Below are 100,369 nucleotides of genomic sequence, written 5' to 3' on the forward strand. Positions count from 1 at the left end.
TTCGCCATGCTCTCGGCCAAATACGGTGGCAACACCTTCTACGTCGGCCTGCAAAAACTCAGCGGCGACGATGGCTGGATGCGCGTCAACGGCACCAGCGGCGGCACCCTGGCCAACGACAGCTACAACTCCAGCTACGACAACGCCCAGGAAAAATCCTGGCAAGTGCGCCATGACTTCAACTTCGCCGCCGTCGGCGTACCGGGCCTGACCCTGATGAACCGCTACATCAGCGGTGACAACGTGCACACCGGCACCATCACCGACGGTAAGGAATGGGGTCGCGAAAGCGAACTGGCCTACACCGTACAGAGCGGTGCGTTGAAGAGCCTCAATGTGAAATGGCGTAACGCGTCGATTCGTCGAGACTTCAGTAACAACGAGTTCGATGAAAACCGCTTGATCGTCAGCTACCCGATCTCGCTTCTTTAAGCCGGGATCGGTCGCCATGGCCGCTTTTCAAAAGGGCCATGGCGACGCGACAGCCAAAGGCAGGGACGCCGTTGTAGAGCGATTCGTCGATCAAACGTTGACAAGGTAGCGGTAGGATAAGGATATTCCCTCTCGGTCGTACGACAACTTATAACAACTGATACCTCTCACCGTTTGCTCAGGTAATTTCATGACTACGACACACATTCGCCACCCCTTCAATCGTCTGCTGCTGACCGGTGCTGCCGGCGGCCTGGGCAAAGTCTTGCGTGAACGCCTCAAGCCTTTCGCCCGCCACATTCGCCTGTCGGACATCGCCAACATGGCCCCGGCCATTGATGAAAGTGAAGAAGTGGTGCCGTGCGACCTGTCTGATAAACAGGCGGTGCATCAACTGGTGGAAGGCGTCGATGCCATTTTGCATTTCGGCGGTGTTTCGGTAGAGCGTCCGTTCGAAGAAATCCTCGGCGCCAACATCAGCGGCGTGTTCCACATCTATGAAGCCGCCCGCAAGCATGGCGTCAAGCGCGTGATCTTCGCCAGTTCCAACCACGTCATCGGTTTCTACAAGCAGGACGAGGTCCTCGACGCCCTATCCCCTCGCCGTCCGGATGGCTACTACGGCTTGTCCAAGTCCTACGGCGAAGACATGGCCAGTTTTTACTTCGATCGCTACGGCATCGAAACCGTGAGCATCCGCATCGGCTCGTCGTTCCCCGAGCCACAAAACCGCCGGATGATGAGCACCTGGCTGAGCTTCGACGATCTCACCCAACTGATCGAATGCTCGCTCTATACCCCGAAAGTCGGCCACACCGTGGTGTATGGCATGTCCGCCAACCGCGACGTCTGGTGGGACAACAGCCAGGCCGCGCACCTGGGCTACCAGCCCAAGGACAGCTCCGAAGTCTTCCGTGACAAGGTCGAAGCGCAGCCGATGCCAGCCGCCGATGACCCGGCCAGGGTCTACCAGGGTGGCGCCTTTGTCGCAGCCGGCCCGTTCGACGACTGATTCGCCTGTTTTTCATGGGATACGAACGAACCAAGGAATCGCCATGCAAGCCGAATTGATTGTCGATGCACGCAACGCCGTCGGTGAGAGCCCAGTGTGGGTTCCCGAGGAGAACGCCCTGTACTGGGTGGACATTCCCAGCGGTGGGTTGCAGTGCTGGAATGCCGGAACCGGACAGCTCAAAGGTTGGGAAACCCCCGAAATGCTCGCCTGCATCGCCCGTCACCAGGACGGGGGGTGGATCGCCGGCATGGAGAGCGGTTTCTTTCGCCTGCACCCCTTTGATGACGGCAGCCTGGACAGCGAATTGTGCGCCAGTGTCGAGCACGCCCGCACCGACATGCGCCTCAACGATGGCCGTTGCGACCGCCAGGGCCGCTTCTGGGCCGGCAGCATGGTGCTGAACATGGGGGCCAACGCCGACCAGGGGCGGATGTACCGCTTCGATGGCGGACAGCGCGGGCCGGTCGAGGCACAACTGAGCGGGTTCATCGTGCCCAATGGCCTGGGCTTCAGCCCGGATGGGCGCACGATGTACCTCTCCGACTCACATCCGTTGATCCAGCAGATCTGGGCTTTCGATTACGACATCGACAGCGGCACGCCCTCCAACCGACGGCTGTTCGTCGACATGATGCCCCTGGCCGGACGCCCGGACGGCGCGGCGGTGGACGCAGAAGGTTGCTATTGGATCTGCGCCAACGATGCCGGCCTTATCCATCGTTTCACCCCGGATGGCCGACTGGATCGCTCTTTGGCGGTGCCGGTGAAGAAACCGACGATGTGCGCCTTTGGCGGCAGCCGTCTGGACACCCTGTTCGTCACCTCGATCCGCCCTGGCGACGACACTGATCCGCAGTCCCTGGCCGGGGGCGTGTTTGCCCTCAACCCCGGCGTCAAGGGCCTTGCTGAAACGGCTTTCGGAGGATCGAAACACGCCGCCAACTGACCTGCATTGCCGCTTCATTCGATAGATATAAAAACAACAACACTGGAGATTGACCATGAATTTCAAACGCACGCTTCTGATCGCAGCCCTCCCCCTGGCCTTCCTTGCGCAAGCGGCACAGGCTCTTGAGATCAAGTTTGCCGATATCCACCCCGATGGCTATCCAACCGTGGAAGCGGAAAAAATCCTTGGCAAGACGCTGGTCGAGGAAAGCAAAGGCCAAAAAGACCCGTTCACCTTCAAGATGTATTCCGGCGGTGTGTTGGGCTCGGAAAAAGAAGTCATCGAGCAGCTTCAGGTCGGTGCCGTCCAGATGGCCCGCGTCAGCCTGGGCATCGTTGGGCCGGTGGTGCCGGACGTAAACGTCTTCAACATGCCATTCGTGTTCCGTGACCAGGCACACATGCGCAAGATCATCGACGGTGAAATCGGCCAGGAAATCCTCGACAAGATCACCAACTCCGAATTCAACCTGGTGGCCCTGGCCTGGATGGACGGCGGTACTCGCAACCTCTACACCAAGAAACCCGTGCACAAGCCCGAAGACATGCATGGCATGAAAATTCGTGTCATGGGCAACCCGATGTTCATCGAGACCCTCAACGCCATGGGCGGTAACGGGATTGCCATGGACACCGGTGAAATCTTCAGTGCTCTGCAGACCGGCGTGATCGACGGTGCGGAAAACAACCCGCCGACCATGCTCGAGCACAACCACTACCAGAACGCCAAGTACTACAGTTTGACCGGCCACCTGATCCTGCCGGAGCCGGTGGTGATGTCCAAGTTCACCTGGGAAAAACTCACCCCCGAGCAGCAAGCCCTGGTGAAAAAAGCGGCCAAACAATCCCAACTGGACGAGCGCGAATTGTGGGACAAGAAGACTGCCGCCAGTGAAGAGAAACTCAAGGCCGCGGGCGTTGAGTTCATCACCGTCGACAAGAAACCCTTCTATGACGCCACCGCACCGATCCGGGCCAAATACGGTGCACCGTACGCCGACCTGATCAAGCGTATCGAAGCCGTTCAGTAACACCTCTCAATCTGTACTTGAAAAGGCCAGGTGCGCCCGATGTCACGGGCGCGCCCGGTTACGGTGGAACCCGATGAAGAATTTGCTGCTGCGCATCAACGACAAGATTTACATGACTTGCATCTGGGTCGCCGGCCTCTCTGTCCTGGCAATTGCTCTGATGATTCCCTGGGGCGTGTTCGCCCGCTACGTGCTGGGTACCGGCTCAAGCTGGCCGGAACCCACCGCGATTTTGCTGATGATCGTGTTCACGTTCATCGGCGCCGCCGCCAGTTACCGCGCTGGTGCGCACATGGCCGTGGACATGCTCACCAACCGCCTGCCCCCTCACTTGAAAACCGCGGCATCGGTGTTTTCCCAACTGCTGATGGCGGTGATCTGCATCTTCATGATCAGCGGCGGCACCAAACTCTGCCTGTCCACCTGGAACCAGTACATGAGCGCCCTGCCCACACTGCGGGTCGGCATCACGTACATGCCCATACCGGTCGGTGGTTTTCTGACCCTGATTTTTGTCCTGGAAAAACTCTTGCTCGGTGATCAGAGCAAGCGCCGGGTCGTGCAGTTCGACCTGGTCGAAGAAAGTGAAGGTGCCGCTTAATGGACGCTCTGATTCTGCTGGGCAGTTTTTTCCTGTTGATCCTGATCGGCATGCCGGTCGCCTACGCCCTGGGTGCCGCTGCGCTGATCGGCGCGTGGTGGATCGATATTCCATTCCAGGCCGTGATGATCCAGGTCGCGGGCGGGGTGAATAAATTTTCGTTGCTGGCCATTCCGTTCTTCGTCCTGGCCGGTGCAATCATGGCCGAGGGTGGTATGTCTCGCCGGCTGGTGGCCTTCGCCGGTGTGCTGGTGGGTTTCGTGCGCGGCGGTCTGTCACTGGTCAACCTCATGGCCTCGACGTTCTTCGGTGCCATTTCCGGATCCTCAGTGGCCGACACCGCCTCGGTGGGTTCGGTACTGATCCCGGAGATGGAACGCCGCGGCTACCCGCGGGAGTTCTCCACCGCAGTGACCGTCAGTGGTTCGGTACAAGCCCTGCTGACCCCGCCCAGCCATAACGCGGTGCTGTACTCCCTGGCAGCCGGCGGTACGGTTTCCATCGGTGCGCTGTTCATGGCCGGCATCGTGCCGGGCCTGCTGATGAACGCCTGCCTGATGGTGCTGTGCCTGATCTTCGCGAAGAAGCGCAACTACCCCAAGGGCGAAGTGATTCCCCTCAAGCAGGCACTGAAAATCTGCCGGGAAGCCATGTGGGGCATGATGACCATGTTCATCATCCTCGGCGGCATCCTCTCGGGTGTTTTCACCGCCACCGAATCGGCCGCCATCGCTGTGCTCTGGGCATTCTTCGTGACCATGTGCATTTACCGCGACTACAAGTGGAGTGAGTTGCCGAAACTGATGCATCGCACGGTGCGTACCATCTCGATCGTGATGATCCTGATCGGCTTCGCCGCCAGCTTCGGCTACATCATGACGCTGATGCAGATCCCGGCGAAAATCACCACCCTGTTCCTGACCATCTCCGACAACCGCTACGTGATCCTGATGTGCATCAACGCGATGCTGCTGGTCCTGGGTACGGTGATGGACATGGCGCCGCTGATCCTGATCCTGACCCCGATCCTGATGCCGGTGATCATGGGCATCGGCGTGGACCCGGTGCAGTTCGGCATGATTATGCTGGTGAACCTGGGTATCGGGCTCATTACTCCGCCGGTGGGAGCAGTGCTGTTCGTCGGCTCCGCCATTGGCAAGGTCAGTATCGAAAGCACCGTCAAGGCCCTGCTGCCGTTCTACGGCGTGCTGTTTCTGGTGTTGCTGGCCGTGACCTACATTCCGGCGATCTCGCTGTGGTTGCCGCGTCTGGTGCTGTAACCCTATAAATGAGCAAGCCCCCTTGTGGCGAGGGAGCTTGCTCCCGCTGGACTGCGAAGCAGGCCCATAGGTTTTTGACTCCGGGCGTCTGCTGCGCAGCCGAGCGGGAGCAAGCTCCCTCGCCACAAAAGCATGCACACAAGAGTCGTCCCGAAGTTTTTTCCAACCCAGCAGACAAGCCAACATGACCCCGCCTCTTCTCCAACTCGAAGACGAACAGACTCGCCTGACCCTGGCCCCGCACCTGGGTGCCAGCCTGGTCAGTTGGACGTTGCGCGGCAGCGGCCAGCCGCTGTTGCGCCCGCCCGCGCCCCAGGCCGTGGAAAACGGCCTGCCCGGCAAGCTCGGCTGTTTCCCGCTGATCCCATGGTCGAACCGGATCGCCAACGCAGGTTTCGACTGTCCGGGCGGCTGGCTCGCCCTGGAAGCCAACAGCCCCAACGACCCGTTCCCGATCCATGGCAGCGCCTGGCAACAACCGTGGCAAGTGATAGAGCAAAGCGCCCAGGAAGCCTTGTTGCAACTCGACAGCCAACATCCATTCGCCTATTGCGCCAGCCTGCGGATTCGCTTGAGCGGCGGTCAGTTACAGATCGCGATGCACGTCACCCACCTGGCCGAACAGGCCGCGTGGCACGGGCTGGGTTTGCACCCGTACTTCCCGCGCACTGCTGGCACACGCCTGCAAACCCGTGCGACCGAAGTCTGGATGTGCGATGAGAAAAAACTGCCAACCACGTTGGGCAGCGTTCCTCGAATCTGGGACTTCCAACAACCCCGCTTGCTGCCGGACACACTGGTGGACAACGGCTTTGGCGGCTGGGACGGGCATTGCCTGATCCAGCAACCGGACCTGGGTTATGAGCTGGAATGCCGAGCCAGCGGCAGCGAATACTTCCTGCTGTACTGTCCCGTGGGCCTGGATTTCTTTTGCATCGAGCCGGTCAGCCATCCGGTCAATGCCCACCACCTGCCAGGGCGGCCAGGGTTGCGCTTGCTGGAGCAAGGGCAGTCAGTGACGCTGGGGTTTTCGATGCAGTGTCGACTCCTGTAACCCCTCCAGACAGGTTTCTCTCCCGCTCGGCTGGGCGTCAGGTCCCCAAGGTCAAACCGTTGGCCGGCAAAGGCAGCGCCGTTTTATATCGAACCTGCTTGAGCGCAAAGCTCGAACGGATATTCGCCACCCCCGGGACCTTGGTCAGAAAGTCCATCATGAAGCGCTCCAGCGACTGGATCGACGGCACCAACACGCGGATCAGGTAATCCGGGTCGCCTGCCATCAGGTAGCACTCCATCACCTCCGGTCGGTCGGAGATCGCCTCTTCGAAGTGCTGCAACGCCTCCTCCACTTGTTTTTCCAGGCTCACGTGGATGAACACGTTGACATGCAGGCCCAGCAGATCGGCATCCAGCAGCGTGACTTGCTCGCGTATCACCCCCAGCTCCTCCATGGCCCGGACCCGGTTGAAGCAAGGCGTGGGCGATAGATTGACCGACCGGGCAAGCTCGGCGTTGGTGATGCGGGCGTTTTCCTGAAGGCTGTTCAGAATGCCGATGTCGGTGCGATCCAATTTACGCATGAGACAAATAATCCTGTTTTTTATCGTTGTGCAGATTTTTTATCTGCAAATGATCTGAACAGCAACCCAACAGAGAAAAATATTCTTCTGCGTCGAGCCTATGATTGTTGTAGGACAATTTTCCTTACCCGGGAAAGTTCGTCAGCTAGCGCGCCCACTACAAGAAATTCACAAGATCGAGCGTAGAAAGCCATGAACCCAGCGTATGAACCGCTACGCCTGCACGTCCCCGAACCCTCGGGCCGTCCCGGCTGCCAGACCGACTTCTCCTACCTGCATCTGAGCGATGCCGGCACGGTGCGCAAACCCTCCATCGACGTTGAACCGTCCGACACGGCCGACCTGGCCCGCGGGCTGATTCGCGTGCTCGATGACCAGGGCAATGCCCACGGCCCATGGGCCGAAGACGTGCCTCTCGAGATCCTGCGCAAAGGCATGCGCGCCATGCTCAAGACGCGCATCTACGACAACCGCATGGTGGTCGCCCAGCGCCAGAAAAAAATGTCGTTCTACATGCAGAGCCTCGGCGAGGAAGCCATCGGCAGCGGCCAGGCCCTGGCGCTGAACATCGATGACATGTGCTTCCCCACCTATCGCCAGCAAAGCATCCTGATGGCCCGCGAGGTGCCGTTGGTGGGCATGATCTGCCAACTGCTGTCCAACGAGCGCGATCCGCTCAAGGGCCGGCAGTTGCCGATCATGTACTCGGTCAAGGACGCCGGTTTTTTCACCATCTCCGGCAACCTCGCCACGCAATTCATCCAAGGCGTGGGCTGGGGCATGGCCTCGGCGATCAAGGGCGACACCAAGATCGCCTCGGCCTGGATCGGTGACGGCGCCACCGCCGAATCGGACTTTCACACCGCCCTGACCTTCGCCCACGTCTACCGGGCGCCAGTGATCCTCAACGTGGTCAACAACCAGTGGGCGATCTCCACCTTCCAGGCCATTGCCGGCGGTGAAGCCACCACCTTCGCCGGACGCGGCGTCGGCTGCGGCATCGCTTCGCTGCGGGTGGATGGCAACGACTTCATGGCGGTCTACGCCGCTTCGCGCTGGGCCGCCGAACGCGCCCGCCGCAACCTCGGCCCGGCGCTGATCGAATGGGTGACCTACCGCGCCGGCCCGCATTCCACTTCCGATGATCCGTCCAAATACCGTCCCGCCGACGACTGGAGCCACTTCCCGCTGGGCGACCCGATTGCGCGCCTCAAGCAGCATCTGGTGAAAATCGGCCACTGGTCCGAAGAGGAACATGCCGCCGTCAGCGCCGAACTCGAAGCCGAGGTGATCGCCGCGCAGAAGGAAGCCGAGCAGTACGGCACCCTTGCTGGCGGGCAGATCCCAAGCGCCGCGACCATGTTCGAAGACGTCTACAAAGAGATGCCGGAGCACTTGAAGCGCCAGCGTCAGGAGTTGGGGATCTGACATGAACGATCACAACAACAATATCCAGCTGGACACCGCCATGACCACTACCACCATGACCATGATCCAGGCCCTGCGCTCGGCCATGGACGTGATGCTCGAGCGCGACGACAACGTCGTGGTGTTCGGCCAGGACGTGGGCTACTTCGGCGGCGTGTTCCGCTGCACCGAAGGCCTGCAGAATAAATACGGCACCTCGCGGGTGTTCGACGCGCCGATTTCCGAGAGCGGTATCGTCGGCGTGGCCGTGGGCATGGGCGCCTACGGGTTGCGGCCGGTGGCCGAGATCCAGTTCGCCGACTACGTCTACCCGGCCTCGGACCAGATCATTTCCGAAGCGGCGCGCCTGCGCTATCGCTCGGCCGGCGAGTTCACCGCGCCGATGACCCTGCGCATGCCCTGCGGCGGCGGCATCTATGGCGGCCAGACCCACAGCCAGAGCATCGAAGCGATGTTCACCCAGGTTTGCGGCTTGCGCACCGTCATGCCGTCGAACCCTTACGACGCCAAAGGCCTGCTGATCGCCTCCATCGAAAACGATGACCCGGTGATTTTCCTCGAACCCAAGCGCCTGTATAACGGCCCGTTCGACGGCCACCACGACCGCCCGGTAACCCCATGGTCGAAACATCCGTCGGCGCAGGTGCCGGACGGCTACTACACAGTGCCGCTGGATGTCGCCGCCATCACCCGCCCGGGCAAGGACGTGACCATCCTCACCTACGGCACCACGGTGTATGTGTCCCAGGCCGCCGCCGAAGAAACCGGCATCGACGCCGAAGTCATCGACCTGCGCAGCCTCTGGCCGCTGGACCTTGAGACCATCGTCAAATCCGTGAAAAAAACTGGCCGCTGTGTGGTCGTCCACGAAGCCACCCGCACCTGCGGTTTCGGCGCCGAGCTGGTGTCGTTGGTGCAAGAACACTGCTTCCACCACCTGGAAGCGCCCATCGAGCGTGTCACCGGTTGGGACACCCCCTACCCGCACGCGCAGGAATGGGCGTATTTCCCAGGGCCGTCCCGTGTGGGCGCGGCGTTGAAACGGGTCATGGAGGTCTGAATGGGCACGCACGTTATCAAGATGCCGGACATTGGCGAAGGCATCGCCGAAGTTGAACTGTCGGTGTGGCACGTCAAGGTTGGCGACATGGTGGTCGAAGACCAGGTGCTGGCCGATGTCATGACCGACAAGGCGATGGTGGACATTCCCTCGCCAGTACACGGTCGGGTGATCGCCCTGGGTGGCGAGCCCGGCGAAGTCATGGCGGTGGGCAGCGAACTGATCCGCATTGAAGTCGAAGGTGCCGGCAACCTCAAGGAGTCGGCGCAACCCGCCGTCGCGGCGCCAGCGCCGAAACCCGCGCCGGTGGCAACGCCTGAGCCGACGATAGAACAACCCGCTGCTGCGCCACGCCCCGCGCCGCAAGCGCCGGTGGCCCGCGATCCGGACGAGCGGCCGCTGGCCTCCCCGGCCGTGCGCAAACATGCGCTGGACCTGGGCATTCAGTTGCGTCTGGTCCAGGGCAGTGGCCCGGCCGGGCGTATCCTGCATGAAGACCTCGAGGCCTATCTGGCTCAGGGTCCAGCGACCCAGGCCAAAGGCAGCTCGGGTTATGCCGAACGCCACGACGAACAGCAGATCCCGGTGATCGGCATGCGCCGCAAGATCGCCCAGCGCATGCAGGAAGCGACCCAGCGCGCCGCGCATTTCAGCTACGTTGAGGAAATCGACGTCACTGCCCTGGAAGAACTGCGGGTGCATTTGAATGAAAAGCACGGTGCCCATCGCGGCAAGCTGACCTTGCTGCCATTCCTGGTCCGCGCCTTGGTCGTAGCCTTGCGGGACTTCCCGCAAATGAACGCCCGTTATGACGACGAGGCCCAGGTCATCCACCGTTCGGGCGCTGTGCATGTCGGCGTCGCCACCCAGAGCGATGTGGGCCTGATGGTGCCGGTGGTGCGTCACGCCGAAGCCCGTAGCTTGTGGGACAGCGCGGCAGAAATCTCGCGTCTGGCAACGGCGGCCCGCAATGGCAAAGCCAGCCGCGATGAGCTGTCCGGCTCGACCATCACCCTGACCAGCCTCGGTGCGTTGGGCGGCATCGTCAGCACCCCAGTGCTGAACCTGCCGGAAGTGGCGATCGTCGGCGTGAACAAGATTGTCGAACGACCCATGGTGATCAAAGGCCAGATCGTGATCCGCAAGATGATGAACCTCTCCAGTTCCTTCGATCACCGAGTGGTCGACGGCATGGACGCGGCGCAATTCATCCAGGCCCTGCGCGGCCTGCTCGAACAGCCCGCCACGCTGTTTGTGGACTAATCATCAATGGAGCAGGCCATGCAAACTTTGAACACCACGCTGCTGATCATCGGCGGCGGCCCCGGCGGCTATGTGGCGGCGATTCGCGCCGGCCAGTTGGGCATCCCGACCATTCTGGTGGAAGGCCAGGCGTTGGGCGGAACTTGCCTGAACATCGGCTGCATCCCGTCCAAGGCGTTGATTCACGTCGCCGAGCAGTTCCATCAGACACGGCACCACAGCCAGGGCTCGGCCCTGGGTATCACGGTGTCGGCGCCAAGCCTGGACATCGGCAAGAGCGTGGAATGGAAGGACGGCATCGTCGATCGGCTGACCACCGGCGTCGCGACCCTGCTGAAAAAGCACAAGGTCCAGGTCATTCACGGCTGGGCCAACGTCGTCGATGGCAAAACCGTTGACGTCGGCGACACGCGCATCCAGTGCGAACACCTGCTGCTGGCCACCGGATCGAAAAGCGTCGAGCTGCCGATGCTGCCGATTGGCGGGCCGATCATTTCCTCCACCGAAGCCCTCGCCCCGACCTCGGTGCCCAAGCACCTGGTGGTGGTGGGCGGTGGCTACATCGGCCTGGAGCTGGGCATCGCCTACCGCAAGCTCGGCGCCGAGGTCAGCGTGGTCGAGGCCCAGGAGCGGATTCTGCCGGCCTACGACGGCGAACTGACCCAACCGGTGCACGAGGCGCTCAAGCAGTTGGGCGTGATGCTGTACCTCAAGCACAGCGTCGAAGGTTTCGATGCCCAGGCCAGCACGTTGCAAGTGCGCGATCCCGCTGGCGAGACGCTGAACCTGGAGACCGACCGGGTGCTGGTGGCCGTTGGTCGCAAACCTAACACCCAGGGCTGGAACCTCGAAGCGTTGGACTTGGCGATGAACGGTTCGGCGGTGAAAATCGACAACCGTTGCCAGACCAGCATGCGCAATGTCTGGGCCATCGGCGACCTGAGCGGCGAACCGATGCTCGCCCACCGGGCCATGGCCCAGGGCGAAATGGTTGCCGAGCTGATAGCGGGTCAGCATCGCGAGTTCAACCCGACGGCCATCGCAGCGGTGTGCTTCACCGATCCGGAACTGGTGGTGGTCGGCAAAACGCCGGACGAGGCCAAAGCCGCCGGGCTCGACTGCATCGTTTCCAGCTTCCCGTTCGCCGCCAATGGCCGGGCCATGACCCTGGAATCGAAAAGTGGCTTCGTGCGGGTCGTGGCACGGCGGGACAATCACCTGATCGTCGGTTGGCAAGCGGTTGGCGTTGGTGTGTCGGAGCTGTCCACCGCGTTCGGCCAGTCCCTGGAAATGGGCGCTCGCCTGGAAGACATCGCCGGCACCATCCACGCCCACCCGACGCTGGGCGAGGCGGTGCAGGAAGCGGCGTTGCGAGCGTTGGGGCATGCGTTGCATCTGTAACAGTTGTGGGTGAATAACCTTGTGGCGAGGGGATTTATCCCCGCTGGGTTGCGCAGCAACCCCAAAACCTGTCACCGCCGGGCGTCAGATATCTGAGCTAATGGGGCTGCTTCGCAGCCCAGCGGGGATAAATCCCCTCGCCACAGGCTGCGAAACAGCCCCGGAATGAAGTATTGTTGTCCCCATCCAAAAAACGTCAGAAGCCTTGAACCGTTTCGACGGTTGTTAAGAAATAGAGGGTGTCATGGGTAACGAGAGCATCAATTGGGACAAACTGGGCTTTGACTACATCAAGACCGACAAGCGCTACCTGTCGCACTGGCGCGATGGCGCCTGGGACGCCGGCACCCTGACCGACGACAACGTGCTGCACATCAGCGAGGGCTCCACCGCCCTGCACTACGGTCAGCAGTGTTTCGAAGGCCTGAAGGCCTATCGCTGCAAGGACGGTTCGATCAACCTGTTCCGCCCTGACCAGAACGCCGCCCGCATGCAGCGCAGCTGCGCGCGCCTGCTGATGCCGCAAGTCGAGACCGAGCAGTTCGTCGAAGCCTGCAAGCAAGTGGTCCGCGCCAACGAGCGCTTCATCCCGCCTTATGGCACTGGCGGCGCGCTGTACCTGCGCCCGTTCGTGATCGGCGTGGGTGACAACATCGGCGTGCGCACCGCCCCCGAGTTCATCTTCTCGATCTTCTGCATCCCGGTCGGCGCCTACTTCAAGGGCGGCCTGACCCCGCACAACTTCCTGATCTCCAGCTACGACCGTGCCGCCCCACAAGGCACTGGAGCGGCCAAGGTCGGTGGCAACTACGCCGCCAGCCTGATGCCCGGCTCCCAGGCCAAGAAGGCCAGTTTCGCCGACTGCATCTACCTGGACCCGATGACCCACTCGAAAATCGAGGAAGTCGGCTCGGCGAACTTCTTCGGCATCACCCATGACAACAAATTCGTCACCCCCAAATCCCCTTCGGTCCTGCCGGGCATCACCCGCCTGTCGCTGATCGAACTGGCCAAATCGCGCCTGGGCCTGGAAGTGATCGAAGGCGACGTGTTCATCGACAAACTGTCGGACTTCAAGGAAGCCGGCGCCTGCGGTACCGCTGCGGTCATCACTCCGATTGGCGGCATCAGCTACAAGGACAAGCTGCACGTGTTCCACAGCGAAACCGAAGTCGGCCCGATCACCCAGAAGCTCTACAAAGAGCTGACCGGCGTGCAGACCGGCGACGTGGAAGCGCCGGCTGGCTGGATCGTCAAGGTCTAAGCAGCGCTCATGTGGCGAGGGAGCTTGCTCCGTCGCCACATGGGTTTGTCTCCCTTACTCCCGCCGCAAAACCAGCCATCGCCCCCAACGCTGGCGAAACCATCCGTAACCGCTGACCAGCAGAATCCCACTCAATACCAAAGCCGCGCCAACGATGAAGTTCGGCTCCAGCGGTTCATCCAATAACCAGACACCAAAACCGATGCCAAACAGCGGCGTCATGAACGACAGCACCCCCAACTGCGAAGCCAGGTAGCGGCGCAGCAGGGAAAACCAGATCAGAAAACTGGCGAAAGACACCAGCAACACTTGAAAGGCCAGGCTGGCCAGCAGTTGCGGTGTGGGGTTGATCGACGTTTGCCCCAGCACCACCGACATCCCTACCAGCAGCACCCCGGCGCCGACCAATTGGTACAACAACGTCTGGCTGGCGGGCAGGTTCGTCAAGCGTGAACAACGCACTGTCACCGTCGTAGCCCCCCAGAGCGCACCGGCCAGCAGCCCCATTCCATCACCCAGTAACGAACTGCCGTTCGCCGCCCCCGTCCCTCCGCTGAACGCCACAACAATACCGCCGAATGCCACGGCGATACCCAGCCATTGCAGAGGTTTTAGACGTTCGCTCGGCAGTTTCCAGTGCAGGCCCAGAGCGGCGAACATCGGCGCGGTGTAGAGGAAAATCACCATGTGCGAAGCCGTCGTATGGCGTAGGCCTTCACCCACCATCACGAACTCCAGGGCAAACAACAGCCCCACCAACAGGCCGGGACGCCAACTGCCATCGGCCAGGGACAGGCGTTCACCGCGCGCCAGCACCAACAGCCAGACCAGTACCGCAGCGATGGCCGAGCGCACGCCCAGTTGCAGCATCGGCGCCATGTCGGCGGCGCTGGCCTTGATCGCGACTTGCTGGAAACCCCAGATGGCACAGAGGCCCGTCATCAGGGCACTGACCTGGCCATCCAGGGCGCGGCGGGTGGTCATGGGAAAGGTCCTTGGGCAGAAATGGATGAAAGGATTGTCTGCCTGACACCTTTGCTGGATATAGTGATTACCCGACAAGCCATCCCGGTAATCCGCCATTACGGTCGATATGCAGCCTCCAGCTCAACATCTGAAGATTCCTCCGTTCGACGCGGCCCTGCCCTCGCCGATTTTCTTTCGCAGCGCCTGCATGCCGGCCCACGCCACTTACCCTCGGCACCGGCATGCCTGGGGAGAGTTCGTCTACTCCTACAGTGGGGTGATGGAAATCGAGATCGCCCAGCACCATTACCTGGCACCACCGCAGTACGGCATCTGGTTACCGCCGGACATGGAACACGTTGGGTTCAATCGGCATGAAGCATGTCATTGTTCGTTGTACCTGGCGGCCGAACTGTGCGCTGCGCTGCCGGCCGTACCTTGCGCGCTGACCTTGAGCCCGCTGATCCGCGCGTTGCTGGAAGAGCTGCGCAGCGACCCGCCGAGCCAACCTCAGACGCCCGAGCAGCAGCGCTTGTTGCAGGTGCTGGTGGACAAGCTGATCCAGGCGCCCCATGCCGGCAGTTACTTGCCCTCCTCGGATGATCCACTGCTGGGCCCCGTGTTGCGGACCCTTGAGGCGAATCCCAGCGACCCACGCTCCTTGCCGCAACTGGCCCGCGCCGCCAACACCACCGAACGCACACTGATGCGCCGGGCCCAGCGGGACCTGGGCATGTCACTGGTGGAATGGCGCCAGCGCCTGAAGGTCATCGAGGCCCTGGCCCTGCTCGAACGTGGCCAGAGCGTGGAAACCATCGGCCTGGACCTGGGCTACAGCAGCGCCTCGGCGTTCATCAGCATGTTTCGCAAAATGATGGGCACCACGCCGGATGAGTATCGGCGCAGGCACATGGCTGGATAATGAGGGTGGTTCGGGAATGGCTATCGCGAGCAGGCTCGCTCCCACAGGGCTTGTCGGTGGCCATCGATCATGTGTTCAGCGCAGGTCCACTGTGGGAGCGCGCTTGCTCGCGATGGCGGTGGATCAGCTTGCATGGATGTTGGATATGAAGGCCCCTTCGCGGGCAAGCCCGCTCCCACAGGGTTTGTCGGTGGCCATCGATCATGTGTTCAGCGCAATTCCACTGTGGGAGCGAGCCTGCTCGCGATGGCGGTGGATCAGCTTGCATGGATGTTGGATGTGAAGGCCCCTTCGCGGGCAAGCCCGCTCCCACAGGGTCTGTCGTTGGCCATCAATCATGCGTTCAGCGCAATTCCACTGTGGGAGCGAGCTTGCTCGCGATGGCGGTGGATCAGCTTGCATGGATGTTGGATGTGAAGGCCCCTTCGCGGGCAAGCCCGCTCCCACAGGGTTTGTCGGTGGCCATCAATCATGTGTTCAGCGCAGGTCCACTGTGGGAGTGGGCTTGCTCGCGAAGGCGGTGGACCAGCTTGCATGGATGCTGGATGTGAAGGCCCCTTCGCGGGCAAGCCCGCTCCCACAGGGTTTGTCGGTGGCCATCAATCATGTGTTCAGCGCAGTTCCACTGTGGGAGCGAGCCTGCTCGCGATGGCGGTGGATCAGCTTGCATGGATGCTGGATGTGAAGGCCCCTTCGCGGGCAAGCCCGCTCCCACAGGGTCTGTCGTTGGCCATCAATCATGCGTTCAGCGCAATTCCACTGTGGGAGCGAGCCTGCTCGCGATGGCGCCAGCAGGTCCGACATCCATCTCGACATCGACACCCAATCGCGCCGCCATTTCCTTGCCCCCACTGGCCGTCAACCCCAGCGCCCGGCTATCCAGGTCCTGAATCACCCATTTGCGCTTGATCGCCACTTGCAGCAACGCCGCGCCCAAGGCGCCCCCCAGGTGCGGACGGCGCATGCTCCAGTCCAGGCATGGACAGGCAAATCGGCGTCGCTGACCGGCAAGCGCCTGGACATCAATGCCCAGCCCTTGGAACAGCGCTTCGCCGGAGTCACTCAGGCGATACCCTTTGCCTTCCACATCCACCAGCCATCCAGCCTCAAGCATCCGATCATGCATGCGCACCGCCAGCGTGCCGGCCATGTGGTCGTAGCAGGTGCGGGCGAATTGCAGGCGATCCGGGGCGCGCGCGGTGAAGGTCGGGGCGGCGTTCTGGCCGATCACCATCAACGCTTCCAGCGCCTGGGCAACCCGCTTATCCGCCAGGCTGTAATAGCGATGTCGGCCCTGGACGTACAAACGCACCAAGGCCAGTTCCTTGAGCTTCGCCAAATGGCTGCTGGCGGTAGAGGCACTGACATCGGCGATGCTCGCCAACTCCGTGCTGGTTCGGGCATGGCCGTCCATCAACGCGCACAGCATTCGGGTGCGGGCCGGTTCGGCAATGGCCGCGGCGACCTGGGACACCCCAAGGTCATGTTGCTCTGCATTCATATTTCGCCCCCCGACGAATCGAGCCATGGCAGGACTTCAGATAGTAGCAACACTTTCAATCGTCGCGGGTCAGCACTTCCAGCAGCTCGATTTCGAAAATCAGATTGGCGCCCGGCTTGATGTGAGCGCCCATGGACCGTTCGCCATAGGCCAGATTCGCCGGCACCCACAGCTTGCGTTTGCCGCCGACCTTCATGCCCATCAGGCCGACGTCCCAGCCCTTGATCACCCGACCGGTGCCAATCACGCACTGAAAAGGTTTGCCTCGACTGTAGGACGAATCGAATTCGGTGCCGTCTTCCAGCGTGCCACGGTATTGGGTGGTGATCAGCGCGCCTTTGACTACGCTTTTGCCGTCGCCCTGCTCCAGGTCGATGATTTGCAGTTCTTCGTTCATGGGCTACTCCCGTGTGGTTCAGGCGCGGGTTTTCGCAGAAATCCGCGTGGCTGGCAAACTTTTGTGTATTGGGTGCACAAGGGAACCGCAGCAGTCGCTTCGGTTCACATGGGTATCGACCCTGTATTTCAGATAAGGATGTTCTGATGATCGACTTTCGCCCGCTCCACGGCTTCATTCCTCCCTATATCCTCAACCGAATCATCGCCCACGGTTCCGAACATCAACGCTCCAGCGCCCTCGGCACCCTGACCCACGTACGCAATCTGCGGCACAACCCCGGTCCGCCGCACACCCCGCCCGCCGCCGCAGCGCTGCCCAGGCCCGGCAAGCCAGGCCAACCCCAGCGCAGCGTGCATGACGCACAAAACACCATGGAACTGCCCGGCCAGCCGGTACGCCTCGAAGGCCAGGCAGCCACTGGCGACCCGGCCGTGGACGAGGCCTACGATGCCCTGGGAGCCACCTACGATTTTTTCTGGAAAGTGCTGGGGCGCGACTCCATCGACAACAAAGGCTTCGCCCTGGTGGGTAGCGTGCATTACGGCCAGGACTACGAAAACGCCTTCTGGAACGGCGCGCAGATGGTGTTCGGCGACGGCGATGGGGAAATCTTCCAGCGTTTCACCCGCTCCCTCGACGTGGTGGCCCACGAGTTGGCCCATGGCGTGACCGAAAGCGAAGCCGGATTGATCTACGCCAACCAGTCTGGGGCGTTGAACGAGTCCATGTCCGATGTATTCGGGGTGCTGGTCAAGCAGTTCGTCCTCGAACAGACCGCCGACCAGGCCGACTGGCTGATCGGCGCCGACCTGCTCACTGACAAGATCAACGGTGACGGCCTGCGCAGCATGTCCAACCCCGGCACGGCCTACGATGACCCGCTGTTGGGCAAGGACCCGCAACCGGCGCACATGCGTGAATTCGTCATCACCCGCGAGGACAACGGCGGCGTGCACATCAATTCCGGCATTCCCAACCGCGCCTTCTATCTGGCGGCCACCACGCTGGGCGGATTTGCCTGGGAAAAGGCCGGCCGGATCTGGTATGAAACCTTGTGCGACAGAAGACTGGCCAACGACGCCTCCTTCAGCGACTTCGCGCGCTTGACCGTCGAGCACGCCCGCCAGCGCTTTGGCATCCGGGAAGTGCAAGCGGTGCAGAACGGCTGGGCTCAGGTTGGCGTCGATTTAACCGAGGAGCACTGATGAAACCCCTTCCAAACCTCGATGATCACGCCGTGGTGCGGCTTTCCCGCCAGGGCGGCGTGGCGGCGATGCCCGGCTTGACTCGCCCTCGGGAAATCGATTTCGCCCAGTGCGATCTCGACCAGCGCACGCGTATCTGTTCGGTACTGGAAGGGTGTCTGCCGCTGGACTCGGCGGCACCGGGGCGCGGCGACCAGCGTTTTTTCCGGATCGAGGTGCGCTATCGCGCCAACGACCAGGACGACGAAATGGTGCTGCAGGTGCCTGAAGACCAGGCACCCGGCGAGCTGGTTCGCCTGTGGGACAAAGGCGAAGTGAGCTCAAAGGACTAGCGTGTGGCGGGGGTGATTTTCAGGATCCGGCCGGAGGCAATCACCACCATCACGTATTTGTCATGGATCTGCACCCATTGCGCGCCTTCTTCGGGTGCTTCGAGCCCCTTCTCCTTCCAGTTTTTAATGGCCTTGTCCGAGCGCTGATATTCAGAAGGCGTCCGGTCGGCCTCCACCAACCGGCGACCATTGTTGGGTGAATGTTCCACCGCATCTCCGGTGGCCTCGACCGCTTGCGCCACAGGGCCAAGGGCTCCGAGACCGGCGATCAGGACCAGGCTGGCGATCAGGGTAGGCTTGCGCATAAAAACTCCAGTGATTTCGAGAATACTGAAATCTCCGACTTCAACGGCGGCGAATCATTCCTTTTACTGTAGCGACGAATCCGTCGCCGACTGTACGGGGCGGTGATGCCGACAACCGGCGTAGGCTGGCAAAAAAGCCATTTATAAAAACCGGGGCTCGCCATGCACATCGCCATTCTGACCTTCGACGGCTTCAACGAACTGGACTCACTGATTGCCTACGGCATGCTCAGCCGTATTTCCCTGATCGGCGATAAGGAGTGGCGCGTGAGCATCGCTTCACCTACCCCGCGCGTCACGTCCATGAATGGTTTGACCATCGACGCCCAGATCGACCTGGAGCAGGCCTGCAAGGCCGACGCCGTGTTGTTTGGCAGCGGCATGAAGACCCGGGAAGTGGCCGACAACCCGGCCATCATGAGCCGGCTGCGCCTGGACCCGACGCGCCAGTTGCTCGGTTCCCAATGCTCCGGCACATTCCTGCTGGCACGCCTGGGGCTGCTCGGCCAGGCACCGGCCTGCACCGACACCACCAGTAAACCATGGGTCGTGGCGGCGGGTGTCAACGTGGTCAACCAGGCGTTCCACGCCAATGGCAATATCGCCACCGCCGGTGGCTGTTTCTCCGCCCAGTACCTGTCGGCCTGGGTGCTGGCGCGGCTCAAGGGCCTGGAGACCGCGCGGGAAGTGCTGCATTACTTTGCCCCGGTGGGCGAGAAAGAGGCCTATGTGGAACGGGGGTTGGGGCATATCCGCCAGTATGTGAGTGAAGTGGCGCAAGTCTGAGGCGATGCCCCTGTGGCGAGGGAGCTTGCTCCCGCTGGACTGTTGCGCAGCCCGACGGGAGCAAGCTCCCTCGCCACGGGCCGGACTACACATTGGCAGCCACATCCCCTATAAAGTCCAACACACCTCACCGCACGGACCCCGCCATGAGCACCGCCACCACCTCATCCCCTGCCCTCAAGGAAATCTTCAACGCCACACGCCTTGAGCACATCGCCAGTGAAATGAGCGCGGTGTATCCGGCTTTCGATAGCCGGGCGTTCCTGGACATGGCCAATGACGGGCTGAGCGAGTTGTCGGTGATGCAACGCATGGCGCGAGTCAGTGAGTGCCTACATGCGGTACTGCCCTTGGAGTACGAGGCGTCGCTGGATGTGCTGCGGGACCTGGCGCCCCGACTCAACAGCATGTTTGTCAGTATGTTCCTGCCCCACTACGTGGCGTCCTACGGCCGGCACAGCTTCGACCTGTCCCTGGATGCGCTCAAGTATTTCACCCGGTTCGGCTCTTCGGAGTTCGCCGTGCGGCATTTCCTGCGCGATGACCTGGCGCGCACCCTCAAGGCCATGCACGACTGGGCGCACGACCCCAACGAACACGTACGTCGCCTGGCCAGTGAAGGCAGTCGACCGCGCTTGCCCTGGTCGTTCCACCTGGAGCCGATCCAGGCCAACCCCGACCTCGCCGCCGCGATCCTTGAGGCCCTCAAGGCCGACAACAGTCTGTATGTACGCAAGTCCGTGGCCAACCATCTCAACGACATCACCAAGCAGCACCCTGATTGGGTGCTGGACCGGATCGAAGGCTGGCCCCTGCAAGATCGCCATACCGCATGGATCGCCCGCCATGCTTTGCGCAGCCTGATCAAACAAGGCAATTCGCGGGCACTGGCGGTTATCGGCGTCGGCGGCAAGGCGCACATCCAGGTGCTGGACTTACAGGTCACGCCGGCGGTGATTCGTCTCGGCGAACCGATTACCTTGTCGTTCAAGGTGCAATCAACCCTCGAGCAGAACCAGCGCCTGGTGATCGACTATGCCATCGACTACGTGAAAGCCTCGGGCGGCAACTCGGCCAAAGTCTTCAAGCTCAAGACCTTCGACCTGCCTGCCCTTGAGTGCGTCAGCCTCAGCCGTTCCCAGCATATTCGCGAACTGACCACCCGCCGACACTACGCGGGCCGGCATGCGGTGCATCTGCTGGTCAATGGCGAACGGCTGGGCAGCACGGCGTTCGACATCGTTCCCTGAGCGGCCGCTCAGGCCAGCGCCAGCCGTTGTGCCTTGCGAATGTCCTGCAGGAAGCGCTCGGCCGGCAGCGGGTGGCCCAGCAGGTAACCCTGCAGCGAATCGCAACCCAATTGAGTCAGGAAATCCTGCTGCACGTCGGTCTCCACCCCTTCGGCAACAATCCGCAGCCCCAGGGCCTGGCCGAGGGCGACGATGGCCGAGACAATCGCCGCATCATCACTGTCGTGCTCCAGGTCGCGGACGAAACCGCGATCGATCTTCAGCTCGTTGGCCGGCAAACGCTTGAGGTACATCAGGCTCGAATAACCGGTGCCAAAGTCGTCGATGGACAAATCCACGCCCATGTCCGAGAGCTGCTGCAGCACGGTCATGCTTGCATCGGCATCGCTCATCGCCGTGGTTTCGGTGATTTCCAGGGTCAGGCTGTTGGCCGGCAGATGATGAATTTCCAGCGCCGTGGCGACGCTCTGCACCAAGCCCACGTGACAGAACTGCAAGGCCGACAGGTTCACCGCGATGCGCCAGTCGGTGTAGCCGAGCACGTACCATTCGCGCATCTGGCGGCAGGCCTCGTTCAACACCCATTCCCCGATGGGAATGATCAGCCCGGTCTTTTCCGCAAGGTCGATGAAAGTATCGGGCATCAACAGGCCCTGGGTTGGATGCGTCCAGCGCAACAAGGCTTCGGCCCCCACCGGACGGCCGTTGGCAGCGTCGAACTTGGGCTGGTAATGGAGGCTGAACTGGCGTTGCTCGACGGCGATGCGCAGGTCTTGCAGCAGTTGCAGTTGCTTGCGGGCGTTGCTGTTCATCGAGGCATCGAAAAAGCTGTAGCCATTCTTGCCGGCGCCCTTGGCGTGGTACATCGCCGCGTCGGCATTCATCAGCAGCTCTTCGGCGCTCTGGCCGTTGCCCGGATAAAGCGCGATGCCGACACTGGCGGATATCTGCAGGTCATGATCGGCCACCCGGAATGTGCGACCGATCAGCCCGACCTGGCGGGCCGCCAGGCGCAACGCATCGTCAGGCTCGGCCAGTTGCACCAGCAGCACGAACTCATCACCGCCGATCCGCGCCAGGGTGTCCTGGCTGCGCAAGTCTTCCCGCAGGCGCAGGGCCACGTCGCGCAGCAACAGGTCGCCCATGTGATGGCCGAAAGCATCGTTGACCGGTTTGAAGCCATCCAGGTCGATGAACATCAAGGCGAAACAGCCGCCCTGCTCATGCACCCGATGCATGGCCTGACCGATACGATCGGCCAGCAGCACGCGGTTGGGCAATTCGGTGAGGGGGTCGTGCAGGGCCAGTTGCGTCAGTTCACGGTTGGCCAGAGTCAGCGATTGGGCCAGCTCTGCGGTCCGGGCCTCCAGGCGCGCATCGAGAATCGACGTGAGCAAGGCGATGGCCAGTACCGCCAACGTGGTGATCAGCACCAGATTGTCCAGACCCTTGCCACTCAAGCCGTCCAGAGCACCGCAAAAGCTGCCGTCGCTGAAGCGCGCTGCGGCCATGCCGGTGTAATGCATGCCGACAATGGCCAGGCCCATCACGACAGCAGCGCCGGCGCGGGCCAGACGTACATGGGGGATGTTCTGGCGCAAGCGAAAGGCGATCCACAACGCAGCCGCCGAAGCGCCGACCGCAATCACCAGCGAAGCCCCGAACAACGAGGGGTCATAATCAATACCCGGCTGCATCCGCAGCGCCGCCATGCCGGTGTAATGCATGGCGCTGATGCCGGCGCCCATGATCAACGCGCCGAAAGCCAGTTGCCACGCCGGCAATTGCGGTTGACTGACCAACCACAGGGCAAAACCGCAGGACAGGATGGCGATCAGCAGGGACAAGGCGGTGATCGATACATCGTAGCCAAGCTCCACCGGCAAGGTGAACGCCAGCATGCCGATAAAATGCATGGACCAGACCCCGACGCCCATTGCCAGGGAACCGCCGGCCATCCACCAATGCGCCGCGCGCCCCTGGGTGGTCGCGATGCGTCCGGTCATGTCCAGCGCAGTGTAGGAAGCCAGTACCGCAACAAACAGGGAAATTGAAACAAGGGCCGGGGAGTAACTGCCGATGAGCATGGTTTTTTCTCGTGACTGGAAAGCCGAACTGCTTCCATGCCCGGTTGAAAGGCGGCGATTGTACTCAATTGCGGTACGGGCGTACCGACCAAATATCAAAAAGCCATCAACCCTGGAATATTTGCGACGAAGGACATCTTGTCTCCGGATGACTGAAGGCACCTGCGTCACAGGCCGTTCGGCTAAGCTGTGGTGGGCCATATTTCAGGAGACCCATCCATGATCGCCCCAACCACCGCGTTAGTGGTAATAGACGTTCAGAACGACTTCATCCCCGGAGGCCAATTAGCCGTACCGGGGGGTGACGAAATCGTGCCATTGATCAACCGCCTGGGTCGTTCATTCAGGCAGGTCATCCTGGCCCAGGACTGGCATCCGGCCGGGCATGCTTCGTTTGCCTCCAGCCATCCGGACAAGCAACCGTTCGACCTCATTCAACTGCCCTATGGCGAACAGAAACTGTGGCCCGACCACTGCATACAGGGCACCCAAGGCGCCGCGCTGCACCCGGCCCTGGACCTGCCCCACGCGCAACTGATCATTCGTAAGGGTTGCAACCCGGACATCGACAGCTATTCGGCCTTCATGGAAGCCGACCGCCAGACACCCACCGGCCTGACGGGCTACCTCAAGGAGCGCGGCATCGATACGGTGTACATGGTGGGGCTGGCGCTGGATTTCTGCGTGATGTTCTCGGCGCTGGATGCCCGGGCGGCGGGGTTCAACGCGCTTGTGGTGCTCGACGCCTGTCGGGGCATTGATATCGACGGTTCGATGGAGGCGGCAATCCGGCGGATGCAGCAAGCGGGTGTGGCGCTGATTGAATCGAGCGCAATAAACGCCTGACCCCTCCCCCAGCCTCACCGCGTTGGCAACCACAAGCGCAATCGCGCCCCACCCAGCGGCGAAGCTTGCGCCGTCAGCGTACCGCCCTGGGCTTGCAGGGCGCGACGGCTGATGGCCAGGCCCAGGCCAAAACCACCCGTGGCGCGGTCGCGGCTGCGGTCCAAGCGATAGAACGGTTCGAATATACGCTCGCGCTCGCTGTCAGGAATACCGATACCGTCGTCGTCGACCCAGATCTCGCAACCCTGGACGCCGACCAGCACGCCGACCTGGATCCGCTTTTCGCAATAACGCATGGCGTTGCGTAACAGATTCTGCAACGCCCGGGCCGTCAGGCGCGGGTCCAGCACGAAACGCTCCAGCGTGCCGTGCAGCAGCACATCGATCACCACATCCGGCGCCGCCAGGTCCTCGTCGACACTGCCCAGGATACTGTCGATGAACTCGTCCAGCGCCACCTCCACGCGTTCGGGCAGAAGCTCGGGGTTCTGCAGACGGCTGTAAGACAGCAACTCCAGCACCAACTCATCCAGCTCGCGGATGTGCGCCACCAACCCTTGCAGCCGTTCGCGACTGGCCGGCGGCAGGTCATCGGACAGCGCCAGGGCCAGGCCGAAATCGAGGCGGGTCAATGGCGTGCGCAATTCATGGGACACTGCATTGAGCAGATCGCGCTGCTGGTTGAGCAAGCGCTCGATGTCGCCGGCCATTGTGTCGAACACGTGGGCCAGGCTGCCGATGTTCGAGCTGGAGCCAATCTGCGTACGTTCGCTCAAATGGCCTTTGCCGAAGCGTTCAGCCGTGCGTTTGAGCCGTTCCAGATCGCGCCAATGCGGCCGCAACCAAAGCAGCAGGCAAGCCAGCATCGTGGCACCGATCAACACGTTGATGCTCCAGTACAGCCAACTGACCTCGGTCGGGTCCGGGGGCACAATCATCTTGACCGCCGTGCGCTCATCCAGCGGCGCGGCCGCCAAGGTTCGCCAGGCCCATTCGCCCAGGCGCACCACGTTCTCGCCGCGCTTTAGACGCGCCTGCTCGTCAGTGCTGAAACCCTCATCCTCGATGGCCGCCAGTTCGATGCGCAGCGGCTCGAATTCCTTGTCCATCTGTGCCGCCAGTGCCGGCCACTGCTCGCTGGGCACGTTATGGAACTGCCGGACCATCAAGGTTTGCAGGCCACGGGAATAATCGAGGTTGTAGTTCAGGAAGCGCTCATGAAACAGCCGGACCACCAACTCCGGCATCAGATAGATCGCGGCGCTGTAGGACACGATGGTGACCAGGTAAAGGCGAATCAGCAGCTTCCACATCGACTCAGCATTCCCACTCGGAACGGCTGAACAGATAACCCTTGCCCCACACGGTCTTGATCTTGCGGGCTTCGCCGGCGTTGTCGTCGAACTTGCGCCGCAGCTTGGAGATCGCCACGTCCACCGAGCGGTCGGTGCCGTTGAACTCGATGCCGCGCAGACGCTGCAGAATCTGGTCGCGGCTCAGCACCTCGCCGCAATGCCGGGCCAGTACCACCAGCAGGTTGTATTCGCCGCTGGACAGCTCCACCGCTTGCCCGCGCCAGGTCACGGTGCGTTCGGACAGGTCGATGCACAGGTTGCCCATGAGAATGCGATCGTTGACCGTCTGCGGCTCGGTAAGGCTGCTGCGGCGCAACAAGGTCCGAACGCGTGCCAGCAGGACCCGGGGTTCACAGGGCTTGCTGACGTAGTCATCGGCGCCCATTTCCAGGCCCAACACCTGATCATGGCTGTCGTCCCGGGCGGTGAGCATCAGAATCGGCAGGGTCGCCGAATCGGCCCGCAACAAGCGGCAGACCTGCAAGCCGTCCAGCCCCGGCAGCATCAGATCGAGGATCACCAGGTCCGGCGGATCGACCCGCGCCCGTTCCCGCACATGATCGCCACGGCTGAGCACACTGACCCTGTAGCCGTTGCGCTCCAGGTAGCTGGCGATCAGTTCAGAGAGGGCGGTGTCGTCTTCCACCAGGAGGATGTTGGGCATGGTGTTTCCAGAGTGCTGGGGCGCCTGGCGGATCGCCTTCGCGAGCAAGCCCCTCCCACAATGTTCATGTAAACCTCTGTGGGAGCGGGCTTGCTCGCGAAGGCGACATAACAGGCACCAAGGAATCAAGCTGCCAAGGATATACGCCCTCACCCACCCACGAGCAAACCCCTTACACAATTTCACACAGCACCTACAAAGCTTTACCGATGCGCCCCCTTCCCCCCCTAGCATGCAACGTTCACTGTCGGAGAAGCACCATGCCAAAGAACTCCCTCGCCACTCCAGGGCACAAGCACATTTAAGAGTCAGCCCGCCTGAGAGCCACTCAAAAAATCATAAATAAAAGTGCTTGTAAACTGTCAGGAATGACAGTTTACAAGCCTTTAAAAAACGCGTTCTCTAGAGTTCATCCAGCATTAGGGTCAACACGGCCTTTGGACACCTTAGTTCTAGCAACGGAGACCGAATCCATGAATGCTGCCACTTATCAATTGAGCTTTGCTCCCGGCAACTATGTCACCGCGTCAGCTTTCTCCACCAATGGTAAAGACTTCCCCGAGTTTGTCGCCACCTCTCGGCTGATCGAAAAGAAAAAAGCAGGTATCACGCGAACGGAAGCCGTGGTGATTACCGCCATTGATCGGGAAGAAAAAAAGACGAGGGCGACAATCACTTCCACTCGTGAGCTCATTATCATCATTCCGGCAAATTTCGAGCCGGGTAGCTATGAGTTGAAAACACGGGATGATGTGGGCTTCAGCCTCAAGGAGTCCACCACTATTTACGAAGGTATTTCCGGCAGCATTGAATTGGTACCGGCCTCGGAGGGGAACGTAAGGGGCAACTTCAATGTTGATCTAGAACTGCCGGGAACCAATGGACAAACCATGCTGCTCAAAGGCCAGTTCCAGGTGCTCAAGGCTTGATAGTTCGCTGCCAACACCACGTAAAAAGGGAAGCCGAAGCTTCCCTTTTTTACATGACTCAGAATGAGTAGTGAGCGCCCAGATTGAAACCGATGTCCTTGGTGACATTGTCACCTTTGCTGGTATCGAGTTCGGCATGCACCTGCCAACGATCACTCAATGTCCATGAGGCTCCCGCCGCCACTTCGAACCGGGTACCGGACAAGTCGTTGTTGAACTTGTTGTTGTTGACTCGAACTTCGTTGTGCTTGGCGAACTCCTGGACCACCGCGGTGCGAATATGCGGTTGCAGTACGCTGCCATCGTCCAGGGTCATACCCCGTCCCAGTGTCACACCCACTTTGCCCAGCATGGATCGCGTGGTGTCGGCGTCCGCCTTCAAACCATTATCGAGGTTGAAATCCTTGCCCTGCACTGTCGCCATCTGCCACTGAGTAAACGGCTCCACATAGTAGCCATCCTTGATATCGATGTGTTTACCAAACTCCACCGACGCACTGGCCCCCAGGTTGTTGTAGCCGCCCTTGGTCCTGGTGCCATCGCTCATCGTCACCTTGGCGTCGTTACGGAAATGGTTGAGCTTGGCGACGGTATCCAGGTAGTAACCGCTATCACCCAGCCAAGTGCCGTACATACCCAGGGAGGTGCTGTCGATTTCGCCTGAGCTGCCACGGCTCAAATCGAGGTTCGACTTGCTGTAACCGGCGAATACACCCAGCAACACACGTTCGCCCGCGATCTGCACCGGGGTATCGACCCCCAGGGAGATGCCGTGTTGATTCTGACTGTAGCCGTTGCCGTAAGCGTTGGTGGTGACGCTGTATCGGTTACCGAACGAACGAATCCAGCCACCCGTCTGGCCGCCATTGACCCGCAGATCGCCCATCCGGGTGTTCAACAACGCCATCTCGCCATAGATCACTGTGGGCGCAGTACCGAAGATGGCCATGACCGAACGGGTCGGTGTGCTGATCACATCCTTATCAGGTTGCAGATACCAGTCATCTCCGTTCTTCACCAAGCGGTAGGTATAAGCGCCGACATCCACGCGATCATTGACCAGATCGTACTGGGCGCCTGAGGCGACACTCTGCACCACCTTGATCGAGTCATCATTGACCGGATCAAGACCGGTGCTGGCGACCAACAACTGATGATTGCCGGTAGCGCTGCCCGTGATATTCAGCAGGTCACTGATGCCCTGATTGAAGTCGGTGCCTATTTCGAACCTGCCATTACCCGCCAGATTGGCCACGTCCAGTTGGAAATATTGCTGATTGCTCCCCAGCCGAACGGTCCCGCCAGAGTTGAGCGTAAGATTGCTCACCGCCTGGCTGTCGGTCATCTGCCACAACGCCTGATTGCTGATGGCGAAATTGGATACGCCACTTACCAAGCCGGTCAGGCTGGCGCCGTTATCCAAGGTCAGATTGGACACGCTGTCGGCAGCGCCCATTACATCACCGACCATTACGCTGCGGTTGTTGATCGAGACATTGGCGACATCTTGCAAGTTGCCGGTGAGCGTAGAGGCGTTGTTGATCACCACGCTCGAGGCGCCGAGGACATTACCCGTCATACTCGCCTGATTGTTGAGGGTCGCACTGGTGACGTTTTGCATATCACCGGTCAACGCCGCCGCGTTTTGCAGGACGACGTTACCCGAACCACCCTCATCCACCACGATATTACCGGCCAAGGTACTGTTGTCGACGAGTAAATCAGCCGCGGCACCGGTACGCACTTCCAGCAACGTACCGTTCCCGCCGATCAGGGTTGAACCGTTGCGGACCTGGATGTTGGCCACACCTGGAATATTGGCCGGACTGTAGCCGACGACAATGGCCGAACCGCTTTGACCTTCTACCTGGGTACTGTCCAGCACGATCGACGACTGGATGACCGTTGACGCGTTGGCATCGGTGCCCACGATCAACCCGTTCAGGCCACCAGTGATCGTGCTGCCGCTGGCGGACAGCGCTCCCTCATGCAGACGTATCCCGAAACTGTTGGCGCCGGTGCCCTCCACCGTGGAGTCCTGAACGGTCAGGTCGCTGAAACGGTTGCCAGCGAGCCCTCCCACCAAGCCTCGGACCACACTGTTGTTACCCAGGGTGACCTGCGAGCCGCCAGCACTGTTGATATTACGTGCGGCTAATATGCCAATTCCCTGAGCACTGGTCACCGTGGAGTTATTCAACGTCGCACTGGCGTTGGTCAGCGCAATGCCCTGGGTCAGGCCATTCACTCCGTCAGGGGTGACCGTGGAGTTGGTCAGGTTAACCGTGGCACCCGCAACGCCGGTGATGCCTAAGGTCGAGGCCCCCGAGCCTGTTAACGTGGCGCCGATTTCAACGGTCCAGGTTTCCACCGGGGTATTAACGTCAATAGCCTGACTTTGCCCAGCGGGAACAGTGCCAGCTTGGGCCAGCGATGGATTGATCAGCAGCGGCATGAACAACAAGGCCGACACGCTGGTAGCTGTCTTGCGATAGGAAAATACAGACTTAGACGACATATTAATGAGTCCTACAAGATGACATTCCTTCAGGAACGAATGTCCGACTCAATGAGCGCGAGCCGGAATAAAAAACGGTCGCCAGACTAGTGTTTATCTATTCATCGCTATGTAGGATAAATCCGCATATGCATACGACTTTTCCCATTTAAATGTGGGATCTCTACTTCTGAATCTACGGAATCTCGCTTCAACAGTTAAAGACGACAACAACTGTCGTCATTAACTGTTTGTATCTGCAGCGAGATCAAGTTGTAGTTGAAACCACATCAAGGCGTCTCTGGACGCTCCACTTCGCAATACACGAGGCTGGAGTTCAGGAGGGACACGCGTAGGGTGGCCGCTGATTCGATACCATTGACCGTGTAAGCGATATGGGCATATCTAAAGGGAGGGCGTACCCCTGCTCCTGGGCTCGGCAACTGGATCTCGCGTATTTTGGCGTAGTCATCCAGCCTGAAGTCCAGGTCGCCGGTCGGCGGCATGACCGCTGAATCCGTAATGCGAGTATTGGGAATGGCCGGCGCCCCCACTGCGTCGGTTTCGCGCCCTTCGAATACCAATGCCACCGTGGCACCCGATGGAATATTGGGGTCTCGCCGGATGCGGATTCGCAGATTGCGTGGCATATAGGGAGGCATGGGGCCATCAGGCACCGCCGGATGGTTGAGGCTCGGGCAATTGATCAAGGTCTCGATTCGTTCCGGCACCACCGAACCGTTTGCACCTCTGTATGCCGATACGACAACTTGTGGGGCGGGCAAGTTGATGACGATAGCCGTTACATCGACTTTGGTCGTTGGCGTCTGTTTCATCACGTTGTCACTGCCGGGGTATTCGATGGTGATGTAGGCCTCACGGGCGTTGCCACCAGCCACTGTGCCGTTCCCCTCAGCCAGAATCGTTCCCCAAGGCAATGGTGTCGTGACCGTTGTAGCACCTACCCGGACAGGCACTGGGCCGCCAACCTGTTTGCCTTGATAGTAGAACTTGACGATTTCACGGCCTGTGACGGGCCGATTGGTGTCAGTCCAAACGGGCCAGTTCATGGCGGCGCCCAAACCTGCCTGATCAGGCCCCAAGGTATTGGGAGGGGGGGGAGTGGTGCCTGCGCCTTGAACCACTACCGGATCTATGTTGGGGTTCTCCGGATCTGGCACATTGGGGTTTTCCGGTCCGGCATAGGAAAAGTCGATCGTCGCGTATTGCATGGGCGCCGAAACCGGATTGAGGGGAATGGTAGAGCGACTCAGTTCATACCAGTACTCAATCTGGGTTTCACTGTCTTTATTCTCGTCCCCGAAGAGTGGGGCCAAGGTTGCATAGTCCAGGTTGAACCTCAATGTCCCAGGCGTTGGAGGATCAGGTATGGCTTGTTCCGGCACCGGAGTGAGATCGTAGGCCGATTGGATATAGGGAATGATTCGATCACCGGCAAGGGCGTTAAGCGGATGGTCGATTTCCATAATGGCCCGAGTGGGCGGCGCTACCGTCGAGAAGCTAATAGGCACGTTACCATTGGTCACCGGAATCCTTGGAACACTGAGAATGGGTGCAGGCGCCTTGACCCGATTGAACACAAAGATGATGTCTGAGTTGTTACTGATATTGCCCGGCAGGTCGATGAGGTTGTAGGCATAAAAATATGCTCCCTCGGCCAGCCCGGCCAGAAAAGTGCGCGGAATATTGATGATCCCAGTGGCAGGCAAAGGACCGCTAAAAGCCGGAGTTTCAGCTTGCATTAGGCTGAAGTCTGCTTCAGTCGAGATATAGAAATTGACCGTATCATTCAGCGGTTCGAACTTTGTATAGGCATTGGGGATAGTGAAGTCCAAGCCGTTGGCATTGGCGGGGTCACTCAGCCATGCGTCGTCAATGTTTTCGGGATGCGTAGCGCCCAAGGTTAACCGTGCGGGCCGGGGGCCCGTCCCGTTACCTTGGCCTGGCTGCCCTTGGTACGGCGCGGTCAAATCAACGAGGACGTCGGTAAATGGGCTCGATGTGTCTCTGTTACCGTCATCGTCTTCCAGAACAAACGCCATTTCGTACGCGGCGTAATCACCAGCGATATCGAATACATCGACCAGGCTATCGACCGGTACATCAAACTCTATCGGGAACCTCCAGACATCTCCTGCCTCATCGGCCCTTATTTTTTCTGCAACTATATAGGTGGTAACATAGGGGTCGGGGTCAGCGACTTCACCTCGTGGAAATAAATGAAGGGTTATCCTTGCCCCCCCTCTTACTTTATCGTCGATGTCCGCAAGCTCAACTTTTAGCTGTCGATCTGTCTTGAGCTGTTGATAGGTGAGCCGGCCATCCGCCAATTGACCGACAATCACTGGAGATTCGGCAAATACACCACCACCTGACTTAACCTGTGTGTTCATGTTTGTAGACTCCATCGATGATTGATTCATTGAATTGCCAACTTCATGAAACGCTGAGGCGCCCTCGGTATCTGAACCCAACCCCGCCACGCTACCTGGGCCACAGGGACGCGCCTCGCCCGGGATGATTCGATCGATCTTTACCAACCCAGGTGGTGATTTTCCCAATGCGTTGCCGTTTCGATACAGCATGTAACTGGCCAAAGCCGATGCATTGCGTTCCATCGGCTTTATGTACTGTTCATATTTATCGCTGCCCAATACGAAATCGAATCCCTGCGTGGACGTGGCCTCTTCCTGGGTCAATAACTTAGGCAAGCGCAGCGCTGTACCCGGGATCGGGCCTACACCATTGAGCGTGGTAAAACCCTCCCAATTCAGGACGCACTCATCATCCTTGGCGAACCGTCCTGGTTGAGCGGGAACATGAACGAATATGCTTTCCCATAACTTCGGCTGCGAAGAGCAATTGAGATAGCCCCATAACGTAGCGCTGGGAAAATCTGGTTCGGCGAGATTCACAGGAGTAGGCCGTTTGACAATGAACACTTGCGGGGAGGATGTATCCTCGTTTCCATCATCCCCCGTCGTCACCCGATAACGCAGGCGAATATCCCCCTCTATTTGAAGGTATTGCGGCGGCAATAGAACAAAATCCGGAAAGACCACCGGCACAGGAAAGAAGTTGCTGTAGAACCGTATTTCAATCGGGGAACCCGGCGGCACCACCCACACTTCCAGCAAGTCACTTTTACCGGTTGTCTGGGACGGAGCCTCCCACTCCGGAATGAATAGTTTCGCGCCCACGATGGAAGCTTCTGGCGGAAGCACGCTGTCTGCGCCGACCCCTTCAATACTCAAAGGTCTTGCCAGGACACCGATATTTCTTCCACTTTTACTTGACGAAGACATTCACAATTCTCCAAAGCCTGGATTGGTCTGGCCTGGAGAAATTAGATGCGGATTTGCCGGTGACGCCTACTGTCAGATCTGACAGGTCTGACGGCCGTTCGTCGGACTGATCACCGTGGCTGCCTTTTGCCAGAGAAGACAATCAAGCTTGGGCTTGCTCCAGTGTTCCCGCCGCGCAACGGGTGATCCGATGGCAGGCCTCCTTGAGTTGTGGCTGGCCAACCACCAGGCCAATCCGTATATGCCCCGCCGCGCTCGCCCCGAACGCCTCGCCCGCCAGCACCGCCACACCAAAGCCGTCCAGCAGCCGCTCGGCAAATGCCTGGGCACCGAGGCCGGTCGGGCGTACGTCGACCATCACGAACATGCCGCCATCGGGCCGCACAGGCTTGAGACCGGGACAGCCATCAAGCATGGCGCACACCAGGTCCCGACGCTGGCGATACTCCTCGTGCATCTGCGCCACTTCAGGCAAGTCCTGCTCCAGTGCCACCTGGGCCGCCCGCTGGACGAAATCCGGCAGACCGAACAGCATGCACAACGACAGGTTGGCCAGATGTTCGGCCAGCGGTTCGGGACCGATCACCCAGCCGATGCGCCAACCGGTCATGGCGTGGGATTTGGACAGGCTGTTGATCGTCGCGGTGCGCTCGGCCATGCCCGGCAGGCTGGCCGGGCTGATGTGTTCGCCTTCGTACAGCAGGTCGCTGTAGACCTCATCGCTGATCAGCCACAGATCATGTTCGATGCACAACTGCGCCAATGCTTGCCAGGTGGACAGCGGCAGGCTGGTGCCGGATGGGTTGTTCGGGCTGTTGAGCAGCATCGCCCGGGTACGGGGGGTAATCAGCCGGGCGACGTCGGCCGGGTCAACCCGAAAAGCGTTTTCCGGGCGCACCGCCACCGGCAGCACTTTCGCTCCGCAGGCACCAAATACGGCTTCGTAAGTGACATACATCGGTTCTGCGATGATCACTTCATCACCGGGGTTGAGCAGACATTGCGCAACCGCATAGACCCCACACTGCGCCCCCGGCAACACGGTGACATGCCCGGCGCCTACCGGCTGGCCACAACGCTGGCGATGGCGCCGAGCAATGCTGGCGCGCAGGGTGTGCAAGCCGCGCACGTCCGAATAATGCGTGTCTCCGGCGCGCAGGCTGGTCACAGCGGCGTCGATGATGGCGCGAGGGGTGTCGAAATCCGGGTCGCCCACCGATAACAGCAATACATCCATACCCTGCTCGCGCATGGCCAGCGCCCGATCGTGAATCTGCCACGCGGCGGCGCCGTCGCCGGTGATGCGGCGGGTCAAATCTGAAAAGCGCATGTACCACTCCTGTTTTGCGCGAAGTCCAGCCTCAACCCTATCTCAAATTCAACGCCGTGGGAGCAAAGCTTGCTCGCGATACGGGCTACTCGATTCCTGGGAGACCGCAACGCCTGTATCGCGGGCAAGCCTTGCTCCCACTGGTCTATCGGGCGGCCACTCGCCAAAGCCGGGCGATGTCCCGGGCTCGTTCAGTCAGCAGGCGTGGCGCGTCGCCACAGGCCTCCTGCAGGGTCATCGGCCCGCTGACCAGGGCAAAGGCTGCTTCGATGCCGTGCTCATACAGCGCCTGATAACCCTCCCCCAGCGTGCCGGCGATGACCACCACGGGTACGCCATGCTGGCGGGCGATGCGCGCCACGCCAAAGGGGGTCTTGCCACGCAAGGTCTGGGCGTCGAAACGGCCTTCGCCGGTGATCACCAGGTCAGCGCCGTTGATCGCCTCGGCCAGCCCGGTCAACTGGGCGACGACGTCCACGCCGCTGCGAAAGTGCGCGCCCAGAAACGCCTTGGCGGCGAACCCCAGCCCTCCGGCGGCGCCGCTGCCCGGTTCGTCGCGTACATCCTTGTTCAACGCCTGGGCACAGTGTTCAGCGAAATGCCCCAGCGCCTGGTCCAGTTGCTGTACCTGCTCAGGGGATGCCCCTTTCTGCGGGCCGAAAATCGCTGAAGCGCCGTGAGGGCCGCACAACGGGTTATCGACATCGGCGGCGATCTCGAAATTTACCTGAGCCAGGCGCGGGTCCATCTTGCTCAAGTCGATGCGGGCCAGTTCGGCTAAAGCCAGGCCGCCCGGTGGAAGCGGTCGGTTGTGTTGATCCAGCAGGGCCACGCCCAGGGCCTGCATCGCGCCGGCACCGCCGTCGTTGGTGGCGCTGCCGCCGATGGCCAGGATCACGCGCCCGGCGCCTTCGTCCAGGACGGCGCGAATCAGCTCGCCGGTGCCGTAGGTACTGCTGGAACAGGCATCACGTTGCCCAGGAGGTACCAGCTGCAAGCCGCTGGCCTCGGCCATTTCAATGATCGCGGTGTGGCTGTCGGGCAACCAGCCCCAACGCGCTTCGACGCTGGCCCCCAGCGGACCTTTCACCCAACTGCGCCGCCACTGCCCGTTGCAGGCCGCCAGCACCGACTCCACCGTGCCCTCCCCGCCGTCGGCCATCGGGCACTTGATCAACTGTGCATCCGGCCAGACCTGGGCCAGGCCTTGGGCGACAGCATCGGCCACGCCCTGGGCGCTCAGGCTGTCCTTGAACGAGTCGGGGGCGATGACTATTTTCATACTTATTCTCCGGTTCCAGTGCACGGCACGGCATGCCAGTTGAGCGCAGTTGTTCAAGTTCACGCAATCGGGTTGCCATCGACACGGTTGTCGAGGCTGATGGCATCATCGCGAGCAGGCTCGCTCCCACAGGGATCCGGGCTAGCTGAAACCTGTGGCCCAGGCAGATCAGTGTGGGAGCGAGCCTGCTCGCGATAGCGGTCTGCCTGTCAAATCTCTATCGAGTGCGTGGGTTGTTGTCGGGAGTGTAAGGGGTCGAGCGTGGCCTGCGATCTTTTCGTTTGCCACGCCCGGTTGTTCTGGGGTTTGATTGGGCCTTTCCCATCGATAAAAGGACCTTGTCATGAGCTACCGCACGCTAGGCCATTCCGGGTTGCAAGTCTCGACATTGACTCTGGGCACCATGATGTTCGGCGAACAGACCAGCACCGAGGATTCGCTGCGGATCATCGACAAGGCCTGGGACCAGGGCATCAATTTCATCGACACCGCAGACGTCTACACCAACGGTCGTTCCGAAGAGATCGTCGGCGAGGCGATTGCCAGTCACCGTCATGAATGGGTGCTGGCCACCAAGGTCGGCTTCGGCCCACCAGATGGTGTCCCCAACCGCAGCGGCCTGAGTCGCAAGCACATTTTCAATGGCATCGAGGCCAGCCTGACGCGCCTGGGCACCGATTACCTGGACATCTATTACCTGCACCGCGAAGACCACAACACCCCGCTTGAGGTCACGGTGTCGGCCATCGGTGACTTGATTCGTCAGGGCAAGATCCGCTACTGGGGCCTGTCGAACTACCGTGGCTGGCGCATCGCCGAGGTGATTCGAATCGCCGATCGCCTGGGCATCGACCGGCCGGTAATCAGCCAACCGCTGTACAACATCGTCAATCGCCAGGCCGAAACCGAGCAGATCACCGCCGCGCAGAACTATGGCCTCGGTGTGGTGCCTTTCAGCCCCCTCGCCCGCGGGGTGCTCAGTGGCAAGTACGCACCGGACGTGGCACCGGACGCCAACAGTCGCGCCGGTCGCCAGGACAAACGCATCCTGGAAACCGAATGGCGGGTCGAGTCCCTGCGCATCGCCCAACAGATCCAGCAATACACCCAGGAACGCGGCGTGGGCATTGTCGAGTTCGCCATTGCCTGGGTGCTGAACAACCGCGCCGTCACCTCGGCCATCGTCGGACCGCGCACCGAGGAACAATGGGATGGCTACACCAAGGCGCAGTCGGTGACGATCACGGCCGAAGATGAAGCCTTCATCGATTCGCTGGTGACCCCGGGGCATGCCTCGACGCCAGGCTTCAATGACGTGGGCCACTTCGTACCGGGGCGTGTGGCGCGTACGTCATAACTTCGTCGACTCCGACGAACACTGTGGGAGCATGGCTTGCCCGCGATGGCCGCGCTGCGGTTCAAGGGCTGAACCGCGTTATCGTTCATCGCGGGCAAGCCTTGCTCCCACAGGCCATGCGCCACAGATAAATTTTCCAGTCACAAGTCCGGGTGTCGATGATCACCCTCATGAGAACCACTGTGTCCAAAGGCATCGTTCTATCGGTCTCGGCCTCTGTGCTGTTCGCCGTCATGTATTACTACACCTCCCTGCTCTCGCCGCTGACCGGCGTGGAAATCTTCGGTTGGCGCATGCTGCTGACGATGCCCTGCATGACGGTGTTCATGCTGGTGGCAAAGGAGTGGAACCTGGTAACGGCGCTCGGTCGGCGCCTGATCGCCACGCCGCGTCTGTTGCTCGGTGCCATGGCGTCTTCGGCGTTGATGGGCGCGCAGCTGTGGCTGTTCATGTGGGCGCCCCTCAACGGCTACAGCCTGGACGTGTCGCTGGGGTATTTTTTGTTGCCGCTGTCGATGGTTCTGACCGGGCGCCTCGTCTATGGCGAGCGCCTGTCCTACCTGCAGAAAATCGCCGTGTTCTTCGCCACCCTCGGCGTGGTCAACGAGTTGTACCAGGTGGGTGGGTTTTCCTGGGCAACACTGTTGGTGGTGGTGGGTTATCCGATCTACTTCATCCTGCGCAAACGCCTGGGGACTGACAACCTGGGCGGGTTGTGGCTGGACATGACCCTGATGCTGCCGCTGGCGCTCTGGTTCGTACACAATGGGGAGCAGGGTTTCGCTGTTTTCGACCAGTACCCTTGGCTGTCGCTGCTGATCCCGTTGCTCGGGGTGATCAGTGCTTCGGCGCTGGTGGCCTACATCGTTGCCAGCCGGTTGCTGCCGTTCAGCCTGTTCGGGCTGTTGAGCTATGTCGAACCGGTGTTGCTGCTGGGCGTTGCCCTGCTGCTGGGAGAAAGCATCCAGGCCAGTGAATGGCTGACCTACATTCCCATCTGGCTGGCCGTGGCAGTGCTGGTGCTCGAAGGGTTCAAGCATCTGATGCGCCAGCGACGCCGGACCTGAAACTTACACGGACCTTGTGGGAGCGAGCCTGCTCGCGATATCGGCGGCACATTCAACATTGATGTATCTGAAAGGTCGCGATCGCGAGCAGGCTCGCTCCCACATTGGGATCTGCTGGCCAATAAAAAACCCGTACGGCAGTTACGCCGCACGGGTTGTCTGTTGCCTCAGCTCTTACTCAGTAGCCAACACACCACGCCGCACCTGGTCACGCTCGATGGACTCGAACAACGCCTTGAAGTTGCCTTCGCCGAAGCCATCGTCGCCCTTGCGCTGGATGAATTCGAAGAACACCGGCCCCATCAGGGTTTCCGAGAAAATCTGCAACAGCAGACGCTTGTCGCCCTGTTCGGAAGCGCCGTCCAGCAAAATGCCCCGCGCTTGCAGTTCATCCACCGGCTCGCCGTGGTTCGGCAGGCGACCTTCGAGCATTTCGTAGTAGGTGTCCGGCGGCGCGGTCATGAAGCGCATGCCGATGCTTTTAAGCTGGTCCCAGGTTTTGATCAGGTCATCGGTCAGGAAGGCCACGTGCTGGATGCCTTCACCGTTGAACTGCATCAGAAATTCTTCGATCTGCCCGGCGCCCTTGGACGATTCCTCGTTCAGCGGGATGCGGATCATGCCATCCGGGGCGGTCATGGCCTTGGAGGTCAGGCCGGTGTATTCGCCCTTGATGTCGAAGTAACGGATCTCGCGGAAGTTGAACAGCTTCTCGTAGAAGCCGGCCCAGTAGGCCATTCGCCCGCGATACACGTTGTGGGTCAGGTGGTCGATGATTTTCAGGCCCGCGCCCACCGGGTTGCGGTCAACGCCTTCGAGGAACACGAAGTCGATGTCGTAGATGGAGCTGCCTTCACCAAAACGGTCGATCAGGTACAGCGGCGCGCCGCCGATGCCTTTGATTGCCGGCAGGTTCAGCTCCATCGGACCGGTTTCGATGTGAATCGGCTGGGCGCCGAGTTCCAGGGCGCGCTTGTAGGCCTGTTGCGAATCCTTGACCCGGAATGCCATGCCGCACACCGACGGCCCATGTTCGGCGGCGAAGTACGAGGCCACGCTGTGGGGCTCGTTGTTGAGGATCAGGTTGATCGCGCCCTGGCGATACAGGTGCACGTCCTTGGAGCGGTGGCTGGCCACTTTGGTGAAGCCCATGATCTCGAAGATCGGCTCCAGGGTATTGGGTGTGGGGGATGCGAATTCGATGAATTCAAAGCCCATCAGGCCCATCGGGTTTTCGTATAGATCTGCCATGTTGGCGCCTCATCATGCTTATCAATTAACGGAGCGTTAGTTGCCGGCCATGCTGAGGGCACGCGGTGGCGCGCAGGAAATGCCGCGAACGGTGCGGGCGAGGAAATCGCCGTAGATCAGTTGAAACCCGAATATCTTCATTGTCGACCCAAGGCTCTTGCGGGCGAGGCTTCTGCTGCCAGAAGACGTTTATTCTTATATGCGTAACTCGATTCTACACAGCGTAACCATGTTTGTCCGCCTTCGGTATCAAATCGTCTTTTGCGGCGACCGCGCAAGGGGTTTGTTGCACAGGAAAATCCCCGTCAGGATCAGCCCCGCACCTACACCCATCAAGACGGTGAGCCGCTCGTCCAACAGCAGCGCCCCGAACAGCACAGCGGTCAACGGGTTGAGTGCGATGAACACGCCGGAACGGGTCGCGCCAATCCGACGGATGCCGTCGTACCAGGCTATATAGGCCAACGCCGACCCCAGCACGCCCAAGTACAGCAGGCTCAACCATTGCCGGATGTCCAGCCCGCGCAATGCTTCGACGCGAACTTCGCCTGCGGCCGCGCAGGCTAGCCACAACATCAAGGTGCCCAGCAGAATCGACCAGGTCACGGTTTGCAAAGGCCCGAGGCTTTCATTCAGGTTTTTGGAAAACAAGGAATAAATGCCCCAGCCCAGCACGCAGCCAAAAATCAGCAGATCGCCCAGCCAGCCCTGCCCTGCACTCTGTAGCAAGGACGGATCGCGACTGACGATCACCAGCCCCGCCCCGCCGATACACAGCACGATGCCCGCAACTTTCGCCCGGCTCAGCCGTTCCTTGAACAGCCACCAGGACGCCAGTCCTATCACCGCCGGATTCAAGGCCACGATCAACGAGGCCCGCGACGCATTGATGTACTGCAAGCCATAGAAGAAACACAGGTTGTAGAAAAAGATCCCGAAGAACCCCAGCGCCGCCAATTGCAGCCCTTGTTTGCGGTTGGGCCTGGCCAGCGGGATCCCGGCCAGACCGAGAAACAGCAACAGCGCGAGACTGGCCAACAGAAACCGCAGGCTGGCGGCGAGCAGCGGGGTCAGGGCATCGGAAAGGATCCTGCCGGCAACGAAGGTGCCGCCCCAGATCATGGTGACCATGGCCAGTTTCAGGTAGACCGGCAGGTCCGAAGGGGTTGGAACGGATTGTTCGAGGGTTTTCATGGTTTCACCACATTGAAATAAAACGACTACCCGTGGCGAGGGAGCTTGCTCCCGCTGGGCTGCGAAGCGGCCCTTTTCTATGAGCGCTTCGCACTCAAGCGGGAGCAAGCTCCCTCGCCACAGGAAAGTGCGCTTGAGATACTCTATTGTTCGCCTCATGCTTGATCATCGTAAAATGAGTATTCCCTCATGACCCTCACCCAACTCGAAATCTTCTCCCAGGTCGCCGAGCTACGCGGTTTCACCGCCGCGGCGACGCGGTTGGGCATCAGCCAGTCAGCGGTGTCCCACGCCATCAAATCGCTGGAGCAGGAGTTGGGCGTAGAGCTGTTCAGACGTCATCAGACCCTCATCGAACCCAGCGACATTGGCCGGCAGTTGCTGCTGCGCGCCCGGGCCATGCTCGGGCTGGCCAATACCCTGCGCCAGGAAGCCGCCGATGCGCGGGGCATGCGCCGAGGCACCCTGCGCATCGGCTCGTTCGGTCCGACTTCGTCGATGAAGTTGTTGCCCGCCATCCTGCAACGTTACCGGGCTCTGCATCCGGGGATCGAAGTGCACATCGACGAAGGGCCGGACCGGCAAGTCATCCAGTGGCTGGATGAACGGCGGATCGACGTCGGTTTCGTGGTGCTGCCCGAAGACCGTTTCGACACGTTCGCGCTGATGCAAGACCAGATGGTCGCCGTGCTGCCCACCGCCCATCCCCTCGCTGCCCAAGCCAGCCTGAGTCTCAAGGACCTGTGCAACGACCCGTTCGTGCTCACCGAGGCCGGTTCTTCTGAACTGGTTTCGCGCCTGTTCAACGCAGCCCGGCTCACACCGAACGTGCGCTATCGTTGTTCGCAGCTGCTCAGTACCCTGGATGTCGTCAGCCGCGGCGAGGCCGTGACCCTGGTGTCCGAAGGTTCACTGCCGGGCGGCGACAACCCACGGTTCGTCACGCGGCCATTGTCGCCACAGGTTCCGCGTCAGATAGGCCTGGCGGTACTGGACAGCCGACAGGCCTCGCCCGCTACCCTGGCATTTATCGAGCTGGCGAGGCAGTCAGTCTGATCACCGGCAACCGAATACACTATCGAAGCTGTTCCTCAAGCCCTCACAGGTTATGCAGATGCCATTGACCGCCACTCGTTTGCGCAAGCGGCCCCGTCGCAACCTGATCACGCTGCTCTGCGGCGTGCTGCCGATACTGTCAGGGCTGGGCATTCTGTACATGCAGGCGGAACGGACACTGGAGCAACAGAGCCGACAGACCAGCGAAGAGTTGATCGGGCAGATCGAGGGGTCATTACCTTGGTGCTGGAGCTGACCGAGCGCGAGCTGATTGAACCGACACCCACCACTCACCAGCTGTTCCAGCATCTGCGTGAACTGGGGGTGAAGATCGCAATCGACGACTTCGGCACCGGTCATTCCAGCCTGGGCTACTTGCGCCAGTTCAACGTGGACTTCCTGAAAATCGACCAGAGCTTTGTTGCCATGATTGGCGTCGATGCCCTGTCACGGCACATCCTTGACAGCATCATCGAACTGTCGGGCAAGCTGGACTTGGGTATCGTTGCCGAGGGGGTCGAAACCGTTGAACAAAGCAACTATCTGGCCGCTCACGGGGTGAACTTTTTGCAGGGTTATCTATTTGGTCGCCCGATGAGTGGCGCGGATTTCATTGCGGCGGTGTCCGTCATTGAAAGCCCTGGTGCTACGTCCCTCCACGGACAACCACAGTCGGACTGATAAAATTCGCATCCCTTGTTACATAACGAAAAAGTTACGATTTACACCCGTGGGTTTCACTACTACAATTTTTTTACCTGTGGCTAATAGCAGGAGCGTCATTATCACCGAGTCGCTTCAAGGCACTTGGCTTATAGCTTTGTTTGCGGTTGGTATCAGCCAAATATTCTGATTGGAGTAACGATATTGTCCAGACTCGCTGAATTTCGTAAAGCAGAACAGGACCTTCAAGAGCGGCTCAAGCAGCTGGAAAAGCTGAAGAATGATGCCGGGCTCAAGAAAGAAATCGAATTCGAAGAGAAGCTCCAGGGACTGATGAAAACCTACGGCAAGAGCCTGCGCGACGTCATCGCGATTCTCGACCCGAACCCGGCCAAGGGGGGCCTGCCATCGACCAAGCCTGTCAAAACCCGCCGTGCGCGAGTGGTCAAGGTGTACCAGAACCCGCACACAGGTGAACTGATCGAAACCAAAGGCGGCAACCATCGAGGCCTGAAAGCCTGGAAAGAACAGTACGGTGCAAAAACCGTTGACGCCTGGTTGCGCAGCTGAGAAAGCTGGCCGAATGAAAAAAACCCTGAGCCTGCTCAGGGTTTTTTATGGGGCAGGATTTCTGGATTAAGTAGTTCTAATACCGAGGGCTTTATAGTTTCAGGCTATTTCGTACCGACTGTATTTCATCCTGGTTTTCTACAAACTCCTGAGCCTGCCCCGCATAGGACAGCACATTAGCCCTGCCCTCCTTTAGTGCAGCCACGAGTGTCTGAGATAACACGTGCCGACCGTTTTGCGTGATCGTGCAAGTGGTCTCCAGTGCGGCAACGTCGCCCAACATCGAAGAATGAATCTTATTACAGACACTTTGATAACCGCTCTGATAAAAGTCCTTTTGAATTGATTTGCGCATTTCCAGTAACACGCCTTGCAAGTTGACTTGATGACCCGGCTCGATGGGTGTCGTGGTCAGTTCCATGACCATCACCGCCGTGCCCGCTGAATCACTCTTTGTCGCCCGTTGCCGGGTCGTTCCCGGCGCTGCCGACGAGGTGCCAGCATCAGAGGGCAATGGTTCGATGACCCAGCCTGGGGGCCAGGCGACCTGCGGTTCGGCGGCCTGGACAGCGACATTTGCCATCGAGGCCAGCAGCAGGACAAACAGCGAAAGGAACGGTCGAATCATTGCATTGCACTCAAGGACGATTCGTAAAGTCTGAAGCCCGCCGCCCAGGCAAGCAATAGCCAGAGGCGTTTGGCGATGCCGCGCCCCTTGCGTATCATGGGTGCACCTGCAAGGAAGCCGTTTAGCGCAAGCCCAGGACCGTCGCAGCAAAGTTGCGATGCCGTTTGCCCCACTTATTTTCCGGAGGGCCCATGAGCCTGCACGAACTCAACACTTTCCCTGGCGTCACCGCCCAACCCGATACCGCCACGGCCAAATTCGTCTTCAACCACACCATGCTGCGGGTCAAGGACATCACCCAGTCCCTGGATTTCTACACCCGGGTGTTGGGTTTTTCCCTGGTGGAAAAACGCGATTTCCCGGAAGCCGAATTCAGCCTGTACTTCCTCGCCTTGGTGGACAAGAGCCAGATTCCGGCCGACGCTGCACAGCGCACCGAATGGATGAAATCCATCCCCGGCATCCTGGAGCTGACCCACAACCACGGCACCGAAAGCGACCCGGCGTTCGCCTACCACAACGGCAACACTGACCCACGCGGGTTCGGCCACATCTGCATCTCGGTCCCGGACATCGTGGCCGCTTGCGAGCGCTTCGAAGCGCTGGGCTGCGACTTCCAGAAGCGCCTGAACGACGGTCGCATGAAAAGCCTGGCATTCATCAAGGACCCGGATGGCTACTGGGTTGAAATCATCCAGCCTGCGCCGCTGTAAGCGCCACCGTAGGGTGTGTGGGCAATAAAAATCCCACAGCCCCCTGTGGGAGCGAGCCTGCTCGCGATAGCGGCAGCGCATTCAACATTGATGTACCAGACAGTCTGCTATCGCGAGCAGGCTCGCTCCCACAGGGTAATGCGTGATCCCAAAAAAAAACCCCATGAGCACTGGGCTCATGGGGTTTTGTTTTTCCCGCTATCGGCTATCTGTTTATGCCGGCGCGGAGGTACGGATCAGATGGTCAAAGGCGCTCAACGAAGCCTTGGCCCCCTCGCCTACGGCGATCACGATCTGCTTGTACGGAACAGTCGTCACGTCACCGGCGGCGAACACACCCGGGATCGAGGTTTCACCGCGGGCATCGACAATGATCTCGCCGCGTGGCGACAGCTCGACGGTGCCTTTGAGCCAATCGGTGTTAGGCAACAGACCGATCTGCACGAAGATCCCTTCCAGCGCCACGTCCCGTACTTCACCGCTTGGGCGGTCTTTGTAACGCAAGCCATTGACCTTCTGGCCATCGCCCGTCACTTCGGTGGTCTGGGCGTTGGTGATCACGGTCACGTTCGGCAGGCTGTGCAGTTTGCGCTGCAATACCGCGTCGGCACGCAATTGCACGTCGAACTCCAACAAAGTGACGTGGGCTACGATACCGGCCAGGTCAATGGCCGCTTCCACGCCGGAGTTACCGCCGCCGATCACTGCCACGCGTTTGCCTTTAAACAGCGGGCCGTCGCAGTGCGGGCAGTACGCCACGCCCTTGTTGCGGTACTGCTGCTCGCCCGGCACGTTCATTTCACGCCAGCGCGCACCGGTCGCCAGAATCACGGTCTTGGCCTTGAGGCTCGCACCACTGGCGAATTTGATTTCGTGCAGCGCGCCATCCTTGCCTGGTACCAATGCATCGGCGCGTTGCAGGTTCATGATGTCCACGTCGTACTGCTTGACGTGCTCTTCCAGGGCGACGGCCAATTTCGGCCCTTCGGTTTCCTGCACCGAGATGAAGTTCTCGATGGCCAGGGTGTCGAGCACCTGACCGCCGAAGCGCTCAGCCGCGACACCGGTGCGGATGCCCTTGCGGGCCGCATAGATAGCCGCCGAAGCGCCGGCTGGGCCACCGCCCACCACCAGCACATCAAAAGCCTGCTTGGCGCTGATCTTCTCAGCCTGGCGCTCGATACCACTGGTGTCGATCTTGGCGAGGATTTCTTCCAGGCCCATGCGGCCCTGGCCAAAGTTCACGCCATTGAGATAAACACTCGGCACGGCCATGATCTGGCGTTCGTCGACCTCGGCCTGGAACAGCGCGCCGTCGATGGCGACGTGGCGGATATTCGGGTTCAGCACCGCCATCAGGTTCAGGGCCTGGACCACGTCCGGGCAGTTCTGGCAGGACAGCGAGAAATAGGTCTCGAAGTTGAACTCGCCTTCAAGGGAGCGAATCTGTTCGATGACTTCGACACTGGCCTTGGAAGGATGACCGCCGACTTGCAGCAAGGCCAACACCAGCGAAGTGAATTCGTGGCCCATGGGGATACCGGCAAAACGCAGGCTGATATCGGCTCCTGGGCGATTCAACGAAAACGAAGGCTTGCGCGCATCGGTGCCGTTGTCGAGCAAGGTAATCTGGTCACACAGACTGGCAACGTCTTTGAGTAACGCGAGCATTTCCTGGGATTTCGCACCGTCGTCGAGGGAGGCGACGATCTCGATCGGCTGGGTGACCCGTTCCAGGTATGACTTCAACTGAGCTTTAAGATTGGCGTCCAACATACGGGCGATTTCCATTTTTTGAATTTCAGAAAAAACAACGCCCGAGCGAATCTCGCCCGGGCGTTTTTTGGGGCGAAGCGGCTTGCTTGATTAAGAGCGGATCGCCCTCGGATGACTCACAGACTTAGATCTTGCCGACCAGGTCCAGGGACGGAGCCAGAGTGGCCTCGCCTTCTTTCCACTTGGCTGGGCAGACTTCGCCCGGGTGAGCAGCAACGTACTGAGCAGCCTTGACCTTGCGCAGCAGCTCGGAAGCGTCACGGCCTACACCACCGTCGTTGATTTCAACGATCTTGATCTGACCTTCAGGGTTGATCACGAAAGTACCGCGGTCAGCCAGGCCAACTTCTTCGATCAGCACGTCGAAGTTGCGGGAGATGACGTGGGTCGGGTCACCGATCATGGTGTACTGGATCTTGCCAATGGCTGGCGAGGTGTTGTGCCAGGCAGCGTGAGCAAAGTGAGTGTCGGTGGAGACGCTGTAGATTTCGACACCCAGCTTCTTGAATTCAGCGTAGTTGTCGGCCAGGTCTTCCAGCTCGGTTGGGCAAACGAAGGTGAAGTCGGCCGGGTAGAAGAACACCACGGACCACTTGCCTTTCAGATCGGCATCCGAAACCTGGACGAATTCGCCGTTTTTGAAAGCGGTAGCGTTGAACGGTTTAACTTGGCTGTTGATGATAGGCATTGATGACTCTCCGTCAGGGGTTGAAAAGTTGATGACGTGAATCTTAACCACTCATCCCCCGGCAGGCTCATTGGCAAACCTGATGTGAATGATTGGTTTTGGCTATCAGCCGCTTAATAGATAGAAGAAAACCTAATATGGCGAGCGGGCTCGCTCGCCATAGGTGGGTCCCAAGGATCAGGACGCTACGGGAGTTCGCATCGTGACGAATTCCTCGGCGGCAGTCGGGTGTACGCCGATGGTCTCGTCGAAATCACGCTTGGTAGCGCCAGCCTTGAGCGCGATGGCAAGCCCCTGGACGATTTCCCCGGCATCCGGCCCGACCATGTGGCAGCCCAGCACTTTGTCCGTGCGGGCATCCACCACCAGCTTCATCAGCGTGCGCTCCTGGCAGTCGGTGAGGGTCAGTTTCATCGGGCGGAAGCGGCTTTCGAACACCTGGACTTCCTTCCCCTCCTCCCTGGCTTGCTCTTCGGTCAGGCCGACCGTGCCAATATTCGGCAGGCTGAACACAGCCGTGGGGATCATCCGGTAATCCACCAGACGATACTGCTCGGGCTTGAACAGCCGCCGCGCCACCGCCATGCCTTCAGCCAGGGCGACGGGGGTGAGTTGTACCCGACCGATCACATCACCAATGGCCAGGATCGACGGTTCAGCGGTCTCGTACTTTTCGTTGACCTTGACGAAGCCCTTCTCGTCCAGCGTGACACCGGTGTGTTCAAGGCCCAGATTGTCGAGCATCGGCCGCCGGCCGGTGGCGTAGAACACGCAATCGGTGGCCAGTATGCGACCATCCTTGAGCTCTACCTCCAGGCTGCCATCGGCCAGTTTTTCGATGCTTTTGATGTCCGCGTTGAATTGCAGATCCAGGCCGCGACGGCTCAGCTCTTCGGCCAGATGCTTACGTACCGCGCCATCAAAGCCGCGCAGGAACAGCTCACCGCGATACAGCAACGAGGTCTGCGCGCCCATGCCATGGAAGATTCCGGCGAACTCCACGGCAATGTAGCCACCGCCCACCACGATGACGCGCTTAGGCAGTTCCTTGAGGAAAAACGCCTCGTTGGAGCTGATCGCGTGCTCACGGCCCGGAATGTCCGGTATCACCGGCCAGCCGCCTGTGGCGATCATGATGTGTTCGGCGGTGTAGCGCTGGCCGTTGATCTCGACCTCATGGGGTCCGGTGAGCCTGGCGTGGCCCTCGTGCAACACCACGCCGCTGTTGACCAGCAGGTTGCGGTATATCCCGTTGAGGCGATTGATTTCCCGATCTTTGTTGGCGATCAGCGTGGCCCAGTCGAAACTCGCTTCTCCCGTCGTCCAGCCATAGGCCGACGCTTGCTCGAGGTCCTCGGCATAATGCGCACCGTAGACCAGCAGTTTCTTCGGCACACACCCCACGTTCACGCAGGTACCGCCCAGGTAGCGGCTCTCCGCCACGGCCACCTTGGCCCCGAAACCGGCCGCGAACCGCGCAGCCCGCACACCGCCGGAACCGGCGCCAATCACATACAAGTCAAAATCGTAGGCCATTTTCTCTCTCCTTCGGCAGGCCATCAGCATACCTGCTGTTTTCACGCGAGGCAGCGTTGCGATGGTTATGGGGGCGGGAAATGAAAAAGCCAGGCGAAATGGGTAACACCGATCAGTCGGGCCAAAACCTGTGGGAGCGAGCCTGCTCGCGATAGCGGTGGGTCAGCTTGTGGTGATGCTGGATGTGCCGGCGCCATCGCGAGCAAGCCCGCTCCCACAGGGGTTTTGTTGGAGTGAGAGCATTATCCAGACAAAAAAACGCCCCGAACCGGTCGGGGCGTTTTTCAAGGTGCGGCGCAGGCGATCAGTACGCCTTACCCGTCTTGTAGAAGTTCTCGAAGCAGAAGTTGGTCGCGTCGATGTAGCCTTCGGCGCCACCGCAGTCGAAACGCTTGCCTTTGAATTTGTAGGCCATGACGCAGCCGTTCTGGGCCTGCTTCATCAGGGCGTCGGTGATCTGGATTTCACCGCCCTTGCCTGGCTCGGTCTGTTCGATCAGGTCGAAGATGTCCGGGGTCAGGATGTAGCGACCGATGATCGCCAGGTTCGACGGTGCATCTTCAGGCTTTGGTTTTTCAACCATGCTGTGGACGCGGTAGATGTCGTCGCGGATCATTTCGCCGGCGATTACGCCGTACTTGTTGGTTTCCTGCGGATCGACTTCCTGGATCGCCACGATGGAGCAGCGGAACTGCTTGTACAGCTTGACCATCTGGGTCAACACGCCGTCGCCTTCGAGGTTGACGCACAGGTCGTCCGCCAGGACCACGGCGAAAGGTTCGTCACCAATCAGTGGGCGACCGGTCAGGATCGCGTGGCCCAGGCCTTTCATTTCGGTCTGGCGGGTGTAGGAGAACGAACATTCGTCCAGCAGTTTGCGGATGCCGACCAGGTACTTCTCTTTGTCGGTGCCCTTGATCTGGTTTTCCAGCTCGTAGCTGATGTCGAAATGGTCTTCCAGGGCGCGCTTGCCGCGGCCAGTAACGATGGAGATTTCCGTCAAGCCCGCAGCAAGGGCTTCTTCGACGCCGTACTGGATCAGTGGCTTGTTCACCACCGGCAGCATTTCTTTGGGCATGGCTTTAGTCGCTGGCAGGAAGCGAGTACCGTAACCGGCTGCTGGGAACAAGCATTTCTTGATCATATAAGTCCTTGAAAAGGCGGTGTGTACGAGTTTCGGCGCAGTCTAATCAGGCCGCAGGCACCTTACAATGCCCAAGCTGGCCAACCGATGCCATCATAGAGAAATAAAAAATGGCGGATAGTTCAATCATCTTTCATTGCGAGGGCCAAGCGGTCTCACTGTACGCTCATGGGCGCTGTTTGCGAGCATTTGACGTATCATGGCGCTCTTGATCCCGCCAATGAGGCAGTTAGATGTCGGCAACAAAAAACGCAAACGGTTATTCGGTCAGCCAGGACAAAGACGGTCAGTGGTGGATCATCAACTACCACGGTGAACAGGTCGCCGGCCCCTTGCCCAGCAAAGCGATGGCGGTGGAAGTGGCCGCCGTGTTTCAGGACGAGCGCGCTGCCCCGGCAACCAAAGAGCGTGAAACGGCTCCAGCGCGCAGCCCCCGTCGTAAAAAGTAACGAGACAAGCCTCAAGTAAATGTCGCCTGGACATGGAACGGGGCTTTGTTTATCTGTACCGAAATGGCCATTCGCTATAACCTCGCGCCAGCCCCTTCCTTCTCGATGACGATTCCATGAAAAAATTTCTGGCGCTGTTTGCAGTCCTGGCCCTGGCAGGCTGTGCCACAGCCGAAAAAACCTACCTGAACACCGGCGAACAAGGCCTGACCATCGATTGCTCGGGCGAAGCGAACTCCTGGGCCACCTGTTATGAAAAGGCTGACGCCTCCTGTGCCGGCACCGGCTACCGCATCGTCGGTACCGATGGCACGCCGCAAGCCAAGGAAAGCGACAAGACCCTGGGTGTGGATGTCGGCAACTTCACCAGCCGCAGCGTCCTGGTGGTGTGTAAATAAACCCGTGGTCTGACATCTCAGATGTGGATCTCGGCGAACTTGATCCCCAGGCCGCGGATGATCTCGATCAGGTCATCGAGGCGGCTGAAGGATTCAACTTCGTCCTGGTCGTCCACCAGAAAAAAGCTGCGTCCTGCGCTTTTCTTGAAAAAGACGATCCACTCCCCCGGGGTCGCCGGGTTCTGAATCACATGGGTGGCGCAGATAAGACCTTCTGCATGGCGCTCACGCACCTGCTCGCGCTTCATCGACTGACTCCATAAATGACAATGCCGCCAACGTCGACCGTGGCGGCATTTTTTGTCGAGGGCAGCAGTTTATCCGATGCCCGGCCTGCTCGTCAGGCCGAGCCCGGGCTCAACCGGAAATGCAGGCGTTGGCCGCATCCTGCACATCACCCGGACGCACGGGCACGTTGGACAGGCTTTCGTGCAGCTTGATACTGCTGCCACTGGAGCGCTCGTCAATGTCGAACACCGCCGCCGGCAGCGTCGACAATTTGCCGGGGACGATCAAGCGCACGCCATTCTTGTGAGGTTCCATTTGCAGCGGACCCCGGGTGCTGGCCAGCTTGTCAGCGACGCACTGGGCATATTCCTGAGGTTTCTTTCCGGAGATGACATTCATGGTGGGCGGCGTCTGGTTGATGTCCGATACCGATGCACATCCACTCATGGCCAATGCCAACACCCACACGCTGCGCTTCATATGATTCCTCCGATAAAGATCCTCCGACAATGCAAACGCTGCTTTTCTCCAGCATCCTGCGTCTTTTTTTGCGCATCCTGCGATAAATGAACAAAGCGTGGGGCGCAGGCCGGATATTAGCACCCGGTGCTGATAAACTGCGCAGCATTGACCTTGCTATCGTTTTGATTTGGTAGAAAAAGCCCTTCTGGAGGCGCCCATGAAATTCATACACCAGCGCGAACACCTCAACGAAGACGATATCGTCGTCATCGAATGCTCTCAAATGTGCAACATCCGCTTGATGAACGACGCCAACTTCCGCAGCTTCAAGAACGGCGGCCGGCACACCTATCACGGCGGCGCGTTCGACACGTTCCCGGCCAGGATCACCGCACCGAGCACCGGTTTCTGGAACATCACCATCGACACCGTCAACCGCCGTGCCATCAGCGTCACGCGCAAGCCGACCCTGACCCACAAAATCAAAATCATCCGGCGCTCCAGCTCGAAACTGAGCTGAGCATCGCCCTTCAAGACAGGCAAAACCGTGGCCCAGACAACCAAATACGTCATCAAGTACAAGCTCAACGGCGAACGCCGCTTCGAATTCGCGCAACTGGAAACCGGCACAAAGGAAGAAGCCATGGCAGCGCTGCAGGCGATCCATGGCCAGACCGATGATGTGATCAGCGACGTCAGGGTCAGTAAACCGTTGTAAAGGTTTCGTAGGCTCTTTGTGGCGAGGGGGCTTGCCCTGATTGGCGGCGCAGCAATCGTCAAGCCGGTGTACATCGCCTGCCGGAAGATTGCATCCGCCCCTTGGACCGGCTGCGCCAACCAGCGCAAGCAAGCGCCCTCGCCACTAAGAATGCTTGCCTTATCTCAAATGTTGCACCGCAGGAAAATAAGACGATTTAAGTTGAAGAGTACTTCCCCCGGCTAAGTCTCTCACGACCCCATGGGTCTGATTCTCATGCCCCCGTCTCGCCCAATACCAAGAATTCGGCCAACCCAGTATCGAGGGTAAATCGCCTTCGTGCCGGTAGTTCCCAATGAAAGCATCATAGACAGCTTCCTCGAGTACCCCACCCTGCCCCCACATGACACTGACCAGAAGTGAGACTATCTGCACGCCTGAAACCGTGATGGTATAGGACGCAGAGACGCCGTCCCCGTCGGTGACAGTGATTTGCGCCTGGCCATTGCCCGCGGCACGCACATACCCCGTATCCGCGTCCACCACAGCCACTTGTGGGTTCGATGACGAGTATTTGTGGGGAGGAACCCCACCTACCGCGACACGCGTGTAACTCGCGTTGCTGGAGGGGATTGGATTGTTGGGCAATCGATGGTCCGCAATGACGTAGTTCTGCGTGGCCATGACATAGGCGTCCCCAAAGCTCAGAGGGAACGCCACGGTCAGGTCTCTTGCCGACGACACCTGACCGCTACCGTAGAGCGCTTTCGCGGTAAAACTGTGCTCACCGAGAGCCAGACCGATGACGGCGAAGTTCCAGATACCATCGCTGCTGGCGTGGGCAGAACCTTTGAAATCGGCACCGTCAAAAATATCCACTCCTTTATCGCCACTGGCGGTGCCGCTGAGCATGACGGCCGTTTCCACAGTGCTTGCGCCATGCGGAATTTCAACTTCTTTGCCGTCCTTCACTGAGGTGATTTCTGGCGGAGCAAGTCGGTTCAGGTGAATATCCAGAACATAAACTGACGACTGACTGGAATTGCCCAACTGGTCGAGAACCCTGAACTCGACCTGTGCCCTGCGGTTGTCACCCGCTTCCTGGAATTTGTCGGTGAACAGTGTCCTCACCTCCGGGACCGGGGCGCCGTCGGCTATCTCCCATTCATCGGTCGCATCGCCCAGCAGAAACTGAATACGATCGTAGGGCCGCCGGTTGCTGTAGTCGAAACCGAACGTCACCCCTTGCGCCGCCCGCTCGGCGCTGACCCCTTCGTCGATTACATCGGCTGGAATCAGCAGTTCCAGGCCTTCCGGCGCAGGTTCACCCGGAGCACGCAGGTGATACAGGAAGGTCAAGTCATCCGAGACCTCGTCGCCGCCGCTGGCGCGGGTCACTTTGTAGTACAGCCGGTTGACGCAATGACGCAACCGCCTGTGGGGTACATACAAGCGCATGCGCAGGCTTTCCTCCCCCGGCCGGACTGTATCGCCTGTCACGGGAGCGGGCTCGTCATTGAGATACAAGTCAGCCCGATCATCCGCTTCCAATGTCCAGGAATGACTCTGGGCCAATACCCATGGATCAATCAGACATTCAAGGCCCTTGGGCTGGTCGTCGTAAAGGCTTTTGGGGATACCCACCTGGGCAATGCCGGCCGGTCTCACCGGGGTGACCCAACCCATGATGATCACAGGGTGCAACTTGAATAGTTCGTTCAATGTGCTGGATTGGATATCCATCATGCTCTCCTGGTGGGTGACAATCGCGAGCCTCTCGGGAACGTCGTTATCACACTCCAGGGCGGGGGAACTGGCTACTGTCAGATCTAACAGGTGTCGTGACGTTTGAGACAAATGGTTGGGTTGAGCTCGGTCAAGGGACATTGACCGCAAGCCCCGGAGTGCCGCAGACCTGAGCGCCTGCCAGACTGACCGCACTCTATTTGCCAGGTCTTCGATCATGCTCCCGAGCCTTCATGCGCCCTCGCTGGCCCAACACGTCAACACCCTTGACTGGCCCTCCCTGGAACAAGACCTCGACCAGGACGGCAGCGCAATCATCCGTAACCTGCTTACGGCCGAGCAATGCAGGATGCTCAGTGGCCTATACGCCGAACCCAACCTTTTCCGTTCGAAGGTGATCATGGCCCGCCACGGATTCGGGCGCGGGGAGTATCAGTATTTTCGCTATCCGCTGCCCGACCTAGTCCAGCAGTTGCGTCAATCCTTGTATCCGCGGTTGGTACCGCTGGCCAATCGCTGGAACGAATGCATGGGCCTTGAGGTGCGCTACCCCTCCGAGCATCCGGCTTTCATTGAACGCTGTCACACCGCCGGGCAACGGCGTCCTACGCCGTTGTTGCTGCAATACGGCCCGCAGGACTACAACTGCCTGCATCAGGACCTGTACGGCGAGCACGTATTCCCGCTGCAGGTGGCGATTCTGCTGTCGGAACCGGGCCAGGACTTTACCGGCGGCGAGTTCGTTCTCACGGAGCAGCGCCCGCGCATGCAGTCACGTGCGCAGGTTATCGATCTGAAACAGGGCGATGCTCTGTTATTTGCCGTGCACCAACGGCCGGTCAAAGGCGTTCGCGGTTATTATCGGGTGAACATGCGCCATGGCGTCAGCCGCGTGCACAGCGGTAGCCGGCATACACTTGGAATCATTTTTCATGATGCGCAGTGACGACACCCCTATCACGCTGGACCTGTTCGCCGACGAGACGCCGACGACACCCGGCCTGACCGAACAGATCGGCGAGCAAGCGTTTGTGTTGCGTGGTTTCGCCCTGCCCTGGCTCGAACGTTTGCTGCCGGCCCTGGAAGCGGTGTTGCTGGCCGCGCCGTTCCGGCAGATGGTCACGCCTGGCGGTTTTACCATGTCAGTGGCCTTGAGCAGTTGCGGCGCGCTGGGCTGGACCACCGACCGCACTGGCTATCGCTACACGGCCCATGACCCACAGACCGGCGCCCCCTGGCCCGACATGCCAGCGGTGTTCCGCGAACTGGCCCAGGCCGCCGCCCGACAGGCCCACTTCGAGCACTTCGAGCCCGACGCCTGCCTGATCAACCGTTACGTGCCCGGCGCGCGAATGTCGCTGCATCAGGACAAGAACGAACGCTGCCTCAGCGCCCCCATCGTCTCCATGTCCCTGGGCTTGCCGGCGGTGTTCCAGTTCGGCGGGTTCGAGCGCAGCGACAAAAGTCTGCGCGTTCCACTGTTCCACGGCGACATCGTGGTCTGGGGCGGCGTGGACCGGTTGCGTTATCACGGCGTGCTGCCGCTCAAGCAAGGCCAGCATCCGAAGCTGGGCGCCCAGCGGATCAACCTGACGTTCCGCACCGCCGGGTAACCGTGCAGAATTCAACCGCAAGACCCGGAGTGTTGCCATCTCACAGGCTCGCTACCTTAGCCAAAACGGGCCAATGGACATAACGACCATGAACAGCACTTCGAACACCCTCACCGCTGAACAGGATCCTCGCTGGGCCGCCGTGCTCGCCCGGGATCCGCGCGCCGACGGGCAATTCGTCTATGGCGTGAAAACCACCGGCATCTATTGCCATCCCAGCAGCCTGTCGCGCCTGCCCAATCCACGGAACGTGGAATTTTTCGACACGCCGGAACAGGCCCAGGCGGCGGGGTATCGTCCCAGCAAGCGAGTGGCCAGGGACCAGACCCAGCTCGCCGCCCAACAAGCGGCCCGGGTCGCGGCCGCCTGCCGACAGATCGAGGCTGCCGAAGAACTGCCTGGGCTCAATGATCTGGCGCAAAGCGCAGGCTTGAGTCCCTTCCATTTCCACCGGGTGTTCAAGGCCGTCACCGGTCTGACACCCAAGGGTTATGCCGCCGCCCACCGCTCGCGCAAGGTGCGCGAGCGCCTGAGCGATGGTGGATCGATCACCCAAGCGCTGTACGACGCCGGCTTCAATTCCAACAGCCGCTTTTATGAAGCCGCCGACAACGTGCTGGGCATGAAACCCGCCGATTATCGCGCCGCCGGGCAGAACACCGACATTCGTTTCGCCGTCGGCCAATGTTCCCTCGGGGCGATTCTGGTGGCACAAAGCGAACGCGGTGTGTGCGCGATCCTGCTGGGGGACGATCCGGACGCGCTGGTGCGGGATCTGCAAGACAAATTCCGCCGCGCCAACCTGATCGGTGCCGACCGCGAGTTCGAGCAATTGATCGCCCAGGTGGTGGGCTTTATCGAGGCACCGGCCCTGGGCCTGGACCTGCCGCTGGACCTGCAAGGCACGGCGTTCCAGGAACGGGTCTGGCAGGCCCTGCGGGATATTCCGCCGGGCAGCACCGCCAGCTATGCCGAGATCGCCCAGCGCATCGGCATGCCTAAAGCCGTGCGCGCCGTGGCCCAGGCCTGCGGGGCCAACAGCCTGGCAGTGGCGATCCCTTGCCACCGGGTGGTGCGCAGCGACGGCAACCTGTCGGGCTATCGCTGGGGCGTGGAGCGTAAACGTCAGTTGCTGGCGCTGGAGCGCTCGTCCGCGGACTGAACGCCGATGTAGATCGCCACCGAGTCGGGGCCGCTGTAGACCTCGAAATCGGTGGTGAAGCGGCGCAGCGTCTGCGGGTTGTCCGCGAAATATGCCCAGATCAGGCCCCAGGTCTGGATCACGCAATCGGGCATCGGTCCCTTGGCCGAAAACACCAGGTAATCCCCACCTTCGATGTCCACGGCGGGGTAGCCTGCGCTGGTCGCATCCACCTGCACCCCGGCCGTCACATCAAAGTAGCCGGTGGCGTCGGATTCATAGTTGGAATAGACCCCGTAGACAAACGATTCCGACTGCCTGGCGGGGATCTTGTCGAACAACCCTTCGCTGAAGAATTGCTGCCACATCGGGCCGATCCGTGCCGTGTCGGACTGCTGTTCGTCAGCGTTGCGCGTGTGTACCTGCAGGCCGGCCACGGTAAAGGGTTCGACTGCCTTGAGTTTGACGTCCATGGGTCAGGCTCCTTGAGAAATGAAGCGCGCATGGTAACCCGCTGGCCGTCGGGATCAAGTTGCCGCATCCGATTGAAAAACTCGACTGGCCCTGGCCGGGCCACACCTGCTAAAAACGTTGTTTTCCTCTGCCGTCGGAGACCTGTACATGAGCCAGTGGCCAGACACTCGCATTCTTGACCTGCTTGGCATCGAGCTACCCATCATCCAGGGGCCGATGGCCGGAGTGACGGGGCCGGCCATGGTGATCGCTGCCTGCAATGCCGGCGGGCTGGGTTCGATGCCGGCGGCGATGCTGGATGTCGAGCAGTTGCGCCAGGCGCTGACGACGATCAGCGAACAGACCGACAAGCCGTTCAACGTGAATTTTTTCTGTCACCAGCCACCCGTGCTCGACGAGCCGCGCGCCGAGGCCTGGAAGCAGCACCTCAAGCCCTACTACGAAGAACTGGGCGCTGACTTCGACGCGCCGACGCCGGTGTCCAACCGCACGCCGTTCGATGATGCAGCCTGCCGGGTGCTGGAGCAGATGCGTCCTGCAGTGGTCAGCTTCCACTTCGGCCTGCCGGAGAAGTCCCTGCTGGATCGGGTGAAAGCCACCGGCGCTAAAGTCCTGTCGTCGGCCACCACCGTCGAGGAAGCCATCTGGCTGGAACAGCACGGTTGTGACGCGATCATCGCCATGGGCTATGAAGCCGGCGGCCATCGCGGGATGTTCCTCAGCGACGACCTCAACACCCAGGTCGGCCTGTTTGCCTTGCTGCCCCAGGTGGTGGATGCGGTGAGCGTGCCGGTGATCGCTGCGGGCGGTATTGGCGATGCGCGGGGTATCGTCGCAGCGTTTGCTCTGGGCGCATCGGCGGTGCAACTGGGCAGCGCCTATCTGTTCACCCCCGAGGCGAAGATCAGCGCGGCCCATCACCGGGCGCTGCGCACGGCCAAGGAAAGCCAAACCGCAGTCACCAACCTGTTCACCGGCCGCCCGGCCCGGGGCATCGTCAACCGGGTGATGCGCGAGATCGGGCCGATGAGTCCGATAGCGCCGGCATTCCCCCTGGCTGGCGGTGCGTTGCTGCCGTTGCGCGCCAAGGATGAAGCAGACTTCAGCAACCTGTGGGCCGGCCAGGCGTTCCCCATGGGTCGGGAGCTGTCGACCGCGGAGCTGACCCGACAACTGGCCCAGGAGGCCCTGGCCCAACTGAACGGCCGTGGGCGGTCCTGACGGTCGTCATCGTCTGTTGGAACGCCATCGCGAGCAGGCTCGCTCCCACAGGGGATCGGTGGTGAACACAACATCTGGGCACACCACTGGACCTGTGGGAGCGGGCTTGCTCGCGAAAGCGGTGGGTCAGCCAATAGAAATGTTGAATGTACCGCCGTCTTCGCGAGCAAGCCCGCTCCCACATGGGTTCTGGTGTGGCAGCAAGAGGTGTGTTCGCCACAGATCCCCTGTGGGAGCGAGCCTGCTCGCGATGGCGGCCGCCCTCTCACACCAACGTCCGCAAAATGCCGCGTTCCGTTTATCGGCCATTCGCTATATATTTCCGTATATAGCGAAACCGACCTTTCGGAGCCTTTATGCACCTCACCCGCTTCGCGCCGTTGCTGCTGACTACACTCTTTTGCGTTGGCGCCGTCCAGGCCGATGAGGTGCAGGTGGCCGTGGCGTCCAATTTCACCGCACCGGTCCAGGCCATCGCCGCCGGCTTCGAGAAAGACACTGGCCACAAGCTGGTGGCGGCCTATGGCGCGACCGGGCAGTTCTACACCCAGATCAAGAACGGCGCACCGTTCGAAGTCTTCCTCGCCGCCGACGACACCACCCCGGCCAGGCTCGAAAGCGAAGGCGACACCGTGAAGGGTTCGCGCTTCACCTATGCGGTCGGCACGCTGGCGCTGTGGTCGGCCAAGGACGGTTATGTCGACAGCCAGGGCCAGGTGCTCAAGGACAACGGCTTCCAGCACCTGTCCATCGCCAACCCGAAAACCGCGCCCTACGGTTTGGCCGCCACCCAAGTGCTGGACAAACTGGGGTTGACCGGGCAAGTCAAAGGCAAGCTCGTCGAGGGCCAGAACATCACCCAGGCTTATCAGTTCGTTTCTACCGGCAACGCAGAACTCGGCTTCGTGGCCTTGTCCCAGGTGTACAAGGACGGCAAGGTGGCCAGCGGTTCGGCATGGATCGTCCCCGCCGAGCTGCATGACCCGATCAAACAGGACGCGGTGATCCTCAACAAAGGGCGAAACAACGCCGCCGCCTCGGCGTTCATGGATTACCTCAGAGGCCCGAAAGCCACCGCCATCATCCAAGCCTACGGTTATCAACGCTAAATGCCACTGACCAGTGCCGACTACGCCGCCATTTGGCTGACCCTGAAACTGGCCTCGCTGACCACAGTGATCCTGCTGCTGATCGGCACGCCCATCGCCCTGTGGCTGTCACGTACCCAGTCCTGGCTACGCGGGCCGGTGGGCGCGGTGGTGGCCCTGCCATTGGTGCTGCCACCCACGGTGATCGGCTTTTACCTGTTGCTCGCCCTGGGCCCCAACGGCTGGATCGGTCAATTCACCCAGGCCGTCGGGCTGGGCACCCTCACCTTCAGTTTCACCGGGCTGGTGATCGGCTCGGTGATCTACTCCATGCCGTTTGTGGTGCAGCCATTGCAGAACGCATTCTCCGCTATCGGCAGTCGTCCCCTGGAAGTGGCGGCCACTTTGCGGGCCGGTCCCTGGGATACGTTTTTCAGTGTCATCCTGCCCTTGGCCCGCCCCGGTTTCATCACTGCGGCAATCCTCGGCTTTGCCCACACCGTCGGCGAATTCGGCGTGGTGCTGATGATCGGCGGCAACATCCCCGAAAAGACCCGCGTGGTGTCGGTGCAGATCTACGACCATGTCGAAGCCCTGGAGTACGCCCAGGCTCATTGGCTGGCGGCGGCAATGCTGGTGTTTTCATTTCTTGTGCTGCTGGCGTTGTATTCCAGCCGCCGAACCCGGGCCGGCTGGAGCTGATCGATGATTCAAGCGCGTTTTCAGCTCGACCATGGAGACTTCTCCCTGGACCTGGATGTGCAACTGCCGGGCCGTGGCGTGACCGCGCTGTACGGCCAGTCCGGTTCCGGCAAGACCACCTGCCTGCGCTGCATCGCCGGGCTGGAACGGCCGACCCGGGGTTTCATCGAGGTCAACGGCGAAGTCTGGCAGGACAGCGAGCGCGGGGTGTTCGTGCCGCCCCATCAACGGGCGCTGGGGTACGTGTTCCAGGAGGCGAGCCTGTTCGCGCATCTGTCCGTGCAGGCTAATCTGGCGTTCGGCCTCAAGCGCATCGCACCGGCGCAACGACGGGTGGACATGGACCAGGCCACCGAACTGCTGGGCATTGGTCACTTGCTCGATCGACAGCCACACAACCTGTCCGGCGGTGAACGCCAGCGGGTCGGCATCGCCCGAGCCCTGTTGACCAGCCCGCGACTGCTGCTGATGGACGAGCCCCTGGCCGCCCTGGATACCCGGCGCAAGAACGAAATCCTGCCTTACCTGCAACGCCTGCACGATGAGCTGGACATCCCAGTGCTGTACGTCAGCCACTCGCAGGACGAAGTGGCGCGCCTGGCCGACCACATCGTGTTGCTGGAGGCCGGTCGCGTGCTGGCCAGCGGGCCGATTGGCGAAACACTGGCGCGACTCGACCTGCCACTGGCATTGGGCGATGACGCGGGCGTGGTGGTCCAGGGCAAGGTCAGCGGTTATGACGCAGCCTATCAACTGCTGTCCCTGACACTGCCCGACAGCCTCTTGAACGTGCGTGTCGCCCACACGCCTCTGGCCGTCGGACAGCCGTTGCGCTTCAAGGTCCAGGCCCGTGACGTCAGCCTCAGCCTGGCGAACGATGCCCAGACCAGCATCCTCAACCGTTTGCCCGTTACCGTGGTCAGCGAACTGGCTGCCGACAACGCCGCCCATGTGTTGATTCGGCTGGAGGCTGCTGGCACGCCGCTGTTGGCGCGCATCACCCGTTACTCCCGCGATCAGCTCAAGCTTCATCCGGGACAATTGCTGTGGGCGCAGATCAAGGCGGTGGCGGTGTTGGCGTAGGGTATCGCCCCAGACAAATCCCTTGTGGGAGCGAGCCTGCTCGCGATGGCGGTGGTTCAGTCAACATGGGTGTGAACTGATCTGACGCTATCGCGAGCAAGCTCGCTCCCACAGGTCCGGCGGTCCAACCCTGATTCGTGGGTGTTGCGGGCCACCTCAGAAACTTGGCACGACCGTCACAGGCTGCGGTCAATCACTCACAGGCCCCGGATTTGCTGCCAAGGATTCTTTCATGCCCGACACCCTGCCGCCGGATGCGCTGCCGGCCGATCTGCATTATGTCGATGACACCGCCCCTGGTATCTCCCGCAAAAAGTTGCGGGGCAAGTTCTGCTATTTCGATCCTCAGGGCCAGCGGATCACCGATGCGGCCGAAATCCAGCGCATCAACGCCTTGGCCGTACCGCCGGCCTACACCGATGTATGGATCTGCACCGACCCGCGCGGCCATCTCCAGGCCACCGGTCGGGACGCTCGTGGGCGTAAGCAGTACCGCTATCACCCGCGCTGGCGGGAAGTGCGCGATGCCGACAAATACTCCCGAATGCTGGAGTTCGGCCGTACCCTGCCGCGCTTGCGCAAACGCCTGGAGCAGATCCTGGCCACGCCCGGATTCAGCCGCGACAAGGTCATGGCCACGGTTATCACGTTGCTGGACGTCACCCTGATCCGGGTCGGCAACACCCAGTATGCCCGGGACAACCGCTCCTACGGCCTGACCACCCTGCGCAGCAAGCACGTCGAGGTCAATGGCAGCGCAATTGCCTTCCAATTCCGTGGCAAGAGCGGCGTCGAACACCAGATCACCGTGAAAGACCGGCGTCTGGCGCGGATCATCAAGCGTTGCCAGGAGATTCCAGGGCAGAACCTGTTTCAGTACCTGGACGACAACGGCGAACGCCACTCCGTCAGCTCGTCCGACATCAACGCCTACCTCAAGAGCCTCACCGGCGCGGACTTCACCGCCAAGGACTACCGCACCTGGGCCGGCAGCGCGGCGGCTCTGGCGGGGCTGCGACTGCTGTGCTGGGAAACCGAGAGCGAGGCAAAAAAACACCTCGCCGAGATGGTCAGGCAGGTTGCCCGGCAACTGGGCAATACCCCCTCCGTCTGTCGTAAATGCTACATCCATCCCGCCGTGGTGGAGGGTTTCCTGCTGGGTTCGCTGAGGGAGCTGCCCAACCCCCGGGTCCGCAAAGGCCTCAGCGAGGAGGAAGCCGCGCTGGCGATGTTCCTGCAACGCATGGCCCAAACTGCCGAAGCGTGCTGAACCCGGCGAACCACACCTGCTCGAACGCCAACATCCGGCCTCAGACGAGGAACATCCGCGCACCTGCGAACTCCCAACTGTACGGCGCCACCGCTGCGCAGACCGTTCAACGGGAAGTCGACAGGAGTTTGAAATGTCCGAACACATTGTCCATTTTCATTGCCAGATCGATCAGGGAACGACCGAGCGCTTCCGGGACAACTGCCTGGATGCCATTGAAAAAGGCGCCGACTCACTGATGCTCAATCTCTCGACGATCGGTGGCAGTACCAACTTCGGCTTTACCCTCTACACCTTCATCAAATCCCTTCCGGTGCCGGTGCGTGCCGTGAATGCCGGCAATATCGAGTCCATGGGCATCATCATGTACTTGGCCGCCAGCGACCGCACCACCACGCCTCACTCGCGTTTTCTGATTCACCCTATGAACTGGTATTTCGGCCAGAAGTCGGTGGATCACTCGCGTTTGCGGGAATACCTGTCCAGCCTGGACAACGACGTGGCGCGGTACGTGGAAATCTACGTGAAGGAAACCGCCGGCGCCGCCACTCAGTTGGACATTTTCAAATGTCTTTGCGCCGAAGAACGGGTCATCCCGGCCGAAAACTCTTTGGCCTTCGGCATCGCGCACCGGGTCGAGCAAGTGGTTTTCCCGGTGGATGCCAAGCATTGGAAAATCAGTGGTGGCGAGGACCAGTGACCCCGTGCGGTCAGTGCGTGCCGTTCGTCATCTGACGAAGTGTTTTCATTAAACTTTTGCCGGCCATTTCCTTTCACAAATTATGCGAGGCTCGTTGCTCGCGTAACCAAAATGAGGATGCTCGAAATGGCCAGTAGTGGAAACAAAAACCAAGGCAACTTCGCAAATGATCGGGAAAAAGCATCGGAAGCCGGCAAGAAAGGCGGCCATGCGTCGGGCGGTAACGTTGCAAGTGATCGTCAGAAAGGCACTGAGGCGGGCCGCAAAGGAACTGACCGCAACCAAGGCGCGGGCAGAAAATCGTAACCTGGAAAATCGCTGGGGCGCACGCCTGCTGCGCTCCGGCGCTTAATCTGTCATTGCCCTGAGGCGTCGATCAGCGTCCGCTATAAGCCTTTTTCACCATGTCGATCCAGATCGGGTCCAGCCGAGCTTGCTCGCTGTCGAGATTGAGCGACTGCATCCTTGTCAGATGCTCATCAGCCTCTCGGGCGAGTGAGCCCTGGGCGCTGGAGTTGGCGTCCAGTTGATGCATCTGCGTCAATCCCAGATGATAAAACCGTAGCAGCTTCATGGCCGCCACGTCCTGGGCCTGCACACCGGCCTTCACCTGGTGCATCACATTGGTGATGCTCATCAGGCTGCGCTTGAGCTGCCAGCCGTACACCGCCGCGGCCATCCACGGCTGCGACCAGAAATACAGACGCATCAAGGCGACCATCACCAACACCGCGGCAATCACCCCGCCGAGATTGAAGCGAAAATTATCCCCCCCGGGTGTGCCGAACAGCATCACCGAAAGGCTGGACAACAGCATCGCCAGTGCCAGGAACGTCACGGCGACGATGAGGGTACTGCGTCGGGTCTGGCGTCGGTAGACTTCGGCGTCCCACGGCTTGAGCTCGAACATCGCGGTGCAATTTCCTTGTGCGGGGTAAAAAAAGTCCCGCATTATCGCCTGCCCGGTGGATTTAGCTATGCTGGAGCTCATTTTGTGTTGCAACCGACCCGAAGGATCCGGATCAAAGTCCATGGCGATACCGCAAGGATCGTGCGATCTTTCTGCGTGGACGTTTTTTTCAAGATGCCGTCGTTGTGAGTACGGCATCGTTTTCAAGGAAAGCTGAATGAATCAAAGACATGTAATCAACGCCTCGGTCAGCCCGAAGGGCAGCCTGGAGACTTTGTCCCAGCGCGAAGTCCAGCAACTGAGTGAAGCCGGTTCCGGCAGTATCTATACCCTCTTCCGCCAGTGCGCCCTGGCCATTCTCAACACCGGCGCCCATGTCGATAACGCCAAGACCATCCTGGAAGCCTACAAAGACTTCGAGATCCGTATTCACCAGCAAGACCGCGGCGTACGCCTGGAACTGCTGAACGCCCCGGCCGACGCCTTCGTCGATGGCGAGATGATCGCCAGCACCCGCGAGATGCTGTTCAGCGCCCTGCGCGATATCGTCTACACCGAGAACGAACTGGACAGCCAGCGCATCGACCTCAGCTCCTCCCAGGGCATCAGCGACTACGTCTTCCACCTGCTGCGCAACGCCCGCACATTGCGCCCTGGGGTGGAGCCAAAAATCGTCGTGTGCTGGGGCGGCCACTCGATCAACACCGAAGAATACAAATACACCAAAAAAGTCGGCCACGAACTGGGCCTGCGCAGCCTGGACATCTGCACCGGCTGCGGCCCGGGCGTGATGAAAGGCCCGATGAAAGGCGCCACCATCGCCCACGCCAAACAGCGTATCCACGGCGGCCGTTACCTGGGGCTGACGGAGCCTGGCATCATCGCCGCCGAAGCGCCGAACCCGATCGTCAATGAGCTGGTGATCCTGCCGGACATCGAGAAGCGCCTGGAAGCTTTCGTGCGCGTGGGCCACGGCATCATCATCTTCCCGGGCGGCGCCGGTACGGCGGAAGAGTTCCTCTACTTGCTGGGTATCCTGATGCACCCGGCCAACCAGGACCTGCCCTTCCCGGTTGTTCTGACCGGGCCCAAGAGCGCCGCGCCGTACCTTGATCAACTGCATGCCTTTGTCGGTGCGACCCTGGGCGAGGCTGCGCAGAAGCACTACCAGATCATCATCGACGACCCGGCCGAAGTGGCTCGGCAGATGACCCAAGGGCTCAAGGCGGTCAAACAGTTCCGCCGCGAACGCAACGACGCCTTCCACTTCAACTGGTTGCTGAAAATCGACGAAGGCTTCCAGCGCCCGTTCGACCCGACCCACGCCAACATGGCCAGCCTGGGCCTGAGGCGCGACCTGCCCGCCCACGAACTGGCCGCCAACTTGCGCCGGGCGTTCTCGGGGATCGTGGCCGGTAACGTCAAGGACAAGGGTATCCGCCTGATCGAAGAACACGGTCCTTACGAGATCCACGGCGATGCCGCCATCATGGAACCCCTCGACCGGCTGCTCCAGGCCTTCGTCGCCCAGCACCGCATGAAACTGCCGGGCGGCGCGGCGTATGAACCGTGCTATCGCGTGGTGACCTGACCGATTCAACGATCACCACAGATCCAACTGTGGGAGCGAGCCTGCTCGCGATGGCGGCCGATCAGATTGCATCATTGCTGAATGTGCCGACGCTATCGCGAGCAGGCTCGCTCCCACAGGGGGTCTGCTGCGATCACAGCGTCGGGTTCAGTCGCATCCGTCCGGCCTCATCCACCTCAAGGCCAAGCCCACGGTAATCCTTGATCAGCGGATGGGGGGTGGCCACCGGATGCGTATGCGTCGCCGTCACCACCCACACATCCGCTCCCGCCGCCTCGCCGGCCTTGATACCCGCTTCGGCATCCTCGAACACCAGGCAGTCCTGGGCGGCGACTTGCAGGCGCTCCGCTGCCAGTCGATAACAGGCCGGATTGGGTTTGCCGTCGCTCACATCCTCGGCGGTGACCATCACCGCCGGACGTGGAATGCCGGCCGCTTCCATGCGCCGCAAGGCCAGCGCCATGGGCGCCGAGGTGACGATGGCCCATTGCAGGGGCGGCAGGCTGTTGAGAAATGCTGTAGCGCCGGGCACCGGCACCACACCTTCCACGTCTTCGATTTCTTCGCGGGTAATCTGCTCGGCCTCGGCCAGGGCATCTACCCCTGGCAGGCGCTGGCGGGCAATGGTGTCGATGGCGCGCACGCCGTGGATGGTCGGCAGAAAGCTCGCCACCTCCACACCGTGACGAAGGGCCCAGCGCGTCCAGATCCGCTCGGCCGCGGCGATGGAATTGAGCAGCGTGCCGTCCATGTCGAAGAGGAAGGCGCGATAGGAAACACTGGAGGGCGGGCGGGCAGACATCGAAATCCTCGGTGATGGCGGTAGGAGAATGCCGGCCACTGTAACATCGCCAGGCACCGAATCCCTGTGGGAGCGAGCCTGCTCGCGATGGCGGTGGGTCAGCGCGCATCGATGCCGAATGTGCCGACGCTATCGCGAGCAGGCTCGCTCCCACAGGTTTTTTGTTGTGTCAGAAAGCGCAGCGCTACACCAACCGCTCAATCCGCTGATGCTGCCAGACCATCTTGTAGTACAGGGTCTGCAACACCAGCATGCTCAAGTAAGCCACCGGAAACGCCATCCATACCCCTTGCAGGCCGAACTGCGCGTCCAGCAGGTAGGCCACTGGCAGCTGAACGCCGACGATGCAGAAGATCGAAATCGCCACCGGCATCAGCACCGTGCCGCTGGCGCGCATGATGCCGCCGACCACCGCCTGGAAGCCGAAGACCAGCAGGCTCCAGAGCATGATGTGCAGCAGATGTTCGGCCTGGATTCGCGCCGCCGGGTCGGTGATGAACAGCCCCAGCAGCCAGTGAGACAACAGATATCCCAAGACCACCAGCCCACCGGTGAGCCAGACGTTGATCAACAGGCCGGTGCGCAGGATCGGCCCCAGACGCTCCAGACGCCCGGCACCGATGGCCTGGGCGCCGAGGATCGAGGCGGTGATGGCAATCGACAACGCCGGGAACTGCACGTAATTGACGATCTGCGTCACCGCGCCATAGGCGGCCGTGGCCTGGGACCCGTGGCCATTGACCAGCGCCAGGATCACCAGCTCCGACAGTGAGATCACCACCATCTGCAACCCCGTGGGCAGGCCGATGCGCAGCACCTTGCCGAGGATGTCCATGTCCAGGCGCATCGCCGCGAACAACGCCCGGTCCGGCGCCAGGGCGTGCTCGCGACGGTTCAGGCGCCACGCGAGCATGACCATGGCCGACGCCGTACCCACCAGCCCCGCCAGCGCCGCGCTCTCGATGCCCATCTGCGGCAGCCCCAGCCAGCCGCGAATCAGCGCCGGCGTCAGCAGCAGCCCGACGCTGGTGGACACCAGCAAGGCCAGCATGGGCGACAGCGTATCGCTCACCCCGCGCAGCAACTGGGTAAACACCACGAACACCAGCAGTATCGGCAGGATCCACATCATCACCCGGGCATAGGACACCGCGTCCTCCAGCACATCGGCCGGCGTCCCCAGCCCCTGCAGCGCCTGGCGCGCGAACACGGTGCCGAGCACCGCCGCCACCAGCCCGATGATCGCCGCCAGCAGCAACGTGGTACCGGCAATCGCCTTCACCGTGCCGGTTTCCCCGGCGCCGTAAGCCTGCCCGATCAACACCCCCGCTCCCGCGCCCAGGCCAATCACCAGCGCGATAAAGAAAAACAGGATGGGAAACATGCCTGATACCGCCGCCAATGCCTGGGTGCCGAGCATCTGGCCGATGTAGATGCTATTGAGCGTGCCGGACATCGATTGCAGGAAATTGGACAGGACCATGGGGGCCAGGAACAGAAGGTAGATTTTCCAGAGAGGCTGGGTGGGCATGAGGGCTCGTGATGGCAGGTTCAAAATCCGATGCGGGGTAATTTAGCTTATTCCCGGATGGTGGTGAGGGAATCTGTGGGAGCAAGGCGCAAGGGGTTGTGGGCGACTCATCTGTTCGTCAGGGCGCCTCGACATTTCAGCGACTGCGTCTAATCTCAGATAGCACAGTGCCACTCACTGGGCAGGTCAACGCCCTCGGCCATGCAGGAATCGGACGACCGGTCTTAAAGTCCGGGGTGGGGTCGCAGATAACCAGTTATTCGTAAATAACCTGTTAGCAACACTGTTCAAGGACCGAACCATGACGTCGTATTCACACGGTCATTCCCATTCCCAAACTCCGCCGCGCATCCTTTGGTCCAGCTTGTTTGTGGCCCTGATCGCGAGCGTCGGCCTGTTGGTTCTCAACGGCCCAAGTACACAAAACCTGGGGTTGTGTGCCGTGCTCCTGGCCATTGGCGCCGGGGTCGGCGTGTGGGCTGCCCGCGCCCAGCACCAGCAGATCGACAGAGCCGTCGCCGCCGCCATTGCCCATCACGCGCTACACGCCGCCGACCACTTGAACCATAAGGCCAGCGCGCAACTCAACGAAGTCATCCTCGGTGCCATGCCGATCTGGGCCAAGCAGGTGGAAAGCTCCCGGCAGCAGACCGAAACCGCGATCGTCTCGCTGACCAATCGCTTCACCGGCATCTCTTCACGCCTGGAAGATACCGTGCAAGCTTCGCAACTGGCCGCCGGTGAGCTGGCCGGCAACAGCAGTGGCGGCGCCGTGCAGGTGCTGGCCCAAAGCGAAGGTGAGCTGGTCCAGGTCATCGACTCCCTGAAAGCCACCCAGGCCAGCCGCGATGAAACCCTGGCCCAGGTGCGTAACCTCACCGCCTACACCGGCGAGCTGCGAACCATGGCCGCCGATGTCGCGGCCATTGCCGCGCAAACCAACTTGCTGGCCCTCAACGCCGCCATCGAAGCCGCCCGTGCGGGCGAAGCCGGGCGCGGTTTTGCGGTGGTGGCCGACGCCGTGCGCAGCCTGTCGAGCAAGTCCAGCGAGACTGGCCAGCAGATGTCGGCCAAGGTCGACATCATCAATAGCGCCATCACTCAACTGGTCCAGGCCGCCTCCAGCGGCGCGGATCAGGACAGCCAGTCGGTCACCGTCTCCGAGGACAGCATCCAGCGCGTGCTGGAACGCTTCAAGAGCGTCACCGGGCGGCTGGCCGAATCGGCCGACCTGCTGCAGCAGGAAAGCTTCGGTATTCGCGACGAGCTCACCGAAGTGCTGGTCAACCTGCAATTCCAGGATCGGGTCAGCCAGATTCTCAGCCACGTGCGCGACAACATCGAGGACCTGCATGTGCATATGCAGCAGGCCAGTCAGTCGCCCGACCAGGCCGTTTCCATCGATGCCCGCCAATGGCTGGCGCGCATGGAAACCACTTACGCCACCGAAGAACAACGCCGCAACCACCACGGCGAATCGGGCGCGCAACAGAATTCACAGGAAATAACCTTCTTCTAGGAGAGCCGTTCATGGCTAAAAGTGTATTGGTTGTCGACGACTCCGCGAGCGTCCGGCAGGTCGTCGGCATCGCGTTGAAAAGTGCCGGCTACGACGTGATCGAGGCCAGCGATGGCAAGGATGCACTGGGCAAGCTCAATGGCCAGAAGGTGCACCTGATCATCAGTGACGTGAACATGCCGAACATGGACGGCATCACCTTCGTCAAGGAGGTCAAGAAGCTGGCCAGCTACAAGTTCACGCCGATCATCATGCTCACCACCGAATCCCAGGAGTCGAAAAAACTCGAGGGCCAGGCGGCGGGTGCCAAGGCCTGGGTGGTCAAGCCGTTCCAGCCGGCGCAGATGCTGGCGGCGGTGTCCAAGCTGATTCTTCCTTGATTCGCGGAGAGTGAAATGCCCTTGCTGTACGAAACACAGGACGACACCGCGCAGGTGCAGATCGACGGAGAGCTGACGATCTACACCGCCGCCGACCTCGCCGCGCAGTTGCTGCCGCGCCTGGGGGCGACGCCGCGCATGGCGCTGGATCTGTCGCAGATCACGGAAATGGACGGCGCCGGCCTGCAACTGCTGATGATGGTCCAGCGCGAGGCTCCCAAGGCCGGTACCCGCCTGGAGATAACGGGCCACAGCAAGGCCGTCACGGAAACACTCGCCCTGTGCAACCTGGTTGTATAGAGACCTCGCAACACGTCGGACACGACAAAGGATATGAGCGTGAGCATCAATCTCGATCAGGCACAACAAACGTTCATCGTCGAGGCACGGGAACAGTTGCAGGCGATGGAAGAGTCCCTGCTGCAACTGGAAAGCGACCCGGGCGACGATGATGCTATCGGCGCGATCTTCCGGGCGGCCCATACGATCAAGGGCTCGGCCGGGCTGTTCGGCCTGGAACCCATCGTCAGTTTCACCCACATCGTCGAAGACGTACTCGATCGGTTGCGCAATGGCAGCGTCGAAGTGGACGCCGGCCTGATCGCCGTGCTGCTCAAGTCCAGTGATCACATGCTGGAGCTGATCAATGTGGTGGCCAACCAGGGCGCGAAACTGGCGCCCCCGGCCCTGGCCCGGGAAATGGAGCTGTGCCAGATCCTTCAGGAATATCAGGCGCCCTCGCCTGCCGAAGCCCCGAAGCCCGCCGAAGCAAGCGACACACAAGCGCCCGCCGAAACGCGCCTCTGGCATATTGCCCTGCGTTTTGGCCCGGAGGTGTTCCGCAACGGCATGGACCCGCTGTCATTTCTGCGTTACCTGCAAACCCTCGGTGAGATCATCCACATCACCACGCTGACCGACGTAATGCCCTCGGCCGAAACCTGGGATGCCGAGTCCTGCTACCTGGGGTTCGACATTGAGTTCAGTTCGGCTGCCGGCCACGGGGCGATCAACGAAGTCTTCGATTTCGTGCGCGAAGATTGCCAGATCCAGATCGTCGCCATTGATGACCCCGTGCCGCAGACGAACACCGGACTGGTTGCCACCACCCAAGAGCAGGCTGACCCCAACACGGCAATGGTCACCACCGGCGAACTGATGCCGGACCAGCGTTCGGCTGCGCGCATGCCCGCTCAGGTCTCGCCCGACAAGCAACCGGCGACCAGCGACGGCAAGGCCAAGGACGGCGCCTATGTGCGGGTCAACGCCGACAAGCTCGACGAGTTGATCAACCTAGTGGGCGAACTGGTCATCGCCAGCGCCGGCGCCAGCCTGCTGGCCCGCCACTGCAACGACGACTCGTTGCAGGAATCGACTTCAACGGTGTCCGGCCTGGTGGAAGAAATTCTCGACGGCGCCTTGCGTCTGCGCATGATCCCCATCGGTGAAACCTTCAACCGGTTCCGCCGGGTGGTGCGCGATGTCAGCCAGGAACTGGGCAAGGACATTGACCTGATCATCAGCGGTGCGGAGACCGAGCTGGATAAAACCGTGGTGGAAAAAATCGGTGACCCGCTCATGCACCTGTTGCGCAACGCCATGGACCACGGCATCGAAACCGCTGAGGCGCGGCTGGCGGCCGGTAAACCGGCCAAAGGTCATCTGCACCTCAATGCCTATCACGACTCAGGCAGCATCGTGCTGGAAATCGCCGACGACGGCGCCGGCCTGAACCGTGACCGGATCCTGGAAAAAGCCCAGGAACGTGGTCTGGTTGCCCTTGGCGCCAGCCCCACCGACCAGGAAATCTACAACCTGATCTTCGAGCCGGGTTTCTCCACCGCCCAGGCCGTCACCAACCTTTCCGGGCGTGGCGTCGGCATGGATGTGGTCAAGCGCAACATTACCCTGCTGCGCGGCACTGTCGATCTGGACAGCCAACCGGGCCAGGGCACCGTGGTGCGCATCCGCCTGCCGCTGACGCTGGCGATCATCAATGGCTTTCTGGTGGGCATCGGCCAGTCCACGTACGTCATTCCCCTGGACATGGTTCAGGAATGCATCGAGCTGAGCGAGGACGACGGGGTTTGCAGCCGCGAACAAGGCTACCTCGACCTGCGCGGCGAAGTGCTGCCGCTGGTGTACCTGCGCGATCACTTCAACCACGAAGGCCCGGCCTCGCGCCGGCAGAACGTGGTGGTAGTGCGCTACGCCGAACTCAAGGCCGGGCTGGTGGTGGATGACCTGCTCGGTGAATTCCAGACCGTGATCAAACCCCTGGGCAAGTTGTTCGGCGCGCTGCGCGGCATCAGCGGCTCGACGATCCTGGGCAGCGGCGCCGTGGCATTGATTCTCGACGTGCCGGCGCTGCTCACGCAGATCGCCCAAATAGACAACCGCTACACCTCGACTCAATCACAACAAGCCACTGCTCGCTGACGCTTTAGCAATTCCATGGAGAGGTACTTCCCAATGAAATGGTTCTACGATCTTAGAATCGCCACCAAACTGATCACCTCGTTTCTGGTGGTACTCGCGTTGACCGCCGTCATGGGGGTGTTCTCGATTATCCAACTCAACGAGGTCAACGGCACAACCATCGAGATCCGCGAAAACTGGATGACTTCGATGCGCGCCGCCTCGGGGATGCGCTTCTACGCGGCGAACTATCGCCTCAAGGAAAATCGCCACATTTCCGCTGACTCCGAGCAGGAGCGCACGGCCATCGAAAAAGAAGCGGACGAAGCCAAGCAGGGTTTCGAAACGCGTCTGGCGACCTATGAAAAACTGCTGTCCAGTGCCGAAGATCGCCAGCTGTTCGACACTGCCCGCAGTGACTGGGCCGCGTACCTGGCCGTTAGCAAAGACCTGTTCGCACTGTCCCGACAAAATCTGCTCAACGAAGCCCAGACGTTGCTCAAGGGCGAATCCAAACGTCATTTCGACCTGGTGACCGCCGACCTGCAGAAACTGGTTGAGCTCAATGCCGCCGGGGCCGACGTGGCCAGCGCCCATGGTACGGAACTGTATGAGAATGCGCGTCTGTCGATCATCGCCGTGCTGGTTGCCGCCCTGCTGGTGGGCCTGGGCCTGGCACTGTTCATTTCCCGGATCATTTCCCGCCCCCTGAAACAGGCGGCCTTGGTTGCCGAGCAACTGGCCGAAGGCAACCTGAACGCGAAAATCGAAAGCGGCTCCAAGGACGAAACCGGCATGGTGCTCAACGCCATGCAAAACATGGTGGGCAAGCTGTCCCATATCATCGGTGAAGTGCGCAACGCCGCCGACAACCTGGCCAGCGCCTCCGAAGAAGTCAGCGCCACCGCGCAATCCATGAGCCAGGCCACCAGCGAGCAGGCGGCCAGCGTCGAAGAAACCAGCGCCTCCATCGAACAAATGAGCGCCAGCATCAACCAGAACACCGAGAACGCCAAGGTCACCGACGGCATGGCCAGCAAAGCCGCCAAGGAAGCCACCGACGGCGGTGAATCGGTGCAGCAGACCGTGGTGGCGATGAAGAAAATCGCCCAACGCATCAGCATCATCGACGACATCGCCTACCAGACCAACCTGCTGGCGCTCAACGCTGCAATCGAAGCGGCCCGCGCCGGTGAGCACGGCAAAGGCTTCGCGGTCGTCGCCGCCGAGGTGCGCAAACTGGCTGAACGCAGCCAGGTGGCGGCCCAGGAGATCGGCGAGCTGTCGTCCAGCAGCGTCGACATGGCCGAGAAGGCCGGGCATCTGCTCAACGAAATGGTCCCGTCCATCAACAAGACCTCGGACCTGGTGCAGGAAATCAGCGCCGCGTCCGAAGAACAGGCCGCCGGCGTGGCGCAGATCAACACAGCCATGACCCAGCTCAACCAGGTGACCCAGCAGAATGCTTCCAGCAGCGAAGAATTGGCTGCCACCGCAGAAGAGATGAGCAGCCAGGCCGAACAGCTGCAACAGGCCATGAGCTTCTTCACCTTGGACGCACCAGCCAAATCGGCCAGCCAGCCACTGAAGGTGGACAACACGCCAGGTCCGTCCAGTCGCAAGACAGCCCGTGCGCCCGCGGCGGTGATGCCCAAGGCATTTGCCTACAACATGGCCAGCGCGCCAGACGAATCCGAATTCACCCGGTTCTGACGGTCCGGCCCTACGGGCTTCGCTTAAAAGGAGAAAAGGCATGGGCGCCATCGCGACCACACGTCAAGCCGCCATCGCGGTTGAGGAAGAAGCGCAATACCTGACGTTTATGCTCGGCACGGAGATGTTTGCCATCGGCATCCTGTGCATCAAGGAAATCATCGAGTACGGCAACCTGACGGTGGTGCCGATGATGCCGGCCTTCGTACGCGGGGTGATCAACCTGCGCGGCGCGGTCGTGCCGGTGGTGGACCTGTCGGCCCGGTTCGGCCGACAGAACTCGGCGATCACCCGGCGTTCGTGCGTGGTGATCATCGAGGCCAACACCGAGGACGGCCCCGCCCAGGACATCGGCCTGCTGGTGGACACGGTGTCGGCGGTGCTGGAGATCCCGGCTTCGCAGATCGAACCGCCACCGAGTTTCGGGGCGAAGATCCGCGCCGATTTCATCAGCGGCATGGCCAAGGTCGACGGCAAGTTCGTGATCGTACTGGAGGTGGACCGAGTGCTGTCCATCGATGAAATGTCGCAGCTGGCCCAGGCCAGCCCTGCCGCGCTGGAAGCTGAAAACCAATGAACGCAGACACCTGCAAGGAACGCACTGTGAACTCATTGGCGCTCAATGACCGTGAGTTCAGCCAGTTTCAAGCCTGGCTGTATCAAGCCGCGGGCATCAACCTGTCACCGGCCAAGAAGGCCTTGGTGGCCGGGCGGTTGTTCAAGCGCCTCAAGCACTATGAGCTGGGCAGTTATGGCGAGTATTTCAAGCTGATCATGAGCGGCCAGCGCACCGAGGAATTGCAGGTGGCGCTGGACCTGCTCACCACCAACGAAACCTACTTTTTCCGCGAGCCCAAGCACTTCGATTTCCTGCGCGAACATGTGCTGCCCCATGCAACGCCGGGTAAAACCTTCCGCCTGTGGAGCGCCGCCAGTTCCTCGGGTGAAGAGCCCTACAGCCTGGCCATGACCCTGGCCGAAGGACTGGGCACCACACCTTGGGAAATCATCGGTTCAGACATCAGCAGCCAGGTACTGGCCAAGGCCCGTTCCGGACATTACCCCATGGAACGCGCCCGTACCCTGCCCCAACCGTTGCTGGTGAAATATTGCCTGAAGGGCACCGGCAGCCAGCAAGGCACATTCCTCATCGACCGGGCGTTGCGCAGCCGGGTCAACTTCATCCAGGTCAACCTCAACGACACCTTGCCGGAGCTGGGCGAGTTCGATGTCATCTTCCTGCGCAACGTCATGATCTATTTCGACCAACCCACCAAAAGCAAAGTGGTCGCCAGGTTGCTCCCGCGGCTCAAGTCCGGCGGGTATTTCATCGTGAGCCACTCCGAAAGCCTCAACGGCGTATCCGATGCGTTGAAACTGGTGGCACCTTCGATTTATCGCAAGCCATGAGCGCCGCGCTCAAGCAAATGCCCGAGGTGTATCTGGCGCCCGGCGAGTTTCGTTTCGCCACCAGCCCGACTCGCCTGCGCACCATTCTCGGCTCTTGCGTGGCCGTCACCCTGTGGCATCCGGAGCGCAAGATCGGCGGCATGTGCCATTACATGTTGCCCAGCCGGGCGCGCTGCTCCACGGCGCTGAACGGCATGTACGCCGACGAAGCCATCGAACTGTTCGTCCGCCAGGCAAAGGCCCATCGCACCGAACCCGAGGATTACCAGCTCAAGCTGTTCGGCGGCGGCGAAATGTTCCCGGAGCTGCAACGCCAGGTGCCGTTCGGCGACGTGGCGCGGATGAACGTCAACGCAGCGCTGGAAATGGCCGCGCTGTACCGCCTGGACCTGATCGCCCAGGACATGGGCAGCACGGGCTACCGAAGCATCATCTTTGACCTGTGCAGCGGCGACGTGTGGGTCAGGCATCAACCGATAAGGACCCGGCATTAACCATGTCAAAAAAGATAAATGTACTGCTGGTGGATGACTCTGCCGTGGTTCGCCAGGTACTGCTGGCGATCCTCAGCGACACGCCGGACATTCATGTGATGGGTGCGGCGTCCGATCCGATTTTCGCCATGGACAAACTGGCCCGGGAGTGGCCCGACGTAATCGTGCTGGATGTGGAGATGCCGCGCATGGACGGCATCACCTTCTTGAAGAAAATCATGAGCGAGCGTCCCACGCCGGTGGTGATCTGCTCGTCCCTGACGCCTAGGGGCGCCGAAACCACCTTGCAAGCCATGGCCGCCGGCGCGGTGGAAATCATCACCAAGCCCACCAGCGGCTTGAAGAATTTCCTGCTGGAGTCGGCACCGGAGTTGATATCAGCCATCCGCGCCGCCGCCCAGGTCAACGTCAAAAACCTGGGCAAACGCCCTGCCCCAGCGCCGCTGACCCCAGCCACCAAACTCACCGCCGACGCCATGCTGCCGGCCGCCAACGGCCATGCCATGACCCAGACCACCGAACGCATCGTCGCCCTCGGCACGTCCACCGGCGGCACCCAGGCCCTGGAAGCGGTGCTGACCGCCTTGCCACGGGTGTGCCCAGGGATCGTCATCGTCCAGCACATGCCGGAAAAATTCACCGCCTCGTTTGCCGCCCGACTCAACAGCCTGTGCCAGATCGAAGTACGCGAAGCCCGCAACAACGACCGCATCCACCCAGGCCTGGCCCTCATCGCCCCAGGCGGCAAACACATGATGGTGACCCGCAGCGGCGCGTTCTATCACGTACAAGTGGTGGATGGCCCCCTGGTCAACCGCCACCGCCCATCGGTGGACGTGCTGTTTCGCTCAGTGGCCAAATTCGCCGGCCGCAACGCCACCGGCATCATCATGACCGGCATGGGCGATGACGGCGCCCGCGGCCTGAAAGAAATGCTCGACGCCGGCAGCAGCACCGTGGCCCAGGACGAAGCCAGCTGCGTGGTCTTCGGCATGCCCAAGGAAGCGATCAAACTCAACGCCGCACAGCGGGTGATGGGGTTGCAGGAGATTGCGCAGGTGATTTTGCATCGGTAGGCGCTGAGAACTGCTCCCCGATCCACACAGAACTCATTGTGGGAGCAAGGCTTGCCCGCGATGCAGGCGATGCAATCTTTCAGCAACCGAGGCGCCTGCTTCGCGAGCAAGCTTTGCTCCCACAACGGGGATAAATCCCCTCGCCACAAAAAGCGACCGGGTTTGCTTCAGTATTCCGCTGAAGCATTCCTTTGCTACAGGACCACCTTGTCTGCGGGCTTGTGTCTACACCGGCGAAATCGTCGCCAGCACGCCAATCAAAAGGGTCAGTGCCAAAAAACCACCCAAAAAAATCGCCATCTTCGTCATGAGCACTCCTGGAGCAGAAAACTGCGCTACACGGGCGGTTTGATAGGCAAACCGCCTGGCTATTCTGAGGTGGGAACTGGGTTGATTACAGCGGCAGCTTTAACAGAAAAATACGGATCAGACAGAACGCGTAGAACCGTGCCTCACGACCGTTGTGAAGTCAGCCGACGACTCTCGTTTTCGCCATGGCAACGGTTCGTCAGGCTGGAGTTGCCTTTCGCAACCCTCCGACGTCATTGCCTACAACCACTACAGAATCAGCTGGCATTTGCCCCCTTCACCGGCTCAAGATTCAACGCCAGCACGCTCGTCAACACGATAACCGCCCCAACCACCACCATCACTGACGGGCGCTCGGCCAGCACCAAAGAAGCCATCAACATCGCGGTGGGCGGTATCAGGTAAAGCGCCATGGAGGCGCGGCTTACATTGCTATGCGCCAGCACGTAAGCCCATGCGAGGTACGCCAGCGCGCTGGGAAAAATACCCAATATCAGCACCGCCAGGTTCACCGAAACAGAAGCGTGTTGTGCTTCAATTAGCAGGCCCGGCGCGAAAATAAATAGCAGGACTGTGCCCGACCAGACGGTGTAGCAAACCATGGTCAATCCATCGTATCGATAGGCATGACGTTTCTGGAGAGAGAAATACAGACTCCAGGAGAGCGCCGCCAGCAGGATCAATAGTCCATGGGCGTTTATATCACCCAAGCCACGATCCCCCGCCACGACCACGGCAGCGCCAAACAAGCCGCACACTACGCACCCCCACTGCCAACCACTGACTCTGTCCTTGAAGAAAAAATGTGCGAGTAAAGCGCTGAACAAAGGCGTGGACTGGGCGAGCACACTGGCGGCCCCGGCACTGACACCACGCTGACCGTAATTGAGCGCAATGTGGTGCAAGCTCACAGCGAAGAAACCCAGCACCGCCAGCAATGGCAGGTCCCTGAGACGCGGCCGGGAAATACCCTTGACCATCGCGACCAGGGCCATGAACACCGAAGCGATGAGAAACCGCATCAGCGCCAAGTGACCCGGATCGTAAGCCTGCAAGCCGATGCGAATGCCAATCGGAGAATAGGCCCAGCAAAAAATCACGAACATCGTCGCGAGGATAATTCTCGCACCGGGTTTGCTGGAGGAACCGTCGAACGACACACAACGCGTTTCCATTTAGAAGTCCCTGCCCCATTGAGCGTCTGCCGATTTGCCTCGAAGTATCGAAACCACCTCACATCAGCACAAGTGACTTAAACTCAACCTACTATTCACTTTGGGTGAGCTATGGAACTGTCCCAACTGCGCATGCTCAAGACGGTCTGCGACACCGGCAGCATCGCCCGTGCCGCTGAAGTGCTGCACTGTGTGCCGTCCAACATCACCGCACGCCTCAAATCCTTGGAGCGGGAGCTCGGCACGCCGTTGTTCTTCCGCGAAGGTCGCGGACTGCGAGTCAGCCCGGCGGGTGAAGTGTTTGTGGGGTACGCGACAAAAATACTGAACCTGACAGAAGAAGCCCGCCGCGCAATAGCCCCTGACAGCACGCCGAGCGGCCCGTTGCGCATTGGCGCGATCGAGTCCAGCGCCACGGGGCGTCTGCCCCAGCTGCTGGCCAAATACCACGCGCAGTACCCGCAAGTATCCCTGGAACTGAGCACGGGCACCTGGGCTCAGCTGCTGGACGATGTCCAGCATCACCGGCTCGATGGCGTGATCGTAGCGGTGGACATGGAGCGACCTGGACTCAAACGAGCCGTGATGTACCGCGAAGACCTGGTGCTCATCGCCTCCGAGTCTCACGGTCCACTGCGCAGTGCGGCAGATTTGCGAGGCAAAGCGATCTTCATGTGGCCCACGGGCTGTCCGTACCGCTTGGCGCTGGAGCAATGGCTGCTACGCCATGAGCAAACGCAGCCGATCATCAGCATCTCCAGCTACGGCGCCATCGTCGGCTGCGTCAGTGCAGGTGCAGGTGTCTCGCTGGTGCCCCGTGGGATCTATGAGCAATACCGCCAGGGGGCTGGTTGGACGGGGTATGAATTTCCCGAGCTGGCGGGGATCGATAACCTTTTTTATTGGCATGAAAACACCGGTCGGCATCCTGCCAGGGAGGCGTTTTTGGGGATGCTGCAAACGGAGTTCGAGGGCTAGCTGCACCGCCCTCCCTGTGGCGAGGGGATTTATCCCCGCTGGTCGGCGAAGCCGACCTAAAACTAACACCTCGATTGACCTGTCGATGATTTTGAATAAATCGATTCGACCATGTCAGATCCCTCCGGCAACAAACGATCGCAACTCCTACGAGGCTTTCGGAACCCATCACCTTCCCCGCCCAATCCGACAAAACCTATAGTGATGCCCATCGCTCAATGGCGATCAGGTTTGGCGACCTGTGGATCGAGTGCGAAAGTACTGCGTTTTTTGCGAAGGCTTTGGCACACTTGCACGGCTGCCCGTTACGGCAGTTGTGCGTGGGAGGCCTTCGGGTCTGCCGGTTTTCGATCCCGGTTCGCCAACCTGCGTACAACTGCCACCCAATTGTTTGGCGACGATTGAGTGGTTAAAAACCTCATCAGATCGGAGTTTTAAACATGGAAAGGTACGTCCCCATCACCGGCATCGACTGCACCCCTGCTTCCCTCCTCATTGATACTCAAGCCCCGCTGGATGTCCTGCATGCAACCGCTGATTACCGCATTCGTGTGGTGACTCAGGTATTGGAAAACATCGCATTTCGCTCTGAAATTGCCAGTGACACGGTGGTGCTTTCGGACTTCGCGCAGCTTTTGGTGATTCCGTTGCGCGATGGGTGTGATTTACTGGAGGTGATTGGTCGGCGGCTGCAGGCGCAGGTTGAAAGCTGATCGAACGACGGGCGCCTAAAGCGCCCATTTTTTGCTTATCAGGCAGATGGGATCTGCACGGGCAACCCATCGTATACCGGGCCATGGACCTACAAACTCCACTACAGGAATCGTATGCTCGAATCAACTCTGCATTCCCTTATAGTTGCCCGAACTCTGTTGGAGCAGGCAGATCCGCTGTGTTCGACCGAGGATCGATACCTGGCTTCCACAGGCTTAATAGTTCTTCAAGATGTTCTAGAAGCAGTCCTGTACGCACTACTTCTCGAACGAGGCATCGACGACGAAAAAAATCTTGAGCGAAAGAGCTTCGATGAACTCCTTGGTGAGTTGAAGGCTGCCGGTGTCACCGTCCCCCGGTCAGGAACGCTTAAGGCGCTTAACAAACAGAGAGTCCTGGTCAAGCACTACGCACAGCTTGCTGAGCCAGCTATGGTGCGAACATATTACGCCGCTGCACAGGAGGCGATCTCTTCAATGACGCTGGCAGTCTTGGGTCAAACACTTCGCGATTTGTTCATTGCGAATCTGCTCCATGACGCTGAGTCAAAAATATTTCTCAAGGCAGCTGAGCAGGCTATCAAGGAACGGCGTTACCTCGACGCTTTAATCGAAACACGGAAAGCTATTTTTGTTGAGTTTGAGGAGGAATACAGTATCTATGGATGGCGTGATTACGATGATAAGAAACAGGAAGGAATTCTCTCTTCTGCTGCACGTGGTGGATGGCGGGCTCCAATCTGGACTCGAAACTCCGAGTGGATTGAAAAGAATGTAAAAGTGCCAACGGACTATGTGCAAATAGACCAACAGAACTGGCGCTTGCAAGCAATGGAATTGGGAATCCACACTGTGGAGCTTCACAATTTGCAACGGCTGACACCTAGTGTTTTCCGCATGGGCCGAAATCAAGGCTGGTCGATTACCTATGATGTGTCGTTTGGAACAAGCAACGGTACTGACTCAAACGCCCGCTATTGCCTAGATCGTGCTGTATCCATCATTCTGAAGAAGCAGCAGCACGGAAGTGCTCGTCGAGAACCCTCCCAAAACATTCCGTTCGACCCTCCTCCTATCTATCTCGGCCACACCCTTCATAAGCGCCCAGCCATCGACTCGCCGAGCATCCATGTGGTGCAAGAAGGCTTCAACTACTTCACCCGCCGGGTGGTCGGAGGTTTTGATCCTGCTGAACGTTTTTTCGAGGTCTTCGCGGAGTCAGAGAAGCAATCAGACAAGACACTTCTGGGTGGCCCCGCTGAATTTGCGAGTGGTTACCTTTTGATTCGCCAAGAATGATGCGGTCTCATCATGCCGGCAGTCCCATGTTGCGCCCCACCAATAAGGGGACGAAATTATTTTCAAGCAAATAAATTCGCCCCCTTTTTCCAATAGACAAATCATTCACGGCATACCCACCGATCTACTCCACAACCCCATTAAAAACAACAGTCCCACCCCCCTCTTTCTTAACCGTCAACCTATTCCCCTCCACCACAACCTCAACCAACTCAGAACACCCAGCCACCTCCCGCTTCCCATCAACACGCTCGACCTTGGCATCAAAACTAAAAACATAAGTAGACGCCGGACAAGCATTCCCACCCTCCCCCGTGGAAACAGCCACCACATACCGGCTCGGCCCAAACGTATAAGCCTTTTCAATCGCCACATAACCGGTGTACTCAGCCTCCTCGACAATTGCCTCCATGACATTCACCACCCCAGCGCGCGTTTGATAATTCAGCGCGGTCCCCGTCCCTTGGGTCTGGGTCGTGAAAGGCCCGGCACGCTCGGCACTGACGGGCAAGGGTTCATAGGCAACGCCGGGGGGGGCTGGGGGCGCGATTTGAGTCGTGACGGTGGGTTTTGCAACGAGGCTTTGTTGGGGTTCAGGAAGATCGCATAGGCCGTTTTTGCAAATGAAATCCCCTTGGCAATCGATATCTTCCGAGCACTGATTGGTTTCTTCGAAGGTGCTCTGGTTGGCTTTGGCGTAGCCGACGACGGCCAGTGCAAGGAGGGTGCAGACGAACAGACGCTTCATCGGTGAAGTCCTTTTCTTGGATGGTGGTCAGATGATAACTGCAAACCTTCCGGGTTTGTCTCTGGTCACTTTCGATTTTGCAGTGTCGGGTGGTCCAACTTTGCTTTGAATACTAGCCTTGCAAACGTGCGCACAAGGAAGTCGAGAAAACCATGACTGACCGCGATCAACTCCATCGAAATGGGTACGCTCTGCTCCGTCAAGCGATCCCAACCGAATGGCTGGAAGACCTGCGTGCCGCGTTCGATGCTGGTGTGAGGCCGTCGGACCAATGGCCCGTTCCGCGTGGCATGGACTGGCGTCATTCGCTGTTGGACGATGATGCGAAGGTTCAGGCTGTGTGTCGTCTGCCCCAGGTGCTGGCGGTCGCGGGGGAGTTGATCGGGGAGCGGTTCTTTCTGTCGCAGGTGGAGGGGCGCGAGCCTCTTGCCGGTGGCGGCCATCAACCGCTGCACCGCGACTTGTCGGCCCAACGGCCAGGCGACATTGCCATGGCCCTGGCTTTTTTTGACGACTATGGCCCTGAGAACGGCGCGACGCGTATCGTGCCTGGCAGCCATCGGCCCGAGCCGGGAGCGCCGCCATTCGATTTCACCAACGAATCACGCTCCGTACAGCTTTCAGGTTGCGCCGGTGACATCCTGGTGTTCGATGTGGACTTGGTGCATGCGGGCAGCCTGAACTCGGTGGGTTCGCACCGTCGTTCGATTTTGATCAGTTATTTTTCGGAGCAGTTGTACGCTTCACACTTGGAAACCGTGGGCCTGCGTAATGTTCGTATGGCCACGAGTGAGCGGTTCGAGCCTTTGGATTTTGGCTTCGGTCTACGCTCGCCTAGGTAAAGATGCAATCATTTGCGCATGACACACCGCCAGAATTTCATCGGCCAGCGCCGAGTCGTCAGGACAGGCGCGCGATAGCATGATCGCGCCGACCGCGTGCGCCAGCAGGTCGATCATTTTCCCCCTCGCCTCACCCGGCGCCGCATCCGGCCCGGTCGGGTATTTTTCGCCGAGTGTTTGCAACATGCGCTCGATGCCTTCAGCGAATGCCGCCTTCAAATCGTCCGACTGACGTGCCGCGTCACCGCACAACGCTGCCATGGTGCAACCCGTGGCGCGCCCGTCGCGATGGTCCCGCGACACATACACATCAATGAAGTCCTTCACGCTCAATGCGTCGACGCCGATCAGTGACTGCTCAAGACTCTTCGCCGAGGCTTCGGCCATCAGGTCAGCCTTCGAACCGAAATGTTTGTAGAAACCGCCATGGGTGAAGCCGGCGGCGGCCATCAGGTCGGCCACGCCGACCCCGTCAAAACCGCGCTCGCGAAATACGACTGAGGCTGTTTCGACGATGTGCTCCCGATTTGCCTGGGCCTGGGCTTTGGTCACGCGCATGTTTCGATACCTCGTTACCGCTGGAAATTCATCGACTGATCATACATTGATGTTGATCATAATCAAAACCGTTGACAGTTTAGATTTCGATCATCATCATAATTTCCAGCGATCAGACCAGTTACCAACGGACACGGAACAACCTCCCATGAGCGACCTGAATCTGTTTACCGCCTATACCTTGGCCCAGGCACTGGCTGATCGAGCCTGACTTTTTCTCATGCATCAATCCCAATCCATGTTTCTCACAAAGAGCTGACATCATGACTACTCGCCCTACCGTTCTCATCACTGGCGCGTCCACCGGCATTGGCGCGGTTTACGCTGAGCGTTTCGCCCAACGCGGACATGATCTGGTGTTGGTCGCCCGCGATCACTCGCGCCTGGAAACGCTCGCCGCGAAGTTGCGTGGCGAGCACAACGTCGCCGTTGAAGTGCTTCAGGCCGACCTGACTCAACTCACTGACCTGCACAGCGTCGAAGCGCGCCTGCGGGATGATGCGCGCATCGGCATCCTCGTCAACAATGCCGGCGCCGCACAGTCCGGCACCTTCATCGAGCAAAGCACCGACAGCGTTGCACAACTGGTAGCCCTCAACACCACCGCACTGGTGCGGCTCGCCAGCGCCATCGCGCCGCGCTTGGCCAAAGCAGGTGAAGGCGCGATCATCAACATCGGCTCGGTGGTGGGTCTGGCGCCTGAGTTCGGCATGACGGTCTACGGTGCGACCAAGGCGTTCGTGCTGTTCCTGTCCCAAGGCTTGAGCCTGGAACTGTCGCCTCAGGGTGTCTATGTGCAAGCCGTACTGCCCGCAGCCACCCGCACGGAGATTTGGGATCGCGCCGGTATCGACATCAACACTTTGAGCGAAATCATGGAAGTGGGTGATCTGGTCGATGCCGCCCTGGTGGGCTTCGACCGTCGCGAGCCGGTGACCATTCCTCCGCTGCATGAAGGCGAGCGCTGGGATGCCCTGCAAACCGCGCGTCAGGGTCTTTTGTCGCAGATCAGGCAGTCCGCCGTGGCGCAGCGCTATTTGACTCAAGACTGACCCATGCCGACAGGTCGGCCTCGCCCCACTCTCATTCCCCCGACAAGAGCAGCTGCAACATGAAGGCATTTTTTATCGACCGCTACGGCAAGCAGAACGGAATGATTGGCGAAGTGCCCGACCCTGTGGTCGGTGTGCATGACGTTCTGGTTCAGGTGCATGCAACCAGCGTGAACCCGTTGGACTCGAAGATCAGAACGGGGGAATTCAAACTGATCCTGCCCTATACGTTTCCATTGGTATTGGGCAATGACCTGGCCGGAGTGGTTGTTAGCACGGGTTCGGCGGTGAAGCGATTCAAGCCAGGAGACGAAGTCTATGCACGTCCTCCAGAGGCCCGGATCGGGACGTTTGCTGAACTGATCGCCGTGGACGAAAACGCGCTCGCGCTGAAACCCTCGAATCTCGACATGGCCGAAGCGGCTGCCATCCCCTTGGCGGCTTTGACGGCCTGGCAGGTGCTGGTTGAGACCGCCCAGCTGAAAAAAGGCCAGAAGGTGTTGATTCATGCTGGATCCGGTGGCGTCGGCACGTTTGCTATCCAGCTCGCCAAACACCTTGGCGCCTTCGTTGCGACCACCACCAGTACGGCGAATGTTCAATGGGTGAAAGCACTCGGGGCGGATGTGGTCATCGATTACAAACAGCAGGATTTTGCAAAGGAGTTGCGCGATTTCGACGTGGTGTTGAACAGCCTCGGCGCCGATGTACTGGAGAAATCGATCAAGGTGCTCAAGCCTGGTGGACAGCTCATTTCCCTTTCAGGGCCGCCGACCGTGCAATTTGCCCAAGAGCAAGGCCTGTCTTGGGTGCTGGGGCAAGTCATGCGCCTGCTGAGCAGCGGTATTCGCAGAAAAGCCCGCAGACATGGGGTGAGCTATGCGTTTTTGTTCATGCGAGCCAACGGGATACAACTGCAGAAAATCACCTCGCTTATCGAGGCTGGGGTCATCAAACCGGTCATCGATCGCTCCTTCCCTTTTGCATCGACCGCAGAGGCGTTGCGCTACGTCGAGCAGGGCAGATCAAAAGGCAAAGTCACCATAACAATCAAATAAGCGCACGACAAAAGATGTCAGTAGATGATGTGCATACCGCCAAGTACCCGACTGCGGCGCCTGAACCAGAGGAGCCGCCAGCGCACGACAAGTCCATAGAAGAGCAGTGCCACCGGAACCCGCACGGGTAGAAAAGCCGATCATCTTTTGGCGTGGTTTGATGCTTGAGCAGTAACCGGGAAACGGTTCAAAAAGCAGGCGGTCGGCCAGGTCGGAGTTGCACTGGGGTACCAGACCTGGCTGCATTTACACCCCCATGCCTACTCCACCGCCTCAGCCACGCCCTGATCCTCCCCCAGAAATCCGCCACTCTGGTGATGCCACAACCGCGCATAGGTGCCGTTTTTCCCGAGCAATTCGGTGTGGGTGCCTTGTTCGATGATGCGTCCATCATCCATGACGATCAGCCTGTCCATCGCCGCAATCGTGGACAATCGATGGGCGATGGCGATCACGGTCTTGCCCTGCATCATTTCATCGAGGCTTTCCTGGATGGCGACTTCGACCTCTGAATCCAGGGCGCTGGTGGCCTCGTCAAGCAGCAGGATCGGGGCATTTTTGAGCATTACCCGGGCAATGGCGACGCGTTGACGCTGGCCGCCCGAAAGCTTGATACCCCGCTCGCCCACCAGGGTGTCGTAGCCGCTGTGGCCTTGCTTGTCGCTCAGTTGGCTGATGAACCCATCGGCTTGGGCACTGGCCGCGGCGCTGCGGATTTGCTCGTCGGTGGCATCGGGGCGTCCATAGGCGATGTTGTCGCGAATGGAGCGGTGCAGCAGCGAAGTGTCCTGAGTCACCATGCCGATGGCGCTGCGCAGACTGTCCTGGGTGACGTGCGCGATGTTCTGCCCGTCGATGCGAATCTCACCCTTGTCCACGTCGTAAAAGCGCAGCAGCAGGTTGATCAGCGTGGATTTACCGGCACCGGAGCGGCCCACCAGCCCGATCTTTTCGCCCGGGCGAATGCTCAGGCTCAGGCCATCGAGCACCTGGCGTTCGCCGTTGTAATTGAAGCTCACATTGTCGAAAGTCACCGCGCCGCCCGTGGTGACCAGCTCCCTGGCGTCCGGGGCATCCTGCACCTTGGGGCCGCAGGCCAGGGTCGCCATGCCATCCTGCACGGTGCCGATGCTCTCGAACAGCGAGGTCATTTGCCACATGATCCAGTGCGACATGCCATTGATGCGCAACGCCATGGCAATAATCGCCGCCACCGCACCCGCGCCCACTTGACCTTGGTGCCATAGCCATAGGGCATAACCGCCTGCCCCCATGATCAACCCGACCACCAATGCCTGATTGACGATCTCGAACTGGCTGACCAGGCGCATCTGGCGAAAGCCGGTCTGCTTGAAATCCTCCATGGCAGCGCGCGCGAAGTGGGCTTCACGTTTGGAATGGGAGAACAGCTTTACCGTGGTGATGTTGGTGTAGGCGTCTGAGATACGCCCGGTCATTGATGACCGCGCATGGGCCTGCTCCTGCCCTACTTTCTCAAGGCGGGGTACGAAGTAGCGCATGGCAAGACCGAACAACGCCACCCAGACAATGAACGGCAGCATCAGCTTCAGATCAAAGCCGCCGGCCAACGCGATGATCGCAATGAAGTACACCCCGATCCCCGGAGCGATCTCGATAATGGTGAATAACACCTCGCGCACCGACAGCGCCGTCTGCATCACCTTGGTGGTGACCCGGCCGGAGAACTCATCGGAGAAGAACGAAAGGCTTTGCCGCAACATCAGCCGATGAAAATCCCAGCGCAGCCGCAACGGCAGGTTGATCGCCAATATTTGGTGCTGCACCATCGTGCGCATCGCTACCAGCCCAATGCTGGTCACCAGCACCACGCCGATGCCCCACAGCACGCGACTTTCCTGCCTGGCCGCATCGCCGCCTGCCTGCCAGATCGATAGCATGTCCACGACCTGCCCGAGAAAAGAAAACAGCCAGGCTTCGTAAATCGACACAGCGGCACTGAGCAGCGCGAGCGCGAGAATGTAACCGCGAGCGCCCCGCGTGCAGGCCCACAGGAACCGCGCCAGACCTTCAGGTGGCGGAGGTGCCTCGTCGGGCGGAAAAGGGTCGAGCCGTTGTTCAAATGCGTGAAGCATGGTGATCTCCAAAACCATCTGGTAAAGAGATTCTGGCATTTAAAGGTTGCTTTGAGGGGTTTGGGTGGAGGAAAGGTTGTTCGCCCGGCACAACGAGGGTGCACGGGAGCAGACGTTTCATGCCTCACAAGGAAACCGAGAACGCCATGATCGACCGCAAACAATTGCATCAGGACGGCTATGCCCTGTCCGCCAAGCGATCCCGGCCGAGTGGCTGGATGGCCTGCGTGCCGTGTTCGATGCCGGGGTGAAACCGTCGGACCAGTGGCCAGTGCCGCGTGGCTTGGACTGGCGTTACTCGATGCTGGACGACGATGCGAAGGTTCAGGCGGTATGTCGCCTACCACTGGTGCTGGCAGTGGTGGGAGAGCTGATCGGGGAGCGGTTCTTTCTCTCGCAGGTGGAGGGCCGCGAGCCTCTGATCGGTGGTCACCAACAACTGCACCACAACTTGTCGGCCCAACGGCCAGGCGACATCGCCATCGCCCTTATTGCCCGACGGGCCGCTCATACCGCCGCTGAATCCGCTCCACCTCCCCTGAGCGCCGCAACTGCTCCAAAGCCTTGGCCCACGCGGCCACCACCTCATCGTCAGAGTCAAGGCTGAAGGCGATGTACAGCGATGACCGATAGAGTTCGATGGGGATTTTGCGCAGTGTGCCCGGTGCGATATTCAACTGGCGGCTGTAGTAAGCCACCCCGGCATCGGTGTCACCTACGATGATCTTGGTCCGCCCGGCGAGCAGCATGCGGTAGAGCAGCTTGCTCTCGGTTGCACTTTTGTCCAGGTTGTTGAAGCCCAGCGACTGCAGCATCTGCGGCACCAGGCCGGCATGTCGCGTGGTGATCTGCGGGGCGTGCAGCAGTTGTTCCAGGGAATTCACCGGCGGCGTACTGGCCAACTGATAGGCATGAATGGACTCTTCCACGATCGGCCCGACCCACTTGTACAACGGCTCGCGCTCCGCCGTGCGAAACAGCGAGAACATGATGGTCTTGCTTCGGGTCCTCAGTACCTGGGTGGCGCGCATGCTGGGCTGCAGCAGCACCTCGAAGTCATCCCCGGTCAGTGCCATGATGGCTCGCACGATTTCAGTGGTCATGCCGGTGAGCTGGTTGTTCTCCTGATAGTTGTACGGGGCCCATTCTTCGGTGACCACCTGATACGGCTCGGCCCTGGCAACGCCAGTACCGAGCAGCAGACAGAGCAGCGCTGCGACAGGTGTCGATTGTTTCACGGGTTCTCCTGATGGGCAGCCTGGTGTTTATGGGGGACCTGATAAGCATAGCCTTAAACACGCACCAAACAGTTGGTGCGCCCCCTTCAGCGGAGATAAATCCCCTCGCCACGGGCTCACCCAAGCGCGTCACTGCGCCCAGCCATCAGCCACAACGATGCGTCGTATAACCGAGGCAGGCGTTCCCCCCGTCCCGCCGTCGCCTTATCTTTGCTCCAGCGATCAATGAGGTTCGCGCTGCCCAGGATTCCTGCCATGCACACCCAATCCATTCTCCATCGCACAACATTGCTAGCTGCCCTTTTTCTCACGGCTGCGATCTACCCCCTGACTTCCACCGCAACGCCAATAGAAGCCTCGCGATCACACAAATCCCAGCTGCCGGGCGTCTATCGATTCCAAGTGGGTGAGGTACAGGTCACCGCACTGAGCGACGGTACGCTACCGCTTAATCTTCACCCGCTGCTGCGGGGCATCAGCACCGGGCAAATAGACGCGCTGTTGCAGAATGGCTTCGTCCGTAACCCGGTGGAAACCTCGATCAACGCCTACGTAATCGACACCGCTTCTCATCTGGTACTGGTGGATACAGGCGCCGGCGAACTTTTCGGCAATGTAGCCGGCAAACTGCCCCAGAGCCTGGCCGCCGCTGGCTATCGGCCGGAGCAGATCAGCGACATTCTGATCACCCACATTCACACCGATCATTCCGGCGGGCTGACGCGGGATGGGCAGATGCTATTCCCCAACGCGACCATTCACGTGGGTCAGGCCGATGTGGATTTCTTCCTGGATCCGGCCAACCTGAGCAGCGGACTCCAACCCAAGCACCTGGAAGAAGCGCGCAAGACGATTGGCCCCTACCTTGAGGCGGGCAAGGTCAAGACGTTCACCGCAAAGACCACCCTCCTCCCCGGCATCACCGCCATCCCGACACCGGGCCACACGCCGGGCCATAGCTTCTACAGGGTCGAGAGTCAGGGCCAAAGCCTCGATTTCTGGGGGGATATCCTGCACGTCGGCCTGATCCAGTTCGCCCGGCCCGAGGTGACCATCAGTTTTGACGTCAATCAGGACAACGCACGAGCCCAGCGGCTGCGTCAGTTCGAAACCTCAGCCGATGAAATGCGCCTGTCTGCGGTCGCGCATTTGCCCTTCCCCGGTATCGGCCATATTCGACGCGAAGCCGGAAAGTATGAGTGGGTGCCGGCCCAGTATCGCAATCGCGACTGAAACGCTTGATCTTGTGGGAGCGAGCCTGCTCGCGATGGCGGTGGCACATTCCCCATCGGCGCTGACTGACACACCGCTTTCGCGAGCAAGCTCGCTCCCACAGGGGATTTGCGGTGAATGAAGACTCTGCGGCTGGCGGTGATCAAGGGTGGGAGCGAGCTTGCTCGCGAAGGCGTAGGCACATCCCACATCTTTGCTGACTGACACACCGCTTTCGCGAGCAAGCTCGCTCCCACAGGGGATCTGCGGTGAATGAAGATTCTGCGGCTGGCGGTGATCAAGGGTGGGAGCGAGCTTGCTCGCGATGGCGGCGGCACATTCAACATCTTTGCTGACTGATACACCGCTTTCGCGAGCAGGCTCGCTCCCACAGGGGATCTGCGGTGAATGAAGATTCTGCGGCTGGCGGTGATCAAGGGTGGGAGCGAGCCTGCTCGCGATGGCGGCGGCACATTCCCCATCGGCGCTGACGGACACTCCGCTTTCGCGAGCAAGCTCGCTCCCACAGGGGATTTGCGACGAATGAAGATTCTGCGGCTGGCGGTGATCAAGGGTGGGAGCGAGCCTGCTCGCGATGGCGGCGGCACATTCAACATCTTTGCTGACTGATACACCGATTTCGCGAGCAAGCTCGCTCCCACAGGGGATCTGCGGTGAATGAAGATTCTGCGGCTGGCGGTGATCAAGGGTGGGAGCGAGCCTGCTCGCGATGGCGGCGGCACATTCCCCATCGGCGCTGACTGACACTCCGCTTTCGCGAGCAGGCTCGCTCCCACCTGCGCAACGCTATACAAACCGGCACCTTGTTTGATTTCATGCCCGCACAGCAGCCTGTCTGATGGCGCTGATCGGGAGATGAAGATGAACTACACGGATTTCGACGGAGCGTTGCTGCTGGCACTCAAGGCGCTGCTGCAAGAGCGCAATGTCACGCGTGCCGCTGCCCAGTTGGGCATCAGCCAACCGGCTCTGTCGGCACGGCTGGCGCGTCTGCGGGATATCCTGGCGGATCCGTTGTTCGTCCCGGCGGCGAACGGTCGTGGCGTGGTCCCCACGCCCCGGGCGCAGGCACTGGAGCAAGAGTTGCTGCAAGTGCTCGAAGGGCTCAAACGCCTGGTCAGTCAACCGGAACGTTTCGATCCGGCCACCACGACCCGCACCTTCGTCATCGCCTTGTTCGAAACGCCGGCGGCCGTTCTGGCGCCGGATCTCTGCGCCCGTCTGAAGCATGAGGCAAAGCATGCAAAGCTGGCGTTCATCCATCCCCCACGCGACGTGTTCGAGCGTCTTGAGCAAGGCCAGATCGATCTTCTGATCACCGTGCCAGGCGCGCTTCGCGACGACCTCATGCAGCGACCTCTTTGGGAGGATGGCTTCCTGACCGCCCAGCGCAAGGGCCATCCTCGCGGCACGGGACCACTTGATCTCGAGACGTTTTGCGCCCTTGATCATGTGCTCGTGTCCTCGGAAGGCGGGCGTTTTGCCGGGGTGGTCGACGAGGCACTGGTGGAGATCAACCAGGTTCGCAACGTCGCCTTCTCCATTCAGAATTACGCACTGGCGCCGCTGCTCGTTGCGTCCACCGATACCCTGTGCACACTGCCCTCGCGCTTCCTCTGCCAGTACCGCGACCGGTTGGACCTGTTCGAACCACCCCTCGAGCTGTCTGCGCTGCGCCTGGTGCTGGCCTGGCACCCGCGCAATAACAAGGATGCCGGCCATCAATGGCTGCGCCGCCAGGTCTATCTCAGCGCGGAACTGGAGCCCGCTTGAGTGCTCCAGCGTAGGGGGTCCATCCAAGCGCGCCGCAACCATCGGTTATGCGTATAGCAGCTATCGATAGCGCAGCGGTTCTCGGTAGCAGCCTCTCTCTCTAATCTGCCCACCAACGCGATCGACGGCGGTCGCGACAGGTCAAACCGACCCCTATGGAGAGAGACGATGAACACACTCAACCGCACCATGGCCATCGCGACACTGGCACTGGCAACCCTCAGCGCCGAAGCTGCCTCCCCCGCCCAGACCGCTGCGAGCATGTCCGCCGTCGGCAGCGTGATTCAGTCCGCCAGCTACATCACCACCCGGGATGGCGTGCAGCTGTACTACAAGGATTGGGGTCCACGGGATGGCCAGGTAGTCACCTTCAGTCACGGCTGGCCGCTGAACGCCGACAGCTGGGAAGCGCAGATGATGTTCCTCGCCTCGAAGGGTTATCGCGTCGTTGCCCACGACCGTCGCGGTCATGGCCGCTCCAGCCAGCCGTGGGAAGGCAACGATATGGATCACTACGCCGACGATCTGGCGGCGGTGATTGAAGCGTTGGACTTGAAGGATGTCACCCTGGTGGGTTTCTCGACCGGTGGCGGCGAAGTGGCTCGCTATATCGGTCGCCATGGTACGGGCCGAGTGAAGAAGGCCGTGCTGGTTTCCGCCGTCCCACCGCTGATGCTCAAGACCCAAACCAACCCCGGCGGTCTGCCCATCGAGGTGTTCGACGGGCTGCGCAAGGCGTCCCTGGAGAACCGCTCACAGCTTTACCTGGACATCGCTTCCGGTCCTTTCTTCGGTTTCAACCGCGAGGGTGCCAAGCCATCCCAAGGGCTGATCCAGTCGTTCTGGGTGCAGGGCATGCAGGCGGGCAGCAAGAACACCTATGAATCGATCGCGGCGTTCTCGGCGACCGATTTTCGCGACGACCTGAAGAAGTTCGATGTGCCGACGCTGGTCGTTCATGGAGACGATGATCAGATTGTTCCCATTGATGCTTCCGGTCGGGCCTCGGCGGCGCTGATCAAGGGTGCACGTCTGATCGTCTACCCCGGCGCGCCCCATGGCCTGACCGATACACACAAGGACCGGCTGAACCAGGATCTGCTGACGTTTCTTCAGGAATAAAACAATGACATGCACTGCATGACCTGTGTGGGAGCGAGCCTGCTCGCGATAGCGTCGGAACATTCACGACCCCGGCCAGGCGACCTAGCGCCATCGCGAGCAGGCTCGCTCCCACCTTTGTCCAGGGGCGCCCAGATTCTGCGCCCACCTTGCAGAGCCCTTCTCAGGAAGGGCTTTTGCGTTCTACGCCTCTCACGTCAAACGGCTTGTGGTCGGCACGCTTATCAATTCATGTGAACCTAGCCGTCCTGCAACCCTCGGATATTCAAGACGTACCAAGGGTGATCCACATGACAATCGAAGACACTTTATTACGTCAACGCAAGGTACTTGCCGAGTTCGGCGAGCTGGCCCTGGTTTCAGACGATTTTGAACACATCCTCGACGAGGCGTGTCGTCTGGTCGGTGAAGCACTGGAAACCCATTTGGCGAAGTTCATGTCGCTGGAAGACGACGGGCTCACTTTCCTCGTGCGCAACGGTGTGGGCTGGTTGCCGGGGGTCGTCGGCGAAGTCCGGGTTCAGGCACTGGAAGGCACACCGGAACGGTATTCCCTGGACTCCGGCGGCGCCGTCATTTCCACGGACATTGCGACAGAAACACGCTTTCACTATCACGACTTCCAAACGCGCAACGGCGTCCAGGCGTTCGTCAATGTGCTGGTATACGGCGCCACCGAGACGCGGCCCTTCGGCATCTTCGAAGTCGACAGCCGCAGCCCCCGGCAGTTTAGCGAGAGCGACATCGACTTTCTGCGCGTCTACAGCAACCTGCTGGGTGCGGCGTTGAAACGCGCCAAAACCATGCAGGCCATGCGCCTGACTGAAGAAAAATTGCGTGAAAGCGAAAGACACTATCGAATCGCCGCGCAGCTTAATCCACTCTGGCCCTGGACGGCCGACAGCCATGGCGCGGTGACATCACTGGATCAACGCTGGTATGAATACACCGCACGGTCGCCTGAGCAGACACTCGGGCGCCAGTGGCTGAACGCAACGCACCCCGATGACCGCATATCATTTGCCCGGTTGTGGAATCAGTCGCTGGCGAGTTTGCAACCCTTCGACGCACAGATCCAGTTGCGAAAATCCACGGGGGAATATCGATGGTTCAGAATCCGCGCGTTTTGTAGCCTGGATCCCGAGGGACGATGCGAGCGCTGGTATGGCACCGTCGAAGACATCAACGAGCGGGTGCAACTGGAGGCGGCGCTCAGGGACTGGAACGACCTGCTCGAAGACCGGATTGCAACCCGTACCCAGCAGCTTGAAGCCGAACAACAGGAGCGTGCGCTGGCCGAGTCGAAACTGCGGCAAAGTCAGAAGATGGAAGCGGTAGGCCAACTGACGGGGGGTATTGCCCACGACTTCAACAACCTGCTGGCTGGCATCAGTGGCAGCCTTGAGCTGATGCAACGGCACATCGACCGTCAACGCTACGACGAACTGTCTCGCTACAACTCCGTCGCCCTGACCTCAGCGACACGCGCCGCCGCACTGACCCAGCGCCTGCTGGCATTTTCCAGGCAGCAGTCGCTAGAACCGGAAGTTCTCGAACCGCGCAAAGTGGTGGCCGGCCTGGAAGAAATGATCCGACGCTCCGTGGGCCCGAGCATTCATGTCGAATGCGCTTTCAGGGGGCATGATCCGATCAAATGCGACCCCAATGGACTGGAGAACGCTCTGCTCAATCTGGCCATCAATGCCCGGGATGCGATGCCCGGTGGCGGAACCTTGAAACTTGACGTGCAACGCTGCGTTATCGACGCGACATCTTCCAGCGAAAAAATGATGCCGCCGGGCCCATATGTGGCGATCTCGGTCACCGACTCGGGCACGGGGATCAGCGCCGACATCCTGTCTCGGGTATTCGATCCGTTCTTCACCACCAAGCGCATTGGCGAAGGATCCGGCCTGGGCCTGTCGATGATCTACGGGTTTGCCCAGCAATCCGGAGGGCAGGTGAAGATTCAGAGCAGCGTCGGCGTGGGCACGACCGTGACAATGTATTTTCCGGTTGTCAGCCAGTCCCCCATCAGGGTGAAAAGCGCGCATCTGGATGACACCGCACCCTTGCAGCCCGGCGCCAACGAAACCATTCTGGTGGTGGATGACGAAGCGGCGATTCGCCAGTTGGTCTCGGAATTCCTGACTGAAACCGGCTATCACGTCATCGATGCGCTGGACAGCGTCTCTGCCCTCAAGCAGGCCGATAAGACCGAGCATATCGATTTATTGCTGACAGATATCGGCCTGCCGGGAACCATGAATGGCATCAGCCTGGCGAATGAAATGAAGGCCAGATATCCCTCGCTGAAAGTGTTGTTCATCACCGGATTTGCCGAGGGGAAAAATCTGGTTTCGGTCGACACCACGACCCACGTACTGGCCAAACCTTTCAGCTTGACTGACCTGGGCCGACGGGTGAGTGCGTTGATTCACGCCAGTGAGGACAGCGCTGGATGACGGGGCCCCTTTTCCTTTGAATCAGTGCCGCAACAGTTTGCGCAACGGAATCTCGTCCTTGCGCACAGGCGACTTGATGACGATGTAGCTGAAGTATTTGGAGATGCCGATGTTCTTGTCCAGCAGGCTTTCCATCACATCCTGGTAATCCTGGATGCTGCGGGTCATGAAGCGCACCAGGTAATCGTAGCCACCGCTGATCAGGTGACATTCGAGCACTTCATCCACCAGGCGGATGTTGGACTCGAATTTGGCGAAGTCCTCGCGCTTATGGTCGCTCAAGGTGATTTCGGTGAAGACCGTCACCGAGTCGGTAATCTTGGCCAGGTTCAAATGGGCCTTGTAGCTGGAGATATACCCCAACGACTCGAGCCGTTTGACCCGTTGCAGGCATGGGCTGGCGGACAAGCCAACGGCATCGGCCAGGCTGACGTTGGTCATGCGACCGTCTTTTTGAAGCTCTACCAGAATGCTGATGTCGATCCGGTCCAGTTTCGCTACACCTTCCATCACCTACCTCTGTCTGCCATTTGTAAGACAATCTTCTAACAAAATCAGCACCGTAAAGACAGCTGATGCTGAGCCACCAGATCGGCCATGCTGTTGATGCAATACTGGCCCGCGCACGGCTTGGGCGGGTTGTCGGGGTTGCGACAGATCAGGCAAACCGCCCCAACCTTGGCGGGACGGGCGCCAGGTCGGGTCACTTGAAGAATAGCCTGCGCATCGAGGTCGTTGGCCTTGAGCCAAACGGTATCGTGCAAAGGGTCACTGGCCAGTGAAATAAAATCCTCCGGCTCGATGCCCAGGCGCTCGCACAACGCACCCCGGTCTTCTGCATCGCGGTCGCCCAATACGAGCAGGCGATAGAACTTGCGCAGATAGAGCATCGCCCCCGGCGCATCCTCGAACAACGTCCAGGCGGCGGCCGAGCGGGCGAAGCTCATGCCCTCCTCCCAACTGACCTTGAGTTTCCAGCGCTCGGCCAACTGACGGTGGGCGAAACACAGCAAACCGCTGAAGCCCAACTCGCCGAAGCGCGGATACAGCGCTTGCAGTACCTCATCGAACTCGGCCAGCACCTGGTTTTTTTCCGGCGATTCGCCGTGGTTTTCCAACAGTGGCTGCAGCGCCGTCCAGATGGCGGAGTCCCGATCCACCAGGACCTCATCGCAGTCGATCAACAATGCCCGATACTCAGTCAACCTCATGGGTAAAGCCTCCGCTGATGTCCCACCGATCCACGCTCCTTTGATTTGCATTGGCGCTTGCCCTGGCAAACGCCATGAACACCAGGCCTTCAGCCCATGACCCGTGCCAGCGCAGCGTCGAGAATCTGCAAGGCCTCATCGACCTGCGCCTCGCTGGTCACCAGAGGGGCAAGGAAGCGCAATACGTTGCGGTACACTCCGCACTTGATAACCAGCAATCCACCGGCCCGGGCTTCGTCGATCAAGCGCTGGTTGAGGTCGGCATCCGGGGTGCGCGCCAGGTCATCCTTGATCAGTTCGATCGCCAGCATGAAGCCGCTGCCACGCACGTCGCCAATGCGCGGGTAGCGGGTTTGCAGACGTAACAGCCCCTGACGCAGACGCTCGCCCAGGGCTTCGCCACGGGCCAACAGGTGTTCCTGCTCGTAAGCGTCAATCACCGCCAGCGCCGCCGCGCACGACAGCGCGTTACCGCCATAGGTACCGCCCAGTCCACCAGGCAGTGGCGCATCCATGATTTCGGCCTTGCCGACCACACCCGACAGCGGCAAGCCGCCGGCGAGGCTTTTGGCGACGGTGACCAGGTCTGGCTGGATGCCGGCATGCTGGAAGCCGAACCATTTACCGGTGCGACCAAACCCGGTCTGGATCTCATCAAGAATCAGCACAATGCCGTGTTTTTCCGTCAGCGCGCGCAGGCTTTGGAGGAACTCGACGGGCGCCGAGAGGAAACCGCCGTCGCCTTGCACCGGCTCGATGATGATTGCTGCGACCCGCTCAGGTGCCACTTGAGTCGCCAACAGTTCGTCCAGCGCCTGGAGCGCCATTTCGCTGGTGACACCCCGATAGGCATTCGGATAGGGCGTATGAAAGACCTCCGGCGCGAACGGCCCGAAATTCTGTTTATAAGGCTGGCTCATGCCGGTGAGCGTGGTACCCAGCAACGTCCGGCCATGGAAGCCGCCGCGAAAGGCGATCACCGCCGAGCGCTGAGTGTAGGCTCGGGCGATCTTCACCGCGTTTTCTACGGCTTCGGCGCCTGAGGTAAAGAACGCCGCCTTATAGGCTTGCTCACCCCCGATCATTTCGCACAGGCGCTTGGCCAAGTCCAGATAAGGCTGGTAGGCCACGACCTGGAAACAGGCATGGGTGACTTTTTGCAGTTGGGCTTGCACCGCCGCGACCACCTTGGGGTGATTGTGGCCGATGTTCAGCACACCGATGCCGCCGACGAAGTCCAGGTAGCGCTTGCCGTCCACGTCCCACAACTCCGTGCCCTGGGCCCGGTCGATCACCAGCGGATGGGCAGTGACCAGTCCACGTGGCACGAACTGATCACGCTGACGGAGCAGACTTGGGGTTTCTTCGACTTTACTGTTCATGGCATTTCCCATCGTGAGCCTCGCAACCAGGAAGCGGCTGCGGTGTGTTCACAGGTTAAGCGTTCGACACGATTGTCTAAGCCGAACTTGGTCGTTGAGAAATTCGGATCGACTGTTTACACCCCGACAAACAGCAGAATCCTCCAAGGGCGCCTCGCACCATGGAATCTACCGGCAGAGGTGCCTTGCAACGCAGCCTCGTGCTGCTGCACAGGCCCTTTCGACAGATCCTGCTCTGACATTGAGGCATGCTTGATACTTCCCTTTTACATGCGAGAAATGCCCCATGGCCCTGCTGTATAAAGCTGACCCGGTCCGCGGCGAACAATGGCAGCGTCTGTTCGCCAAACATGCCCCGGATATCCAATGGCGTGCCTGGCCGGACATCGGCGATCCTCGGGATATTCGTTACCTGGCGGCCTGGCAGGCACCGGACGATATCGAAACCGTGTTGCCCAACCTTAAAGTGCTGTTCGCCTTGTCGGCGGGGGTCGATCAACTGGATCTGGGGCGCTTGCCGGCGACGCTGCCGGTGGTGCGATTGCTCGACCCCGGCATCAGTCAGGGCATGTGCGAATACGCCAGTTTCGCCGTACTCAGCTTGCACCGCGACATGGTGCGCTATCGCCAGCAACAGACCGAGCGGTGCTGGCAAGCACACCGGTTGGTGCCTGCGCAGCAGCGCCGGGTCGGGGTCATGGGCCTGGGGTTGCAGGCCCGTCACATACTCAACACCTTGAAGCCCTTTGGTTTCGCCTTGTCGGGCTGGGCGCGCAGTGAACATCACATTGATGGAGTGGAGTGCTTTGCCGGAACCGGGCAACTGCCGGCCTTCCTCAGCCAATGCGATATTGTGCTGTGTGTCTTGCCGCTGACCGAACAAACCAAGGGAATTCTCAACCGTCAGTTGTTCCAACACCTGCCCAGGGGCGCGGCCCTGGTCAACATGGGCCGCGGAGGGCATCTGGTAGAAGCGCATTTGCTTGAAGCGCTTGCCAGCGGCCAGCTGAGCGCGGCGGTGCTCGACGTACTGGAACAGGAACCGGCCGCGCCGGATCATCCGTTCTGGAACCATCGGCAAATAATATTGACGCCCCATATCGCAGCGATGACTCAACCCGAGAGTGCGTTTGGCGTGTTATTGGACAATATTCGCCGCCACCAACGGGGCGAAACGATGCTTGGCCTGGTGGACCGTGAGCGCAGCTACTGAACCGTGCGTGACGAGGTGCATCGAGCAAAAAACCATCCGGTATTTACTGCTGGCCCGGCCGCTGATTTGAGCAAGAAATGTGGCCGCAAGAGGCGTTGCAGAAGGAACCTGCCGAATCGTTTTGCGACCCTTGTCAGGCCTGCTTGCAGGTGAGATACAAGCATCACCCGCGGATAAATCCGACCGTTTACACCCTCTCTCAATGGTGATCTGCCATGTCCACTTCGAAACGCCCTGACTACGTCTATCGTGCCATGACCGCCACCGATGTCCCCTCGGCACACGCCTTATCCGTGCAGTTGAAATGGCCTCATCGTCTGGAGGACTGGGCGATGCTGCAGCGCGTCGCCCAAGGTTTTGTCGTTGAGGATCAGGGCCGCTTGATCGGCACTGCATTCACCTGTGCCCAGGGAGACTACGCCACCATCGGCCTGGTGATCGTCGATGACGAATACCAGGGCCAGGGGATCGGTCGCAAACTGATGGAACTGGCCATTGAAGCGTGCGGCTCGCGTACTGCCATCCTCAATGCGACGCTGGCCGGTGCCCCGCTGTATGCCAGCCAGGGATTCGTTGACTTTGGGCATATCCAGCAACATCAGGGCCTGGCTTTACCGCCTGTACCGCAGGGGTTGGCCGACGACGAACGCTGCCGCGCGCTGACCGAAGCCGATCACGCTCAAATGATCAGACTGGCCAATGCGGGAAGTGGCCTGGACCGTCAGGCCGTGCTCACCGATCTGTTCGATGTCGTTGAGCATGCAGTGGGTATTGAGCGGGACGGCCAGTTGTGCGCTTTCGCCCTGCTGCGCCCCTTCGGTCGTGGCCGTTGCATCGGTCCGGTCATCGCGCAGAACCCTGAACAGGCCCGGCATCTGATCGCCGTGTTGCTGGCACGGGTGCCGGATGCATTCGTTCGGATCGACATTCCTTCCGACACGGGGCTGGGCCCCTGGCTCGAAGAAGCGGGCCTCAAGCAGGTCGACACCGTCGCCCAGATGGCTCGTGGCACGCCCCCGCAAGCGACCGGCTCAGTGCGGCAGTTCGTGCTGGTGACCCAGGCCGTTGGCTGACAAATCCCATCGCTTATCCAGGTCTTTTTTGGAGAATCATGTTCATGCCCGAACCCACTGCAGTGCTGTTGGCGCATGCCGACGGCAGCCCCGCCTCAACCTCGTTCACCCCAGGCTCATTGGGGGCCAATGATCCGTTCGACAGGCTCATCGCTTATGCCGGGGCGGATGGCATCGCCGCTGGTGTCGTCCGGGCCAGCGGTCGGTTCAGTAGCGACCAGTATCCCTTCAGCGAAATGATCGTGGTGCATGCCGGAGGCGTTGAACTGCGCAGCCAGGCACAAACGCTGCGCCTCAGCGCCGGTGAAAGTGCGGTGATCGCCCGTGGTACGGCGGTTGAGATCGACGCGCAACCCGAGTCTTTCTGGGCCTTCTGTGCCGATACCCAGCGCGTGAATGCCAGCGAGCCCGGGCTGACAGCACTCCCGACGCACACGATGCTCTCGCCTTCGGCGGCCCCCGACGACGCAATACTGCTCAGCCCACCCCCGCAATGTCGCTCGCACAATCTGTTTGTCGAAAAAGCGACCAACCTGCGCATTGGGATCTGGGACTCAACGCCGTACACCCGCCGGACCAGGCCTCACAAGCTGCATGAACTGATGCACCTGATCGAAGGCAGCGTCACCCTGCAGACAGCCGACGGAAACGACCTGACGGTCAACGCCGGCGATACCGTATTCGTCCCCCTGGATGCACCCTGCGCCTGGGACAGCAGCGTTTATGTACGCAAGGTCTACGTCGTCAAATAGCACCGCTAATCGCGAG

97 protein-coding genes and 2 pseudogenes are annotated in these 100,369 nt (G+C 60.3%); 65 read left to right on the top strand and 34 right to left on the bottom strand.

Going from position 1 to position 100,369, the window contains the following annotated elements; translation table 11 throughout:
- The 7 genes from CRX69_RS20560 to CRX69_RS20590 form a co-directional block, all read left to right on the top strand.
- On the top strand, nt 1-432 hold a 432-nt coding region (locus tag CRX69_RS20560), incomplete at its 5' end, for an OprD family outer membrane porin (protein ID WP_157952145.1).
- A 190-nt stretch (nt 433-622) separates the two neighbouring features.
- The gene (locus tag CRX69_RS20565; RefSeq protein ID WP_107322735.1) at nt 623-1,444 is read left to right on the top strand and encodes an NAD-dependent epimerase/dehydratase family protein; all 822 of its coding nucleotides are present in this window, start codon (nt 623-625) and stop codon (nt 1,442-1,444) included.
- Nucleotides 1,445-1,487: 43 nt separating this feature from the next.
- Complete coding sequence (locus CRX69_RS20570; RefSeq protein WP_047227598.1) at nt 1,488-2,393, top strand: SMP-30/gluconolactonase/LRE family protein; 906 nt, start codon at nt 1,488-1,490, stop codon at nt 2,391-2,393.
- 55 nt (nt 2,394-2,448) lie between these two features.
- A complete protein-coding gene (locus CRX69_RS20575; RefSeq protein ID WP_047227599.1) occupies nt 2,449-3,426 on the top strand; it encodes a TRAP transporter substrate-binding protein in 978 nt (325 codons plus the stop codon).
- A 73-nt stretch (nt 3,427-3,499) separates the two neighbouring features.
- On the top strand, nt 3,500-4,027 hold the full coding sequence (locus CRX69_RS20580; protein WP_047227600.1) for a TRAP transporter small permease: 528 nt from the start codon (nt 3,500-3,502) through the stop codon (nt 4,025-4,027).
- A complete protein-coding gene (locus CRX69_RS20585) occupies nt 4,027-5,307 on the top strand; it encodes a TRAP transporter large permease (protein ID WP_047227601.1) in 1,281 nt (426 codons plus the stop codon). Before CRX69_RS20580 ends, CRX69_RS20585 begins: the two co-directional genes overlap by 1 nt.
- A 184-nt stretch (nt 5,308-5,491) precedes the next feature.
- The gene (locus CRX69_RS20590) at nt 5,492-6,361 is read left to right on the top strand and encodes an aldose 1-epimerase (RefSeq protein ID WP_107322736.1); all 870 of its coding nucleotides are present in this window, start codon (nt 5,492-5,494) and stop codon (nt 6,359-6,361) included.
- Nucleotides 6,362-6,398: 37 nt separating this feature from the next.
- On the opposite strand, the gene bkdR is transcribed toward CRX69_RS20590, so the two are convergent.
- Nucleotides 6,399-6,887, bottom strand: coding sequence for a Bkd operon transcriptional regulator BkdR (bkdR, locus tag CRX69_RS20595; protein ID WP_047227603.1), 489 nt, complete (start codon nt 6,885-6,887; stop codon nt 6,399-6,401).
- A 192-nt stretch (nt 6,888-7,079) separates the two neighbouring features.
- Here bkdR and CRX69_RS20600 point away from each other — a divergent pair, with 192 nt between their 5' ends.
- From CRX69_RS20600 to CRX69_RS20620, 5 genes are all read left to right on the top strand, one after another.
- Nucleotides 7,080-8,315, top strand: a complete 1,236-nt coding sequence (locus tag CRX69_RS20600) for a 3-methyl-2-oxobutanoate dehydrogenase (2-methylpropanoyl-transferring) subunit alpha (RefSeq protein ID WP_107322737.1) — start codon at nt 7,080-7,082, stop codon at nt 8,313-8,315.
- A gap of 1 nt (nt 8,316) precedes the next feature.
- Complete coding sequence (locus CRX69_RS20605) at nt 8,317-9,375, top strand: alpha-ketoacid dehydrogenase subunit beta (protein ID WP_047227605.1); 1,059 nt, start codon at nt 8,317-8,319, stop codon at nt 9,373-9,375.
- On the top strand, nt 9,376-10,638 hold the full coding sequence (locus CRX69_RS20610) for a dihydrolipoamide acetyltransferase family protein (RefSeq protein WP_107322738.1): 1,263 nt from the start codon (nt 9,376-9,378) through the stop codon (nt 10,636-10,638).
- An 18-nt stretch (nt 10,639-10,656) separates the two neighbouring features.
- Entirely contained in the window at nt 10,657-12,039 is a 1,383-nt protein-coding gene (lpdA, locus tag CRX69_RS20615; protein ID WP_076385298.1) for a dihydrolipoyl dehydrogenase, read from the top strand.
- A gap of 244 nt (nt 12,040-12,283) precedes the next feature.
- Complete coding sequence (locus CRX69_RS20620; protein ID WP_047227608.1) at nt 12,284-13,303, top strand: branched-chain amino acid aminotransferase; 1,020 nt, start codon at nt 12,284-12,286, stop codon at nt 13,301-13,303.
- 54 nt (nt 13,304-13,357) lie between these two features.
- Here the strand turns inward: CRX69_RS20620 and CRX69_RS20625 are convergent, their stop codons facing one another.
- Nucleotides 13,358-14,287, bottom strand: a complete 930-nt coding sequence (locus tag CRX69_RS20625; RefSeq protein WP_076385300.1) for a DMT family transporter — start codon at nt 14,285-14,287, stop codon at nt 13,358-13,360.
- 109 nt (nt 14,288-14,396) lie between these two features.
- Here CRX69_RS20625 and CRX69_RS20630 point away from each other — a divergent pair, with 109 nt between their 5' ends.
- Entirely contained in the window at nt 14,397-15,191 is a 795-nt protein-coding gene (locus CRX69_RS20630; protein WP_047227610.1) for an AraC family transcriptional regulator, read from the top strand.
- Nucleotides 15,192-15,936: 745 nt separating this feature from the next.
- Here CRX69_RS20630 and CRX69_RS20635 read toward each other — a convergent pair.
- Both CRX69_RS20635 and CRX69_RS20640 read right to left on the bottom strand, forming a co-directional pair.
- The gene (locus tag CRX69_RS20635) at nt 15,937-16,692 is read right to left on the bottom strand and encodes an ArsR/SmtB family transcription factor (protein WP_107322739.1); all 756 of its coding nucleotides are present in this window, start codon (nt 16,690-16,692) and stop codon (nt 15,937-15,939) included.
- A gap of 55 nt (nt 16,693-16,747) precedes the next feature.
- Nucleotides 16,748-17,089, bottom strand: coding sequence for an FKBP-type peptidyl-prolyl cis-trans isomerase (locus CRX69_RS20640; protein WP_047227612.1), 342 nt, complete (start codon nt 17,087-17,089; stop codon nt 16,748-16,750).
- Between the two features lie 146 nt (nt 17,090-17,235).
- On the opposite strand from CRX69_RS20640, the gene CRX69_RS20645 reads away from it, so the two are divergent.
- Complete coding sequence (locus tag CRX69_RS20645; protein WP_047227613.1) at nt 17,236-18,297, top strand: M4 family metallopeptidase; 1,062 nt, start codon at nt 17,236-17,238, stop codon at nt 18,295-18,297.
- The gene (locus CRX69_RS20650; RefSeq protein WP_047227614.1) at nt 18,297-18,629 is read left to right on the top strand and encodes a protealysin inhibitor emfourin; all 333 of its coding nucleotides are present in this window, start codon (nt 18,297-18,299) and stop codon (nt 18,627-18,629) included. Before CRX69_RS20645 ends, CRX69_RS20650 begins: the two co-directional genes overlap by 1 nt.
- Here the strand turns inward: CRX69_RS20650 and CRX69_RS20655 are convergent.
- Nucleotides 18,626-18,934: an RcnB family protein gene (locus CRX69_RS20655; RefSeq protein WP_107322740.1), complete on the bottom strand. Its 309-nt coding sequence runs from the start codon at nt 18,932-18,934 to the stop codon at nt 18,626-18,628. The two genes, CRX69_RS20650 and CRX69_RS20655, sit on opposite strands and share 4 nt — an antisense overlap.
- A gap of 162 nt (nt 18,935-19,096) precedes the next feature.
- Here CRX69_RS20655 and CRX69_RS20660 point away from each other — a divergent pair, with 162 nt between their 5' ends.
- Together CRX69_RS20660 and CRX69_RS20665 are read left to right on the top strand one after the other, a co-directional pair.
- Nucleotides 19,097-19,720, top strand: coding sequence for a DJ-1/PfpI family protein (locus CRX69_RS20660; protein WP_047227616.1), 624 nt, complete (start codon nt 19,097-19,099; stop codon nt 19,718-19,720).
- Nucleotides 19,721-19,866: 146 nt separating this feature from the next.
- Complete coding sequence (locus tag CRX69_RS20665) at nt 19,867-20,970, top strand: DNA alkylation repair protein (protein ID WP_107322741.1); 1,104 nt, start codon at nt 19,867-19,869, stop codon at nt 20,968-20,970.
- Between the two features lie 8 nt (nt 20,971-20,978).
- Here the strand turns inward: CRX69_RS20665 and CRX69_RS20670 are convergent, their stop codons facing one another.
- Entirely contained in the window at nt 20,979-23,057 is a 2,079-nt protein-coding gene (locus CRX69_RS20670) for a putative bifunctional diguanylate cyclase/phosphodiesterase (RefSeq protein WP_107322742.1), read from the bottom strand.
- A 219-nt stretch (nt 23,058-23,276) separates the two neighbouring features.
- On the opposite strand from CRX69_RS20670, the gene pncA reads away from it, so the two are divergent.
- On the top strand, nt 23,277-23,903 hold the full coding sequence (gene pncA / locus CRX69_RS20675) for a bifunctional nicotinamidase/pyrazinamidase (RefSeq protein ID WP_047227619.1): 627 nt from the start codon (nt 23,277-23,279) through the stop codon (nt 23,901-23,903).
- Nucleotides 23,904-23,917: 14 nt separating this feature from the next.
- On the opposite strand, the gene CRX69_RS20680 is transcribed toward pncA, so the two are convergent.
- Nucleotides 23,918-25,216: an ATP-binding protein gene (locus CRX69_RS20680; RefSeq protein WP_047227620.1), complete on the bottom strand. Its 1,299-nt coding sequence runs from the start codon at nt 25,214-25,216 to the stop codon at nt 23,918-23,920.
- Nucleotides 25,217-25,220: 4 nt separating this feature from the next.
- Nucleotides 25,221-25,922 (bottom strand): response regulator, encoded by a 702-nt coding sequence (locus CRX69_RS20685; protein WP_047227621.1) that lies wholly within the window; start codon nt 25,920-25,922, stop codon nt 25,221-25,223.
- A gap of 473 nt (nt 25,923-26,395) precedes the next feature.
- On the opposite strand from CRX69_RS20685, the gene CRX69_RS20690 reads away from it, so the two are divergent.
- On the top strand, nt 26,396-26,851 hold the full coding sequence (locus CRX69_RS20690; RefSeq protein ID WP_047227622.1) for a hypothetical protein: 456 nt from the start codon (nt 26,396-26,398) through the stop codon (nt 26,849-26,851).
- A gap of 58 nt (nt 26,852-26,909) precedes the next feature.
- Here CRX69_RS20690 and CRX69_RS20695 read toward each other — a convergent pair whose 3' ends face one another.
- The 4 genes from CRX69_RS20695 to CRX69_RS20710 all read right to left on the bottom strand — a co-directional run bounded on the left by CRX69_RS20695 (nt 26,910) and on the right by CRX69_RS20710 (nt 35,286).
- Complete coding sequence (locus CRX69_RS20695; RefSeq protein WP_107322743.1) at nt 26,910-29,369, bottom strand: autotransporter outer membrane beta-barrel domain-containing protein; 2,460 nt, start codon at nt 29,367-29,369, stop codon at nt 26,910-26,912.
- 269 nt (nt 29,370-29,638) lie between these two features.
- Nucleotides 29,639-32,674 (bottom strand): hypothetical protein, encoded by a 3,036-nt coding sequence (locus tag CRX69_RS20700; RefSeq protein WP_107322744.1) that lies wholly within the window; start codon nt 32,672-32,674, stop codon nt 29,639-29,641.
- A gap of 142 nt (nt 32,675-32,816) precedes the next feature.
- A complete protein-coding gene (locus tag CRX69_RS20705) occupies nt 32,817-34,004 on the bottom strand; it encodes a pyridoxal phosphate-dependent aminotransferase (protein WP_107322745.1) in 1,188 nt (395 codons plus the stop codon).
- 145 nt (nt 34,005-34,149) lie between these two features.
- Nucleotides 34,150-35,286, bottom strand: a complete 1,137-nt coding sequence (locus CRX69_RS20710) for a glycerate kinase (RefSeq protein WP_107322746.1) — start codon at nt 35,284-35,286, stop codon at nt 34,150-34,152.
- Between the two features lie 343 nt (nt 35,287-35,629).
- Between CRX69_RS20710 and CRX69_RS20715 the strand changes: the two genes are divergently transcribed.
- Both CRX69_RS20715 and rarD read left to right on the top strand, forming a co-directional pair.
- Entirely contained in the window at nt 35,630-36,643 is a 1,014-nt protein-coding gene (locus CRX69_RS20715) for an aldo/keto reductase (protein WP_076385320.1), read from the top strand.
- Nucleotides 36,644-36,825: 182 nt separating this feature from the next.
- Entirely contained in the window at nt 36,826-37,710 is an 885-nt protein-coding gene (rarD, locus tag CRX69_RS20720; protein WP_076385322.1) for an EamA family transporter RarD, read from the top strand.
- Between the two features lie 174 nt (nt 37,711-37,884).
- On the opposite strand, the gene hppD is transcribed toward rarD, so the two are convergent.
- Complete coding sequence (gene hppD / locus CRX69_RS20725) at nt 37,885-38,961, bottom strand: 4-hydroxyphenylpyruvate dioxygenase (protein ID WP_047227629.1); 1,077 nt, start codon at nt 38,959-38,961, stop codon at nt 37,885-37,887.
- A 249-nt stretch (nt 38,962-39,210) separates the two neighbouring features.
- A complete protein-coding gene (locus tag CRX69_RS20730) occupies nt 39,211-40,155 on the bottom strand; it encodes a DMT family transporter (protein ID WP_047227630.1) in 945 nt (314 codons plus the stop codon).
- A gap of 189 nt (nt 40,156-40,344) precedes the next feature.
- Here CRX69_RS20730 and CRX69_RS20735 point away from each other — a divergent pair, with 189 nt between their 5' ends.
- From CRX69_RS20735 to CRX69_RS20750, 4 genes and pseudogenes are all read left to right on the top strand, one after another.
- On the top strand, nt 40,345-41,211 hold the full coding sequence (locus CRX69_RS20735) for a LysR family transcriptional regulator (protein ID WP_076385324.1): 867 nt from the start codon (nt 40,345-40,347) through the stop codon (nt 41,209-41,211).
- 58 nt (nt 41,212-41,269) lie between these two features.
- Entirely contained in the window at nt 41,270-41,467 is a 198-nt protein-coding gene (locus CRX69_RS20740; protein WP_107322747.1) for a hypothetical protein, read from the top strand.
- A pseudogene (locus tag CRX69_RS20745) lies at nt 41,440-41,892 on the top strand (EAL domain-containing protein); the annotation flags it as partial. The gene CRX69_RS20740 and the pseudogene CRX69_RS20745, both read left to right, overlap by 28 nt.
- 186 nt (nt 41,893-42,078) lie before the next feature.
- Nucleotides 42,079-42,444, top strand: a complete 366-nt coding sequence (locus CRX69_RS20750; RefSeq protein WP_047227632.1) for a histone-like nucleoid-structuring protein, MvaT/MvaU family — start codon at nt 42,079-42,081, stop codon at nt 42,442-42,444.
- A gap of 91 nt (nt 42,445-42,535) precedes the next feature.
- Here CRX69_RS20750 and CRX69_RS20755 read toward each other — a convergent pair whose 3' ends face one another.
- A complete protein-coding gene (locus tag CRX69_RS20755) occupies nt 42,536-43,072 on the bottom strand; it encodes a DUF4946 domain-containing protein (RefSeq protein ID WP_076385330.1) in 537 nt (178 codons plus the stop codon).
- A gap of 191 nt (nt 43,073-43,263) precedes the next feature.
- Between CRX69_RS20755 and gloA the strand changes: the two genes are divergently transcribed.
- On the top strand, nt 43,264-43,785 hold the full coding sequence (gene gloA, locus CRX69_RS20760; protein WP_076385332.1) for a lactoylglutathione lyase: 522 nt from the start codon (nt 43,264-43,266) through the stop codon (nt 43,783-43,785).
- 213 nt (nt 43,786-43,998) lie between these two features.
- Here the strand turns inward: gloA and ahpF are convergent, their stop codons facing one another.
- The 4 genes from ahpF to galU form a co-directional block, all read right to left on the bottom strand.
- On the bottom strand, nt 43,999-45,561 hold the full coding sequence (gene ahpF / locus CRX69_RS20765; RefSeq protein ID WP_107322748.1) for an alkyl hydroperoxide reductase subunit F: 1,563 nt from the start codon (nt 45,559-45,561) through the stop codon (nt 43,999-44,001).
- Nucleotides 45,562-45,685: 124 nt separating this feature from the next.
- Entirely contained in the window at nt 45,686-46,249 is a 564-nt protein-coding gene (gene ahpC, locus CRX69_RS20770; RefSeq protein WP_047227636.1) for an alkyl hydroperoxide reductase subunit C, read from the bottom strand.
- A 177-nt stretch (nt 46,250-46,426) separates the two neighbouring features.
- Nucleotides 46,427-47,785 carry a glutathione-disulfide reductase gene (gorA, locus tag CRX69_RS20775; RefSeq protein WP_047227637.1) on the bottom strand — a complete coding sequence of 453 codons (1,359 nt, stop codon included), beginning with the start codon at nt 47,783-47,785 and terminating at the stop codon, nt 46,427-46,429.
- Nucleotides 47,786-48,089: 304 nt separating this feature from the next.
- Nucleotides 48,090-48,929: a UTP--glucose-1-phosphate uridylyltransferase GalU gene (gene galU, locus CRX69_RS20780; RefSeq protein WP_047227638.1), complete on the bottom strand. Its 840-nt coding sequence runs from the start codon at nt 48,927-48,929 to the stop codon at nt 48,090-48,092.
- Nucleotides 48,930-49,162: 233 nt separating this feature from the next.
- Here galU and CRX69_RS20785 point away from each other — a divergent pair, with 233 nt between their 5' ends.
- A complete protein-coding gene (locus CRX69_RS20785) occupies nt 49,163-49,378 on the top strand; it encodes a hypothetical protein (protein WP_047227639.1) in 216 nt (71 codons plus the stop codon).
- 116 nt (nt 49,379-49,494) lie between these two features.
- Nucleotides 49,495-49,776 carry a hypothetical protein gene (locus CRX69_RS20790; RefSeq protein WP_047227640.1) on the top strand — a complete coding sequence of 94 codons (282 nt, stop codon included), beginning with the start codon at nt 49,495-49,497 and terminating at the stop codon, nt 49,774-49,776.
- A gap of 17 nt (nt 49,777-49,793) precedes the next feature.
- On the opposite strand, the gene CRX69_RS20795 is transcribed toward CRX69_RS20790, so the two are convergent.
- Together CRX69_RS20795 and CRX69_RS20800 are read right to left on the bottom strand one after the other, a co-directional pair.
- The gene (locus CRX69_RS20795) at nt 49,794-50,024 is read right to left on the bottom strand and encodes a hypothetical protein (RefSeq protein ID WP_047227641.1); all 231 of its coding nucleotides are present in this window, start codon (nt 50,022-50,024) and stop codon (nt 49,794-49,796) included.
- A gap of 109 nt (nt 50,025-50,133) precedes the next feature.
- Complete coding sequence (locus tag CRX69_RS20800; protein WP_107322749.1) at nt 50,134-50,484, bottom strand: hypothetical protein; 351 nt, start codon at nt 50,482-50,484, stop codon at nt 50,134-50,136.
- A 199-nt stretch (nt 50,485-50,683) separates the two neighbouring features.
- Between CRX69_RS20800 and CRX69_RS20805 the strand changes: the two genes are divergently transcribed.
- On the top strand, nt 50,684-50,986 hold the full coding sequence (locus tag CRX69_RS20805) for a DUF1883 domain-containing protein (protein ID WP_003182962.1): 303 nt from the start codon (nt 50,684-50,686) through the stop codon (nt 50,984-50,986).
- Between the two features lie 27 nt (nt 50,987-51,013).
- Nucleotides 51,014-51,184 (top strand): hypothetical protein, encoded by a 171-nt coding sequence (locus CRX69_RS27725; protein ID WP_172833800.1) that lies wholly within the window; start codon nt 51,014-51,016, stop codon nt 51,182-51,184.
- Between the two features lie 159 nt (nt 51,185-51,343).
- Here the strand turns inward: CRX69_RS27725 and CRX69_RS20810 are convergent, their stop codons facing one another.
- The gene (locus CRX69_RS20810; protein ID WP_157952138.1) at nt 51,344-52,906 is read right to left on the bottom strand and encodes an Ig-like domain-containing protein; all 1,563 of its coding nucleotides are present in this window, start codon (nt 52,904-52,906) and stop codon (nt 51,344-51,346) included.
- Nucleotides 52,907-53,126: 220 nt separating this feature from the next.
- Between CRX69_RS20810 and CRX69_RS20815 the strand changes: the two genes are divergently transcribed.
- The 3 genes from CRX69_RS20815 (at nt 53,127) to ada (ending at nt 55,684) form a co-directional block, all read left to right on the top strand.
- Entirely contained in the window at nt 53,127-53,855 is a 729-nt protein-coding gene (locus CRX69_RS20815) for a 2OG-Fe(II) oxygenase (protein WP_107322751.1), read from the top strand.
- Complete coding sequence (gene alkB / locus CRX69_RS20820) at nt 53,842-54,522, top strand: DNA oxidative demethylase AlkB (RefSeq protein WP_371516307.1); 681 nt, start codon at nt 53,842-53,844, stop codon at nt 54,520-54,522. The genes CRX69_RS20815 and alkB overlap by 14 nt, the downstream gene beginning before the upstream one ends.
- Before the next feature lie 88 nt (nt 54,523-54,610).
- A complete protein-coding gene (gene ada / locus CRX69_RS20825) occupies nt 54,611-55,684 on the top strand; it encodes a bifunctional DNA-binding transcriptional regulator/O6-methylguanine-DNA methyltransferase Ada (protein ID WP_107322752.1) in 1,074 nt (357 codons plus the stop codon).
- Here the strand turns inward: ada and CRX69_RS20830 are convergent.
- A complete protein-coding gene (locus tag CRX69_RS20830; protein WP_107322753.1) occupies nt 55,648-56,136 on the bottom strand; it encodes a GyrI-like domain-containing protein in 489 nt (162 codons plus the stop codon). The two genes, ada and CRX69_RS20830, sit on opposite strands and share 37 nt — an antisense overlap.
- Nucleotides 56,137-56,284: 148 nt before the next feature.
- Between CRX69_RS20830 and CRX69_RS20835 the strand changes: the two genes are divergently transcribed.
- The 7 genes from CRX69_RS20835 (at nt 56,285) to CRX69_RS20870 (ending at nt 62,507) form a co-directional block, all read left to right on the top strand.
- Entirely contained in the window at nt 56,285-57,358 is a 1,074-nt protein-coding gene (locus tag CRX69_RS20835) for an NAD(P)H-dependent flavin oxidoreductase (protein WP_047227646.1), read from the top strand.
- A 356-nt stretch (nt 57,359-57,714) separates the two neighbouring features.
- Nucleotides 57,715-58,467: a molybdate ABC transporter substrate-binding protein gene (gene modA / locus CRX69_RS20845; protein ID WP_107322755.1), complete on the top strand. Its 753-nt coding sequence runs from the start codon at nt 57,715-57,717 to the stop codon at nt 58,465-58,467.
- The gene (gene modB, locus CRX69_RS20850; protein ID WP_047227648.1) at nt 58,468-59,148 is read left to right on the top strand and encodes a molybdate ABC transporter permease subunit; all 681 of its coding nucleotides are present in this window, start codon (nt 58,468-58,470) and stop codon (nt 59,146-59,148) included.
- A 3-nt stretch (nt 59,149-59,151) separates the two neighbouring features.
- Nucleotides 59,152-60,231: a molybdenum ABC transporter ATP-binding protein gene (modC, locus tag CRX69_RS20855; RefSeq protein WP_107322756.1), complete on the top strand. Its 1,080-nt coding sequence runs from the start codon at nt 59,152-59,154 to the stop codon at nt 60,229-60,231.
- Nucleotides 60,232-60,463: 232 nt separating this feature from the next.
- Nucleotides 60,464-61,501, top strand: coding sequence for a DNA topoisomerase IB (locus tag CRX69_RS20860; protein ID WP_047227650.1), 1,038 nt, complete (start codon nt 60,464-60,466; stop codon nt 61,499-61,501).
- Nucleotides 61,502-61,634: 133 nt separating this feature from the next.
- Nucleotides 61,635-62,201 carry an ATP-dependent Clp protease proteolytic subunit gene (locus CRX69_RS20865; RefSeq protein WP_047227651.1) on the top strand — a complete coding sequence of 189 codons (567 nt, stop codon included), beginning with the start codon at nt 61,635-61,637 and terminating at the stop codon, nt 62,199-62,201.
- 126 nt (nt 62,202-62,327) lie between these two features.
- Nucleotides 62,328-62,507 carry a con-10 family general stress protein gene (locus CRX69_RS20870; RefSeq protein WP_047227652.1) on the top strand — a complete coding sequence of 60 codons (180 nt, stop codon included), beginning with the start codon at nt 62,328-62,330 and terminating at the stop codon, nt 62,505-62,507.
- A 70-nt stretch (nt 62,508-62,577) separates the two neighbouring features.
- On the opposite strand, the gene CRX69_RS20875 is transcribed toward CRX69_RS20870, so the two are convergent.
- Nucleotides 62,578-63,111, bottom strand: a complete 534-nt coding sequence (locus CRX69_RS20875; RefSeq protein ID WP_107322757.1) for a DUF3087 family protein — start codon at nt 63,109-63,111, stop codon at nt 62,578-62,580.
- A 217-nt stretch (nt 63,112-63,328) separates the two neighbouring features.
- On the opposite strand from CRX69_RS20875, the gene ppnN reads away from it, so the two are divergent.
- Complete coding sequence (gene ppnN / locus CRX69_RS20880) at nt 63,329-64,702, top strand: nucleotide 5'-monophosphate nucleosidase PpnN (protein WP_047227654.1); 1,374 nt, start codon at nt 63,329-63,331, stop codon at nt 64,700-64,702.
- A gap of 133 nt (nt 64,703-64,835) precedes the next feature.
- Here ppnN and CRX69_RS20885 read toward each other — a convergent pair whose 3' ends face one another.
- Together CRX69_RS20885 and CRX69_RS20890 are read right to left on the bottom strand one after the other, a co-directional pair.
- Nucleotides 64,836-65,504 carry an HAD-IA family hydrolase gene (locus tag CRX69_RS20885; protein WP_107322758.1) on the bottom strand — a complete coding sequence of 223 codons (669 nt, stop codon included), beginning with the start codon at nt 65,502-65,504 and terminating at the stop codon, nt 64,836-64,838.
- A 184-nt stretch (nt 65,505-65,688) separates the two neighbouring features.
- Nucleotides 65,689-67,035, bottom strand: a complete 1,347-nt coding sequence (locus CRX69_RS20890; protein WP_047227656.1) for an MATE family efflux transporter — start codon at nt 67,033-67,035, stop codon at nt 65,689-65,691.
- Between the two features lie 607 nt (nt 67,036-67,642).
- Between CRX69_RS20890 and CRX69_RS20895 the strand changes: the two genes are divergently transcribed.
- The 9 genes from CRX69_RS20895 to CRX69_RS20935 are packed head-to-tail and all read left to right on the top strand — an operon-like array spanning nt 67,643 to nt 76,045.
- Nucleotides 67,643-68,554 (top strand): methyl-accepting chemotaxis protein, encoded by a 912-nt coding sequence (locus tag CRX69_RS20895; RefSeq protein WP_420821205.1) that lies wholly within the window; start codon nt 67,643-67,645, stop codon nt 68,552-68,554.
- Nucleotides 68,555-68,565: 11 nt separating this feature from the next.
- Entirely contained in the window at nt 68,566-68,934 is a 369-nt protein-coding gene (locus CRX69_RS20900) for a response regulator (protein WP_047227658.1), read from the top strand.
- Between the two features lie 15 nt (nt 68,935-68,949).
- The gene (locus CRX69_RS20905; RefSeq protein ID WP_047227659.1) at nt 68,950-69,234 is read left to right on the top strand and encodes an STAS domain-containing protein; all 285 of its coding nucleotides are present in this window, start codon (nt 68,950-68,952) and stop codon (nt 69,232-69,234) included.
- A 39-nt stretch (nt 69,235-69,273) separates the two neighbouring features.
- Nucleotides 69,274-71,373: a chemotaxis protein CheA gene (locus CRX69_RS20910; RefSeq protein ID WP_107323293.1), complete on the top strand. Its 2,100-nt coding sequence runs from the start codon at nt 69,274-69,276 to the stop codon at nt 71,371-71,373.
- Nucleotides 71,374-71,406: 33 nt separating this feature from the next.
- The gene (locus tag CRX69_RS20915) at nt 71,407-73,065 is read left to right on the top strand and encodes a methyl-accepting chemotaxis protein (RefSeq protein WP_047227660.1); all 1,659 of its coding nucleotides are present in this window, start codon (nt 71,407-71,409) and stop codon (nt 73,063-73,065) included.
- A gap of 40 nt (nt 73,066-73,105) precedes the next feature.
- Nucleotides 73,106-73,642 carry a chemotaxis protein CheW gene (locus CRX69_RS20920; RefSeq protein ID WP_047227661.1) on the top strand — a complete coding sequence of 179 codons (537 nt, stop codon included), beginning with the start codon at nt 73,106-73,108 and terminating at the stop codon, nt 73,640-73,642.
- Nucleotides 73,639-74,475, top strand: coding sequence for a CheR family methyltransferase (locus CRX69_RS20925; RefSeq protein WP_047227662.1), 837 nt, complete (start codon nt 73,639-73,641; stop codon nt 74,473-74,475). Before CRX69_RS20920 ends, CRX69_RS20925 begins: the two co-directional genes overlap by 4 nt.
- The gene (gene cheD / locus CRX69_RS20930; protein ID WP_047227663.1) at nt 74,472-74,969 is read left to right on the top strand and encodes a chemoreceptor glutamine deamidase CheD; all 498 of its coding nucleotides are present in this window, start codon (nt 74,472-74,474) and stop codon (nt 74,967-74,969) included. The genes CRX69_RS20925 and cheD overlap by 4 nt, the downstream gene beginning before the upstream one ends.
- 2 nt (nt 74,970-74,971) lie before the next feature.
- Nucleotides 74,972-76,045 (top strand): protein-glutamate methylesterase/protein-glutamine glutaminase, encoded by a 1,074-nt coding sequence (locus CRX69_RS20935; protein ID WP_107322760.1) that lies wholly within the window; start codon nt 74,972-74,974, stop codon nt 76,043-76,045.
- 566 nt (nt 76,046-76,611) lie between these two features.
- On the opposite strand, the gene CRX69_RS20945 is transcribed toward CRX69_RS20935, so the two are convergent.
- Entirely contained in the window at nt 76,612-77,529 is a 918-nt protein-coding gene (locus CRX69_RS20945; RefSeq protein ID WP_107322761.1) for a DMT family transporter, read from the bottom strand.
- Between the two features lie 111 nt (nt 77,530-77,640).
- Between CRX69_RS20945 and CRX69_RS20950 the strand changes: the two genes are divergently transcribed.
- The 3 genes from CRX69_RS20950 (at nt 77,641) to CRX69_RS20960 (ending at nt 80,519) form a co-directional block, all read left to right on the top strand.
- The gene (locus CRX69_RS20950; protein ID WP_107322762.1) at nt 77,641-78,507 is read left to right on the top strand and encodes a LysR family transcriptional regulator; all 867 of its coding nucleotides are present in this window, start codon (nt 77,641-77,643) and stop codon (nt 78,505-78,507) included.
- A gap of 440 nt (nt 78,508-78,947) precedes the next feature.
- On the top strand, nt 78,948-79,220 hold the full coding sequence (locus CRX69_RS20955) for a hypothetical protein (protein WP_107322763.1): 273 nt from the start codon (nt 78,948-78,950) through the stop codon (nt 79,218-79,220).
- 114 nt (nt 79,221-79,334) lie between these two features.
- A complete protein-coding gene (locus tag CRX69_RS20960) occupies nt 79,335-80,519 on the top strand; it encodes a hypothetical protein (RefSeq protein ID WP_107322764.1) in 1,185 nt (394 codons plus the stop codon).
- Nucleotides 80,520-80,643: 124 nt separating this feature from the next.
- Here CRX69_RS20960 and CRX69_RS20965 read toward each other — a convergent pair whose 3' ends face one another.
- Complete coding sequence (locus tag CRX69_RS20965) at nt 80,644-81,267, bottom strand: hypothetical protein (RefSeq protein WP_107322765.1); 624 nt, start codon at nt 81,265-81,267, stop codon at nt 80,644-80,646.
- 152 nt (nt 81,268-81,419) lie between these two features.
- On the opposite strand from CRX69_RS20965, the gene CRX69_RS20970 reads away from it, so the two are divergent.
- Nucleotides 81,420-82,109, top strand: coding sequence for a phytanoyl-CoA dioxygenase family protein (locus tag CRX69_RS20970; protein ID WP_107322766.1), 690 nt, complete (start codon nt 81,420-81,422; stop codon nt 82,107-82,109).
- Here CRX69_RS20970 and CRX69_RS20975 read toward each other — a convergent pair.
- The gene (locus CRX69_RS20975) at nt 82,092-82,667 is read right to left on the bottom strand and encodes a TetR/AcrR family transcriptional regulator (RefSeq protein ID WP_107322767.1); all 576 of its coding nucleotides are present in this window, start codon (nt 82,665-82,667) and stop codon (nt 82,092-82,094) included. The two genes, CRX69_RS20970 and CRX69_RS20975, sit on opposite strands and share 18 nt — an antisense overlap.
- Nucleotides 82,668-82,930: 263 nt before the next feature.
- On the opposite strand from CRX69_RS20975, the gene CRX69_RS20980 reads away from it, so the two are divergent.
- Nucleotides 82,931-83,719 (top strand): SDR family NAD(P)-dependent oxidoreductase, encoded by a 789-nt coding sequence (locus tag CRX69_RS20980; protein WP_076385372.1) that lies wholly within the window; start codon nt 82,931-82,933, stop codon nt 83,717-83,719.
- Nucleotides 83,720-83,778: 59 nt separating this feature from the next.
- Nucleotides 83,779-84,777 carry an NADP-dependent oxidoreductase gene (locus CRX69_RS20985; protein ID WP_076385374.1) on the top strand — a complete coding sequence of 333 codons (999 nt, stop codon included), beginning with the start codon at nt 83,779-83,781 and terminating at the stop codon, nt 84,775-84,777.
- A 260-nt stretch (nt 84,778-85,037) separates the two neighbouring features.
- Here CRX69_RS20985 and CRX69_RS20990 read toward each other — a convergent pair whose 3' ends face one another.
- Nucleotides 85,038-86,891, bottom strand: coding sequence for an ABC transporter ATP-binding protein (locus CRX69_RS20990; RefSeq protein ID WP_107322768.1), 1,854 nt, complete (start codon nt 86,889-86,891; stop codon nt 85,038-85,040).
- 146 nt (nt 86,892-87,037) lie between these two features.
- Here CRX69_RS20990 and CRX69_RS20995 point away from each other — a divergent pair.
- Nucleotides 87,038-87,381 (top strand): annotated as a pseudogene (locus tag CRX69_RS20995) (phytanoyl-CoA dioxygenase family protein); the annotation flags it as partial.
- On the opposite strand, the gene CRX69_RS21000 reads toward CRX69_RS20995, so the two are convergent.
- A complete protein-coding gene (locus CRX69_RS21000; protein WP_107322769.1) occupies nt 87,380-88,129 on the bottom strand; it encodes a substrate-binding periplasmic protein in 750 nt (249 codons plus the stop codon). The pseudogene CRX69_RS20995 and the gene CRX69_RS21000 overlap by 2 nt on opposite strands.
- A 255-nt stretch (nt 88,130-88,384) precedes the next feature.
- Here CRX69_RS21000 and CRX69_RS21005 point away from each other — a divergent pair, with 255 nt between their 5' ends.
- The 5 genes from CRX69_RS21005 (at nt 88,385) to CRX69_RS21035 (ending at nt 94,722) form a co-directional block, all read left to right on the top strand.
- Nucleotides 88,385-89,362 (top strand): MBL fold metallo-hydrolase, encoded by a 978-nt coding sequence (locus CRX69_RS21005; RefSeq protein WP_107322770.1) that lies wholly within the window; start codon nt 88,385-88,387, stop codon nt 89,360-89,362.
- Between the two features lie 387 nt (nt 89,363-89,749).
- The gene (locus tag CRX69_RS27610; protein WP_157952139.1) at nt 89,750-89,971 is read left to right on the top strand and encodes a hypothetical protein; all 222 of its coding nucleotides are present in this window, start codon (nt 89,750-89,752) and stop codon (nt 89,969-89,971) included.
- Nucleotides 89,972-90,223: 252 nt separating this feature from the next.
- Nucleotides 90,224-91,135, top strand: coding sequence for a LysR family transcriptional regulator (locus CRX69_RS21020; RefSeq protein WP_107322771.1), 912 nt, complete (start codon nt 90,224-90,226; stop codon nt 91,133-91,135).
- Nucleotides 91,136-91,303: 168 nt separating this feature from the next.
- On the top strand, nt 91,304-92,257 hold the full coding sequence (locus CRX69_RS21025; protein ID WP_107322772.1) for an alpha/beta fold hydrolase: 954 nt from the start codon (nt 91,304-91,306) through the stop codon (nt 92,255-92,257).
- A 290-nt stretch (nt 92,258-92,547) separates the two neighbouring features.
- Nucleotides 92,548-94,722, top strand: a complete 2,175-nt coding sequence (locus CRX69_RS21035; protein ID WP_107322774.1) for an ATP-binding protein — start codon at nt 92,548-92,550, stop codon at nt 94,720-94,722.
- A gap of 21 nt (nt 94,723-94,743) precedes the next feature.
- On the opposite strand, the gene CRX69_RS21040 is transcribed toward CRX69_RS21035, so the two are convergent.
- From CRX69_RS21040 to gabT, 3 genes are all read right to left on the bottom strand, one after another.
- Nucleotides 94,744-95,232: an Lrp/AsnC family transcriptional regulator gene (locus CRX69_RS21040; protein ID WP_076385388.1), complete on the bottom strand. Its 489-nt coding sequence runs from the start codon at nt 95,230-95,232 to the stop codon at nt 94,744-94,746.
- Between the two features lie 44 nt (nt 95,233-95,276).
- Nucleotides 95,277-95,933 (bottom strand): HAD family hydrolase, encoded by a 657-nt coding sequence (locus CRX69_RS21045; protein WP_076385390.1) that lies wholly within the window; start codon nt 95,931-95,933, stop codon nt 95,277-95,279.
- 89 nt (nt 95,934-96,022) lie between these two features.
- Nucleotides 96,023-97,315, bottom strand: coding sequence for a 4-aminobutyrate--2-oxoglutarate transaminase (gene gabT, locus CRX69_RS21050; RefSeq protein ID WP_076385392.1), 1,293 nt, complete (start codon nt 97,313-97,315; stop codon nt 96,023-96,025).
- A 286-nt stretch (nt 97,316-97,601) separates the two neighbouring features.
- Between gabT and CRX69_RS21055 the strand changes: the two genes are divergently transcribed.
- The 3 genes from CRX69_RS21055 (at nt 97,602) to CRX69_RS21065 (ending at nt 100,353) form a co-directional block, all read left to right on the top strand.
- On the top strand, nt 97,602-98,528 hold the full coding sequence (locus CRX69_RS21055; protein ID WP_107322775.1) for a 2-hydroxyacid dehydrogenase: 927 nt from the start codon (nt 97,602-97,604) through the stop codon (nt 98,526-98,528).
- Between the two features lie 215 nt (nt 98,529-98,743).
- The gene (locus CRX69_RS21060; RefSeq protein ID WP_107322776.1) at nt 98,744-99,601 is read left to right on the top strand and encodes a GNAT family N-acetyltransferase; all 858 of its coding nucleotides are present in this window, start codon (nt 98,744-98,746) and stop codon (nt 99,599-99,601) included.
- 44 nt (nt 99,602-99,645) lie between these two features.
- Nucleotides 99,646-100,353: a cupin domain-containing protein gene (locus CRX69_RS21065; RefSeq protein ID WP_107323294.1), complete on the top strand. Its 708-nt coding sequence runs from the start codon at nt 99,646-99,648 to the stop codon at nt 100,351-100,353.
- Nucleotides 100,354-100,369: the final 16 nt, after the last annotated feature.

It is taken from the genome of Pseudomonas rhizophila, from assembly GCF_003033885.1.
Classification (GTDB): domain Bacteria; phylum Pseudomonadota; class Gammaproteobacteria; order Pseudomonadales; family Pseudomonadaceae; genus Aquipseudomonas; species Aquipseudomonas rhizophila.

Excerpts from the sequence above, each read along its gene's own strand:
- CRX69_RS20625 (WP_076385300.1), bottom strand. The coding sequence starts at position 14,287 with ATGACCACCCGCCGCGCCCTGGATGGCCAGGTCAGTGCCCTGATGACG.
- CRX69_RS20565 (WP_107322735.1), top strand. The coding sequence starts at position 623 with ATGACTACGACACACATTCGCCACCCCTTCAATCGTCTGCTGCTGACC.
- CRX69_RS20885 (WP_107322758.1), bottom strand. The coding sequence starts at position 65,504 with ATGTCTGCCCGCCCGCCCTCCAGTGTTTCCTATCGCGCCTTCCTCTTC.
- CRX69_RS20860 (WP_047227650.1), top strand. The coding sequence starts at position 60,464 with ATGCCCGACACCCTGCCGCCGGATGCGCTGCCGGCCGATCTGCATTAT.
- cheD (WP_047227663.1), top strand. The coding sequence starts at position 74,472 with ATGAGCGCCGCGCTCAAGCAAATGCCCGAGGTGTATCTGGCGCCCGGC.
- CRX69_RS21065 (WP_107323294.1), top strand. The coding sequence starts at position 99,646 with ATGCCCGAACCCACTGCAGTGCTGTTGGCGCATGCCGACGGCAGCCCC.
- CRX69_RS20980 (WP_076385372.1), top strand. The coding sequence starts at position 82,931 with ATGACTACTCGCCCTACCGTTCTCATCACTGGCGCGTCCACCGGCATT.
- CRX69_RS20670 (WP_107322742.1), bottom strand. The coding sequence starts at position 23,057 with ATGCTCATCGGCAGTTACTCCCCGGCCCTTGTTTCAATTTCCCTGTTT.
- CRX69_RS20570 (WP_047227598.1), top strand. The coding sequence starts at position 1,488 with ATGCAAGCCGAATTGATTGTCGATGCACGCAACGCCGTCGGTGAGAGC.
- CRX69_RS20610 (WP_107322738.1), top strand. The coding sequence starts at position 9,376 with ATGGGCACGCACGTTATCAAGATGCCGGACATTGGCGAAGGCATCGCC.
- CRX69_RS20800 (WP_107322749.1), bottom strand. The coding sequence starts at position 50,484 with ATGAAGCGCAGCGTGTGGGTGTTGGCATTGGCCATGAGTGGATGTGCA.
- gorA (WP_047227637.1), bottom strand. The coding sequence starts at position 47,785 with ATGGCCTACGATTTTGACTTGTATGTGATTGGCGCCGGTTCCGGCGGT.
- CRX69_RS20585 (WP_047227601.1), top strand. The coding sequence starts at position 4,027 with ATGGACGCTCTGATTCTGCTGGGCAGTTTTTTCCTGTTGATCCTGATC.
- CRX69_RS27610 (WP_157952139.1), top strand. The coding sequence starts at position 89,750 with ATGAAGATTCTGCGGCTGGCGGTGATCAAGGGTGGGAGCGAGCCTGCT.
- CRX69_RS21060 (WP_107322776.1), top strand. The coding sequence starts at position 98,744 with ATGTCCACTTCGAAACGCCCTGACTACGTCTATCGTGCCATGACCGCC.
- CRX69_RS20635 (WP_107322739.1), bottom strand. The coding sequence starts at position 16,692 with ATGAATGCAGAGCAACATGACCTTGGGGTGTCCCAGGTCGCCGCGGCC.
- CRX69_RS20655 (WP_107322740.1), bottom strand. The coding sequence starts at position 18,934 with ATGCGCAAGCCTACCCTGATCGCCAGCCTGGTCCTGATCGCCGGTCTC.
- modA (WP_107322755.1), top strand. The coding sequence starts at position 57,715 with ATGCACCTCACCCGCTTCGCGCCGTTGCTGCTGACTACACTCTTTTGC.
- CRX69_RS20680 (WP_047227620.1), bottom strand. The coding sequence starts at position 25,216 with ATGTGGAAGCTGCTGATTCGCCTTTACCTGGTCACCATCGTGTCCTAC.
- CRX69_RS20650 (WP_047227614.1), top strand. The coding sequence starts at position 18,297 with ATGAAACCCCTTCCAAACCTCGATGATCACGCCGTGGTGCGGCTTTCC.
- CRX69_RS20905 (WP_047227659.1), top strand. The coding sequence starts at position 68,950 with ATGCCCTTGCTGTACGAAACACAGGACGACACCGCGCAGGTGCAGATC.
- CRX69_RS20985 (WP_076385374.1), top strand. The coding sequence starts at position 83,779 with ATGAAGGCATTTTTTATCGACCGCTACGGCAAGCAGAACGGAATGATT.
- CRX69_RS21025 (WP_107322772.1), top strand. The coding sequence starts at position 91,304 with ATGAACACACTCAACCGCACCATGGCCATCGCGACACTGGCACTGGCA.
- CRX69_RS20960 (WP_107322764.1), top strand. The coding sequence starts at position 79,335 with ATGCTCGAATCAACTCTGCATTCCCTTATAGTTGCCCGAACTCTGTTG.
- CRX69_RS20870 (WP_047227652.1), top strand. The coding sequence starts at position 62,328 with ATGGCCAGTAGTGGAAACAAAAACCAAGGCAACTTCGCAAATGATCGG.
- CRX69_RS20865 (WP_047227651.1), top strand. The coding sequence starts at position 61,635 with ATGTCCGAACACATTGTCCATTTTCATTGCCAGATCGATCAGGGAACG.
- CRX69_RS20835 (WP_047227646.1), top strand. The coding sequence starts at position 56,285 with ATGAGCCAGTGGCCAGACACTCGCATTCTTGACCTGCTTGGCATCGAG.
- CRX69_RS20790 (WP_047227640.1), top strand. The coding sequence starts at position 49,495 with ATGAAAAAATTTCTGGCGCTGTTTGCAGTCCTGGCCCTGGCAGGCTGT.
- CRX69_RS20690 (WP_047227622.1), top strand. The coding sequence starts at position 26,396 with ATGAATGCTGCCACTTATCAATTGAGCTTTGCTCCCGGCAACTATGTC.
- CRX69_RS20950 (WP_107322762.1), top strand. The coding sequence starts at position 77,641 with ATGGAACTGTCCCAACTGCGCATGCTCAAGACGGTCTGCGACACCGGC.
- CRX69_RS20575 (WP_047227599.1), top strand. The coding sequence starts at position 2,449 with ATGAATTTCAAACGCACGCTTCTGATCGCAGCCCTCCCCCTGGCCTTC.
- CRX69_RS20975 (WP_107322767.1), bottom strand. The coding sequence starts at position 82,667 with ATGCGCGTGACCAAAGCCCAGGCCCAGGCAAATCGGGAGCACATCGTC.
- CRX69_RS21055 (WP_107322775.1), top strand. The coding sequence starts at position 97,602 with ATGGCCCTGCTGTATAAAGCTGACCCGGTCCGCGGCGAACAATGGCAG.
- CRX69_RS20755 (WP_076385330.1), bottom strand. The coding sequence starts at position 43,072 with ATGATTCGACCGTTCCTTTCGCTGTTTGTCCTGCTGCTGGCCTCGATG.
- hppD (WP_047227629.1), bottom strand. The coding sequence starts at position 38,961 with ATGGCAGATCTATACGAAAACCCGATGGGCCTGATGGGCTTTGAATTC.
- CRX69_RS21045 (WP_076385390.1), bottom strand. The coding sequence starts at position 95,933 with ATGAGGTTGACTGAGTATCGGGCATTGTTGATCGACTGCGATGAGGTC.
- lpdA (WP_076385298.1), top strand. The coding sequence starts at position 10,657 with ATGCAAACTTTGAACACCACGCTGCTGATCATCGGCGGCGGCCCCGGC.
- CRX69_RS20965 (WP_107322765.1), bottom strand. The coding sequence starts at position 81,267 with ATGAAGCGTCTGTTCGTCTGCACCCTCCTTGCACTGGCCGTCGTCGGC.
- CRX69_RS20730 (WP_047227630.1), bottom strand. The coding sequence starts at position 40,155 with ATGAAAACCCTCGAACAATCCGTTCCAACCCCTTCGGACCTGCCGGTC.
- CRX69_RS20890 (WP_047227656.1), bottom strand. The coding sequence starts at position 67,035 with ATGCCCACCCAGCCTCTCTGGAAAATCTACCTTCTGTTCCTGGCCCCC.
- CRX69_RS20990 (WP_107322768.1), bottom strand. The coding sequence starts at position 86,891 with ATGCTTCACGCATTTGAACAACGGCTCGACCCTTTTCCGCCCGACGAG.
- galU (WP_047227638.1), bottom strand. The coding sequence starts at position 48,929 with ATGATCAAGAAATGCTTGTTCCCAGCAGCCGGTTACGGTACTCGCTTC.
- CRX69_RS20630 (WP_047227610.1), top strand. The coding sequence starts at position 14,397 with ATGCAGCCTCCAGCTCAACATCTGAAGATTCCTCCGTTCGACGCGGCC.
- modC (WP_107322756.1), top strand. The coding sequence starts at position 59,152 with ATGATTCAAGCGCGTTTTCAGCTCGACCATGGAGACTTCTCCCTGGAC.
- ppnN (WP_047227654.1), top strand. The coding sequence starts at position 63,329 with ATGAATCAAAGACATGTAATCAACGCCTCGGTCAGCCCGAAGGGCAGC.
- CRX69_RS20710 (WP_107322746.1), bottom strand. The coding sequence starts at position 35,286 with ATGAAAATAGTCATCGCCCCCGACTCGTTCAAGGACAGCCTGAGCGCC.
- CRX69_RS20580 (WP_047227600.1), top strand. The coding sequence starts at position 3,500 with ATGAAGAATTTGCTGCTGCGCATCAACGACAAGATTTACATGACTTGC.
- CRX69_RS20895 (WP_420821205.1), top strand. The coding sequence starts at position 67,643 with ATGCCGATCTGGGCCAAGCAGGTGGAAAGCTCCCGGCAGCAGACCGAA.
- CRX69_RS20660 (WP_047227616.1), top strand. The coding sequence starts at position 19,097 with ATGCACATCGCCATTCTGACCTTCGACGGCTTCAACGAACTGGACTCA.
- CRX69_RS20925 (WP_047227662.1), top strand. The coding sequence starts at position 73,639 with ATGAACGCAGACACCTGCAAGGAACGCACTGTGAACTCATTGGCGCTC.
- CRX69_RS20620 (WP_047227608.1), top strand. The coding sequence starts at position 12,284 with ATGGGTAACGAGAGCATCAATTGGGACAAACTGGGCTTTGACTACATC.
- CRX69_RS21040 (WP_076385388.1), bottom strand. The coding sequence starts at position 95,232 with ATGGAAGGTGTAGCGAAACTGGACCGGATCGACATCAGCATTCTGGTA.
- CRX69_RS20900 (WP_047227658.1), top strand. The coding sequence starts at position 68,566 with ATGGCTAAAAGTGTATTGGTTGTCGACGACTCCGCGAGCGTCCGGCAG.
- CRX69_RS20700 (WP_107322744.1), bottom strand. The coding sequence starts at position 32,674 with ATGTCTTCGTCAAGTAAAAGTGGAAGAAATATCGGTGTCCTGGCAAGA.
- CRX69_RS20915 (WP_047227660.1), top strand. The coding sequence starts at position 71,407 with ATGAAATGGTTCTACGATCTTAGAATCGCCACCAAACTGATCACCTCG.
- CRX69_RS20815 (WP_107322751.1), top strand. The coding sequence starts at position 53,127 with ATGCTCCCGAGCCTTCATGCGCCCTCGCTGGCCCAACACGTCAACACC.
- CRX69_RS20640 (WP_047227612.1), bottom strand. The coding sequence starts at position 17,089 with ATGAACGAAGAACTGCAAATCATCGACCTGGAGCAGGGCGACGGCAAA.
- CRX69_RS20715 (WP_076385320.1), top strand. The coding sequence starts at position 35,630 with ATGAGCTACCGCACGCTAGGCCATTCCGGGTTGCAAGTCTCGACATTG.
- ahpC (WP_047227636.1), bottom strand. The coding sequence starts at position 46,249 with ATGCCTATCATCAACAGCCAAGTTAAACCGTTCAACGCTACCGCTTTC.
- gloA (WP_076385332.1), top strand. The coding sequence starts at position 43,264 with ATGAGCCTGCACGAACTCAACACTTTCCCTGGCGTCACCGCCCAACCC.
- CRX69_RS20740 (WP_107322747.1), top strand. The coding sequence starts at position 41,270 with ATGCCATTGACCGCCACTCGTTTGCGCAAGCGGCCCCGTCGCAACCTG.
- CRX69_RS20805 (WP_003182962.1), top strand. The coding sequence starts at position 50,684 with ATGAAATTCATACACCAGCGCGAACACCTCAACGAAGACGATATCGTC.
- CRX69_RS20785 (WP_047227639.1), top strand. The coding sequence starts at position 49,163 with ATGTCGGCAACAAAAAACGCAAACGGTTATTCGGTCAGCCAGGACAAA.
- CRX69_RS20705 (WP_107322745.1), bottom strand. The coding sequence starts at position 34,004 with ATGCGCTTTTCAGATTTGACCCGCCGCATCACCGGCGACGGCGCCGCC.
- bkdR (WP_047227603.1), bottom strand. The coding sequence starts at position 6,887 with ATGCGTAAATTGGATCGCACCGACATCGGCATTCTGAACAGCCTTCAG.
- CRX69_RS20920 (WP_047227661.1), top strand. The coding sequence starts at position 73,106 with ATGGGCGCCATCGCGACCACACGTCAAGCCGCCATCGCGGTTGAGGAA.
- CRX69_RS20605 (WP_047227605.1), top strand. The coding sequence starts at position 8,317 with ATGAACGATCACAACAACAATATCCAGCTGGACACCGCCATGACCACT.
- ada (WP_107322752.1), top strand. The coding sequence starts at position 54,611 with ATGAACAGCACTTCGAACACCCTCACCGCTGAACAGGATCCTCGCTGG.
- CRX69_RS21005 (WP_107322770.1), top strand. The coding sequence starts at position 88,385 with ATGCACACCCAATCCATTCTCCATCGCACAACATTGCTAGCTGCCCTT.
- CRX69_RS20685 (WP_047227621.1), bottom strand. The coding sequence starts at position 25,922 with ATGCCCAACATCCTCCTGGTGGAAGACGACACCGCCCTCTCTGAACTG.
- CRX69_RS20645 (WP_047227613.1), top strand. The coding sequence starts at position 17,236 with ATGATCGACTTTCGCCCGCTCCACGGCTTCATTCCTCCCTATATCCTC.
- CRX69_RS20970 (WP_107322766.1), top strand. The coding sequence starts at position 81,420 with ATGACTGACCGCGATCAACTCCATCGAAATGGGTACGCTCTGCTCCGT.
- CRX69_RS20795 (WP_047227641.1), bottom strand. The coding sequence starts at position 50,024 with ATGAAGCGCGAGCAGGTGCGTGAGCGCCATGCAGAAGGTCTTATCTGC.
- CRX69_RS20935 (WP_107322760.1), top strand. The coding sequence starts at position 74,972 with ATGTCAAAAAAGATAAATGTACTGCTGGTGGATGACTCTGCCGTGGTT.
- CRX69_RS20810 (WP_157952138.1), bottom strand. The coding sequence starts at position 52,906 with ATGGATATCCAATCCAGCACATTGAACGAACTATTCAAGTTGCACCCT.
- CRX69_RS20830 (WP_107322753.1), bottom strand. The coding sequence starts at position 56,136 with ATGGACGTCAAACTCAAGGCAGTCGAACCCTTTACCGTGGCCGGCCTG.
- CRX69_RS20945 (WP_107322761.1), bottom strand. The coding sequence starts at position 77,529 with ATGGAAACGCGTTGTGTGTCGTTCGACGGTTCCTCCAGCAAACCCGGT.
- pncA (WP_047227619.1), top strand. The coding sequence starts at position 23,277 with ATGATCGCCCCAACCACCGCGTTAGTGGTAATAGACGTTCAGAACGAC.
- CRX69_RS21020 (WP_107322771.1), top strand. The coding sequence starts at position 90,224 with ATGAACTACACGGATTTCGACGGAGCGTTGCTGCTGGCACTCAAGGCG.
- modB (WP_047227648.1), top strand. The coding sequence starts at position 58,468 with ATGCCACTGACCAGTGCCGACTACGCCGCCATTTGGCTGACCCTGAAA.
- CRX69_RS20590 (WP_107322736.1), top strand. The coding sequence starts at position 5,492 with ATGACCCCGCCTCTTCTCCAACTCGAAGACGAACAGACTCGCCTGACC.
- CRX69_RS20875 (WP_107322757.1), bottom strand. The coding sequence starts at position 63,111 with ATGTTCGAGCTCAAGCCGTGGGACGCCGAAGTCTACCGACGCCAGACC.
- CRX69_RS20955 (WP_107322763.1), top strand. The coding sequence starts at position 78,948 with ATGGAAAGGTACGTCCCCATCACCGGCATCGACTGCACCCCTGCTTCC.
- CRX69_RS20600 (WP_107322737.1), top strand. The coding sequence starts at position 7,080 with ATGAACCCAGCGTATGAACCGCTACGCCTGCACGTCCCCGAACCCTCG.
- CRX69_RS20695 (WP_107322743.1), bottom strand. The coding sequence starts at position 29,369 with ATGTCGTCTAAGTCTGTATTTTCCTATCGCAAGACAGCTACCAGCGTG.
- alkB (WP_371516307.1), top strand. The coding sequence starts at position 53,842 with ATGATGCGCAGTGACGACACCCCTATCACGCTGGACCTGTTCGCCGAC.
- gabT (WP_076385392.1), bottom strand. The coding sequence starts at position 97,315 with ATGAACAGTAAAGTCGAAGAAACCCCAAGTCTGCTCCGTCAGCGTGAT.
- CRX69_RS21035 (WP_107322774.1), top strand. The coding sequence starts at position 92,548 with ATGACAATCGAAGACACTTTATTACGTCAACGCAAGGTACTTGCCGAG.
- CRX69_RS20735 (WP_076385324.1), top strand. The coding sequence starts at position 40,345 with ATGACCCTCACCCAACTCGAAATCTTCTCCCAGGTCGCCGAGCTACGC.
- ahpF (WP_107322748.1), bottom strand. The coding sequence starts at position 45,561 with ATGTTGGACGCCAATCTTAAAGCTCAGTTGAAGTCATACCTGGAACGG.
- CRX69_RS20665 (WP_107322741.1), top strand. The coding sequence starts at position 19,867 with ATGAGCACCGCCACCACCTCATCCCCTGCCCTCAAGGAAATCTTCAAC.